Genomic DNA, 115,343 nt, shown 5'->3' on the forward strand with positions numbered 1-115,343 from the left:
TGCAGTATGCGGACAACCTGTCTTGCCGCCCTCGGGCTTCCGGCGTGCGCCGCAATCTGTCCGTAAGTCATCACCTTTCCCTCGGGGATCGCGGAAATAATAGCAATAACCTGTTTCGTGAATGGGGTCATGAATATCGGCTCCTGTCTTTGGATTAAAAGAACTAACTTTATAGAGTAGATCGTATATTATAAAAAAACGTGTCGTCTGGATGCAGCATCCGAACGACACGCTACAGGTGCAGACACGTACTGCTCCTGGATTGGATAACATTAATCGTATTACAGCCGATTGGCAGCAAAAGCTTCTTCGTAAATATGAGAGGGCCATTCCGCCCAGGGAAACTCTCGTGCAGGCAGGGACTGCAGCACGATATCCTCCTTGGTAACGGGATGGGGGAATGCAGCGATGACAGACCACAGTGCGATCTGCTGCCCCGGCTTGTTCAGGCTGGCGCCGTATTTCTGATCTCCGAATAGCGGACAGCCTGCTTCCTTCATCTGAACGCGGATCTGGTGAGAGCGGCCCGTGTGCAGCTCAATATGAACGAGGCTGTAACGATCATTCTGTCCAATGACCTCATAGTCCAGAACGGCATCTTTGCCGCCAGCTGTGCCTTTAGGAACAGCAGTAACGGTATTGGTTTTACTGTTTTTCAGCAGCGTGTGCTTCAGGGTACCTTGACGTGCAGGCAGTTTCCCGTGAACAACAGCTGCATAGATTTTGCGAAAGTGACGTCCACGGACCGTTTCGGACAACCGTGAAGCGGCTTTGGAGGTCTTGGCAAAGATCATGGCTCCTCCAACGGGACGATCCAGACGATGTACCAGACCCAGATACACATTACCAGGTTTGTTATAACGTTCCTTCAGGTCCTGTTTCAGGAGCGTCAACAGATCGGGATCACCAGATGCATCTTCCTGTGTCGGAACATTCACCGGCTTGGTAATACCTAACAGATGGTTATCTTCGAAAAGAATCTCGATGTCTCCGCCCTCATGAACGAAATCGGCCATAATCAGGACTCCCAGCGGCCCAAAATACCGCACGGCAGATCCAGACCGCTGCGGGTAATCGGCAATCCGATCTCTCCCGCTGTGATCTGTCCGCCATACTTGGCAGACATCGTCATGGTGAGCATATTGCGCAGCACGGTAGAGGAGATGCCGGTCGTATACGAATTCACAAGCATAAACAGCGGGTTGTCCGACAGGATTGTCATACACGACTTGATGAATGGATACAGATTCTCCTCCAGCTTCCATGTTTCACCGTTCGGACCGCGCCCATAGGATGGAGGGTCCATAATAATTGCATCGTATTTGTTGCCGCGGCGCTGTTCACGCTGCACGAATTTGAACACATCGTCCGTGATGAAACGAACAGGACGATCCGCCAGTCCAGACAGCTGCACATTTTCTTTGGCCCACTGTACCATGCCCTTGGCAGCATCGCAGTGTACTACGGAAGCGCCGGCGTATGCTGCTGCAACTGTTGCTCCACCGGTGTAGGCGAACAGGTTCAGCACAGAAATGGGGCGGCCTGCATTCGCTATTTTATCCATCATCCAGCTCCAGTTAGCCGCTTGTTCAGGGAACAATCCTGTATGTTTAAAGCTGGTCGGTTTAATGTGGAATTTCAAGTTTTCGTATCCGATCGTCCAGCGCTCAGGAATCGGTTTTTTCATATCCCAACTGCCGCCGCCGGAAGAGCTGCGGTGGTAATGGCCATGAGCTTGACGCCACTCATGAGTTTCTTGTTCAAGCGGCCAGATAATCTGTGGGTCGGGTCTGCGTAAGATGACATCTCCCCAACGCTCCAGCTTCTCGCCGCCTCCAGTATCAATCACTTCATAGTCTTTCCAGTTCTTTGCTACGTACATAGTGGTTTATCCATCCTTCAAATTTCATTTGGATACTATTGTACAACAAAAAAGGGGCTGTACGCCAGCTGACCTACCGTCAATCAAGCCTATGCTGACGAATTTCGACAGAAAATAGAAGAGGGGGGATTAAAAATTAATTTGACAATGATAATCATTATCACTTATGATTTTGATAATCCGATATTGAATCAATTCCGGAGCATATTCCGGGAACACATATGAACATAACGAAATTATGAAATGAGGGACGATAGATGGCAAAATGGTTAGTGGCTTATGCCAGCATGACAGGAAATACGGAAGAGATTGCTGAACTGATTGTAGAAGGCATTTCACAGGACGGTCATGAAGTTGACTTGAAGTCCGTAACTGACTGCAATGCTGCGGATGTATTAGATTATGATGGATTCATGATTGGTGTATATACCTGGGGAGACGGCGAGCTGCCGGATGAATTTCTGGATTTCTACGAAGAACTGGATGAGCTTGATCTGAACGGAAAAAGAGCGGCAGTCTTCGGAAGCGGAGATACATCCTATGAGCAGTTCTGTGCAGCTGTTGATCTCACAGCCGAGAAGCTGCGGGAACGTGGGGCGGAAGTATCACCTGAGACGCTGAAAATTGAATACAGTCCGCTGGAGCAGGAGAAAGAAACATGCCAGGATTTTGGCAGACGTTTTGCTGCTGCCGGTGTGCAGGTGTCCTGATCGAAATGCTGCAGCGTGATTTTCATGCATCCATGACTGCGGGGAGCAGTGAGCTTCACGGACGCTTGCTTGAAGACTACAAGCTCGAAGAGATGCTGCGAAGCCCGCACCGGTTCATCCGCCCTGAACCTTCGGCTGCGCAGCGCCCAGTGCTGGAGTGGCGACACCGTGTACAATATGCGGTGAGCCATGCCATTAATCATTTTTACAGTATGGACCTTGATGTGCGTAAAGAAATTCCAATTCAGTATGTGCTTGAGAAATGGTGGCCCAGAAAAACGGATGGATTTGATTCCGTTCTTCATTATTGGGATGTTAAACATAAAATGATCGATGAGCTGTCCCTTGCGATTGCGGCGAATGATGATCTGAAGCGGCCAGTGATTTTGTTTGAACAATGGAAAACCGAAGTACCTTCCTTACAAATGGCTTTATCGATTATCTTTCAAGCGGCCTGGCAGCCGGAAGGCTGGGACAAACTGCTTATTCAGAAATATATGGTGGTTCATGATGCCAATGTTGTGGAAGCCTTTCAGCATATGGTCAATGTGTTCTGCTGGGAAGCATTTGGCAGGCTGCCGGGAATGATTGAAATCTACTGCCTGATGGAAGGACGTAAGATCAGGTACATACCAGGCCGTCAATCGCTGCAGCGATCTATGGATTATATCCGTCTTATCCGGGACAGCATGCCTGAAGCCGAGAAGCAGGTATCTGAACACTTTACAGCGAAGGACAAAATCCGTGTACACGAAGAAGTGGATCGTTGGAGATCAGAAGGAGCAAAGCATCAGAAAACCTGGTTAATGTAACATTTGAGAAACGGAGACGCAGCGCTAATCCGGAGGAGGGAACACGGGTGACGTTATTAAGACAAGATGTTAGCGATGGTAAAAGAAGAGCAGGAACATGGGAGTTCAGCTCCATGCCTGTACCCCAAACAGTGATCAGACAGCTGCTGGATGAAGCAGACCCGTCTTTGTATGTTACGAGTCCGTCACCCTGGCGTTTTATGCTGTTCTCCGGTGAGGGCAGGCAGCTCTACATGGAGGCGGTCAGACAGAGCTATCCGCCGCATCTTGCGGACTGTCACGGAAGCTGGGCTGCATATCAATATACGGAAGCTATTCCGGCTCACCTCGTTGTGGTCGCCCCTGCGAATACGCAGGAGGATCACGTACTGCCCGCGAAGGCATGGAGCAAACGATTCTGTATTTTGGCTGCAGAACAGGGATTACATGCGGTATGGAAAACAAATGATTATCAGCAGCATCCGGTTTTTCTGAACCTGATGGGACTTACTGCCGATGAAAGAGTGCTGGGCGTATTTCATATCGGCTATGGAGACCATTCAGGTTTGCGTCACATCGAACCTGTCAGACCTGCATCTGAACTTATGACAGTATACGACCATCTGGTGTGAAGGGCAGCGAAAGATGTTAGACTTGCTGCCCTCACTACAAACTTACCGGATGGTGTAAATGCTACCGTACATGCTTCGCAAGAAAGTGGCGAACACGTTCCCGCTCGGATTGATCCTGCAGACTGGCTGTATATAAGCGATTTGAAACGGTGATGGTGTTGCCGAAGAAAAATCGTTCGAACTGAGTCTGTCTGCCTCCAAAAGATCCTGCACCAAGCTCCCAAATCAAGCGAAACAGTGCATTCCGTTCCTTAGATTCCATGTCTGAGCCTTTGAGATAGATGTTTAAAAAGTCAGCTGCACCCGATTGGAAATCCTCTTCTTGCGGAACCATGATCATGCCGCTGGAACTGAGCAGCTGCAGTATTTCAATCATCTCGGGATAAAGCTTCGGGTATAGAAGATTGGCGGCCATCAGCGGTTTGGGAGCCGGTAATAAAAATCCCCTGCCGTCGGATATGGCACCAGCTTCCGAAGCGAGAGCCAAAGCTTTTAATGATTCAAGACCCGCGAGAGCACGTGCTGTTTTCTCAACAACATGAGCTTCGCTTTTGAGATCAAGTGTATCCGTAAGCAGTTGAATGGCGCCGAGTACAAATTCAGTTTTGGCAATATAACGGCACAGCACCTGATGCCCGGCATGGATGTGGAAATTACTTTCGCTGAAGAGCGTTGAAGACATCTGTTCATCACCCGCAAAAAAAATACGGTCATGCGGTACAAGCACGTGGTCAAAGATGACGATATTGTCCATTTCTTCATACCTGGAGCTTAAGGGATAGTTGTAATTCGAGGCAGCGGCATAGGTGTCCCGACAGATTAAACTGATGCCGGGAAGATCATTCGGAACGGCAAAAGAGAAGGCAAACGGATTCTCATCATCAAAAGGTGCCGGAGAAGGGGAAGGATATACGAAAATTTCGTCCGAAGTAGCGGCCTGTGTCGCCATCATAAACGCACCGTTAATAATAAGCCCCTCATCTGTGCGATCCACGACTTTGGCGGCAATAGCTTCTTCCGTGGCATCCATCTGTCCTGAAATTTTGCTCGCATGCGGCTGGATGAAAGCGTGGGACAGTGTAATGTCATGGTCGCGGCAGTAAGCATAGTAATTTTTCAGATTGTCAGCATATTGGGGAGAGAGTTCGTTCAACAGATCAGCAGCTGTGTAAAAAGACATAATTGCCGTGTTCATGTAATCGGGCGAACGTCCCAGGAAACCGTGATGGGTCTGAGCCCATATGGTCATGGCTTCACGTCTTCGGCTAAGATCGCTGACTTGGGTTGGAGGCAGGAAAGACATCCCTACAGGTTTCCCATCTGCCGGCGATGCGTACGTCATCCGTTCTGTCAGCTGCGGATCGGACTGGAGGTCGTACATGTCCATCTGGGTTTTCATCAAGCCGGAAAAGGCGATGTGCTCCGAGCGTTTACCGGTAAGCAGTTCTCCTTTGTACCAGCAGGGAACGGTCTGTGCATTGATTCGTTCACAATACTGCATGCCAGTTTTAGCGGGCATTGTTCTTCACCTCTTAATTCATGGTTCATGAGCACATTTATTTCTATCCTTATACTACGTGAAGCTGCTCTCTAATGTGCTGATGACCAGATGGTGAAAATTTTGCATCCAGGGCTTGATAATAATTATCATTCTTGCTACAATAAACAAAGAAAAAGGAACCCTTTAGGGCTCCTCAGGTGAAGCAGTTAGCCATAGTTACTTTAATTACTTCTCTTACTTCACTTCAAATGTTTTGCAGTCTGTTTCAGCAGACTCACTTGCTTCTTTGGAAGCGTGGCTCACGATATAAATGGAAGATGCATTACATTTGTTTTCTTGAGCCCAATGACGACAGGAATTCACTTCACACAATACGTCTTTTGCCATGATTGTCAACCTCACTTTTAGTTGGATTTACATTCGTTGGTACAAAGAGATCCGGATGCGCAAGTTGCCGCTTGCTGATCTGGAAATTTTTTACGCTCTCATGAATTTAGAGGGCTTTTTTGCGTTATACACAACGATGCATCTTCAGAATAGCAAATTTCACCGTCCCATGCAACTAAACAGAGGCCGCGGAGACTGATTTATGCGAACAGGAAGGCAGCGCTTTGCAAAGAGGATGCTCTATGTTATTATTTAATAGTAAAATTTACGATTAAAACCAAAGGGATCACTGCCAATACATTATTTCATTGGAACGGATACATATTTTTATTGAAGGAGCTGCACATCCACATGAGCAAAATGAATAACTCAAGCCGCATCCCGCGCGCCAAGGGAATAGACATGGCCGCTTTTTACACACCAAAAGAATGCAGACGAAAAGCACAGCATATTGTCTTCTCGGCTGAGAATGAACGAATGATTGAAGAGTTCATTACAATTCTGGGCATGAAGGAGAAGTTCAGAGAACATGATATATCCACCCCTAATAAAATGGTCATGTTTGGCCCTCCGGGTACGGGGAAAACATTAACTGCTTCTTATCTGGCTCAGAGACTGGAGCTGCCGCTTGTGCTGGTCAGAATAGACGCACTCATTCACAGCCATCTGGGGGAAACAGGCAGCAATGTACGCAAATTGTTTGAATATGCGCGTCTTCATCCCTGTGTGCTGTTTCTTGACGAGTTTGATGCGATTGGCCGGACACGAGAAAGTAACGACGAAGTCAAAGAGATGGCCAGAGTTGTCAATACGCTGCTGCAGTGTTTGGATGAATTCGAAGGAGACAGCATCCTGGTCGCTGCCACGAATCTGGAGATACAGCTGGATCATGCCATCTGGCGCCGCTTTGATACCAAGATGACGTACGCGATGCCGGATGAAGACAGCCGCAGACTATATATCAGTAAACTGGTTGGAACATTTGAGCGGGAGAACAGCCTGGAGGATTACATCTCTACACGTCTGGCTGGCTGCAGCTATGCAGATGTGGAGCAGGTTGTGTTAAAAGCAAAGCGGAAAGCGATCATCGGCAGCTGCGCTCTGCACAAGCAGTTGATTACTGATGCGTACGAAGAGTATAGACCTCGAGTACTGGAAGGTTCTAATCAAGAAAGCCCGGCCTCCTTCTGAAAAGGAATACCGGGCTTTTTTTACTTCTATTCAGCTCCAGCAATACGGATCAAGCTTTGACAGGTGAGCGATAGGTTTTTTCCGGGATAACCACTTCCTGCCGGGAAGTCCAGCGTGGCAGACTTAATCTGAAAATACTTCCTTCAGGACCGCTGGATACTAGTGTTAACTCCCCGTCCTGTTCCTGAGCCAGAAGCCGGCTGTACGTTAAACCGAGACCCAAGCCGCGATTGCGGCGTTTTTTCAGCTCACCCCGATAAAATCGTTCAAAAATGTTAGCCTGATCCTCTAAGGAAATACCCGTTCCGTTGTCCTGCACATCAACATGCAGCATGTCATCTTCTGCAACCAGATGCATATGGAATACAGCTTGCTGCCCAGGAGCTGTGGCCTGCAGCCCGTTATTCAGCAGGTTAACTACAATCTGCTGGATACGGAGAGCATCTCCCATCACGTAAAGTGACCCCGGCGGGGCATGCAGCTGAACCTCCGGCATGTGTTCCTCATACGCAATCTTCCATTGGTATATGATTTCACCGACGAGAAGCTTCAGATCGGTCCGTTCCTTCCGGACAGCGACACTTCCTGCGGTCATGGCATTGTAATCGAGCAAATCTGCAATCATACGCTCCATGCGTTCGGATTCTTTCAGAGCGATATCCAGAAACTCTTTGCCTTCCTGCGGACTGACGACATCGTCTCGCACAGCCATCACGAGTCCTTTAATTGAGGTAACAGGCGTTTTGAGTTCATGACTTACTCCCGCAAGGGAAAGCGCGCGCCATTCTTCGAGCTGCCGCAGACGGGCCGCCATATCCCCAAAGGAGCTTACAAGCTCGTTCATCTCCCGCTCGCGTGTTCTAATATCCAGGCTTACATCGTAATTGCCGCCGCGTATTTGCTCTGCTGCATAAGCAACCTGACGAATCGGCCTCGATAACTTCTTGGACAGCAGGTATATCGTAAACCAGCCGCACAGAATAAGACCTCCGAAAATCAGTGCGACAAGCCATATCGTCTCCGGACCAAATGTTATGGATTGTTTGGACTGCATGACCCATACTTTGCCCAGCGTTTGATCACCGTCAACAATGTTCACCGTCACACCCGCATACTTGCTGTTGCGGGGTTCAAGGAAATCGTCAGAGAGTCGATAATAGACGTCTTCCTGTTCCATTTTAGGCTGAGAGAAGACCAGTTTATTGTTATTGTCCAGCACGATGACACAAAAATAGTGATCGGTATTAAACAGCTTCTCACGGCTGCTTACAATCGTATTCAGGTCAGGCGGCACCTGTAATTGATGATTTTTCACGGTCACTCGATCGGCGATCTCCCAACCGAGCAGCTCAGCTGTTTTCAAACCTTTTTCTAAAGAAGTTGTCCGAATCCAGTACAGCGCACCTGCGGCAATCACCGAGAATCCGATACATAAAATCAGAAAGTAGCGCAGGGTCCAGTGTGACAAAATAGAAGTGGTTCGCTTCGGTTCGGTTGATGTCAGTTGGCGATCCAAAATTGATACCCCATTCCTCGCAGCGTTCGAATTTCTCCTGTGTCTGTTGTCCAGTGAGAGAGTGCCTGACGCAGTCGTTTGATGGATAGATCGACAGCACGATCGCTGCCCTCATAGTCCATTCCCCATACTTGTTCAATCAGATGATCTCTGGTGAATGTACGGTTGGGATGCTCGGACAGAAAAATAAGCAGAGACAGATCTCGTGGAGTCAGTGCAACTTCTGCGCCATTCAGCAGGACCTGCTTGGCAGCAAGATCAATGACCAGATTGCCAAAGGAGCGCCGATCCTGTCCTCCGGAAGTCCAGTGCGGGTTCCGCCGCAGTACAGCATTCACGCGTGCAACCACTTCCTCGGGGACAAACGGTTTGCTCATATAATCATCAGCACCGGCATTTAATCCGTTAAGCCGATCTGTTATATCATCCAGTGCAGTTAGCATAATGACGGGACAAGCACTCTTTTCCCGAAATATTCGCAATAGATCCCATCCGTCCATGCCGGGCAGCATAACGTCTAGAAGTATGATAGACGGATTGACCGAATCAAAAAGGGTTACAGCAGCCGGGCCATCCGCTGCATGATGAACTTCAAACTCGGCTTTTCTCAGATAAGCAGCCAAAACACGTGCGATTGCCTGCTCATCCTCAACGATAAGTACAGATTTCAAACAGGGTGTTCTCCTTTCACAGACAAGCTTGTGTACTGATTTTACATGAGGCAGCGCATAAAGCCAATCCCGTTTTCACGTTTTGAAAAAAAATGAAAAGAAATCTTATCTTGACTTCTTCCTGACACATTGGGCTGTTAAGATCCATATCAAGAGCAGTGATTAACCATACGATACTGGAGGAATTATAGAGATGAATAAAAAGGCGAAAACGTGGATTATTACAGGGGTAACCGCAGCAGTTATCATTGGTGCGGGCGGTTATTACTTTACGAATAGTTACTTGGGAAATAACGTTGAGATTGAACAGGTTCTTCCGGCGAGCACAGCAGCATCCACTACAGCCGCAGACACCGGCACAGCAAAAGCTGTGGAGAATAAAAAGGCAGGAGCAGACCAGCTGAATGGAGACTGGAATATTAGTCAGGGATCGAAAGTATACTTTTCTGTAACCACATCACAGGAAACCGTAAATTTTGTAGACGATCAGGTTAGCGGGAAATGGACGCTGAATGTGGATGACCCCGCTAAATCCCAGGCTGAAGGTAAAATTGAGATGAACGGTATCGATTCCGGTAACGGTCAGCGGGACGAGCATGTGAAAAGCGCGGATTTCTTCGATATGGCTCAGTATCCGCAGGCGACATTCAAAGCCACTTCATTTGAAGGCCTGCCTTCCGAGTGGACAGAGGGGCAGACCGTAGATTTGAAAATGAAAGGAACGCTGACCGTTAAAGGTGTTGAAAAAGAAGTCACATTTGACGCAAAAGCGGCTTATCAAAACAATCAGGTGCTGCTGTCGGGCACAACGATGGTTACGTTCGAAGACTTTGGTATGAAGAATCCACACTCGGTAGTACTCTCCACTGAAAATGATATCCAGGTCCGCCTTGAATTGAAACTGGCGAAATAACCGTTTACTTTCAATATAAAACTGGCGAAATAACTGTTTACTTTCAATATAGAGATTTCCAACTTACAAAGATTCATAAGCACCCCATTCGATGAACTTTATATCATCTGCTCTGTTCTGCTTTCAAGAGGACGAGCAGATTTTTTGCTTTTCGGTCCGATGGGAAATAGAGCGAATCGATACATTTTAAGGTTGGAGGGAATCTACTTTGTTAAAATAACTGCTGTTTCCTTGCAAAAATACCGTGTTAGCGATGATCGTGAAGCGCTTACAATAAAGAGGGTTCATAACATTCATTGATCCAAGCATACACAAACACGAGAAGGGGAGATCAAGGGTGAATAAGAGGTACATAAGCGGTTGTCTGGTTTTACTGCTGTTATTCTGTGATCTGGGTCTGGCTGCAAGGCCTGCAGAAGCAGCAAGAAATAATGTGGCGCTGAACAAACCGGTAACGGTGAGTGCGGAAGATTCCGTGAATAACGGACAGAAGGAAAACGCAGTGGATGGTAACTCAGACACGCGTTGGAGTGCGCCCGGCCCAAGTAAAGCTGATGAGCCGCACTGGTTGATGGTAAACCTGGAAGGGCAGTACAAGCTGTCTGGTGCGGAAATCACATGGAAAGACGAAGATCAAAACAAGGACAAGTTCATTGAATATACTGTTGAAGTTTCACCAGACGGCAGCAGTTGGACTCCAGTCGCGGACAGCCCTAATAAAACGGGAGCGAAAACGACCAGTCTCGATTTTACAACGGATACGCCAGTTCAATACGTGAGAGTAACGATTCCATTCTATCTGGATGATGGATACTGGCCCGGCATATCTGAATTCAAAGTGTGGGGAGAAGTAGAAGGCACCGAGCCGGCGAACATCGAAAGTTACGATCCGGTAGAAGTCAGCACGCTTCGGGGTAATGCCCCAGTGCTGCCAACCGAGGTGAAAGCCCATTATGAGAATGAGAAATCGGGTATGGTCTCCGTAACCTGGGACAGTGTTGACGAGACACAGTATGAACAAGCGGGTGAATTCACTGTGACTGGAGCGGTCTACGGCACAGAGAAGAGACCTGCTGCTAAGGTTATCGTTCAAGGTTATCGTTCCGACTATGTGAGAGGTGTCGATATCTCCACACTGACAGCGATTGAAGAAAAAGGCGGCAAATATTTTGACAGCAATGGCACAGAGCGGGACCTGCTTGATATTCTGAAGGATCGCGGTGTGAATTATGTGCGTTTACGTTTGTGGAATGATCCGCAGAAATCAGGTGGATATAACGATAAAGCGGATGTCATCCGAATGGCTGTGCGTGCAAAACAAAAAGGGATGAAAGTACTGCTTGATTTCCATTACTCCGATGAATGGGCTCACCCTGGGCAGCAGCTTCGGCCGAAAGCATGGGAGGGTTACGACTTTAATCAATTGAAGCAGGCCGTATACGATTATACAGTTGAAGTCGTTGGAGAGATGAAGCAGGCAGGTGCCATGCCGGATATGGTGCAGATCGGTAACGAGATCAACAATGGCCTTCTGAACGGAGGAGCCAAAATCAATATGGAGGAAAACAAAGCCTTACTTCAGCAGGGGATTGCCGGGGTTCGCAAAGTTGAAGGGTCTAATGTCAATCGAGCCGATCGGGCGAAGATAATGATTCATCTGGCTGAAGGCGGGAATGCCGAGTTGTTTAAATGGTACTTTGGGGAACTGGAAAGCAAAGGAGAAGAGGAAGGACTGGATTATGACATTATCGGATTGTCTTATTATCCGTTCTGGCATGGAACCTTTGCTGATGTGCAGAAAACGATGGATGAAGTATCAGTCCTCTATAACAAGGATGTCATCATTGCAGAAACTTCCTATCCGTTCTCTTATAAGAACGGGGACGCACATGGAAATATTATCGGTTCGGACCAGGCGCTTCATACTGGAGGTGCAGTGTTCCCGGCAACAGAGCAGGGTCAGCATGATGCGATCGCAGGGATTATGGACTTGGTTGCTAAGGTGCCGAACAATCATGGTGCAGGTTTCTTCTACTGGGAGCCGGCGTGGATTCCGGCAGGTGTAGGCTGGATTGCCTCCGAGGGCGATGCTTGGGAAAATCAAGGCATGTTTGACTATGACGAATATCCGGCCAATGGTGGACATTCGTATGAAGGACGGGCGCTTTGGTCTCTCGATGTGTATAAAAGAGGGCTGGATCAGATGCCGACAGATCGGCAGCAGCTGGCTGCAGCACTGAACCGGGCAAATGCTCTTGTGAAAACGGACTTCACAGCTGAAACCTGGGGCAGTTTGGCTCCGGCGATCGTCACTGCACAAGAAGTATATAGTAAAGCATATACGCCGGGTGGTGTGAGTCAAGATGAAACAAATGCAGCGGCAGCCGAACTGGAGCGCGTCATGTCAGAGCTTGGAGTGATTCCGCCGAAACGTGAGGAGCTTAACGATGTAATTCAAAAAGCGGGAGGCTATCAAGAAACGGACTGGTCAGCAGCAACATGGAGCATATTCAGCAAAGCGCTGGAGCATGCGAAAACGGCTGCCGCCAACCCGAAAGCAACCCAAACGGATGTGAATCAAGCAGCCGAGCGTTTGAAATCAGCTATTTTAGGACTGTCCGATGTGGATAAAACAAAACTGCATGAGTACATTCAGCTGATGCAGCAGGAGAATGAATCCTCCTATACGCGCCGAAGCTGGTCTGTTCTGCAGCAAGCACTGCAGGATGCCATTCAGGTTAGAGACCAAGCTGGTACGGTGCAGTCCGAGGTCAATACAGCACTGAATACTTTAAAACAAGCCTTTACTAATCTGGTCGAACTGGAGGCATTGACGACAGGCAAAACAGCATCGGCTTCATCCAGCGCAGGAACGGGCGGTAATCAGAACAACTCACCCAAAGGTGCAATCGATGATAATCCAAGCACCTCATGGGGAACGAATGAGGGTCCGGGTGAAAATACCTGGTGGACCGTGGATTTGGGGCAGGCTGCCAATCTGCGCAAAATAGAGATGTCCATGTGGAGCGGCGGAATCAAATATAAAATAGATGTATCCAATGACAATGAGCATTTCAAGACAGTGGTAGATACGACAAGTGATGTCGTGGTATCTACATCTCCGAGTCATGTTCTGCCCGAAGGAACAGAGGCACGTTATATCCGTGTGACCATTACAGCGGGTTCCGATTGGGTTGGTTTTATGGAGTTTGAGGCATATGGCACATTTCCGGCTGATAAAACGGCATTAAAATCAACTGTGGCATCTGCAGCAGCATTAAAGCAGGCTGATTATACTTCTTCAAGCTGGAGTGTTTTCAGTAAAGCACTGCTTGAAGCACAGCAGCTTGTTCAGGACGTTGAAGCTTCTGCAAAAGAGTTGAGCATGGCAGCACAGCGGCTAAATGATGCGGCTGCACAGCTGGCGAAGCCAAATACAGCACCGGGTACGGGACAGCCATCTCAGCCGGGCAGTGCATCCCAGCCATCCGTGCCTTCTGCAGGTTCGAATATCCCAGCAGTCACACCGAAGCCAGCACCGGGCAGCGAGCCGGTCACCGGTTCAGTTAAGGTGAAAGGTACACCAACGGTAGATGGCATATATGAAGTTCGTCCAAGTACAGCCGAGTTTGCTAAAGCATTGAAGTCAATGGACTCCGCCAAGCGTATGCTCCAGCTGGCAGCTGATGTACCGGACAGCTTCAAAGCGGTAACGTTCCAAATCCCATCGAGTCAGCTGTCCTCTTGGATGAAGTCGGAGGAAGTACAGTCAATTGAGGTTGTGGCAGGTAAAACAATCGTCCGTATCCCGCTGCGTTCGCTGCCGCTGACGATTGCGGAAACAGCAGGCACGTTAGATGTCGTTGTTTCGGAAGGCTCAGACAATGTACTGTCAGCATCACAACGGGCAGCAATTGACAACTCATCGGCTGTTCGAGTCGATATGCTATTAAACAACAAGTCGTTCCCATGGGCCGACAGAGCAGTAGAAGTGGTTTTGTCCGATGTAGAGCCTGTAAAAACAAAAGATACAGTGATGGTTGTGAATGCAATCTCCACGGATGGTGAATTACAGCCTCTGACATACTTCAAGTATGATCAAGCTGCAGCAGCAATGGCATTCAAGCCGACACAGGCCGGCAGTTATGTGATTACGAACGCAGAGGTGCCTTTAAAGGACCTGCAGCATCATACCTGGGCTGTTCAGGAAATTCGGGCCCTCTATGGTAAAGGCATCATTGCAGGTGTAAGTGCATCACGTTTTGAACCGCAGGATGAACTGACCCGCGCACAATTTTTGCAGATGATCGTTAAAGTGATCGGGAAAGCAAATCAGACAAATTCCTCGATTACATTACCGACGGATGTAAAGGCTGATCATTGGTACGCGGACACGGTCTGTACGGGTATCGAAATGAACATCGTTCAGGGACGGGCAGATGGAACATTTGGGGCAAGCGATCGCATCTCCCGTGAAGATATGGCGGTGATGCTTTATCGGGCAGTGAAGGCGGCACAACGTGACAACAGCTCCGCTTCTGTAAATGGTCAGCTTGAGTTCAGAGATCAAGATGCCATAGCCGAGTATGCAAGAGAAGCGGCAGCAGCCATGCAGCAGCTCGGTGTACTGCATGGACTGCCTGACGGTACCTTTGCTCCAAAACAAACGGCAAATCGTGCACAGGGTGCAGTTGCGACGGCGAGATTGCTGGAACTGCTGTATTAGGGTGGAACTGCAGGTTTGCCAAACGATTTAAATAAACAAAAAGAGATCGAATACGGTATTCGGTCTTTTTTTGTTTATTTCGTTAATGTCGTATTGACAATATCAAATTCATTTGTTATCATTTCGATAATATCAAAACGACATTATTATGAAATGAGGTATAGGCCATGTTTGGATTCCGATTCGTCAAGTTTCAACCGAGTGAATACGTAATGAAGGTAAAGAACGGCAGGGTGCAGCGTGAAGGCGTGGGTTTGTCCTTTTATTATTATGAGCCAACGACCTCGGTGATTGTACTGCCTGTATCTTCAGTCGATGTTCCGTTTATGTTTGAGGAAATTACAGCAGATTATCAGACCGTTACCATACAGGGTCAGCTCAGCTATCGCATCATGGATTACAGCAAAATTACGAAGAGCCTGAATTACACGTACAATTTGCGCAAAAATCAATATATGTCCGACGATCCTGGCAAGCTGGATCAACGAGTCATTACGATTGCCAAAGTGCTCACGAAGAAATATCTGGAACAGCTGCCGCTGCGAGAAGCCATCCAATCTAGTGAACGGCTTGCCAGCAGCATGAAACGGGAAGTTGCGCAGCATGAAGAGCTGGATAAGCTGGGCGTAGAGCTGATGAACCTCTCCATTTTGGCGATTTTGCCAAATAAGGAAACGATGCGTGCGCTGGAAGCACAGGCGAGGGAGGAAATTCTGCGTCAAGCGGACGAAGCTTTATATGTGCGTCGCAATGCTTCCATTGAGCAGGAGCGCCGTGTGAAAGAGAACGAATTAAATACCGAGATTGCTGTAGAAACGAAGAAGCAGCAGATTCGGGAAACGCAGCTGCAGGCTGAACGCTCGGTAAAACAAAAGCAGAACGAGATGGAGCAGGAGCAGCTGCAGTTTAATACAGCGATGGAGGAACGTAAGCAGCAGTTGATCGAACTTACGGTTGCCAATCAGAATGCTGAAGCGGATGCGAAGGCGTATGAAATTGCAGCTGTCATGAATTCGCTCCAGCATGTGCAGCCAAACGTACTGCAGGCGATGGCCAATATGGGGATGAATTCGGATAAACTGATTGCACTCGCATTTCAGGAATTGGCCGAGAACGCCGGCAAAATCGGACAGCTTAACATTTCACCAGATCTGCTGCAGGGCTTGATGGCTCCAGCGGAAGGTAGAAGTAAGGGAGGGACGGCACGATGATTGTTGGATGGGGGAAACAAACCAATCTATCTGCTTCCAGGACGCAGTCTGTACGATCAGGAGGAGTCCATCATAGACGGACAGTAAATCAAGATGATCAGATGAGCGGGGCAAGTCAGACGAGTCAGAAAATCAAAAAAATCAACCATGGTCGTCCTCAAGTCAAAGGGAAAGTGGGAGGTGGAAGCACAGATGGCTAAGATGAATGAGCCGATGAGTGAGCACAAATTGATTCTGGTCAAACGGAGAACTCGGCTGGAGGAGTTGATTGTCCGCTATAATACTGTGCAGCAGGCCCAGTTTTATATTGAACGTCTTGGTGCAGACTTCAGCGATTACATCCAAGAAGATCAGCGTTACCGACAGGCAGTACAGCTTGCGCAGCAGCAGCTGAGCCAACTGGGGCGTGTTCAGACCATTGAGCGGGAGCATGTACCGAATTTTATATTTGGAGAGCAGGATATTGTCGTTGTGGTCGGGCAGGATGGTCTGGTTGCCAACACGTTGAAATATGTGACAGCACAGCCGCTAATCGGTGTTAATCCAGACCCGATGCGGTGGGATGGAGTGCTTTTGCCTTTTACAGTGGAGGATTTGAGCTTTATTGTACCGGATGTGATCCGCAGGCAGCGCGCATTGAAAGAGGTAACACTTGCGAAGGTCGAGCTGAACGACGGGCAGTATCTGTATGGTGTGAATGATCTGTTTATTGGAAGGAAGACGCATGTATCAGCCCGATATGAAGTGCGTTTGGGAAGCTCCATTGAAAATCAATCGTCCAGCGGGATTATCGTGTCTACAGGCATGGGAGCGACAGGATGGTTCAAAAGTGTGCTGGCTGGGGCTTCGGGGATCGTCAGTTCGGCCGCGTGGCAGCAGCTTAGCAGTGAGGAGCATACAGCTGCTGCAGCTGGACCCCGGTCTACGGATACAGCGAACAGAAGTGAGTTTGCGTGGGATGCTCCTTACTTATATTTTACCGTACGTGAGCCGTTCCCGAGCCGCACGACAGCGACTAGTCTTGTCTTTGGGCAGATTCATGCCAAACAGCAGCTCCATATCGTTTCACAGATGCCCGAGGATGGTGTCATTTTTAGTGATGGCGTGGAACAGGACTTTCTGGAGTTTAACTCCGGTGTGCAGGCGACAATTGGTTTGGCGGAAAAGAGAGGGCAGTTGGTCGTATAATTTAGTTCCTTCCATTATAATATCGATCTATATTAAATTGATCCTTTTATCTACTGAGAGATTTAACGGGTGTTGTTTTAAAAGGTAAATCCGAAATCCAAACCTGTGTTTTCTTGATTTGAATCAAGGAGATGCAGGTGTTTTTGCATTAAGATAAATACATCACCAGAACGAATACAGGAGGATGATGATCATGAGTATCACATCATTGCAAGACGTCAAAGCATACAGTACGGAACGGTTCACCAAACGGGTACTTTTTCAACAAGGGGGCGGGGTAACCTTTGTGCTTCATTTCCTGCCTGGACAGCAGCTCCCCGTTCACAAACATCCCGGTGCAGACCTCTCGCTGCTCGTCGTTGAAGGAAAAGGCACACTGATTCTGGACGGAAAAGAGCAGGAGATTAAGGCAGAAGATGCGGTGTCCTGCGGAGGCGAGACTGAATTCGCTTTCCATAACACAAGTGATGCGGAGGTTCGGTTGTTTGTCGTACTGAGTAAAGTGCCGGAACCTTCCTACGCCAAGGATATCTAGTATAGAAGAGGAACGTGTAAATTGTAAGAATTGGAGACTCTGTCAGGGTCTCTTTTTCTGTCAGCTCGAAAGGGAACAAACGCAAAAACGTACCTTGCCTGATCGGATCAGAGCTTGAGTACGTTTTTTGGATATCGGGGTTGATCCATTTGTGCGCTTTGGACATATATCCTTTTGCTGCCAGCTTTGAATTTAAGCATTTGTTTAAAAATAACCGAGCATTTCTTTGGCTTCTCTGGACATCAGCTGCGGAGACCATTGGGGTTCCCACACCACCTGTACGTCGATATCGGTTTTGTCAGTATTTTGTTGTAAAACCCATTTCACCGCACCAACGATCGTATCATGGAGCGGACAGCCTGGCGTTGTGAGCGTCATGCGCACCTGAATGCGTTCAGGCTCTTCCTTCACTTCATACACCAGGCCGAGGTCAACGATGTTGACACCAAGCTCCGGGTCATATACTTCTTTTAAATGTTCGAGTAAATGCGAGGTTTGTTCCATCTTTTCCACTCCCCAGTCCTTCTTGTTAACGTCTGAATACCAAAGCGATATTGGAAATATACACCATTGAAATGATAGACAATAACGTTCCGCCAACCATCATGACTTCAGCCAGATTGACCAGAATACCGCTGACTAACAGCAGGCTGGATGCTGCCATCGCAAGTATTCCAAGGTTGATCCTTTTTTCACTTAACATACCAGCCATAAGCGGAGTGCCAGGACGTCCGGCAAGCTTACCGTATTTATGGGTCCACCATAGGAAGGGCACAATTTTGGAGGCATATCCGAGGATCGTCAGGGATACCCAGCCTCCAAGATAGACCCAGCCGCTTAGAAGCACGACACGTGAATCCAGCAGCAGCTCCATCCCCTGCGCGCTGTAGATTAACAGAGCGATGGAATAGACGACCAAGGCCCGGCTTACATAGACCGTCCAGCGGATTCCGGGTCCAGGATTGCTTTTATGCCGTTTCCCCTGTATTTGCTCCAGATGGTATACATAACAGATCAAGGCACCTGTCAGAAGCAAAAGCGCAATCCAGAGCAGGCCGCCCTTTATACCTGTCAGGAATGCGATCACACCCGTTATAACAGCGGCATTCCACAGCAGAAGCACGACTTTTTGCAATCGGATGGAGAAATCATGAGACAAGTAAAACATCGGCAGCATTTTGTAGCTGAATCCGGTAATTAACATACCGAACCATCCGAGCGTTCCCATCCAGATATGTGCCCCGAACAATCGTTGATGCATACCATTCCAGTCGCCAAAAGCAAAATTAAGTCCCATCAGCATGCCTGATAATCCGGTAAGTACAAGATATATACAGGCACAGGCTGCACTGATCGTCACCGGGTTCCACTGTGAAGCACGGAAGAGGGTTACAGCCATGTTGAAGCCAAATAACAAGATGCCGGATAGTGCAAGCACTGCTGAACCTGCAATCCAGATTACATCTGCGCGAATAAAGCCAACTAACATGCCGGTAACGCCGATGGTGAACAAGAAATAGTGACAGTAACCGAGCACTGTACTGTAGATATTCGTTTGCAAAATGACATGTATCAATTGATAGACAGCACCCATCGCCAGCATGGTGGCCCAACCCAGCACAAACAGATGGGCATGAAACCAACCTTCGGGCCCTCTTAATTCATCACCAAGCCAGCCTGTCAGTGTGAGCAGGGAGAATGTGTGATACATTACAAATCCAACGATGCCCGTGATGATAAAAAGAAACGGCAGCCTGGACATGGCTTTCGCCTCCTTACCCTTTTTCGATTCTGACTTTGGCTGTACCATCCGCCTGATCATCAACGGTGTAGAGACAACCGAGCTGATTCAATTCCTCGATCAAAAAAACGGGCACGCGGTCATTATGAATGAGTACAACTTCTCCCGGTTTGCAGCGTTCGAGAGCAGCTAATGTGCGCATCATCGGTTGAGGTGGCTCCAGTCCGCGATTGTCCAGAATGATGGTCGGTTCCTGCAGTATTGCCTCCTGAGGTGAACCTTCGAAATCCAAAGTTAAAGCCATCTCTTCAGGGTGTCCCTCGCAATAAGAGCTGACATCATCTGAAGCGGAATCTTCAACTGATAACGAAGCAGATTCACGTCGAACAGAAGTATTCAACTCTACCGCCGCAGCGATTTTCCCCCTAGCGGCCTTATTTTTTTTATGCACAAACGCAGTCACCCAATGATTGGATTCAAGACGCTCCGACGTACTGGAGTACCCTTTCATCTTTAGAATGCCAAGCAGCGGGGTTGGTTTGAATGGCGCATGCAGGACGAATACATCCTCGTGCTTTAATCCTTTTACCGTGTCCATAATGAGCTGAAAGGGCTCGAGTTTTTTGCTCAGATGAGGACGTACGTCCAGTTCCACAAGGTTAACGGCAGTCTCAGACATGCGCATTCACATCCGTTTCGTTAACGGCGGACGCAGCCGTACTCGTCTGCTGAATCAGCTTAATCGATGATTCGTATAAAGCGGACATACCTCCGTACAGGGCATAGAAGAATGAGTCGGGTGCATCAAGGGAGAAGGAGAGATAGGTTTTCGGGTCTATCTCAAGCACACGCTCAAACAGCCCTGCACTGTCATAGGCATAAAAGCAGAAATGAGTATATTCGAACACGGGCATTTTTTCGTAAATCGTGATGATTTCTTGTGCATAAGCTGCCTGCTCACGCTGAGCGATCTGAATCATGGATACAGCATCTTCGAGTCCCAGCGTCAGACGCAGTGTGGTATCGTCAATGATTTCAACATGCGCCATTTCCGTTCAACTCCAATCTATCGTTTCGTAATTTTCACCTGAAATGTAATAGGACCCTGTTCAATGTACTCCCAGTCAAAACTGTCGGGATGTGTCGATTGGAACTGGAAGCGAAGCGGTTTTGGATCATGATCGTTAACCAGCAGCATGGCTTCTCCCGGCTGAAGAGCCTCAAACGTTTCAAAGATAATTTTATGTTTCAAATGTGGCGGATACTCCGTGGCATTAATCGATGCAGCATATGTGTTCATAGGTCATTCCTCCAAATTGGGATTAGTGTGGTGGTGCAATTTGATTATAGAAAAGCAAACAAAGCAGCTGTGTGAGCCTGCTCACACCTTTATTTTTGTCATAATCTCGCCTTATTTGAATCATAATCCTGTTCGGAAAAGGATTGTGAAGCTTTCACAAATGTGAAGCTGTGCGTTATGTTTCAGTTCTTGTGATATTTTGCACAGTTAGCGAAGCCAGACATCATTATGCTTAGCCTCATGATTGACAATACATGTGAGGAAGCAGATGCTCTCCTTCAGCCAATGTCATGACAGCATCCCGGAGAAAGGAGGTACGTGTATGGAATCTAAGTTAATGGACCCGTTTGGACGTGTGCATGATTACCTGCGTATATCGGTCACGGACCGCTGCAATCTGCGCTGTGTGTACTGTATGCCGGAAGAAGGAATGCAGTTTGAACCAACAGAACGCATCCTGTCCTATGAAGAAATTACATCGATTGTCCAGGCACTGGCTCCGCTGGGCGTTCGGAAACTGCGTTTGACTGGCGGAGAACCTCTGGTTCGTAAGGAGCTGGATCGACTGGTTGCCATGTTATCCGCTATTCCTGGAATAGACGACATATCCTTAACAACCAATGGCATATATTTGGCGGCTCATGCTGAGATGCTGAAGGCTGCAGGTTTGACACGTGTGAACATTAGTCTTGATTCGCTCAGACCGGAGCGATTCGCGCGGATTACACGGGGCGGTAAGGTGCATCGTGTGCTGGAAGGTATTAAAGCCAGTCAGAAGGCTGGACTAAATCCCATCAAGCTTAACGTGGTACTTATGAAAGGCGTAAATGACGACGAGGTAGAAGATTTTCTGCGGATGACGCTGGAGGACCCGATTGATATTCGTTTTATTGAATATATGCCGATCGGTGACAGCGGAGAGGGGTGGAAGTCGAGTTATTTGCCGCTTGAGCATGTGCTGAAAACCTGCGCAGCCAATTGGAACTACGAGAGCTGCGGCGAGGTGTACGGCAATGGTCCGGCAGACAGTTACCGGATTGCTGGTGCCGCCGGAACCTTTGGCCTGATTCATCCGGTCAGCAGTCATTTCTGCGGCAGCTGCAATAGACTCCGTTTAACGGCTGACGGCAATATAAAGCCCTGCCTGTACTGGTCGGATGAGTACAATGTGCGTCCGCTCGTCGGCAATGACAAGGCGGTGCAGGAGTTGTTTTTCAAGGCGCTCGGCTCCAAACCCGAAACTCATGATATGGTGAATGCCTTAAAAGGGCAGCAGATTAACGGAACACCTACGCTGCGGCATATGTCGCAGATTGGAGGATAGGAAGCGCAGCAGCTGCTTCAAGTAGGGATTCAAATGCAGTTTGAGCTCGAACTCAATCTCAATCTCAAGTGCGAAACTCACCAAAGGTCACAATTGTAGGAGGACAACAATGAGCAGCAAAAGCATGCCCTGGATGGGCAAACTGAAGTATTTTGCCAAACGTGAAAAGAATGCGGAAGGCTGGAGTGAGATGTCTCCGGTCAACCGGGACTGGGAAGATGTGTACCGCCGCCGCTGGCAGCATGATAAAGTGGTGCGCTCTACGCACGGCGTGAACTGTACAGGTTCGTGCAGCTGGCAGATCTATGTGAAAGACGGCATTGTGACATGGGAAACACAGGCAACGGATTACCCTTCAACCGGACCGGATATGCCCGATTTTGAACCGCGTGGATGTCCGCGTGGAGCAAGCTTCTCATGGTATTTATACAGTCCACTGCGTGTGAAACATCCTTACGTACGTGGTGCGCTTCTGGAAATGTGGCGCGAAGCGCTGAAGACGCATGGTGATCCCGTTCAGGCATGGTCAAGCATTTCCAATGACCCGGTCAAAGTGAAGAGGTACAAGTCGGTACGCGGTAAAGGCGGACTCGTTCGTGCGTCATGGGACGAAGTGACGCAGATTATTGCAGCTTCCATGATCCATACCATTAAAGATTACGGACCTGACCGCATTATTGGTTTCTCGCCGATTCCGGCGATGTCCATGGTCAGCTATGCTGCCGGATCACGCTTCTTGTCCCTGGTAGGTTCACCACTGCTCAGTTTCTATGACTGGTATGCGGATCTGCCGCCGGCATCCCCGCAAATCTGGGGAGATCAGACAGACGTGCCGGAGAGCAGTGACTGGTATAACTCAGGATACATTTTGGTCTGGGGTTCCAACCTGCCGATGACACGTACGCCGGATGCTCACTTCCTCGCAGAAGCACGTTACAAGGGGACAAAAGTCGTATCCATCAGTCCGGATTATGCGGAATATGTTAAGTTTGCTGACACTTGGATGTCGGTAAAACAGGGTACGGACGGCGCGCTTGCCATGGCTATGGGCCACATTATTCTGAAAGAATTTTATCTGGATCATCCTACTGACTACTTCATGTCCTATGCAAAACAATATACAGACTTCCCGAATTTGCTGATTGTTGAAGAGAAGGATGGCGTTAATACAGCAGGCCGCTTCCTCCTTGGGGAGGACCTTGGCATTCAGGGCAACAACATGGCATGGAAAACTCTTGTATTTGATGAAAACACGGGAACTTATGCCATTCCAAAAGGCAGTATGGGTTTCCGCTGGGGTGAAGAAGGTACGTGGAATCTCAAAATGGAGCAGGTAGAGACCGGCGAGCCGATCGATCCAAGACTATCCATGCTGGGTGTGCATCATGATCTCGTTACTGTACACCTGCCTTATTTTGATGATGATGGCAGTCATGTGATGGAGCGTCAGATTCCGGTTCGCCGCATCTGGGTTGAAGATCGCTGGATCACGGTTACGTCCGTATATGATCTGGTGCTGGCGAAGTATGGTGTTGATCGTGAAATGACACGTTCGGCAGACTCCACAGACATCGTATCAGGAGCTGTTCTGGAAGCTGAAGAGGATAAACCATTTACTCCGGCTTGGCAGGAGAAGATCACACGCGTTGACCGGGATACCGTCGTTCAGATCGCACGTGAATTTGCACAAAATGCCGTCGATACACAGGGACGCTCCATGATTATTATGGGTGCGGGGATCAACCACTGGTACAACTCCGATGTCATCTATCGTGCCATTATCAACCTGCTTTTGATGACTGGCTGTCAAGGTGTCAATGGCGGCGGCTGGGCCCACTATGTAGGTCAGGAGAAATTGCGTCCGGCAGAAGGCTGGCAGACGATTGCGTTTGCCCGTGACTGGAGTGGACCTGCCCGTCTGCAGAACGGAACATCATTCTTCTATTTTGCAACAGATCAATGGAGATATGAAGAGACTCAGGTCGGAGAGCTGACCTCTGCACTTGAGGGTGATCCGCGCTTCCAGCACGTTGCTGACTATAATGTCATGGCTGCACGCATGGGCTGGCTTCCATCTTATCCGCAATTTAATCGCAACTCGATTGATTTGCATCAGGATGCACTGAATGCAGGAGCAGCGACAAAAGAAGAGATCGCAGCCTATGTCGCATCCGAACTGCAAAATAAAAATCTGAAATTTTCGATTGAGCAGCCGGATGATCCGGCGAACTTCCCGCGTGTGCTGTTTGTCTGGAGGGCCAACCTGATCTCAAGCTCAGGCAAAGGACATGAGTACTTCCTCAAGCATTTGCTTGGTGCAACGAACGGATTGCTGAATGATGATGATCACGGACTTCGGCCGGAGCACGTGGAGTGGGTGGATGATGCACCGGAAGGCAAGCTGGATCTCATGGTTAATATGGATTTCCGTATGGCAGGTACAGCGATGTATTCCGATATCGTGCTGCCAGCAGCAACTTGGTATGAGAAAAGTGATCTAAGCAGTACGGATATGCACCCGTTTGTGCATCCGTTCAACCCGGCAGTAGCGACACAGTGGGAATCCCGCTCGGACTGGGATACCTTCAAGGAGATTGCGCGGGTATTCTCCGAAATGGCTGCACAGCAGTTCGACGGTCCGCAGAAGGAAATTTTGACTACACCGCTGCTGCATGATTCACCGGATGAACTCGCGCAGCCGTATGGTGAGATTAAAGACTGGAGCGCAGGAGAATGCGAAGCCATTCCGGGTAAAACGATGCCGCATATTCAAGTGGTTGAACGTGACTACGCTGCGGTCTATAACAAAATGATCAGTCTCGGACCGAATGTGAAGGATAAACCGATCGGTACGAAGGGTATTGCCTGGTCAGCGAGCGAAGAATACGAAAAACTGAAAGGCATTCTCGGCGTGAATCGCAAAGATGGCATTGGACAAGGATGTCCGGATCTGAGTACAGATCGTAACGTTGCAGAGGCGATTCTGACGCTGTCCACTACAACGAATGGCAAGATGGCTGTACGAGCGTGGGAATCCCTTGAGAAGAAAACGGCACTTCATCTGAAAGATTTGGCAGAAGAGCGCTCGGAGGAATGTTTCACCTTCGACGAAATTACATCGAAACCGAAAACGGTCATTACATCTCCTGCATTCAGTGGATCGGAAAAAGGCGGACGGCGGTATTCACCGTTTACGACCAACGTGGAACGTCTCATTCCATGGCGCACGCTGACAGGCAGACAGCAGTTCTATATCGATCATGCGATGCTGCGTGAGTTCGGTGAGACGCTGGCGACTTTCAAACCGATTTTGAAACATACACCGTTCCATCCAAACAGCAAACGTCCGATCGAGGGCGGTAAAGAAATCGTACTGAACTACATGACACCGCATAACAAATGGTCTATCCACAGTATGTACTATGATGCACAGCCGATGCTGACCTTGTTCCGGGGCGGCCCAACGATCTGGATGAATCATGAAGACGCGGAGGACGCGGGTCTGGTGGATAACGACTGGATTGAATGTTTCAACCGAAACGGGGTTGTTGTGGCGAGAGCCGTAGTCACGCACCGCATTCCTCGTGGAGTAGCCTTTATGTATCACGCTCAGGACCGTCATATTAACGTTCCGGGCACGAAAATTTCACAGACACGCGGGGGTACGCACAACAGTCCGACGCGTATTCATGTGAAGCCAACACATATGATCGGCGGATATGCCCAGTTAAGTTATGGTTTCAACTATTATGGCCCGACAGGCAACCAGCGTGACCTGAATGTCATCATTAGAAAACTGCAGGAGGTGGATTGGCTTGAAGATTAAAGCACAAGTCAGTATGGTCATGAACCTGGATAAATGTATCGGCTGCCATACATGCAGCGTCACATGCAAAAACACCTGGACGAATCGTCCAGGTGCAGAGTACATGTATTTTAACAATGTGGAGACCAAACCAGGTGTCGGTTACCCGAAACAATGGGAGGATCAGGACCGTTACCGCGGCGGTTGGGAGATGAAGAATGGCAAGCTGGAGCTGAAATCAGGTACACGTGCCAGACGTTTGCTTAACATTTTCCATAACCCCGATCAACCAACGATTGACGATTACTATGAGCCATGGACCTATGACTATGAAAAATTGACCAACAGCCCGGAGAAAAAACATCAGCCGGTTGCCAGACCGAAATCCCAGATTACGGGAGAGTACATGAATCTCGAATGGGGTCCAAACTGGGAAGATGACCTTGCAGGTGCCCATGTAACAGGGCTGGAAGACCCGAACATGAAGGGTGTCGAGGAATCGATCAAAATGGACTTTGAACAGGTATTTATGATGTACCTGCCAAGAATCTGTGAACACTGTCTGAACCCGTCTTGTGTGTCTTCTTGTCCATCGGGAGCCATGTACAAACGGGAAGAGGACGGCATTGTACTGGTTGACCAGAATGCCTGCCGAGCGTGGCGCTTCTGTGTATCCAGCTGCCCGTACAAAAAAGTGTATTTCAACTGGCAGACGAACAAAGCCGAGAAATGTACACTATGCTTCCCGCGGATTGAAGCGGGCCTGCCCACAATTTGTTCCGAAACCTGTGTTGGACGTATCCGTTATATCGGTCTGATGCTGTACGATGCTGATCGCATTGAAGCGGCAGCTTCCGTGGAAAATGAAAAGGACCTTTATGAGTCTCAAATGGATGTTTTCCTTGATCCGAATGATCCTGAAGTCATTCGTGAAGCACGGGCGGCAGGCATACCGGAGGACTGGATTATTGCAGCACAGCAATCCCCAATCTATAAAATGGTGATTGACTGGAAAATCGCACTGCCGCTTCATCCGGAATACCGCACCATGCCGATGGTATGGTATATTCCGCCGCTCAGCCCGATTACTAACCGGGTAGAAGGCCAAGGAAGTTCGCTCGAAGCAAACGATATTTTCCCGGCCATTGATAATATGCGCATTCCGGTTGAATATCTGGCGAACCTGCTTACGGCCGGAGATACAGAACGTATTCGTGAAGTGCTGCGCAAGATGGCTGTGATGCGGATTCACATGCGCAACCAACAGACTGGCAAAACCAGTGAGTCTGACCTGCTGAATCTGGCAGGCATGAGTGCACAGGAAGTGGAAGACATGTATCGTCTGCTTGCCATTGCGAAATATGATGATCGCTTTGTCATCCCGCCAGCTCACCGTGAGGAAGTGGCAGACCTCTTCAGTGAACAAGGCAGCTGCGGCCTTGACTTTGCAGGCGGCCCAGGTTCCTGCGGCGTATTCTCATAGGAGAGGAGATAACAACGATGACAATTGATATTGATCCAGAACCCATCGTGGAGCCGGTTTATGACACGGAAACAAGACGAATGGTCTGCAAACTGATCTCCTATCTGCTGCAGTATCCGGATACCGAGTGGAGAGAGGGATTGCAGGGTGTAGAGGAAGCCGTTCTTTCGATCTCTGAGGAAGAAGTGAAGCAGGTCGTGTTAACCTTTACCAGAGCTGCACGGGCTGTTGATGCGATTAAGTGGCAGGATGCATATGTACGAGCGTTTGACTTTGATAAGAAATCGAACCTCTATCTCACTTATGCGGCCCATGGTGATGAGCGGGATCGCGGCCCGGCACTGATTGATTTGAAGCGCAGATATGAAGCAGCTGGTTTCTATATGGAAGCCAGCGAGCTGCCGGATTATTTGCCGATGGTGCTTGAATTTATTGCCGAGGCACCTGAGAAAGATGCGATTGGTGTTCTTGGCAGCTGCTATAAGTCGCTGGTGACCATGACCGAGAGCATCGCAGGACAGAATAGTCCATATGGGCCGCTCCTTACGCTCATGCTGCAGGTACTGCCCGAGCTGTCTGTTTCGGACGTCCCTGAACCAAGCCAAGAACAACAGAAACAACCGTTAGGCGGTCTTAACGAGATCGTCGAGCTGATGAGGAGGGGCAATCGGTGAGTACACTGGAGTTGATGTTATGGGGTGCTCTCCCGTATATGGTCATTGTGTTTTGCGTCACGGCGACCATCTGGAGATATGTAACCAATCCGTTTAGTTGGACATCCAAATCAAGTGAGATGCTGGAGAAACGTATGCTGCGATGGGGAAGTTTACTCTTCCACATCGGCATTTTCGCCGTCATCTGCGGACATATTGCCGGTTTGCTAGTACCGATCGAATTTTACCACTGGATCGGTCTGAGTGACGAAGCCTATCATATGGGCGCTGTGTTCGGCGGATTACCGGCAGGAATTATTGCATTTGCCGGTTTGTTTATTCTGTTGGTACGCCGCTATACGGCTCGTAGAGTACGGGCAGCAAGCAGCGTCGGAGATTGGTTGGCACTTGCGATGCTGATCATTGTTATTGTGACCGGCATACTGGCAACATCGGCCAATGCGGTAAACCACAGCGGCTTTGACTATCGTACAACGATTAATCCATGGCTGCGGGGGCTTTTGGTCTTCCAACCAGATCCGGCATTAATGCAGACGGTACCGATGAACTTCAAAATTCATATCCTGCTCACATTTGTGCTGTACTGTGTGTTCCCATTCACACGTCTCGTTCACATGCTGAGCATGCCGCTTGGATATCTGAGACGCAGCTATGTGCTGTATCGCAGAAGAGATGGAGCAGTGTATCCGAATCAGGAACAAAAAAAGGAAAGGGCGATGTAAATGCAGCAAAAAGGTAAAGTTCAACTGCCCTTGCAAACGGCAAGTCTGATTCTCGGTTTCATGGTATGGGTGATTCTGTCTTCACTCATGCCCTTCATTAAAGAAGATATCGTACTTACATCATCGCAGCTGGCTTGGGCGACGGCCATTCCAGTCTTGATCGGTTCGATTGCCCGTATTCCGATTGGGTATTGGACGAACCGATATGGAGCGCGTAACATTTTCATGATCAGCTTTGTACTGTTACTGGCTCCAGTATGGTGGGTAAGCCGCGCAGCATCCTTCAGTGATCTGGTCATTGGCGGATTTTTCCTCGGGATCGGAGGGGCTGTATTTTCAGTCGGTGTAACCTCACTGCCGAAGTATTATCCGAAAGAGCGCCACGGTTTCGTGAACGGGATCTATGGTATCGGTAACTTGGGGACGGCACTTTCCGCATTCGGGGCACCTCTGGTTGCTGCCCATGTGGGCTGGTCGAAAACGGTGCTGCTTTACAGCATTCTTTTAATTGGTATGGCAGTGCTGAATTTTGTTTTGGGAGACAAAAAAGAAACTCGTGTCACCCTTCCTCTGATGCAGCAGCTAAAAGACGTATCACGCAATAATAAGCTGTGGCTCTTGTGTCTCTTCTATTTCCTGACGTTTGGTTCATTCGTGGCGTTCACCGTCTACCTGCCGAACTTCCTCGTGACCAATTTCCAGATGGATAAGGTCGATGCAGGACTTCGCACCGCAGGATTCATTCTGGTGGCTACGATCATGCGTCCGGTGGGCGGATGGCTGGGAGACCGATTTAATCCATTTAAAATATTGATGTTTGTGTTCGGCGGGCTGACTGTGGCAGCAATTGTATTATCCTTCGCGCCATCCTTTTATATTTACACGGTGGGCTGTCTGACTGTTGCGCTCTGTGCAGGGACGGGAAACGGTACGATTTTCAAATTAGTACCGATGTATTTCGTTAAACAAGCAGGTATCGCGAACGGCATGATCTCGGCAATGGGTGGTTTGGGCGGTTTCTTCCCTCCATTGATGCTGACGCTGCTGTACAGCATGACAGGTCATTATGCGATTGGATTCATGGCTTTATCCCAGATCGCACTGGTAAGTCTCGTGCTTGTGATCTGGATGTTCTATCAGGAGAAGCTCGAGCTGTCTGCCAGCATTTTGGAGAACACGATTGAAGCCATTCTCGTGACGGATACGAACAGTGTCATTCGTTCTGTCAATCCGGCCTTTACCGCAGTTACAGGTTACACGGCTGAAGAAGCGGTAGGGCAGAAGCCAAGTATGCTGAAATCAGGCAGGCAGGATAAAAAGTTCTATGATCAGTTATGGCGGGAGCTGCGTGAAAAAGGATACTGGCAGGGCGAGATCTGGAACCGGAAGAAAAACGGTGAGGTCTATCAGGAGTGGCTCAGTATTACTGCGATCCGTAATGAGGCTGGAGAAATCAAATATTACGCGGGAATGTTCAGTGATATGAGCAAGCCTGACCTGACGCTTGCCTGAGCAGGTAATGGTAACGGAACAGTTGTTGAAAAGGTGATCCAACATACAGAAAGAGACCTTAACTTGATGTACAGTAGTTAAGGTCTCTTTTTCACAAGCGAAAGGCAATTTTTCGTAATGCTCAAGCGTCTCGCTGTTCTTTTAGAGCTGGCAGGTTATGAATAATGATGCGGCTGCGATCAACCTCCAGCAGCTCATCCTTCGCGAGCTGGTTCAGCAGGCGATTGGCAGTTTCTCGTGTTGTTCCGATCGAATTGGCAAACTCCTGGTGTGTCATAGGCAGATTAATAACGACCTTATCCGCCTGCTGCTGACCATGCTGCTCTGCGAGCATAAGGAGAAAGGAGAGCACACGATTACGAACATCCTGTCCGGAAAGCACCTGCAGCTTATCCTGCAATTCACGGATTTTATCGCCAAGCACACGCATGATTTTAATAGCAATCGAAGGTGTGCTGAGCATTAGCCGTTCAAATTGTCTGACGGGGATTGCCAGCAGACTTGTTGGTGTAATCGCCACAGCCGTAGCGGGATATGGATGCGCGTTGAAAAAACCGGTATGTGGAAACATATCGCCTGTTTTGAGAAAAGAGACAATCTGTTCATGTCCGTTCTCATCCGTTTTGTAGGCTTTGACGATACCTGTACGGATGAAGAACACGGCTTCTTTCTCACTGCCCTCACTAAAAATCACTGTTTTTTTGTTGATGCTTCGGGATATGGCGATTTCTTCAACCTGTTTCAACTCTTCGGAGCTCAGGTCCTGGAAAATAGGAAACTGCTGCAGAAATTCCGCTGCGTTTTCTTTATTAACCCTGGTCATACGAATCCATCCTCTCAATAACGTTTACATTTAAACTCTTTATTTGATGTTCATATCTTTGGTTCTCCAAAGATCAAAAGCCTAATTTCGTAATGATAAATCGGTTAGGAGGTCGTGATTGAATTGAAAAGCAGTGCGAGTACAAACTTAAAACCAATCGTTATCCCTCATGAGCATGGCGGATGGGCGATGGTGAGTGTGCCTTTTTTCGTCGGTGTGGCGGCGAGCAGTCCCCAGTGGCTTCATGTGCCGCTTTTTATGGCCTGGCTTGGCCTGTATTTGACGGCTTATCCCCTGCTGCAATCACTCAAACGAAATGCGAATCGGCCGCGTTTATATACATGGGCAGCCATATATGGCACGATTGCCCTAGTCTGTCTCATCCCGGCTGTTATTGGTCAATCATCACTGTTGTGGTTTGGACCTATGCTGGCTGGACTGCTGCTGGTGAACATTTGGCATGTGAAACACAAGGCAGAAAGATCCCTGACTAATGATCTGTGTGCGATGCTGGTGTTTTCGCTTGGCGGAGCGGCAGCTTATCTGATCGGCAGCGGTGAATGGGATTACGGAATGGTCATCGTTGTATTATTTTCCTTTTTACATTTTACAGGAAGTACGTTCTTTGTGAAATCCGTCTTTAGGGAACGCAGCAATCCACGCTGGATCAGGTTGTCACGTCTTGTCCATGTTGTACTCTTATTCATTCCGGCTATCGTTGGGTACCCATGGATGGGGCTGGCCTATGTTTATTCCGCTGCGCGGGCGTTTCGTTATGCAGGCCATACACTGCGTCCCATGAAGGTGGGGATGATCGAGATTATTGGTGCCGTGCAGTTCCTGCTCTGGTTCATTCTGCTGTAGATGGCATCATTTTATCATAACGTGATTTAAGTCCACATCAGGTGACATAGGTCACACCGTCATCGAATTGACATGGAATGATAAAGAAGTCCGCACATTTCCGGTAATTGTTTTTGATCTGCCCGCAGAGGTTAATGGGAGATAAATAAACTGGAACAAGGGAGGGGCCTACCCGAATGTGGACTGCGTTTATGTGGGGCGGCATCTCCGCCTCGGCGGTGGTTATCGGTGCGCTTGCTGCACTTTTTATGAAGATTCCGAAAAGGATTATCGGCTGGATAATGGCTTTCGGGACAGGAACGCTGATTGGTGCAGCAACGTTTGAGCTGCTTGGAGATGCACTGAACGATGGAGGCATGCTGCCAACAGCTATTGGTTTTACTGCAGGGGCAGTGGTATATACGCTGTTTGATCTGCTCATCTCAGCTAAAGGCGGGTCTAATCGGAAACGTTCCAGCAGGAAGGATTCAAGCCAGCAAAGCGGTCTCGGGATATTCGCAGGCACAGTGATGGATGCAATTCCCGAGTCGATCATGCTGGGGGCCAGTTTGCTGGCCGGTAACGGAGTAAGTGTGGTGCTCGTGGTCTCCATCTTTGTCAGCAACATTCCTGAAGGGTTATCCAGTACGGCAGGACTGAAGAACAGCAAGTACAGCAAAGGTAAAATTTTATTGATGTGGCTCGGTGTACTGCTGATCTCTTCACTTGCCGCACTCGGGGGATATCTGTTTCTGGAACAGCTTCCGAAGGAGATGGGCGCAGCGATCGGAGCCTTTGCCGGCGGAGGCATCATAGCCATGCTCTGCTCAACGATGATGCCAGAGGCTTTTGAGGAAGGAGGCCCTGTTGTAGGGTTGATCGCTTCTATGGGATTGCTTGTGTCACTGCTGCTGGACATCTAATTGGGAACATACGTCGAGACCTTCAAAACAAAACACGAGTAACGTCAAACGTTGATAACTTCAACTTGTAACAGGTAAAGACAAAGAGTATCCCCTCAGAGCCATTCTGAAGGGATACTCTTTATTTATAGGCGGATATCGTTTATAGGTTACAGAGAAATTAGTGACCAGAGCAGTTTCCGCCGCATCCGCAGGCTTCTTTTCCCAGCTCTTTAGCTTCGGGCAGACGGTTTAATTCGACTGATTTTGTGAAATAGGTGCTGATCTGCTGATGCAGTTGACTGAACTCGCGCTGCGCATAGATAAATCTGCGAATCAGCGGATGATCATAAAGCGCGCGTTCTTCCTCTTCGTAAACTTTAATCTCGGATTCGAGCAGTTCAATATTTTGACGTTCTTTCTCTTCGAGTGCCTGATGTTTCTCCATAAAGCGTTCATACTGTTCAGTCGCCTGCTCATCTGCGGCAAACTGGTCGATCATTGCACGCATCTCCTTGTAGCCTTCATCCTGTAACAGCAAGGAGCAGAGCTCCTGCATTTTATGCATAATCAATTGTTTGTCCATTTTAACGACGGTAGTCATAGGTTAGCCTCCTGAAAATTCTTTTCTTGTATTCACTTTATACCGTAAACCTGAGGTTCACTGTGACGATACTCACAACACAGGTTAAATCGTTTACATATCCTAGATGGTGATTAAAGCATCAAAAGATCATATCTTTCAATTCCTGCAGCTGCAGAATCCGGATTTCGTTCCCGTTCACTTGAAGCAGATTCTGGTGCTGCATGACATTTAATTTTCGACTTAACGTCTCGGGTGTGATTCCCAGAAGCAGCGCCATATCTTTTTTGAATACCGGCAGTCGGAGATCGTGGTTTTCATGATTCCGGGTATGGAAATCGAGGAGCAGTTTGGCAATTTTTTGCTCCGTGGTCATTGCGCTGAGAGAACTATTCCACTTGTCGGTTTCACTTAACAGACTTGTTATGGCAAGCAGGAAATGATAAGCGAGCTTAGGATCCTGCTCAAGCAGCTGGTCAAAGTCCTGTTTGTGAATAGAGCATATCGATGAGGGTTCAAGAACTTCTGCATTGGCGTGATGCGGTGTCTGGTGCAGCAGTGAACTTTGCCCGAAAAAATCGCCCGAAAACAAAAACCGGATAATATGCTCCTTGCCATTTTCGTTATATTTGGACAGCTTTACGCTGCCTTGATGTATCACAAAAAGAGTATCTGAACGCTCGCCATCCTGAACGACATATTCTCCTTTATGGTAGGTTCGGGTATGGAGAAGGGAGGTCAGCAGTGAAGCGTCCTCAGGCTCCAGATGTTGAAAAAGCGAAACTTTGGAGAAACAGGCATCATTTCGGTCATGTTCACAAATCATCTCTTCGTCACCTCTTCGTATTCCAATGGCAGATAGCCGCACATCAGAATGATGTTTGAATATGATTCTTGCAGATGCTTTCCGGTTTAATGAGACATGGTTGTACCACCGTGGTCTTTGCCATCTTTCGTGACGCGAAGCACGGCAGAAGCACCCTTGTCTACGTGTTTGAATTGATGGGTTACGATGGGATAATCGCCTTCCTCGGTGACGGTAAACTCGACAACAGCTCCTCCGCTGGCAGGAAGCATGACTGTCTGAATACCATATTGGATGTTCCTTGGATTTCCATCCGTGTATACCCTGTCCATCATCGTACCAACAACGTGGAAGGAAGAAACTTCATTCGGACCCGCGTTGCTGATGTATATGCGCACGGTGTCTCCTGCTTTGGCAAACAGTGGATGTTCTTTGAGGGTATAGGTATTGCCATTAAAAACTACATATTCCGGTTCCTCATTCAAAAATGAATTATAATCATGCTCTTTGTACCATTCGCTCTGTACAAGGGTGTAGGAGCGATCAATGAGATGATCCGAAGGGTAACCCGCCTTGGGTTCCACAATGATCATGCCGTACATCCCGTTGGCGATATGGGCAAGGGTCGGCTTGCTTCCGCAGTGATACATAAATACCCCCGGAGAAGTGGCCGGATAGGTAAAGGTTCCTTCTTCTCCGGGCATGACATCAATGAATTTACGGCTTGGAGAAGCATGGACGGCATGCATATCCATCGAGTGGTTCATGCGGGTATCTTTATTTTTTAAAGTAAAGACGATGGTGTCGCCTTCTTTCACACGCAGGACGGGTCCGGGGGAAGTGCCGTTAAAGGTCCAGGCGTTGTAAATGACCCCTTTCGAAATTTCAATATCAGTCACTTGTGCGGTCATTTCAATATAAACGGTATGGCCCTCTCTGCGGATGATCGGATCAACGGGCGGCTGGCTTGGTGCAGAGCTGGAGAAAGCCTCTTCTTTATGCTGACTGTTCGGAGCGCTGCTTGGTGAACTGCAGTGAGAGAGCGCTGCGGTGAAGATCGTTAGGATAAGCGTGTATTTGTAGATGTTGGGGAATGAGAACATATAATCACAACCTTCCGGCATGCAAGTGATGATTTTCACAAAAAGTGAGTGAATAAATGAAGGAATAAATAATCTCTTAAGTTTAGATTACGATATCGAAGGATTGACGGGTGTGACGGAGCACACATTTGTGTAGGACTATGGATGTTATTTTGAGCCGGTGAGCCTGCATTTGTTGTGCTTGGGTAAAGAGTTTCATATAATTTTATTAACGGTTTATTTGGAACAATGTGGGATGGAATGGCTGACTCGGCAAAAGGTTCAATGAAAGGAGAGGTTGATTGTGAAACGTTTCGAAGACGAAGGGGCATACAAATACAGCTATTTCTTTGTGCTCAACCGCGGAGAGCGAATTGATGTCAAATGTCCCGAATGCGGCGGTTATGCTTATATCGAGCGCTCTAATGGAAAAGTGCAGTGGAGATGCAGCCAGTGTTACACTCATGCGGTCAAAGAAGAAGACTACGAGTATGCAGCCAAGGGGTACTGTGCTGTATGTGAGCGGTGGTTTAGTGTGCTGGTAACCGATGAGAAAATGACACCCCATCCGCTGGTACATATTACATGTCCACACTGCGGGGCAACCAATCAGGCTGCGCTGCATAAAAGCCAGGTCAATCGAGGTTATTATCGGGAGATTCAAAAGGGCAGAGACCCGCTTTTTGGTCTGGAACTGTATTTTCTGGATTATATTCGAGGCAAACAGATCTGGGCTGTCAATCGGAAACATCTGAATTATCTTCTGCAGTATGTATCTGCTGATTTGCGTGTGAAATATGGGGGCAGATCTCAGAAGACGGCATCACACAGTATCCCCGCATACATCAAGGAGGCCAAGAACAGGGAAGCTGTGACCCGCGTATTGACCAAAATGCAGCATAACGTCAGATAGAAAGATAACGATCAAGAACAGGGGAAGAAAAGATGAATAAGCGAATTACGTTTAGTGTCTTTCTGTTGATTTTTGCCATGCTGTGTATTCCTGCTTATTTTATTATGGAGACGTATGGCGTATTTCAAAAAGAAAAGGTGTTATCGGGTTATGCCGTTGCTGTGGATGTCGAAGGTAAATCTTATCAGACATGGCCGCTGATCAGCGGTTTTGCGGCGATGGACAAACGAGGGGAGGATCGTCAGCTCTATTATCGTATTGACATGAGCGGTCTGCAGTATTTGTTTCAACTGGCTTATAAGGAGTACGAGGTTGAAGCGGGGGGAAATAACCCGTTTTTAGCCGGCCAGATTGACTACTCGCAAAGCGATCATATGTATGTGCGAAGTGAAAACAAATACAGCAATGCTAATGACTTTGTTACGTTATTGACGCTTACTGACCGTGAGGGAAAGGTCATCTATACTTATGAACAAACAGGTAAGGGGGATGACGATCTGGTAAAATCGATCATTCATCAAGGCATGAGCCGGACGAGCAATCGAGGCACGGAAGCAGCTCGTGACCCATATCTGAATATTACAGTTCTGTTTCGTGAGAAGCTTAATATCGATGTAAAGCTGACAGTGGATGAAGAGCATAAAGTGGTTACTATTCACATGAACAAAAGGGAGGCGAAATAATGAATATGTATGGTGTACTGCATGGGCCGTTATACCTCGAAGGGCTGACCAAGCGTGATACAGAGGGCTTGGTTCATGAAGTGGAATGGCAGGGGAAATTGCAGACGCAGGATGGACATGATCAGTTTCATATTTTTTATTATGGTGACCTGGATGAAGATGATCTGATTTTGTGGCATGATATGACACCGCTGCTCGTTTATGCAGAACATACGGTTACAGGTGAACGATATTTGCTGATTGATGCGGCAAAACACGGTTATGATGCGATGTTGTGTGAGACGTATCCCGAAGAAGAAGTGAACAACAGGCCGCTGCGTCCTTATCTTGACGTTGAGGGGGAAGATACATTTGAAGTGCATTTGACGGCATTTTATAACGTGCCATGGGATGAAGAATTCGGTGAAGATGTTGAGGAAGACGGGATGTACGAACTGATTACAGGTGAGCGCGTGCATTTTAATGAAGTCAAACGTAATGGTTATGATGCTTTTGCCATTCGCATTCGCAATCGTAAAGGTGTAGAAACGGAGATCGTACAAGAAGAATTGGCCTGATGTACTGCTGTCGAATGATCCGATGAAACGCTTGGGCTTAACCCGCTGCCCGAGGCCCGGAAAGAACTATGATTAGGAGCTGATTCCGAATGTACATCGTGTCTCGTATGTTGAAGCCTGTCCCGCAGCAGGAACTGCAGCAGGTGGAGCAAGAGCAATCCGCTCGTCTGCCCTCGGCTTATCAACGCTGGTTACAGCAGTACGGAGAAGGAACTTATTCGGGCTGGATGAATATTCAGCGTCCTGACCCTGAAGTGTTAAAACCATTTGCGGACTACGATTTATGGGAGCATTCAGAGGAAACGGTCATCAGCCAGGACCAGCTGCAGGAATGTATCAGCATCGGCAGTTCAGTCGATGGGGATTTCCTGGCGTTACATGCAGATGTGGAGGGACTGATCTGGCTTCCGCGGCATGATGAACAGATTACCGTGTGGCCTTCTAATGATCGCTCGTTCGCTGACACTCTTGACCGAATCTACTGCGGATATTACCGCAGAGACATGCCCTTCAGACCAGCGTATTTCGAACCTTGGAACGAGGAGCGGCGACCTGTGTTTTATAATTTCTCGGGAAAAGAGAACGGGATTTCGATGAAAGAACTGGCTGATCTGTGCCAATCCCGCTATTCGTGGGATCTGGTCATCGAAGACGAATATATGTGCAGGCTGTTTCGAACAGCTGTGGGAGGATATGTTCGTTTTAATTACGCATACGAGCGTGAAATTGTCCTGTTTTATGAGAATGAACGTATGAGGGATGGGCAGGAAGTGCAGATGCAGGTACAGGAGATACAGCAGTTTTTAGAGGCGCATTACTGCACCCTGCATGAGTAAAGAACAGCAGAGGGAGAAGGGGTTATATGGATTGGTTAAACACGGAAATAGCAAAACAGTGGCGTAATGAAGGCAGGCGGTACGCCCGCGATGTCAATACATTCGTGCGCAAAATGCTGCAGGGCGAACACCCGGATGAATCCGAGCTGGCGGATGATGCCCGTCATTCGATCAGTTCTAAAGTGATGAAGATGGTGAAACAGGCTAATCTTCAAGGGGATCTGGAAAAGCTTCGAGAAGAACTGCCCGCGGCAACCTGGCCGCTGAGCAATCATTTTCAGGATTCTATGCAGGCTGTACAGACTGCAGGCTATCTGAATGAGGATACGGTTCTATGTAATACAGGAGTGCTGTCTAATCATGGACAGGTATACATAATGGATCAGCAGGGATGGTGGTGCAGTCCGGATTATACGTTCGCAGGCTGCTCAGCCGATGGTGTCTACGCTGCTCTGGCGGATAGCGAAGGTTTGCATGTCATTGATAAGCCTGATCGCAGGCTGGAAGGAGAGCGGATTGCATTCTACCGCTGGCAGAGCATTCGGGATCAAATCAAAGCTCTTATGCCAGAGATCGAATCTCTCGCCGACTGCGCACATCCTGAGTGGACGCTTGAAAAATTAATACCTATGGATCAGGGGCAGGCGCTGCTGCTTCAATCTCAGTACGGAGTCTATCTCATAGAGCAGGAGCGGGTGACACTGCTTCATCCCGATCACGCAGAGATTCAGGAATACGAATATGAAGATACGCAGCTATCCATGGGACATGCAGCTGTATCGTATGACGAGCGATGGATTGCCTGGGGAAGCCAGATGAGCAGCCATACGGTTCTGGATCGGGAGAAGAACAAAACGTATGAGGTGGAGCCGGAATCGAGTTATCCGCACTGCGCGGCATTCAGCCGTGACAGCCAAGTTGTCTGGTTTAATGCCTGCCACTTCTACAACGGGGTCACCATTCAGGTTCCGTTAGCCAGCATTTCGGATCGTGTACAGGAATCACAATGGCCGATCATGGATGAGAATGCGCGTGTATATACGATGGTTGAGATTCAAGCAGGTATGGTGATGGGGGATGCATATGGCTATCTGTACTGCATTAACCGAGAAGGGCAAGAGCTGTGGCGTCATTTTGTTGGCTCGACCATCTATTCTCTGACCGTGTCACCTGAACAATCTAAACTTGCTGTGGGTACATACGGCGGTATGCTGCACATTCTTGATCTGTGTTCGGAACGTATGGATGCATACGGAATTGGCACAGGTAGTTTACGTGAACTGGAGCGTTATGTGTTGTGGCGTGAACAAGAGCCGCTGCGCTGGTAACATTTTGATCCATGATTTTGCTAAAGGGTGATGAGATGGAACCTCAAGAAGCTGTCCTGCTGTTAAAATGTCATGCCTTTTCCCACGATGATGTGAATCATCCGAAAATGCAAAACGGCTTTCTCGGGAGTTTGCGTCCCTTTCGCGGTCACTTGATTGAAGCGAACTTCCACGAACTAATGCGTATACTGCGCATCCTTGCTCCGGAACTTTCGACTTCGGCATTGGACCGGGAAGTAATGGCCTGCCTGTGGAGTATCAATCATCTCGCAAGAGCTTGGGCGGTTGAACCGGAAGGAATGCTTCGCAGAAATCATCTGATCACGGATGAGCAGGCTGCGTTAATGGAGGAATGGCTTAATCTGTTCTCATATGCAGTCATGATTTTGATTGAAGACGGCGGAGCGCACGAAGCGTTTTGGGAATATGAGCAGTACATGCTGGATAGAAGCCCAGAGGAAGGTAAGGATGAGGGAGAAGGTGGAGGAATATGAGGTCTGAAGTGGATGCTGTTATCAACGAGCTGAGGGAACAATTGAACCCTTTGTTGGACCGTAAAATACAAGATGAAGAGATTCGGGCGCTGTATGAAACATATCTTCATCTGGCAGGGGCATCAGAAGCAGAGCTGAATCAGTTGGAGAAGCTGTACGGGGTTCGCCTGCCGGAAGATTTTCGTGCTTTTTATCGTAATACAGATGGCAGTGGGTATGGTCTGCATGTTTTGTATCCGGGGGATGCGGAGCAAGGGTCATGCCAGCCCTTCTATCTGATGTCACTCGAAGAGATTCGGGAGACCAAACAATATTTCTGTGAAGTGGATGAAAAGCTGGAGGAGTATTATGGAGAAGATGAAATGGGTCAGCTGGACCCGGAAATAAAACCGTATTTATTTCACACGTCTTGGATACCTTTTGCCACAATGGCTGGGGGCTCGCTCTATTTGATGTTAGATTTTGATCCAGCAGAGGCAGGTACATATGGTCAGATCATTATGTATGTGCATGATCCGGACTTTGTCTATTACGTAACCTCTTCGTTTACGGACCTGCTTCGGATGTCTATCCGCAATCTGGATCTGATGGATGAGATTGAATACTGAGTACTTAGTATTCGGTGTGGTTGGTAAGGGACGCAGCTTGAATCGAAAAAAACAGGAACTGTTTTAACAGCTCCTGTAGTGTTGAGACGTGAAACCTTGAGGTTTTATCCCTGGAAAAAACGATGACCGTGGAACCCGCCGGGACCACCTGGTCCACCCGGTCCTGCGTGACCCCCAGGGCCTCCCGGTCCACCGTGATGACCCCCAGGATATCCCGGATAATGCCCTGGATAACCGCTATGCCACCATGGTCCCGGACCCCCGATGGGATAAGGAAGAGGGAAAGGTAACACCGTTGGATATGGATAGGGGTACGGATAAGGGTACGGCGGTGGATAATAAGGGTAAGGATAGCCTATAGGCTGCTGGGCTGATGTTGGACCCGGAACGTATGACATATAACAAACCTCCAATGTCTGAATGGATGATATCAGCCTATGCGCATACGTCATCCGGCGACACAAAGGATTTAATTCCGTCTACATGGTCTCACCAATCTGGGCGCCGGGCATAAGCTGAGGTTATGGGTTATCACCTAAACCGAGAGCGAAGGGCAGGCGTTTTATTTTGGCAACCTCGTACATGGATTTTACCTTACCAACTACACAGTTTACGTATGATCTGAGCAAAAATCCGCTTTTTAAGAAAGATGAGTATAATTACATTCATGCACTTTCGGTAAAACAGCTTAACACGCTCGGAAACAGTTCTTTGCTGGATATTTTCCTCAGTGCAGGCAATGTGGTCGAACCCCACATTCATCAAAACGCGACAGAGCTTGTGTACTGCATCAGTGGTTCGGCGGTCGTTTCCCTCATTAACCCGTTCACTAGTGAACTGCTTCATTTCCCGATCACACCGGGACAAACGGCCAACGTACCTCAAGGCTGGTGGCACTATGAAGTGGCCACAGCAGATCATACACATCTGCTGGCAATCTTCGATGCGCCTGTGCCTGAGGCGATATTCGGCTCCGATATTTTGCGTTTAACACCTGCGAATGTGTTGGCTCACACGTATTGTCTGAATGAACATAAAGTGCAGAAAGCACTAGCTCCCATTCAAAAAGCGGTCATCATCGGCCCGCCGGCAGATTGTAAGACGCATGCAGACCCTGCATCAAACCATATGCCTAATATAGGGCCGAATGTACAGCCGAATATCGAACCTCTTAACATGCAGCCTAACATTCAACCGATTATCGAATCTAATATCCAACCAAACACCCAGCCAAATGTTCAACCAAACATCCAATCCAACATGCTGCCTAATGTTCAACCGAACATGCAGCAGCCTAATATGGCCCCTTACGTGAATCGTCATCCATATTGGGGAACTTGGGTGGATCCGCGAATTATTCACGAACCAGGTTGTCCATATTATACGGAACCTCCGGTACAGCTGAATTCGGATGATAATACTTCTGGAAGATGAAATACCAAAAAAAGCATCGACTCCTGTTTGAAGGAGTTCGATGCTTTTTTGGTTGGAAACTAGTAGCCAGAACCGTGATTATAAGTTGTATTAGTTGCTGTAGTGCTTGTCCCTGTATAGGAGATGAGTACAAAACTAAACATGACAGCTAATATAAGCATAGTTTTTTTCATTGCTAAGAGCCCCTCTCAGTATATTTTTATATTGAGTAATTTGCTTCTCTGAAGCTTCTGATCTCAAAGATTCAAATAGTACGCAGCACTTACGAAATCCGGATTCCAAGTTTATTCTACAAGAAACTGCAATACCGTTAATTAATGCATCTATTGCATCGTTTTTACACAGACTTATTTTATACAAAGCAAGACAATACATATAATGAACGTAAAGACCAACATTCTCAGCTTCCTCCAGCATCGCAAATGGTTCATTGAGAGGCAGGATCTTCTTAAGATCTTCTTCTATTTTCCAGCCGTGCACTATTGCGGCTTCCAGTATTGTAATGCACTCTGGGATAATTTCTTCTGGATGGTCTAATAGAAACGCAATATATTCTTCCAGCACATCTTTATGCCCCATTAGAATCAGGACCGCATACCGATTCGCCTTAGCGAAATTTCGGAAATTCTCGACAATATTTACTCCTTCTGTATCCAGTCCAATAAACCATCCGAGCTCTTGGTATCTATCAATACATTTTAGAGATTCTTGATACCGTTCCAGTTTTTGCAGAGCCAGCCCTTCATTAGATGTGATTTCCCAAAATAATAAACAAGAGGTCTGTTAATCGAAATTCGCTTTTTTTTGTTTTTAGCAGTAAGGGATTGGGTCTGGGTATATACGTCGTTTGTGCACGAATATAGGTGATCTGCAATATGTATGACTCGCTCCATTTGTTCGGTTCGATATGCCATTTCAAGCATTTGTACAAGATAATCTAAGCTGGTGATTTCTTGTATTTGTAATTCACTCACCAATTATACCTCCTTATTCCATTTTTTAGATTCATTATATTCCTTATTATTCCAGTGGTCAATAACATTGATATTTAATTCGTGATAAAATGAAAGTTTAATCAGAAGCGTAGTGCCTTAACTTCACTGGGTCGGTCTGGAATCAAATTTAACCGAAATCTTTTATTCGTCGCTTTTTAGCAGAGTTATTATTTATTTTCAAGAGAGTTGTCACAAAACGTAGGTGCTGTTTGTCTTCAGTATGTAGACCAAATGATGGAGGCGAATGAATAATGGATTTAAGAATGAATTACAGAGCGGCAAACCCCGGTGCATTCAAAGCCATGATGGCGATGGAACAGTATGTATCCGAACAGTTCGAGGATAAGGTGTTATACGAGCTGTTAAAAATCCGCGTGTCACAGATCAACGGCTGTGCTTTTTGTTTGGACATGCATGCCAAGGATTTGATGAAGCTGGGCGATTACGGGGATCATATACTACTGCTGAGTGTATGGAATGAAGTTCCTTTATTTACGGACAAACAGCGTGTTATGCTTGAACTGGCAGAGACTGTCACGCGGATATCGGAACAAGGAGTTCCGCTTGAGCTGTACAATAAAGTTCGTGAGTACTTTAGTGAAACGGAAGTCGTTAACCTGATTATGGCCGTCAACTCCATCAACAGCTGGAACCGGATTGCTATAACGACAGGTATGTACCCTGGCTGCTTTAACTAAAATGACAAACGATAAATGAACCAACCTAGGGGAGGCGATCCCATGCAGTCCAATCTCGATCCTGGTTTAAATCAACATAAGTATACGCCGGAGACGTCTTCTCTTGATGTTGGTGCATTGTATAACCGATATAAAAATTATGCTTTCTCCATCGCTTACCGCATGCTGGGCACTGTGACAGAGGCGGAAGATATCGTTCAGGACTGCTTCACAGGGCTGCATAGTATGCCCAAGCCGGATATTCATAACCCCAAGTCTTACATCGCAAAACTCATTGTAAACCGCTGTTTGAATCTGCTGAACTCTGCGCGTAACCAGAGAGAGCATTACGTGGGGGAATGGCTTCCCGAACCGCTGGGTATGCATGACATGACTAATACACCAGAGGAAATGATGCAGCAGAAAGAAATGATTTCGTATGCTTACCTGGTGATGCTTGAACGTCTGTCTCCCATGGAACGGGCTGTTTTTGTACTGCGTGAAGCTTTTGAGCATGATTATTCGGAGATCGCAGGTTGGCTTGGGAAAACGGAGAGTAACTGTCGACAGATTTATAGTCGTGCCAGACGTAATCTGCCCGAAGTACTTCCTGTAATAGAACAGGTTTATGCGGATTGGAAGGCTAAAGAAGAGGTTCTCAGCCGTTTCACTATGGCGTTTCTTCAGCATGATGTGCAGCCATGCTGGAGCTGCTTGCTGACACGCCTGTATTCACGGCGGATGGGGGCGGCGTAGTTCAAACGATTATGAGAACCATGCGAGTACACCGAGGAGTGCTTGCTATTCTGACCTCTCCACGAGTGCTTGTTTCGTTGAGAGAGAGGGAGTGGAAGCCGGTTTGCGTTAACGGTGAACTGCAGCTCGCCTTGATGAACGAAGGACAGCTGTCTGAAGTAATATGTCTGGAGATGGACGCTGCAGGGGAGCGAATTAATGGGGTGTATCTGGTTGTGAATCCTCAGAAACTGGTTTCCGTGTACCCCGCAGATGGTGTGACGTGAAGTCAAAGTTGCAAGTTGAAATAAGCGGCATGATCCTGGGAACAGGACAGTCGCTTTTTTGTTTTGAATAGATGGTGTATTTACGTTTGTTTGTTTCTACTAATCTATCCATAATTTGATTCTACTTTCGGACATGGTATGATGCTAGTAGGATGTAAAGCATTGAATTTATGTCATATTTTACTTAAACGATTAGAGACAAGTGAGGTTGTACGCTTTGAAAAAATTGAATTATATGCACATGTTTATTTTTCTTAGTGCAGTTACAGTCGTCACCCTGGGATTGTACTATGCAGCGGCCGAATGGCTCGATCAGCGGTACTTTCGTTTCCTGATCTGGAATCTGTTTTTGGGCTGGATTCCCTTTCTGTTCTCGTCGATAACCTATGGATTGCATCGATCGAAGTGGAAGGGAGCCTTATGGTTTGCACTGCCAAGTGCGATGGTGTGGCTGCTGTTTTTCCCGAACTCTTCATATATCGTGACGGATTTACTTCATCTGACGTCAAGGAGTTCCAGATATTTATCAGGAAACGGTGTGAATTTTAACTATTGGTATGATCTGGTTGTCGTACTGATGTTTGTATGGGCAGGGTTATTAGTGGGGTTCTTATCCATGTATCAGATTCAGGAAGTCATCTATGAACGATGGGGACGTGCAGCATCATGGGTCTTCGTACTCGGAGGAACAGCACTTGCGGGGTATGGCGTGCTGCTTGGGCGTGTGTACCGGTTAAACAGCTGGGATGCATTAACGAATCGTGAGATGTTAATCAGACTGATGCACGAAAGTGTAAGCCGGCCATCGTTGGCTTTTTGTATGTTCTTCGGGCTGTTTCTTCTCACCATCTATCTCACATTATATTATCTGATTCATGCGAGAGCGTCTGATGCGCCAAATGCATAATTTGATGATTGGAAAGCGGAGGTGAATTCTTCGAGATGCTGGATAAAGCAATCTTAACTGAAAAAGTCAGAGAGCTGATGGAAGAAAAGGATTTTTCGGGCGTGGTGCTCTGCAAACATAACGGTCAAACGCTTATACAGTTTGCGCGAGGTTATGCGAATCGCAGTGACGAACGTTTGAATGAAGTGAACACACGTTTTGGCATCGCTTCGGGATGCAAGCTGTTCACAGCTGTCAGTATACTTCAATTGGTTGAACAGGAGAAATTCTCGCTGAAGTCCAGATTAAAAGATGTATTAAACATACCTTTCTCTGCATGGGACCCGGAAATCACGATTCATCAATTACTGACGCACACTTCGGGTGTTCCGGACTATTTCGATGAGGAAGTGATGGACGATTTCTCAGAATTATGGAAAGACAGACCCGTATACAGAATGCGGCAGCTGCATGACTTTCTGCCGATGTTTCAGCATTTGCCGATGAAGTCCGCTCCCGGGGAGCGATTCCATTATAATAATGCGGCATTCATTGTGCTGGGACTCGTTGTGGAACAGCATACAGGTATTACATTTACGAAATATGTGGAGGAACATATTTTCAAACGGTGCGGCATGGTAGATTCGGGTTATTTCCTGACGGATCAGCTTCCGTGCAATACAGCTATTGGGTATATTGATGCCGAGGACGGGACATGGACAAGCAATATCTTCTCTATTCCCGTACAAGGGGGGTCAGATGGAGGGGCCTATGTTACTGCACCGGATATGATTCGTTTCTGGGATGCCTTGCTGGGACACAAGCTGCTGGGTGAGGAGATGACCCGTGACTTGTTAACACCACACGCGCATGATGAGGATGCGGAATATTATGGTCTGGGGATATGGCTGGAACTGCAGGAAGAGGAAATATTTAAATGCCATGTGATGGGTTTTGATCCAGGCGTTTCGTTTATGTCCGGAGTATATCCAAAGCATGGTGTGCAGTTGGTGGTCATATCCAATCAGGAGTCTGGGCCTTATCCCGTTACGCTGGCTGTAGAGGAAGCATTGAGATAGGCGTGAAAGATCTGAGCTGTCCTCGAGACTGGATATAACGGCTCCTACTTTGCAAAGAAAAGTAAAAAGCCCTTAGGCTTTCCCGCTTTTTGCTTAACAGCAGTGAAGAGGGAAGATAAGGGCTTATAAGTGGTCAGTATGTAGATTTATAGTTGGTTTATTCGAACAAGCGAGTAAGCTGCCACAGCTCGGGAGCGATCAATCGCGGGAATACATCGATTGGTGGCTTTTCCTTCTTGCGCTTGTCATTTGTCAGTACAGTCACCAGCTCCAGCTCCGGAACGACGTATACATATTGGCCTCCAAAGCCTCTGGCATAAAAATAGTGAAGTGGTTGACGACCTTCTGGAGCGGTTTGTCGGCATGCCGGGTTGTGGGTAAGGTCCAGATTCACGCTTCGGGTCTCGTCTTGAGGCACATATTGATCCACCCACCAGTGCCAGCCATAACTGCCATGATTCGGAGGAGAGACAGTGACGAAGGGATGTGTCGAACGTTTGACGAGTTGGCTGGAAATGAGCTGTTTACCTTCCCATTTTCCTTCCTGAAGGTAAAGCTGTCCGAATTTGAGCAGATCAGCAGGCAGCAGTCTCAGGCCGAATCCGCCAGTGTGCACACCTTGAGGATCATGTTCCCACTCATAATTGTCAATAGCCAGTGGACCAAAGAGATAACGCTCGGCATATGCTGCTGTGCTTATGCCTGTATGCTGCATCAAGATGGCAGACAGCATCTGAGACACACCAGAATTATATTCCATGTGGGTGCCTGGTTCATGGCGCAGCGGTTGTTCCAAAGCAAAGTTAACCCAATGATCTGTTCGTGTCATCCGTGGAAAAGAGTTCTGCCCGCCGAACTCATCCCAGTTAAAACCTGCTGTCATCGTAAGCAGCTGCTCCAGCGTAATGGCTGGTTTACGAGGGTCAGGGTCAGATGTGAGCTGCGGGAAAAAGGTGGAGATCGGTGTGTTTGCCGCTGGCAGCAGCTCCTGATCCATGGCAGTACAGATGAGCGCGGAGATAAAGCTCTTGGTACATGAATTGATTTTAGCGATATGTGTCTCGGCTTCTGAATTGCGATAATGTTTGTAAACGATCTCTCCACGCACACTGACCAGACAGCTTCGCAGATCGAGTGGCGGAATGAGGTGCTCCAGTGTATGGTGAAGGGTTGAAAGATTCATATTGTCCTTTCTGTGAAAGCTTGTGTATTTTGTATGGAACCATGAACAGCTGCCCACTATGTTAGCATACTCATGGAAGCGTCTCAAGAAACAAGCCGTTTATTAAACGTAAAGTAAACTATGAGAATATAATCAGTATTAGCTCGAACTTATTTTTATCCTTGCGACAGGAGGGACAAGTTTTGTATAAAATCGGTAATCAAGGAACGTTTAAAACACTGCCAGATGAAGCTCTAGCGATCTACCAAGGGAATACTGAAGGAGTTGAGGCATGTTTAGAGCATGGAATGGACTTGGAAGAAAAAATAGTGTTGAGCAGGCATACCGAACTTAGTCCGCTTCATCTGGCATTGATCTGTAATCAGCCCAAGGTTGTCAGACTGCTCGTGGAGCGAGGGGCTGCACTCAATGCTAAGGAGAATCCCGCCATCCTTTACGCTGTGCGTTATTGCGGAGCAGATGTAATTCGTTATCTGCATGAACAGGGAGCCCGGTTAGAGGGAGTAAATCACGTAAAATCAAATGCATATGACGAAGCATACAATGGAAATAAAAAGAATATCAAAGTGCTGCACGAACTCGGGCGGGATATTCGTAAATATGGCGGCGGAACGCTGCGCAAAGCAGTGTCGGATTATGATATGAAGACTGCTCAATACCTGCTGCAGGAGGGTGTGGATATCAACTACAACGAACCGGATATGGTTTATCCGTATAAGGCGACACCCCTTACCACAGCTGCACGTCAGAACAACATGCGAATGGTGCAATATTTGGTGGAACAAGGTGCAGATGTAACGATACAGGAGAAAGATGGAGAGCGGGCATATACAATTGCGGTTAGTCAGAAAAACACGGAGATGGCAGCATATTTGAAGGCACATGAGCCTGAACAATTCCATAATCGGAGTAATAAACTGCACGCATTAAAATCATACAAGCTTCCAGCATCGGTAATTCAATTTTTAACCGAAGGCCCGCATAGAATTGAACTGCCAGAGCACCCAGCAGGAGTAAGGCATATTGAATTCTTTTCGCTGACAGACACGGTCGAGATGAAGATGGGAAGGCAAAAGCTGCTCCGCTTATCCTCTGATCTGGATCAGTATTCTCACATACTGATTGTCTGGAACCCGAGCAGGAAAATGATAGGTTATGCCGACATAGAACATCAGGAACACGGTACATTGTGCACGTTTGAGCAATTTCTGGCTGCACCTGCAGTCTATGTGAAACAAATTCTGGAGTGATTCGAATCATTGGTTGATTACTCTCTCATCCAAAACCCTCTTTCATCACACATCGTTGTGGTAAAAGAGGGTTTTCGTATTTTCCGATCGTGCTGCTTAATTAGGAAAAATATCTCACGAAATATGAACTATACTAGTGCGAAAGAAGGTTAGAAATGGTAAAATAGCAATGCTTAAACATGAAAAAAAGAGATAAATAGCGAAAAATAGCACAGCATGGCATTTTACAGTGTTAAGAATGAATAGATTTGGAACGATAGAACGATTGATTTTAATCTGAAGTGGGGAATAGAACGATGGCTGTTATTGATGTAATCAAGTATGAAGGCTCTCCTGATGTGTTTGCCTGGAAACACCCCGAGAGTGAATTAGGAACATGGACGCAGTTAATTGTAAATCAATCTCAACAGGCCATCCTTTTTAAAGATGGAAGAGCCCTTGATTTGTTTGGGCCCGGAAGACATACGTTAAGCACCGCTAATATACCGATTCTAAATCGACTCGTTAACCTTCCATTCGGTGGAAAGTCTCCTTTTGCAGCAGAAGTATGGTATGTCAATCAGGTCAGCGCCTTGGACGTCAAATGGGGAACGGCGAATCCAATTCAAATTCAAGACCCCAAATATAATATTATCGTGCCAGTAAGAACCTTTGGGCAGATGGGGATAAAAATTGTAGACTCCAGAAAATTTTTGGTCAAACTGGTAGGCACACTGCCGGAGTTTAACCAACAAAATATGATCAACTACTTCCGTGGATTAATTATTATGAATATTAATTCGATGCTGTCTTCGTATCTGATCCATCAAAAAGTAAGTGTGTTAGAAATTAATGCGTATATTTCTGAAATATCACGGCATTTTGCAGACAGCGTCGCTTCCACGTTTGAAGAGTTTGGAATTGAACTGATCAATCTCTATATACATAATGTCAATTTGCCAGAAGAAGATCCTTCCGTCATCCGGTTACGAGAAGCGCTTGCCCGTAAAGCAGAAATGGATATCATTGGATATACCTATCAACAGGAACGTTCATTCGATACCCTTGAAGGTGCAGCCAAAAATGAAGGAAGCATGCAGTCCGATATCATGGGCGCGGGGCTTGGCATGGGGATGGGCGTTGGTCTCGGAGGTTCGTTCAGCAGCGAGATGTCACAGATGTCCAAAGTGATGGCTACAGCGGAGACGCCTTCCGTACGTTTATGCGGCCATTGTCATCATCCGAATCAGGAGCAGAGTTCCTTTTGCAGTAATTGCGGCAAGTCTTTGGCTGATAAATCCATGACAACGGACTGTAATAACTGCGGACAACCGATGCAGAAGGGGACCCGGTTCTGCCCGAATTGTGGTGACAAGTATCATGCATGCCCCGCATGTGGGGCCGATAATGCAGAGGATGCGAAGGAATGTACACAATGCCGTGAACCGATGCCAATCTCGTGTCCCCAATGTCATCATCTGAACAGACCTCAGACCAAATTCTGTGGTAACTGTGGTACAGGTCTATCTTTAAGGTGCAGTCAATGTCAGCATGAAGTAAAGCCCGGTCAGAAATTCTGTCTGGATTGTGGAAACAATCTGCAGAAAGGAGGGCAGGCCTAGTGATGGTAAAACGGAGCAATCTTCTCATTTTGGATGCGATTTATCTCGTATGTCTGGTCCTGATCTCTGTGATTTCTTTTACGATATTTATGGATGCGTTCCAAACCATATCTTTCAGGATCAATCTGGTGGCGACTTATGCTGCAGTCACGGCATTATGGATTTATGTGCGTTATGTGATGAAAAATATGGAGCGCTTTAAACGATTTGTTCCAGGTTATGCAGCTGTATTTATTGTATTGGTAATTTATTTGTGTTGTGTTATTTGTTATACACTTTTTGTAGGTTTCGCGGATCAAGGGCTGCGCTGGTTTGTTCTCCTGCATGTAGTAACTGCTGCTCTTGCTTTCATTGGTTGCGCCGTATTGTTGATCTTCATTCGGTCAACAAGTCAGCATGAGGCGATTCAACAATCAAGTGCTGCAGACTTGAATTCCATTGACAAAGCTTTGAAGCAGCTGCTGTTTACGATGGAGAATCATTCTGAATCTCATCTGGACAAGGACAGAGATTCAGTGAAATCCATCATCGAGCTGGTAAAATACAGCGATCCGGTAACTCCGGCTTCCATGCAGTATACGGATCGTCAGATCCTTCTCGATATTGAGCTGTTGAACGACGAACTCGCATCTATGTACTCGGCAGGAGAATCAGTAAATAAGGAACGTTTAACCAAGCAAATAATCCGTTTGAAGTCCCATTTAGAAGAAAGAAATCAACAGATTCTTAACAGCAAATCATAATGAAGCATGTAGGAGGAAAAATAGTGAAACGATTTTTTGGGATCATATTGATTATCATCTCTTGTATAACCATTCTATTCTCTTTGCTGCTGTTGTCGGAAGGGACAGATGTAGCGATTATAAGCACAATTGCATTTTTTATCCCTGGTGTTGTTGTGCTCGTTACTGGAATTAAAATGTGTGCAAAGCCGAAAAATCATCGAGAAGAAGATCGCTACTACGAGCATTACGATCGTGACGAAGAGTATTACGAAGACGAGTATGAAGAGGACGAATATGATCAACCCGTATCCGTGAGCTGTTCAGGCTGTGGAGCCAAAGTGAAGGTCTATCCGAATTTGGCTGCGGATTGTGATTATTGCGGAACAACGATGAGAATCTCGTAGTTTCACTGACTTCCTAGAAGCTTAAGAGTGAAGGCATGTGTTAGATTATTTGAGTGCGTACAACGTGTTCTAAATTATAAGTGAACCTTTTATCTTCATTGAACTCTCCGTATTTGAATTTATTTTTATATTTTCAGCGATTAAATTACTCCAAAGAAAAAAGGCTGCTCAAAAACAATTTTATGGCGGGGACTATGAGAGTGATTCAGACCCGGCAGCAGAAAATGCTTATCGACCCCAAGAAATTGGAAATGGTTACTCAAGTTACAATAGTAATACGGTGCATTATACAAATAACCAGTCATATAGCTACACAGAGATAAATATAAACAGTGACAAGTATGACAAAGACGATGAAGAAAAGGTTGAAGAGAGGGCAGAAGAAGCGCCAAAGAAGGTTTCACTTACTTGTCCAGGGTGTGGGGCGAAGGTAAAGGTGTATCGGAAACAGTTTACGGATTGCGAGTACTGTGGAACAACGGTTGAGGCTTCGTAAATTAATAGAATAAATATAAGAAAAACCACAGCTTCCTCCCGTTGAATAAGGATAGGCTGTGGTCTTCTTTTTTCATAAGAATAACAAAAAGAAAGGCTATGAAGTTTTTTGCAAAATCCAACTTTTGCTCTAAAAATCTCTAATCCGATCAAAGACTTCGTATAACTGTTCGCAATTAATCTTGAAGGAACCTGACTGGTTTGTTTCCAACTGTTCCTCTAGTTGATCAATTAAGCCCGCAAGTGCAGCAGCAATTTTTTCACGCTCAATCGTCCCAATCCATTCCGATTTGGCATCCATTTGATTAAACGCCTGTGTATACTCTTGGGTGAAAGAAATGAGCTGCTCAGAGAGTATTTCTGCTTGAACGGTTCGCTGGCTCAATTCACGAATACGCTTCAGAGATTGTTTATACAACTGCGCGGCTTTTTTGGTATGTACTGCCTTGATCTGTTCCCTTCCGTCCCAATCCCGAAATGGATTGTTTAGATTCTCAGCGAGCCATTCCGGTTTACGAGGCTGACTTATATCCAGATCGATTCGAGTTTCAGCAGCTTTTTTATATCTGGTTTTGATCGACTTGGCTGCTTCTGCCGGGAGACTGCTCATCCAAAGCGTATGTAATTCAGGAAGCTGCTCGGGACTTGGAAATTGATCTCCATTAAAACCAAATAGGTCATTCGTGCTGAACATTTGCAATGATGTTAGATGCTGAATGGAATGAATACCGGATACCGTGCCGGGTTTACCCGACAAGCGTAATTCGGATAGTTCAGGATATGCATGAACGACAGATTCAATATCAAGCTCCTCGATCTTACGCAATTGAAGGGCACGAAGACGCGACAGACCGCTAATTTGAGGCAGAGTTTCAGCTATGCTTAAGGTCAGCCGCTGTCCATCTGCAGCAGTATCAATAAGAAAACCTGGACTGATTTCTCCGGTAAGACTTAGAAAATCCATCTTGTCATTTAGTATAATTTTCTCCATTCCGCTAGCATCCACAACAAGCCGGGTCAACTGCGTTTGACTGAAATTCAGTATACGCTGCCCGTGGTTCTGTACATGAAGTTCATAAATGAAGGGATTCTCTTCTAGAAAAGGAATGATCGCTTCGTGGTACCCATTCATCTCGATATGAGTCAGACACGGAAGTGCCTCAAGTTCAGCTACATCGTCAGCCGAAGTTGGAATGAAGTTACGAATCGTGCTGGTGTTACGCCGCATGTTAATCCCGCGGGCGGTGATGTCACTGTGGTCATTAGCTGCCTGCTTAAAAAGAGTTCTGCGGCTTTCATCGATGAGCTCCCATTGCCGCTGACGATACAGGCTTTCTCCAGTAGGCCAACCCGAACTGTAACTTCGTGATTCTTCGGTAATCAGGGGAGGTCGGCTGCCGACTAAAGTATAGGATACGGGAATCTCCGCTTTTACATAGTTATGTTCTAGGGTACCATTCCAAAAATAGAAATTGCAGATCAACGGTTTCATCACGTCAAGCTCGGATTCCGTTGGGAGTTGATCTCCAGACCAGTTCAATTGCAGAATCGCGGCTAGTTGACGTGGTTTTTTATCTTCTGTTTCTTTTAAAGCAGTGATCTGACAGGCCGTATATTGCTGCATTTGCTCATTAAAGCTGCAGTATATATCCCCGATAGATGGAAACATAATAAACTCCTCTCAACTTATAAAGAGTATCTGGAAAAAAATGAAGCCCAATTCGTTATCAGAATTATATCATCTAAGCCTCACAAACTTCCAATTCGACGCCAGCACAGACCACATTCTTCTCATCCTCAGCACGCACAGTTTGGCTCAGCTATATGCCAGAGCTTGAATGCAGTATTATCTCATGATTTCCCAGCATACAGTACAACAACGAGATGTTTGCCCAAGGAGGAGAATAGAACTGATGATTAATCCGATTCTGAAATCCCCGAACGTTCCGCTGGCCGCAGATTCTAACGCTGTGGTCAATTACCGGAGAGACCCAAACAACTATGTGACTCAGTTATTTGGAGAGCAATTGCCCACAATTGAAAATGGTTTCTTCAATGTATACTTGAGCAAAGGCATTATTGTGCAGCCGCATTGGCACCCTAATGTCACGGAGATGGTTGTCGTCATCAGCGGAGAGATTACCGCTTCAGTGTTCAATCCATTCACACGTGAACGAATTACGTATCGTCTGAAGCCTGGTCAGGTTGTTGTTTTTCCCAAAGGCTGGTTTCACTGGTTTGTGGCGGAGACGGATGGTGTATACGTGCTGACGATTTTTGATCAACCGACACCTGACATTGTATTCGGGGCAGATTTTCTTGCCGCGACACCACCGGAAGTGGCCCACCGCGCATACTGTCTGGATGAAGAAGCTTATGCTAAAGCGGCAGCTTCCATTCAAAATGATGCGATTCTGGGTCCGAATATCGGGTGTGGAGCAGGCGTTTCTGACATCTCCGGTGAAGCTTCCAAGTCATCACCGACATCAACTTCCACATCAACTCCTAAACCGAAATCCTAAGTCGTAGTCCTGAGTCGAATCATTTCATCTTGATGAAACGAAGTTTTACGACCTGCAGCTGGAATCTACCAGTCTGCAGGTTTTTGAGCGGCAGTCGTTGACTTCATTCACCCTCCCTCTGTTACTATAGGAGTATCAACAGTGAATATGGAGGATATCACCTATGACTGCAGCTGAAAATGAATGGCTGGAAACAGCGATGAGTTATGCACCGGTTATCATGTTTGATAAGAACGAACCTTTTTATCCTGATTTAGTTGGCGTGTCTGTGCTTGAGCATTCTGGACCGTCTCCTTCGTTTCGAAGAGAGATTCAATTTCCTCCCGAAGCGGTTCGATATGTTATTGAGTATGCCATTTGGTGGGACTACGAGATTGGCCATCTCTATGAGATGGAGCATGTATGGGTGTATGTAGGGCATGATGGAGAGGTTGTCGACTGTGAAGCGAGTTTTCACGGGAAGGTATTAAGAGGGCTGCTGAGGGATAGAGTTAATCTGGTAGATCGCCATGTGTGCCTGTATTCACAGCCAGGTAAACATGCTTTTTCACCGCTGCCCGTTGTGTTTGAACTGCTGCCAAATCTGTATAGTGCAGCCGGGGCTCAGGCGGGTTGTGACGGTCTGCTTGTGAATGAGATGTTCCAGCCCTATTTTCAAACGAGTGAACAGATTGATGCCCGTGTTATGAAATACCTGCAAACGAAAGCGTTTGTACCCTCGATGCAGTTTGAAGAGTACTTGCTCAGACCAGAGATGTTCATGACATGGGACAAGCTTTTTACACTTATTCCACAGCGAATAAAAGACTGCCTGAGAGAGCTGGAGCAGCTCGAAGAAACTTAATAATGATTAGATAGGTTAAACTGATGAGAACATGAAAAAATGAAGTTTTTTGGATTATTTCGCACAACAATCATAGCAATCAAGCTCACTAATCATGGGTTTGATTGCTTTTTTTGTAGGACAATTGAATCAAATATTAGAAGTTTTTATTAGACTTAGGTCATGATATGGGAGGGTGAGTGGGATAGATGTAAAAATATTAGCCTAATTGTAATGGACGTTAGTCGGAAGAACTACGGACAACAATATAGGTCTACTTCAAAAAAAGCATATGTTACGCCCGGATAATCATGTAAGAAAGGATCGTAATAAAAAGGAAATGTATTTCGCGAAAATGAAATTTGTATTATGAATTTTTGATTTATTAGTGTATTTAACATTTTAAACAAGAGTCTATATAATGATAATTAAAATACATAAAAATGAAATTTTACAAAAATAAAAATTCTCTATTCAGTTTTATAATATTTATGTCGAAATACATCGTATGTTGTCTAGAGAGCGATCCATAGAATGGATTAGCACACTTTTTTTACATAACTGGACAAAGAACTTAGGGGGAGATCAAATGAAGTGGTTTGGCAACTTGAAAACAGCAACAAAGATTATCTCGGCTTTCATGGTTGTATCTATGATTCTTGCGATTCTTGGAGTGTACTCTATCACTACTCTTAGAAGTACCAATGAACGGAGTAAGGAAATGTACAACAACAATTTGATGTCAGTAAGAGAACTAGGCGCAGCGCAGTCGAATTACCAGAGAATGCGGGTTAATATACGTGATCTCAACTATGAAAAAGATGCTGCAGAACAGACTCGAATTGTTCAAAATATTAATTCCCTTAGAGAAATGATTGACAATCAAATCCAAGGCTATCGTCCTCTAGCCACCACCCCCGAAGAATCAGAAATTCTTAGCAAATTTGATAAGCAGTATTCAAATTATATGCAGGTGTTTGACGAAGGTATGAAACTTGCGCAAGGCAATAATGATCAAACATTTTTGACTTTTTTGAAAGCAACACTCAAACCTCCTGGTGATGAAGCGCTGGCAACGTTAGGGAGTCTGGTGGATTTGAACGTGAAACTGGCGGAACAGAACAACACGAAGTCTAAAGAAGCATACTCCAACGCATTCACTGTCACCATGATTATAGTCATCGGGTCCGTTGTTTTCAGTATTATTATCGGATTCGTAATTTCTCGCTCCATTTCCAGACCTCTTATGGCTATGCTCGGTCTGGCTTCCGAAGTTTCTAACGGAAATCTCACGCTGAAATCTGATATTTCTTCCAAAGACGAAGTGGGTCAACTGGCCTTTGCAATGAACCGCATGGTGGATAATTTGCGAGAATTAATCAATACCATTGTGTTGAATTCACAGAGCGTCGCAGCATCGTCGGAACAGATCTCAGCAAGTACTCAGGAAATTGCAAGCACAAGTACAAGTCAATCGAGTGAGGCTTCCAACATCTCGGAGTTGTTCAAGGAATTGTCTCTGGCCATTAACTCTGTAGCTGCAAGTGCTGAGGAAGCCGCCGAGCTGTCGAATGATACCGTGAAGACTGCCCGAGAAGGAGGTCATGTTGTCCAGACCTCTCTTGAAGGCATGCAGGCTGTGAATACGAAAATGGCAAAGCTTGAAGAGGATTCCCGCAAAATTGGCGACATCATTGAAGTTATTGACGACATTGCTGAACAGACCAATCTGCTTGCACTGAATGCAGCGATTGAGGCAGCGCGTGCCGGAGAGCAGGGAAGAGGTTTTGCGGTTGTAGCTGACGAAGTTCGCAAACTCGCTGAGCGCAGCGGTGAAGCGACGAAAGAAATCACAACGATCATCAAAGTGATGCAGGAAAATACGCGACAAAGCGTACAAGCGGTTTCGGATAGTGTGGCCCAATCGTCCAAAACGGGGCAGGCCTTTGATCAGATCGTTGAGATGGTCAACAATTCTTCGCAGAAAGTGAATGAGATTGCAGCTGCGTGTGAGGAAGAGGCAGCTCAAGCGGCCGAGGTCATGAGTTCGGTTGAATCCATCTCGGCATCCAGTGAGGAGTCGGCAGCGGCATCAGAAGAAACGGCGGCAACCTGCCAATCGCTGGCTCATCTTGCCGAAGAGTTGTCTCGATCTGCCGCGGCTTTCAAAACCCAGTAATTATAACGAATTGAGGGTGAAACGATGTCTTCACTTCAGGTAGAACAATATATCGAACTGTCGGTCGGGGCAGAGACCTGTGCCATTCGTATCGAAGAAATTCATGAAATTATAAAAATGCAGAGCATTACGGATATTCCTTTCAGCAGGCCTGAAATTAAAGGGGTTATGAATCTGCGCGGTAAGGTCGTTTGTGTGATGAGCCTGCGCAGCCTGCTGGGTATGCCGGATGAACGGGACACTCGGGCGACCCGAATCATTGTAGTGCGCTATCAGGAAGAGTATATTGGTTTGATTGTAGATCGAGTCAGTAAAGTTACAACTTATTCTGATATACATCCGCCTGCTGGTGGTCACGGACGTCACATTGAATCGTTTTTTCACGGCATTGGTCAACAGGGAGACAATCTGGTTGGGATTTTGAAGCTGGATGAAATATTGGGCGGTTAGGAGGGAATACACCAATGATGGATTTGTCTGCCTATCGCGACATATTTATTGAAGAACTGAACGATCAATTGGAACGGATGGATCAGTCACTGCTTGCACTTGAACTTTCACCTTCGGTAGAACTGGTGCAGACCTTATTTCGGGCAGCTCATACCATTAAGGGCTCAGCCTCCACGATGGATTTTCGTGAATTAAGTGATCTTACACACGAGGTTGAATATGCCCTGGAGTGGGTACGGTCCAAGAAACCGGAAATAAATGCCCGATTGATTGATACGCTGTTCCGCTCGTTGGATGCGATGAAAGCTCTTAGAGACCAGTATGTGAAGGGAGAAGCATATTCCGATGTTCGTGCGGTAGTAAGAGAGATACAAGATTTGATTCATCAGCCTGTTTCCATTGGGCAGCTTAAACCGCCCGCACTGCAGCCTGCAGCATTCGAACAGATTAACAAAGAACTGGAATCGGACCAACAGATTTTCGCTATTCGAATTGTATTAAGCTCAGACTGTTTGATGAAAGCGGCGAGATATCATATACTGCGCAAACGGGTGGAAGATACCTGTGGAAGGGTAATAGCCTCCTCGATTCAGGAACAGGGGGAAGAAGAACGAGAAGAGGCGTATTACAGCCAGTTTGTGATGATTACAGCCTCTTCTCTGAATCAGCATCAGATGGAGATGGCGTTATCCGGGGATTCGGACATTCGAAGCATGGACATCAGCCCGTATATACCGGCAGCGGAGGAGATCGCTGTAACTGCTCAACGGGCAGAATCCGAATTGGGAGCTGCCGTAGAAAAACCCGAATCTCCCGCCCTGCCCCATGATGAAAAAATGAAGTCATCCCAGCCGACCGTACGTGTAAGTGTTGAACGTCTGGACCATCTGATGAATCTCGTTGGTGAACTGCTTATCGATCAAACTTCACTTGCGGATTTGAGCAGTACCGGCGTCCGCAAGGAAGCATCTCCTGTGCTGCAGCGTATTGGCAGCGTGTCCGATCATATGGGCAGCGTGATCAAGGAGCTGCAGGACGGAGTGATGAAAACACGGATGCTGCCTATTGAGCAGCTGCTGAACAGATTTCCGAGGCTGGTGCGGGATTTGTCGCAGAAGCTTGGCAAAGATATTGAACTCGTGATCAAAGGCGGCGAAACGGAGCTGGACCGCATGATTATCGAAGAACTCAGCGATCCCTTGATCCATCTGATTCGAAACAGCGCGGATCATGGCATTGAGAGTGCAGAAGTTCGAGCAGCTCATCATAAACCCGCCAAAGGACGGATCAAGCTGACTTCGTACCATGAAGAGAACCATGTTGTTATTCGTTTCTCGGATGATGGTAAGGGCATTGATGGAGAAAAGATTAAAGCTTCTGCATTGAAAAAAGGCATAATAACGGAAGAGCAGGCCGCGCGTTTGAATGCCCAGGAAGCGGTTCATCTGATCTTTGAGCCCGGGTTTTCGACAGCTTCGACAGTTAGTGATGTATCGGGCCGAGGTGTCGGTATGGACATTGTGCGCAGCCAGATCGGAAGGCTGAATGGCATTATCGATATTGATACGGAGGTAGGTGTCGGCACAACGTTTACGATTCGTTTACCGCTTACTCTGGCCATAATCAAGGGTCTTCTGGTGAACGTATCTGGAAGGGTGCTGATTCTGCCAATGTATAACGTGGCCGAGATTGTACGTATTAAACCGTCGGATATTCAGATGATGCAGGGACAGCAGTCCATTCTTAATCATGGGCGGATTGTACCTTTTTACCGGTTGTGCGACAAGCTGCAGTATCCACGTTCGGATCGTCATTCCAAAACGATTCCACTCGTCATTATTCGTTCCGTCGACAAAATTGCGGCCTACGCCGTGGATGAGATCATCGGGAACCAGGAAGTAGTGATCAAATCGCTGGGCGCGTATCTCGGCGCAATGAATCATCTCTCTGGTGCGACCATTCTGGGTAACGGTAAAGTCGCATTGATTCTGGATGCTTCGTATCTGGTCAGTCATTAAAGCCGGCATACCGTCCATCGTATTACGATAGATTTGGGTTGTCTTTCTTCAAAAGAATAAAGAACAAAGAATAACAGCCTCAAAGGTCCTGATTGGACCTTGGGGCTGTTTATGATGCATTTTTATAATTCCATCGATTAGATTATCCACTTACCCTTTGAAAATCAAGTCCATAAAACGATTGGCCGCAGAAGAGATCGGCATGTTTCGTTTCGTCATAATGCCTACATGAGAAGGAGGGAGCGGAACATCCAGCTGGATCTCGAAGAGAGAACCTTCCTCCAGCTCTTTGGAGATGAATTCACGTGTAACATACGAGATGCCCAGGCCGCGGCGGGCGAATTCGATCAGAAGGTCAACACTGCCGACCTCAATCTCTGGTTTTAATGTGTAATTATAGCTGTTAAACAGTTCGGTTATAGCCATCCGCACCCGGCTGTTCCGGGAGAACAGAATAAGTTCATGTTCGAGCAGCATTTCAAGGGTGAGCACTTTGCCTTTCAATTGAGCATATCGTTCGCCAGCAACAAAACAATCTTTTAGCTGAATGCTCTCTCTCACTTCCAATTGTGGATCCACAATGGGCATGCGGACAACCCCGAGATCGATCTTGCCTTCCTTCAGAAACGTAATGACTTCTGGCGTGGTTCCATGGCTCAGATGCAGCTTGATATTAGGATACTGAATATGAAACTCCTCTATATACGATAACATGTAGTGTTTGAACAGGGAGTCACTGCCGCCGATCCGGAGTTCTCCATTGTCCAAATTTTTCAGCGCGGCCATTTTTTCTTCCGCAAGGGAAATCAAAATTTGGGACTGTTCAATATAGGAATACAGGCTGGCACCCTCCTGAGTCAACGATACACCCTTGGAGTTGCGATAAAACAAGGTGAGTCCAAAGCTGTCTTCCAACTGTTTAATCGCATGACTGACACTTGGCTGCGTGATGTAGAGGGCTTTGGCGGCTTGGGTCAGACTGCCTGTTTTGGCGGCCCAGTAAAAGACTTTATATAGTTCGTAATTTGTTGTCATAGATATCGTCTATAGCTCCTGTGAAATATATTAATTACTTGTATAGCTATAAAACGTATTATAGTGTAACTACAGTAAAGAAACCAGAGTTACTTGGAAGGAGCACGGTAAGATGGAACCAACTACAATCGTTTTATTTGGAGCTACTGGCGATTTAGCCAAAAGAAAAATATATCCTGCCCTATATAATTTATATCTTGAGCAAAAGCTTCCTGAAACCTTCTCCCTAATCGGCATGGGCCGCAGAGAGTGGTCGGATGAATTTTTCCAGGCTCAAGTGGAAAAATCCTTGCATGAGTTTTCCAGACGCCAGGGAGATCATGATTCGGTCAAATCATTTGTGAAAGCTTTTCGATACAGTGTATTGAATATCAGTCATAAGGAAGATTATATAAAGTTACTGCATTTGGTTGAACAAAGAGAGGCTGAGCTTGGTATTCCGTCCAATCGCTTGTTCTATCTGTCGGTGGGTCCTGAATTTTTCGAACCGATCGCAGAAAATATTCAAGCAAGCGGGCTGGGTTCCACGCAAGGTTGGAAACGTCTCGTTATTGAGAAGCCGTTTGGTCATGACCTGCAGTCCGCTCGTGATCTCAACCGCAAGCTCAGTGAATCGTTCACCGAGGAAGAGATTTATCGGATCGACCACTATTTGGGCAAACCGATGGTGCAGAAACTGGAGACACTTCATCAAAGCAACCCAATTATGAAGGCCCTGTGGAACAATCGTTACATCTCCAATGTGCAGATTACAGCCAATGAGACTGTGGGCGTAGAAGAACGTGCATCCTATTATGATCATGTTGGCGCTGTGCGTGACATGTTCCAGAATCATATGCTGCAGATGCTGATGATGATGGCTATTCAGCTCCCGTATAACAGTACTTCCGAAAATGTGGGACAGAAGAAAAAACATATTATGGAGTCCATTCAGCCATTGGAGAAGCAAACCGTTGGCGCAAGCATCATTCGTGGACAGTATGCTGCAGGCAGCATCCAAGGTAAACCGGTACATGCTTATACAGAGGAACCTGGGGTAGCCGAGAACACCATGAATGACACATTTATCGCTGCCAAGCTGCAAATTGATGATTTCTTCTGGCGCGGTGTTCCGTTTTACATCCGTACGGGTAAAAGAATGAAGGAGAAATCAACACGAATTGTGATTGAGTTCAAAGAACCTTCGGGTCAAGGCCATCTGATCAAGAACAATGGTTCGAAGCCGAATCTGCTCGTGATCGAGATGAGTCCGGATCAAAGCATGACGCTGCAGCTGAATGCGAGTGATCCTGAGAACAAAGGTGAATTCAAGCCAGTTCATATTGATCTTGCTCCAAATCAGGGAGATCTGGCAGAAGCGTACGAGAACTTGATTCGCGATGCGCTCCACGGTGATCCCACATTCTTTGCACATTGGGGTGAAGTTGAGTTATCCTGGGCTTGGGTGCAGCCAATTCTGGATGCATTTAACGAAAATCTGCTTCCGCTTCACTTGTATGCTGCCGGAAGTTATGGTCCGGCGGAATCGGATGCCATGTTGGAGGCGGATGGCCACCACTGGTGGTTTGATGAGCCATCTGAGCTGATTTCTCAGGAAGACAGCGATGTTCCGATGGCAGTTAACGGCAGCATCTAATTCAAAAAAAGACAAAACCAAAATAATCGGAGGTAATTCAGTTATGAAATTTTTTATTGATACAGCTAACGTAGAAGACATTCAAAAAGCATATAAAATCGGTGTATTGTCCGGTGTAACGACTAACCCTTCATTGGTAGCCAAAGAAGGCGTGAAATTTGAAGACCGCATCGAAGAAATTCTGAAACTTGTTCCTGACGTGGAGTCCGTTTCCGCTGAAGTAACGCCAGATGCGCTGACGGCTGAAGAAATGATTGCACAAGCAAACGAATTGATCAAAATCAACAACAACGACAAAAACATCACGATTAAACTGCCAATGACGCTTGCAGGTCTGGAAGCTTGCCGTTATTTGACCAAAAAAGGTGTGAAAACAAACGTTACACTGATTTTCACTGTGAATCAGGCACTGCTTGCTGCTCGCGCAGGCGCAACATATGTATCTCCGTTCCTGGGACGTCTGGACGACATCTCCGAAGATGGCGTGCAGCTGGTATCCAAAGTGGCTGAATTGTTCCGTACACATCATCTGGATGCTCAGATCATTGCTGCATCCGTGAGACATCCGGATCACGTTACACGTGTAGCGATGGCTGGAGCACATATTGCTACGGTACCATTCTCTGTTATTGAACAAATTTCCAAACACCCGCTGACTGATCAAGGGATGGAGAAATTTGCAGCGGACTGGAAAAAAACAGTACAATAACAGCCATACGATTGAAAAAGCTTTAACGAAATAGATATATAAATTCATGGAGTATCGGGAGGACATAATGAGTAAACAACAGATCGGTGTTATTGGACTTGCAGTAATGGGGAAAAACCTGGCTTTTAATATTGAAAGCAAAGGTTTCTCGGTATCGGTATTCAACCGTTCACCGGAGAAAACGCATGATCTTCTGAAAGAAGCAGATGGTAAAAACCTGATTGGTACATTCTCTATTGAAGAATTTGTAGCTTCCTTGGAATCTCCGCGCAAAATTTTGATTATGGTGCAGGCGGGTAAAGCTACGGATGCAACCATTGAGCAGCTGCTCCCTCACCTGGATCAAGGAGATATCATTATCGATGGCGGTAATGCGTATTTCCCTGATACACAGCGCCGCAGCAAAGACCTGGAAGCCAAAGGTTTCCGCTTCATCGGTGCGGGTGTATCCGGCGGTGAAGAAGGTGCTCTGAAAGGTCCTGCGATTATGCCTGGCGGTCAGCAAAGTGCGTATGAGCTGGTAGAGCCGATTCTAACAGCAATCTCCGCTAAAGTAGGCGATGATGCGTGCAGCACGTATATCGGACCTGACGGTGCGGGACACTACGTGAAAATGGTGCATAACGGTATTGAGTATGGTGACATGCAGCTGATTGGCGAAGCATATCACCTGCTGAAATCGGTACTGAACGTATCGGTAGAGGAACTGCATGAAATCTTCACAGAGTGGAACCAGGGGGAACTTGACAGCTATCTGATCGAGATCACAGCGGACATCTTCTCCAAATACGATCCGGAAACAGGCAAACCGATGGTGGATGTCATTCTGGATGCAGCTGGACAAAAAGGAACAGGCAAATGGACAAGCCAAAGCGCGCTGGATCTCGGCGTACCTTTGTCCATGATTACCGAATCTGTATTCTCCCGTTTCTTGTCTGCCATGAAAGACGAGCGGATCGCAGCAAGTAAAATCCTGAACGGACCTAAGGCAGAATCATTCTCCGGTGACAAAAAAGAGTTCATCGAGAACGTGCGCAAAGCGCTGTTCGCAAGTAAGATCGTATCCTACGCGCAGGGTTTCGCACAGATGCGTGCCGCATCTGACGAATACGGCTGGGATCTCAAATACGGCAGCATCGCGATGATCTTCCGCGGTGGCTGTATCATCCGTTCGCAGTTCCTGCAGAACATCAAGGAAGCTTACGACAAAGACGCAGCTCTTAAAAACCTGCTGCTCGATCCATACTTCCAAAATATTGTGGAATCCTATCAGGATGCATGGCGTGAAGTGGTGGCCGCTGCGGTAAAACAAGGCATTCCGGTGCCTGGCTTCTCCAGCGCATTGTCCTACTACGACAGCTACCGCACAGAGCGTTTGCCAGCAAACCTGCTGCAGGCGCAGCGTGACTACTTCGGTGCACATACATTCCAACGTGTGGACAAAGAAGGTTCATTCCACTTCCAGTGGATGGACACCAACGAGTAATTTATAAATAAAACACCTCTGCTTCCATCCTATAGAGTTTACTCTGGGGAAGGCGGCAGAGGTGTTTTTTTGCCAATTAATTTCTAAGAATAGCAGCAGCAATTCAGCATTATCAATTGCTTAAAATTAAATATCACCAAATTGTAATAAAATGTACCTATATTAGCATTGTAATAAGATGCTGGAGTCCCTTGGTTTGCGTTATACTAGTTCAGACGGACATGTGTCCGGTTAATGATGCAGTAAATCACATTAGAACGTGGGGGTCAGGCCAGGCATGTTTGTACTCGTAGGTATTATATTTTTGCTCGTATATGGATTATTAGTTTTCTACATAGGCTGGAGCGGCTGGAGTTGGATGAAACCGGTCGTGTCGGCCAGATTTCGCTGGTTGTATGTTACAGCACTGGTGTTTCTGGCGGTTTCTTTTATTTTGGCGCGGCTGTTCGGCAGCATATCATTTCTCGGTATAATTGGTTCCTACTGGCTGGCGATTTTTTCGCTCTTACTTCTCATTCTGCCGATTGTGCACCTGACGTTGTGGCTGCTGCGGTTAACACGTATCCCGAGGCATCACGCGCATAAATGGGCGGGAGTTGTTACACTTGTCCTGCTTATCTCTACAATGGGCTATGGCATTTTTAATGCGTACTCTCCAGTTGTCAGGCAGTATGCGATTCAGATCGATAAAAAGGTAGAGGGCATCGACAAGCTTAACATTGTTATGGCTGCCGATATGCATTTTGGTCTGCTGTCAGGGCCTGCTCATGCCAAGCGGATGGTACAGGAGATTAACGCTCTCAAACCGGACCTTGTATTGTATCCCGGTGATCTGATTGATGACAATCTGGCGATGTACGAAAAGAGTGGTATTGCCGATATCATCCGTGATATCAAGGCTCCTTATGGCGTATACGCTTCTCTAGGCAACCATGACAAGTTTGATGGACCCATTGAGGATCTGATTGCAGCGCTGGAGAAAAGCGATATGCAGGTGCTGTATGATGACAAAATTACGCTGGATAACAAAATCACGCTGATTGGACGTAAGGATCGGACCGAGCAGGATCGGGCAGACGTCGCCGCGCTCATGCAGAATACCGATTTGAGTCAGCCTGTGATCATGATGGATCATCAGCCCTACGATTTGGATATTGCAGAGCAGAACAAGGTGGATTTGGTTGTATCCGGTCATACCCACCGAGGCCAGATTGCTCCTGCGCAATTTATTACGCAGGCGATCTATGAGAATGATTGGGGTTATTTGCAAAAAGGCTCCATGCATTCCATCGTTACCTCGGGTTTTGGTTTCTGGGGACCGCCCATCCGTACAAGCAGCCGTTCCGAGATTGTACAGATTAACGTTACCTTCGGGCAGTAAAAACAGCCCCTCCATGAAAGAAGGGGCCTCATTTAAAGCAAATTATAGATATAGTAATGGATGATGAGAATGCTTTCCTCCAACCGGATGGTGCTTGAACCAGCCTTCCTGATTGGAAGGAGGGCATTTTTTATCAGCTTACAAGGGTAAGCGAAAGAAATGAAGAGATTATGAGAAGGTCAGGTCTATTCATGACCTGTTAGTTCCGTACCCCGTTTACGGGAACAGCTTCAAACGAATAGAAGGTCCCCTTTTTATTAATTTTACCGATGATAGTCGCTGCACCTTTTTTCTTAAAGGTATATTCATTATCTTTAATATGCACGCTGTATCCTTTCAGCTGAAGGCCGAAGATGGATTTTACTTTTGGTGCCGCAGCCGACAATGCTTTACTTTTACTCAGCTTGGGTTTGGCAAATGATTTTTTGAAATCAGCATCATTGTTCCAGTCTTGACCAAGCTCATTTGCAGCCTTCCATACCTTCCCGGTTTCGCTACCGATATCCACATAGTTCAAGTTGCTGTCATCCCGATATTTCCATAGGGTGTCTTTGTTTTCTTTCGTAAGCTGCGCATAGTCAAACGGTTTTACAGGCGAAATGCCAAGGGTTTTGACGGAATTCCGGGCTTTGTTGGTCAATGAAGCATGTGCATCTTTAATATTATATTGAATGCTTGCAGATAATTGGTTGTTGTGATCTACATCCACGTACAGACTTTGTTTAGGACCCCAGATGACCCAATAGTTTTTGAGTCCGCCGTCGTTCACGGCTTGTTTCACACGCCAGAAGGCTTCGGTTTGGAATTTGTTATCTTTATCAAAAGACTTCAGAAATGCTTTTATTTGGGTTCGCAGCGCTTCATCCATAACGCTTTCAAGATCATCAGCCTTGTAAGTGATCAACGTGGAGGTGACTTTTCCCTTTTTGGAATCATACTCTTGTATGATATCTGCTTCAGCTTTTCCTGTCAGCTTGCTGTTAACAATCCAATTCTCAAAAGCGGTTTCTACGGATGTGAATTGAATCGGCTGTTTTCCTGCGATTGCCGTAATTGCATCCGTTAATTGTTTGGTTACCTTTTGATCCAGTTTCAGTGTACTCTGTGTCTCCTGCACTGTAGATACCGGAGCGGGTGCTGCCAATACAGAAGGTGCCGAAGATAACAATAGTGTCATAGAAGCGATCGCTGCGGTGATAGAAACATATTTTTTCATGAGTATTCCTCCTGGTCGATAAGTGTAAGTTTATTAGATATTGCTGCCCGGATATATTTATAAACGTGGATCAAAAGGAAAATGTTGCATGCTGCCTGTTTCTTTTAAAATGAACTTTATGTATCTTTTTATACAGCTCATATGTAAAAAGAATGACTGCATCCCGCCTGAGATGATATACTGTGTTCGTATTGGGGGAGGAATGACGATGACAAAACCGATTATAGCCGTAGATATGGATGACACGATCTGTCATCTGGTCAAGCGGGCGATTTACCATAACAACATAAGCTTCCCGACCCATCCGCTTCAATATGAAGATATGGTTCACTGGGACACAACTCACTTACGTCATCCTGAGAGCACACATGACGTATTTTACGGGCGACCCGGACTGTTCGAAGAGCTGGAGTTATATGATGAGTATGTAGTAGAAGAGATGCGAAAGTTAAACGATGCTTATGATCTGATTATTGTTACAGCGGCTGAACCGAGAACGGTAGGGGAGAAGTGGAACTGGCTGCAGCGGCACATGCCTTTTATTACACTGGAACAGTTTATGACATGCAAACGTAAAAACCTGTTGGCTTTTGATCTCTTGATTGATGACGGGCCGCATAATCTGGTTCCGGCTTTCGAAAGTGGACGAAAAGTCATCTGCATCCCCCATCCGTGGAATAAACAGCAGCGTGAACAGTATGCTTTTCCCCAGATGTCTTCCTGGAAAAATGCAAAATTATTCATAGATAGACTGATACATAAATAATTTGTCGAAAATGATAGAAATTAAGATTGTAATCTCCTCGCCAGCTGATTAAAATAAGATTTGGAATCTGGATTGCAGCCGGAAACTATCTTTCATATCAGAGACAAGCGAGGTTATATGTATGAGTCAACCCGTTAATCGACCCCGGCGTATAGAGTATCTGGATCTATACCGTGCAATCGCCATTATGGCAGTTGTAGCTATTCATGCAACATCAACAGCCGTTGCGCATTATCCGAAAAACACGTTTGATCATGATTTGTTTTACTTTTGGAACACATTTTTGCAATTTGCAGTGCCGGCCTTCTTATTTTTGTCTTCCCTGGTTTTGTTCTATAACTATAGTGTCAAGATGGACGAGAAGGGCTGGGTAATGTCCTTCTATAAGAAGCGCATGTTTTACATATTTGTACCATACGTGGCATGGTCTCTAATCTATTTTGTGATTAAAAAATGGATTGCAGGCAGGGAGCCACTGGCAGAGAGCATGCAGTTGGCGAAGCAATTGGTGCTGGGGACTGCCCATACTCATTTGTACTTTTTTTTAATTATTCTTCAATTTTACATCGTATTTCCTTGGCTGCTTTCTTTGACAAAACAACCTTGGTTTAAGCGGTATATGCCTTTGTATTTTATAGCGGGTCAAGCACTTTTTTACGCATTACATTTGAAATTTCAGTTCGAACGAACAGGCAGTATGCTTCCGAGTTATTTCATCGTAATCGGATTCGGAGCCTGGATTGGACTGAACTTTGAATGGATGATGAAAAAGGTGGTTCATTTCCGTTATGTACTGCTGGCCGCACTTATATCCGGAGCGGCGATTTCCATGTATGCCGCGGACGACATTAAGACAGCATTGATGGAATGGCCGACGGTGGCCTATATTGTGCTGTTCCTTATACGAAATATATTCACCCTTTCTGCATGCTTAACGCTTCTGATTCTGAGCGAACGAGTGGGTACAAGAGAGCGAAGAAAGGAATATAGAGTGTCTCGATTTGCGGACTCATTGGGCACGGTGGCATTTGGTATCTTTTTAATCCATCCTTTAATTTTACTGTTTTGGAGACAGGGACTCACCGATGATTTTGCCCGCCATTTCGGCCTTGGTATTGTATTATCTTACATTGCAGCACTGCTTCTCTCCTGGTTGTGTGCCGTGGGTCTCCGTCGATTGAAATGGGGATGGGTCCTCATCGGACGGTAGTTAAGTCTAATTGGGCTAGAAAAATAGGTGAATAAGTATAAAGAGATTTCAAGCTCCTCTTGTGGGGAACTTGAAATCTCTTTTTTATTTGAGGCATAACAGGTATGATGAATTAATGTCCAATAAATATAATTTATGGATGAAAACGCAGTACTGCTGAGCATATAAAGACATCTGGCGAGGGGGAAACATGTTGAAACTGGTTATTATTTTTGGGCCGCAGGCCGTGGGGAAAATGACTGTTGGACAGGAATTGGAGAAAATCTCGGATCTCAAGTTGTTTCATAATCATATGACCATTGATTTGGTATCGCCTTTTTTTAGTTACGACACTCCGGAAGGGAAGCGTCTGGTCGGATTATTCAGGGAGGAAATGTTTCAGGCTGCTGCCAAAAGCGAGCTGCCCGGCCTTATTTTCACTTATGTATGGGCCTTTGATCTTGAACAAGACGGTGCTTACATTCGGCATCTTACCGACATGTTTACGGCTCAGGGTGCTGAGGTGTGTTACGTAGAGCTCGAGGCAGAAGTATTTGAACGGTTGGAACGCAACAAAAGTGAGAATCGGCTGCAGTATAAACCTACTAAAAGAGATCTGGCATGGTCTGAACAGGATTTGTTGGATTCCATGAACGATTACCGATTAAATTCCGAACCGGGTGAGATTACACATGAACGTTATCTTCGGATAAATAATACAAATATAAGTCCAGATCAAACCGCACGATTAATCCAGAAGTATTTCAGTTTGTAGTATATGACAACTCACCAGATCACCCAAAAGGAGGAGACGAATGTACTTTTTAATGCTTTTATTGGTTGGTGCAGTTTTGTGTATATTGTTTCCATATGGGCCGATTATTGTAGGTGCGATCATCTTTGCAGTAGTCATTGACCAGTACAGACAGACCCAGTATATGCGTGAGGACATTCAGGCCATTAAAAATCATTTGAAATTAATGAAAAAGGAAGAGTCAGAAGAGTATGAGATGGAACAAGCTCTCAAGGAGGTAGATGGGATGTCGTCTGAGAGAATGGAAGTCATTAACCGCAAGATTGAGGCAGAGTTGGAGCGAGACCGCCGCAATAAAAAACGGTGATAACTCTTTGAAGAACAGCTCGAAACGGTTTATGTTGCATAAACCAGGGAAATGTAATACCATGAACGCACATATAAGTTTACATTGATGAGATAAGGGCATGTCCAGTAACCTCAAGACGCAGGTATGGTTTGCCTTTTTCTGTATATTGGAGTGATGAAGTGAAGATCGAGAAGGTGTTAAACAATAATGCGGTAGTTGCCATCAAGGATGAACAAGAGGTTATTGTTATTGGTCGGGGTATCGCTTTTCAGAAAAAGGCGGGTGATCTGATCTCGGACCAGCATGTTGACAAGATATTTACTTTACAAAATGAAGATATCCAGGAGAACTTTAAGGCATTAATCGCAAGTATCCCGCTTGAGTATATGAAAGTGTCTGAGGAAATTATTGCCTATGCAAAGCTGAAGCTTGGCAAGAAGTTAAACGATAGCATTTATTTGCATCTGACGGATCATATTCATTTTGCGATCGAGCGGTATCGCAACAATCTGCCGATTCGGAACGGTTTGTTATGGGAAACGAGGCAGCTGTACAAGGACGAGTATGAGGTCGGGCTTGAGGCGTTAAATATGATCTGTGATCAGTTTGGCGTACTTCTGCCGGAAGATGAGGCCGGATTTATGGCGCTGCATTTTGTGAATGCGGCACTGAACGAAGAGATGCCTAACATTCGCAGCATGACGCAGGTTATGCAGGAAATCCTGACTATAATCAAATATCACTTCAAAATGGACTTTGATGAGAATTCGCTGAACTATACTCGTTTTGTTACACACCTGAAGTTTTTTGCACAGCGGCTGGTTAAGGGAAAACACTACAGGAGTAACAATGACGAGGAATTGTTCCAAATGATTCAGAAGAAGTACCCGGATGCATATAAGTGCTCTGTTAAAATCAAGAAATTTATTGAAAATAACTACACCTATCAACTGACTGACGAAGAATTGATGTATTTGACAATTCATATTGAGCGTGTAGTTCATTCCACATCTGAGTAATCATACGGTCTGAATGCATATTTTTAAAAAAAGCTTGCAAATGTAGTTCAGATGTACTATGATGATCCCAAGAAGTAAGCGCATACATCATTAATCGGATTGTAACTGTTCAATCAGGCAACTCCGGCCGTGAGGTCCCAGGATTGAAGATGATGCTGCTAATCAATCCAATTATATACCAATGTGTACAGCCTTACAGGGTTGCAACCGTTAAGGGCAAAACCTGAATTGCTGAATAACATAACTGATTTCCGGATTTCCGGTACGTTATGCTTGTTCAGTGGTTCAGGTTTTCTTTGTTTCACAGGCATGGGGAGTCTACTCAGAGAGGAAGAATGACAATGAGCAGCTACGATCAATTAGCAAAAGATATTCTGTCACGTGTAGGTGGTCGCGAGAATGTAAACAGCGTATTCCATTGTGTGACAAGACTGCGCTTCAAACTGAAAGATGAGAGCGCTGCTAAAACGGAAGAACTGAAAAATCTGCCAGGTGTAATCACCGTTATGCAGAGCGGAGGACAATATCAGGTTGTAATCGGCAACGAAGTGCCGGATGTGTATAAAGCTGTGGTGAAAGCGGGCAATTTCCCGACGGAAGGACAGGTCGAGGAAGCTGCGGATGATTCAGGTAAGAAAGTAGGATTGTTCAGTCGATTTATCGACATGATCTCGGGTGTGTTCACACCGCTCCTCGGATTGCTGGCAGCAACGGGGATGATCAAAGGTTTCAACGAGATGTTTGTGGCCTTCGGCTGGATCACACAGGATTCCGGTACGTATCAGCTGCTGAAAGCAACCGGTGACTGTCTGTTCTACTTCTTCCCGATCTTCCTGGGTTATACGGCAATCAAAAAATTCGGTGGTTCGCCATTCCTGGGTATGGCCATCGGTGCTTCTCTCGTATATCCAACGCTGGCGGGGCTTAAAACAGGCGATCCGCTGTATACACTATTTACAGGCACATTGTTTGAATCGCCAATTCATATTACGTTCCTGGGTATGCCGGTTATTTTGATGGAGTACTCTTCATCCGTTATTCCGATCATTATCGCTACATTTGTAGCTGTAAGACTTGAAAGATTCTTTAAAAACGTAATTCCGAAAGTAGTAAGCACATTCCTTGTACCGTTCTTTACTTTACTGGTTATTGTTCCGGCAACTTTCCTGGTCATTGGTCCGATCTCTACATGGGCAGGACAGTTAATTGGTGCTGGAGCAACCAACATTTATGAATTAAGCCCGATCGTTACGGGATTGATTATCGGCGGGTTATGGCAGGTATTCGTATTGTTCGGACTTCACTGGGGACTGGTTCCGGTTGCGCTTCTCAATCTCAGCACGTCAGGCGCTGATCCAGTTGTCGCGATGTCCTTTGCCGCCTCATTTGCTCAAATTGGTGCAGTACTTGCGGTATTACTGAGAACTAAAAATACGAAAATCAAAACACTTAGTATTCCAGCTTTTATCTCGGGTATCTTTGGTGTAACTGAACCCGCTATCTACGGAGTTACACTGCCGTTGAAAAAACCATTTATTATGAGCTGTATTGCAGGTGGTATTGGAGGCGGAATTCTAGGATATGCCGGTTCAAAAATATATATGATTGGCGGACTTGGCGTATTCGGTTATCCAACTTTTATTAACAAAGAAAGCGGATTGGATTCTACATTCTACATGGCAATTGTTGCTACGCTGGTTGCGTTTGTACTTGGTTTTATTCTGACGTATATCGTTGGTTTCAAAGATCCGGTAGAAAAAACGACTGCTCCAGCACCAGCGCCTGTGCTTGATCCTAATCCTAACAACCGTTATGAAATTGTAAGCCCGATGGCGGGTGAAGTGGTTGAACTGAAAGAAATTAATGATGTTACGTTTGCTGGAGAGCACATGGGTAAAGGTATTGCCATTCGTCCTGTTAGCGGTAGAGTTGTATCGCCAATCACGGGTGTTGTGCAGACGGTATATCGGACCAAACATGCGATTGGCCTTGTCACAGATGATGGCGTAGAGATGCTCATTCACATTGGTCAAGATACAGTGCAGTTAAAAGGGCAGCATTTTACGGCCCACGTGAAAGACGGTGACCGTGTCAACGCAGGTGATCTGATTATGGAGTTTGACCTGCAGGCCATTAAAGATGCGGGATATGAGACCGTTACTCCGATTATTATCACCAATACGTCCGATTATCTGGACGTGGTCCCTACTAAAAGTGCAAGTGTGAACGAGAAGGATAAGCTGCTTACTGTGCTGAGCTAATTTCAGCTTGATCGAATCGAATTCTGAACGCTTGTTATGCATAGGAGGAATACTTCAATGTTTGAAAAAATGAAGGCCTTCCCGGAAAATTTCCTCTGGGGAGGCGCAACAGCTGCGAATCAGCTGGAGGGTGCTTATCTTGAAGGGGGAAAAGGGTTAACCACGGTTGACCTGATTCCCATTGGACCTAATCGTTATCCGATTGCACTCGGTAACCTGGATTCGTTTGAACCCAAAGAAGGAGAGTTCTATCCTTCACATGAAGCAATTGATTTTTATCATCGGTATAAGGAAGATATTGCGTTATTTGCAGAAATGGGATTCAAGTGTCTCAGGCTTTCGATAGCCTGGGCACGAATTTTCCCGAATGGCGATGATGCAGCGCCCAATGAAGCGGGACTTCAATTTTATGATGATGTCTTTGACGAGCTGCTGAAGCACAACATTGAACCCGTTGTAACGATCTGTCACTTTGATGTACCTGTGAATTTGGTGAAAAACTATGGTGGCTGGAAAAATCGCAAGATGGTCGGTTTTTTCGAAACCTACGCCAAAACTTTATTCAATCGATATAAGCACAAGGTGAAGTACTGGATGACCTTTAACGAGATTAACATGCTGCTTCATCTACCATATATCGGCGCAGGTATTGTGCTTCAGGAAGGTGAAGACAAGGAGCAGGTATTATATCAGGCGGCTCACCACGAATTGGTTGCAAGTGCGCTGGCCGTTAAAGCTTGTCACGAAATGGTTCCGGATGCTCAGATTGGATGTATGCTGGCTGCGGGTATGGTCTACCCTTACAGCTCACATCCGGAAGATGTATGGAAGGCCATGGATAAAGACCGCGAATCGTTTTTCTTCATTGATGTACAATCCAAGGGAGAATACCCCGGTTATACGAAACGTTTTTTCAGGGAGAATAACATTCGCATTGAGATGCAGCCGGAAGATGCCGACATCTTGAAGCAGCATACCGTCGATTATATCGGGTTCAGCTACTATGCCAGCCGGTGTACAAGTGCTGACCCGGAAATCTTGAAGAATTCCACAGAAGGCAATGTGTTTGGTTCAGTGAAGAACCCGTATCTGCAAGCATCGGAATGGGGCTGGACGATTGATCCCAAAGGGCTTCGTATTACGTGCAACCAGCTGCATGACCGCTATGGCAAACCGCTGTTTATTGTCGAAAATGGACTGGGTGCATCTGATGTACTGCTGGACAATGATACCGTTGAAGATGACTATCGCATTGAGTATCTGAACAGCCATTTTGCCGAAATGGCCGAAGCGATCCAGGATGGTGTAGAGCTTATTGGATACACCAGCTGGGGGCCGATTGACCTGGTCAGTGCAGGTACGGGCGAGATGAAGAAGCGGTATGGCTATATTTATGTAGACAGAAATAACGATGGAAGCGGAACATTTCGCAGAGTAAGAAAGAAAAGCTTTCATTGGTACAAAGAAGTTATCTCGAGTAATGGAGCACAGTATTTCTAAATCAAGTTCTTCCTGTGTTCTTATGATCGTATGAGTTTGACCCATAAAATAGAATTTAATATAATTTAGTAATATAGAACATCTTGTCATTGGATATATTACGGCACTAGGTCTACCCGAGATTAAAATTGAGATTGAAATCTGGGCAGCAAAAGTATAACACGAAACGGCATTAACTGTATAAACCATGGAGCGCTCCGATACAGGAGGTCCATGGTTTTTTAACACATTTGATTTGGGAAGCAAAAAGCAGTTGTTCTCTGCATGGAGTGACTGGATGGAGCGTTTAAGGTACTTGAAGGCTTTGATAGGCATTCAGCCGCCCGTACGTCCAATAGATCCCGGAACCGGAAACAGGGTCTGAAGCAAAACATAGTGCATCCCGGATCTGGGCATTGGTTCTGCCTTGAGCTGCGAGCAAAGCAGCAGCGCCTGCAACTTGTGGAGCTGCCATGGAAGTTCCACTTAGATAGGCGTAGGAACCCCCGAGGTAAGTGGAGAGAATGGAATCACCTGGTGCAGCCATATCGACCCAGGATCCATAGTTGGAGAAGTTGGATTTCAGATCGGACGAGTTGGTGGACGCTACGGCAATGACGTTGGGGTAAGAGGCGGGCACAACGGGAAATGACGTATTATCATTACCTGCTGCCGCAATAATGACGGCTCCGCGGTCCCAAGCATACTGCACAGCAGCCTGGAGGAAAGCATCTCCTGCTGGACCGCCCAAGCTGAGATTAACGACCTGTATGCCATTATTGGCTGCAAAAACAAGTCCGTTACCCACATTGCCAATGGTACCTTGACCGTTGTTATCCAGCACACGAATGGGCACGATGGAAGCAAGAGGGGCTGTACCCGCAATGCCTACACCGTTATTCGTAATGGAAGCGGCAATGCCTGCGGTATGGGTTCCGTGACCGTTTCCGTCTTCAGGGATGCTGTCATAATCAACGTAATCGTAGCCCGGCAGGAGCTTGGCCGCAAGTTCGGGGTGGTTTAACTGAACACCTGTATCGATGATAGCAATTTTAATTGAGCTGTTACTTTGATTGAGGTCCCATGCAGCAGGGGCATTGATTTTAGTCAGATTATACTGGTAGGGGAAGAACGGATCATTCGGGATAAATGAAGCTTCTACAAGGTAGTTTGGATGAACATGTTCAACAACGTCATGACCCTTGTACTTTTTGAGCATGCGGTGCATTTTTTGACGTGATTCTATTCGATACCAACCGAGATCCTCATATGTTTCAGCGACTTTACATTTGTTTTTGCGATGAAGGGTGTGCATCTGATCTGGTGTTGTACCTTCCTTAAACCTAATCAGCAGCTGATGGGGCGCGTGAGGATCGAATTTGCTGGCTGCTCTTTGATCAGTATAACGAAGGGTGAACCAGATGAAGATCAACATCAAAACGGCTGCAGTACCAAGCCATACCCACATTGGTTTCCCCCCTTTCCCAGTTTAGATTGTGATACGCCTTATCGTATGCGGAGTCTATCAGAATGCGCGGGCCTTCTCTCAAAATGGTCGGGAGTATAGACGGATTGATAGTTTTATTTGATTCGTATGGATAGGAGGGGCTGAAGTTGTTAAGAAGAAAGCGGCATCTCCAAATGGAGAATGAAGGGAAGTGACTTTTTGACAGAAGTTAACACCAAAGTTGTAGTAAAGCCTGTCCAGTCCCACGAGATTGAGGAGGCGATTGAGTTTGCCATGCGTGTACGCGGTGAAGTGTTTCCCATGATAGATCCGAGCGTATTACCTAAAGATTTTCAACAGTTTACCGAACATTATCTGCACCGGGAGGATGCCGTTTTTCTGATTGCCCGATTAGGCGAAGCAGGCATTGTTGGCTCCATCGGTATTGTTCCTTATGATGGACGGATTGAGGTTATTAAAGGCAGGTACTCGGATAACGCTGCAGCGGAGATTGTCAAATGTTATGTCGATCCTGCTTATCGCAGGTACGGCATCGGTTCACTGCTGGTTCAGGAGCTGGGGCGGATCGTAACCAAAATGCGCTATACCACGTTATACCTGCATACCCATCGTTTTTTGCCTGGAGCCGTTGATTTCTGGGAGCGACAGGGATTTACGTTCATTGCGGAAGAGCAGAATGAATGGCAGATTGTGCATATGGACAAATTCACAAACATTTAGATCGGAGAGATGTAGGGATGTACACGAGTCTGATTGAAAAATTGAAACATACCAAGGCTGTAAAGTGGTTTCCAAATCATCAGGTGCAGGAGAGCTGGATTGTTGAAGTCGAGCAGGAGCTGGGTTTTTCATTACCGCCTTCCTACCGATGGTGGCTTCTAAATTATGGGCAAGCGATGTTAAGCGGGACAGGGATTCTAACCATTACTTCATCAGAGCACAGAGAGTACACGGATACGGACATTCTATATATCTACAGACTTGCAGATGAACAGGCAAAGCAGGAAGGAAAGCTGGAACTGTTTATCCCGGACGAGGATGAATATTATTATTTTGATACACGAACAACGGATGAACTTGGAGAATTTAAGGTGATGCGTCTGGATTACTTTAATGGGGAACCTGAAGTGTATGCGGATTCATTTGCTGCATTTTTAGAAAAATTAATTGATCAGCGAACACCTCGAAATCCATAGTACTGTGTACTGCGGTCTTTGTGAAAGATACGAGAATACACTCGTGATATGGTGAAGCGGGCAGTTGTTAACAGAGAGTAGATCAAAAAGAATATTCAACAATATCATAAGATCATCGTAGAGATGCATACGGGGGTATAACGAGATGGACAGTATCAAACCCAAAATTGTATTTATTGATATAGACGGCACATTGGTAGATGATGACGGCAGCATTCCATTGTCAGCGCAGCAGGCATGTAAACAAGCGCGCAAGAACGGACATCTGCTTTATCTGTGCACGGGCCGCTCCAAGGCTGAAATCTATGATTCGATCTGGGAGATTGGCTTCGACGGTTTGATTGGTGCGGGCGGGGGATACGTAGAGTATGGCTCTGACGTGTTATATCATAAAAAAGTAACTGCCGAAGATGTTCGACATATGGTCGATTTCTTTAATGAACACGGCATTGACTTTTATCTTGAATCCAATTCGGCACTGTATGCAAGCACCCATCTTCAAGCTCATCTGGAACGCCGCATTTATGGTGATGTGGATAACGAACCGGCTGCCCGGGAGAAAAAAGAGACCAAACCTCACCCGTTTATTGCCGGGCTCACGTATGGTGAAGCGGATCTGTATAAGGAAGACGTCAACAAGGTATGTTTCCTGGAAAGCCCGATTGTTCCGTTTGAACGAATCAAACAGGAATTCGAAGGCAAGTTCGAAGTGATTCAGTGCACCGTACCTGTTTTTGGAGAAGGCAGCGGGGAGCTGATGATCCCGGGAATTCACAAAGCGATTGCCATTGCTGACCTGCTCGAACATCTGGGGATGTCACGTGAAGATACAATTGCGATCGGCGACGGGATGAATGATGCCGAGATGCTGGAATTCTGTGCTGTAGGTATTGCTATGGGCAATGCCAAGCCAGGGCTGAAAGAGATCGCTGATGACATCACGTACTCCGTAGAAGAAGACGGATTGTATCATAGTTTTGTGAAGCACGGGTTAATTGAAGCAATGGAATAAAGAGAACATACAATTGGATCAGAGCAGGCAAAATAGGCATCTCCTTCACTGGAGGTGTCTATTTTTTTCGATCTATAAGGGAGCAAAAATGGATATGTTTTGTCATGAGCATGTAAAAATCCACTCGTTAAAAAACTATTTTTTACCATATAGTAACAATAAATTTCTTGAAATAACATATATTTCTATGGTAAAATTTTGCAAGAAATATGTGTAACTAATTAGATAAGTCTCATAGAGATGATTCCATTTGGAGGAGAGATATGTATACCAGTCAATTTCAAACACTAGTAGACGTCATTCGCGACAGAAGCAAAATGACAGATCGGGGGATTCGTTTTATTGATTCTGATAAGATGGAAACTCTGGTTTCCTATCGTCAACTGTTGGACGAAGCTAAAGGTTATTTGGGTTATTTGCAAAGCGTCGGCATAAAACCCGGGCAGGAAATTATTTTTCAGATTCAAGAAAATAAATGTTTTTTAGTCGCATTTTGGGCTTGTTTATTGGGTGGAATGATCCCTGTACCTGTAAGTATTGGTGAAGATGAAGATCAAAATATGAAGGTATACCGTATCTGGGAATTGTTGAACGCCCCCTTTATGATTGCATCTGAAAAGGTACTGGAGAAAATGAAAAAATTCGCACTGGAACATGAACTGACGGATTTTTATCGTCACCTGCAGAAGAGAGCGGAAATCATACATGACAGGGTATACGAGTATGAGACTGTTAAATATAGTGAGCCCAAGTCAGAAGACCTGGCATTTATTCAATTTTCGTCCGGATCAACCGGTGATCCCAAAGGAGTTATGCTCACACACCGCAATTTGATATACAACGCATGTGGTGCAATCAACTGCGCAAAGATTAGTGCAAACGATAGTTTCCTCTCCTGGATGCCCCTCACCCATGATATGGGCTTGATCGGATTCCACCTCGTTCCACTTGTGGCAGGTATCAATCAGTATCTGATGCCAACGGAATTATTCATTCGAAAACCAATTCTATGGATGAAGAAAGTCAATCAGCATCAAGCCACTATCCTCTCCTCTCCTAATTTTGGTTATAAATATTTTTTGAATTTCTTTCGCGAAGACAAGGCCCAGGGATGGAATCTATCCTGTGTCAGAATCATCTATAACGGGGCCGAACCCATATTACCGGAAGTATGCGACGAGTTCCTGAATGTTTTATCAGCCTATCAGTTGAAGAAAACAGCTATGTTTACCGTATACGGATTGGCAGAAGCGTCAGTAGCCGTCTCCTTTCCTGAAACAGATAAAGAGTTCGAAGCGGTCTATGTTCACCGCGGCCATCTGAATTTTGGTGAGCATGTCATCGAAGTGGAGAAGGATGCAGCGCATGTGGCTTCGTTTGCTGTCGTTGGTCAGGCTGTTGACTACTGCCGTATTCGAATATGTGATGAGGAAATGAACCCTGTTCCGGATCGTATGATCGGTAAGATACAAATCCAGGGGGATAATGTCACTCAAGGGTACTACAATAATCCATCAGCAACCGAGAAGTTATTCACTCGCGATGGATGGGTGAATACAGGGGATCTGGGGTTTATGATGAACGGTAATCTTGTGGTGACAGGACGAGAGAAAGACATCATTTTTATTAACGGTAAAAATATATATCCCCATGACATCGAACGTGCAGCCACTCAACTGCATGAGATTGAACTCGGTAGAGTTGCCGCTTGTGGTGTATTTGATTCGAATAGTCAGAGTGAAGAAATTATTGTATTTGTCGTTTATAAAAAAAAGGTCGAACACTTTCTGCCGTTAGTCAGAGATATAAAAAAACATCTCTATATTTACGGAGGATGGAGTGTCAAGGAAGTACTGCCCATTAAAAAGTTACCTAAAACAACAAGTGGGAAAATCCAGCGTTATCAGTTAGCGAAGCAGTATGAAGCAGGAAAGTTTGCATCCGAGTCTGCGAATATCGAAGCAGCACTTGTCAATGACAAGAATAGACAAAAGGCATCCGTTTCCGTTCAAGTGCTGGAACGTGAATTACTGTCTCTCTTTGCTGAAGTGATGGTCGGAAAAAAAATTGAACTTGAGGACAGCTATTTCGATATGGGTGCCACTTCACTGCAGCTGGCGCAGATTGCTGAACGAATCGAAGAAAAATACGGAGAAGAACTGGCCGTAACAGACCTCTTTACCTATCCCTCGATAACGGATTTGGCAGGATATTTGGCTGGTGACCGACGCAGTGAACATAAAAGAGCCAATCTCGCCAAGGAATCTCAGCCATCCTCTAATGACATAGCCATTATTGGCATGTCGATGAATCTTCCCGGAGCCTCAAATGCAGATGAGTTTTGGCGTGTATTGGCAGAGGGCAGACACTTCATAAAGGATTATCCTGAACCTCGGATCAAAGACGCAGTCGATTATATCCATTCTATTCACAGCGAAATGAACGAAATGGAGTGGATCAAAGGTGGTTATTTAGATCAGATCGATCAATTTGATTATTCATTCTTTGGTTTAACCCCGAGATCCGCCCAATTTATGGACCCGAATCAACGAATGTTCCTGCAAACTGCGTGGCATACGCTTGAAGACGCGGGGTATGCAGGCGAGGAGACAAGCGGCAGCCAAGTAGGAGTGTATGTGGGATATTCCAAAGTTGGCTATGATTATGAACGCCTTATCACTGCAAATTATCCATCAGAGATCAAACATTATATTATTGGAAATCTACCATCTGTGCTGGCGAGCAGAATTGCATACTTCTTAAATTTGAAAGGCCCGGCCATAACGATAGATACAGCTTGTTCCTCTTCACTTGCTGCCGTTCACATGGCATGTAGAGGTTTGCTTGCAGGAGATTGTGAAATGGCTATTGCAGGAGGTATTCGAACCGCATTATTACCAATCAGTATCGGACTCGATATGGAGTCTCCAGATGCATTGACAAGAACGTTTAGCGAGGATGCGAACGGCACCGGATTTGCGGAAGGTGTTGGGGCAGTTATGCTGAAGCCCCTGCAGCAGGCTGTGAAGGACAAGGACCATATCTATGGCGTGATTAAAGGAAGTGCGATTAACCAGGATGGCAAAACGGTGGGAATCACAGCACCTAATCCCGAGTCACAAACGAGTGTCATTGAACACGCATGGCAGCAAGCCGGCATTACTCCGGACACACTCCACTTTATAGAAGCACATGGGACAGGAACCAAATTAGGTGATCCCGTTGAATTTAATGCTTTACGTAAGGCGTTTGAAAAATATACGGATCGGAAACAGTTCTGTGCGATCGGGTCAGCCAAGGCCAACATGGGGCATAGTTTTGAAGCGGCGGGGATCACCGGTTTAATTAAATCTGTTCTCATGTTACAGCATAGAACGATTCCGCCCTTGGTTCACTTTGACAGCCCCAATCCTGCATTGAAATTTGAATCCTCTCCTTTTTATGTGAATCAGGAATTGATGGACTTGGGTGAAGAGGAACGGCCTTTGCGAGGCGGGGTCAGTTCTTTTGGCTTCAGCGGCACTAACGCACATGTGGTTCTAGAAGAATACGTTTCATCCAAAACCGTACCCGAAGCTTCGGAGCAAGAGCCCCATCTGTTTGTGTTATCTGCTGCGAATGATCGGGCATTGAATGACCTGGTCAGAATGTATCTTCGGTACACCAGGGAGAACCGTGATGTTCGCATTCAACAGATCTGTTATACGGCAAGTAGGGGAAGAGCCAGTCTTGATTACCGGCTCGCGATCGTAATAACGAGTACGCAGGAATTGTATGAGAAATTGGAACACATTACACGCGGTGAAAATAAGCTTACAGATGTTTACTTTGGCTGTACCCCAAAAGACAGAACACTCGTTTTTGAGCATCTCTATGCACTGCCAAAGGCAGAATCCTTACGTTCATTCGGGGAACTGTTTACACGAGGCGCAGTGATTGATTGGGAGAGGTTTTATGATGGTGAAGGTATCTCCAAAATTCCTTTACCTTTATATCCATTTGAACAGAAAAGGTGTTGGATTGAAGTCAAGCAGCCGATACCTGTGACACATAGGGAAGAAAGGGACGTGCTTCCTATGGAGAAAAATATAGATGATGTGCAGTTGAAAATTAAGACAAGCATCAGTCGTGCATCCGGTCTGAAGCTGGCAGAGTTAGATGATCATGCACACTTTTTGCAGATGGGGCTGGACTCTATCATTCTTGTGCAGATCCAGAAAGAAATATCAGACGGATTTGGCCTGGACATTCCAATGGAAATGTTTTTTGAAACCCTCACGAATATCAATTCTTTAGTGCAATATGTGGCAGAAAATACGAAAGTAATGGATAGTTCCGCACACTTAGATGATGTACCAGAGCAGGAACATTCTGAGCAGCGATTTACTGCATCGGTCCCTCACACTAATCAGGTCCAATCTGCAGCGAATTCAGAGCAAGTTGTTTTGTCAGCGATTCAACTGATGGAATCCCAATTAAAAAGCCTGAATTTGCTGCTCGGCGAGCAGACGGCTGCTCGAGTAACTTCTTTGCCAATACAGCATCATGCACAGAACGAACCCCACGAAGTTAAACAACGCATAGAAGTACCGCTAAAAAGGGAAGACAATGCAATGGAAAAAGTCACATCGAATTCCGATTCCAAAGAAATCAAGCCATTTATACCGTATCAATCAATAAAAATTCAGGAAGAAAGTACATTCTCGGAGCTGCAGAACCAGTATATTGAACAATTTATAGCGAAATATACTGCTAAAACGATCGGCTCCAAGTTACAAACAGATCGCACTCGTTATGTGCACGCCAACAATCGCAATGCTGCTGGATTCCGTTCATATTGGAAGGAAATGGTGTATCCTATTATCGCAGCACGTGCTGATGGATCTAAACTATGGGATATCGATGGGAATGAATATTTGGATCTGACGATGGGATTTGGTGTAAATCTATTTGGCCATAATCCAACGTTTATCCGAAATATAATGGCCGAAAGCATTCAGGGACAGATGCCCCCGTTAGGCCCAATGTCAGACTTGGCAGGAGATGCTGCAGCCAAAATTTCGGAGTTGACGGGTGTAGAACGTGTCGCATTTTATAATTCAGGAACAGAAGCCGTCATGGTTGCGCTGCGTTTGGCGAGAGCAGTAACGGGGCGTTCCAAAGTTGTATTATTTTCCGGATCCTATCATGGTACACACGACGGCGTATTAGGTGTGGCGAATCCCGCCCAGACCCTGTCTTCTGCACTGCCCATGGCTCCTGGTATTGTCAAAAGCGCTATCGATGATTTGATCATTTTGAATTATAACCATCCGCAGTCCCTTGAACTGATTCGTCAGATGGGTGATGAATTGGCTGCGGTTCTCGTTGAGCCCGTACAGAGTCGGAGACCTGATCTGCAGCCAACCCAGTTCCTGCATGAGCTTCGAGAGATTACAGCACAATCGGGCACTGCACTTATTTTTGATGAAGTCATCACCGGATTTAGAATCGGGTTAGGCGGAGCACAGGAATGGTTTGGCGTTCAGGCTGATTTGGTCACCTATGGAAAAGTGGTTGGCGGAGGGCTGCCTATTGGCATCGTGGCGGGCAAAGCTGAATTCATGAGTGCCGTAGATGGAGGAACCTGGAACTTTGGTGATCAATCATACCCTTCAGATGCGGATAAAAAAACGTTTGTTGGTGGGACGTTCTGCACCCATCCGCTTACGATGCGAGTAACTTTAGCGGTACTGCAGCACCTTCAAGCCGAAGCAGGAACTTTATATAAAGAATTAAATGAGAGAACAGAGGATCTTGTAAATGAATTAAATGAATTTTTTAATACCTCCAATGTACCTATTCAGATGGTGAACTTCGGATCACTATTCAGGTTTATTTCCTTTGGTGACATGGAGCTGTTTTTCTACCATTTGATCCATAAAGGTTTATATATTTGGGAAGGTCGCAATTGTTTTATTTCTACGGTTCATTCCAAGGACGACATGAATACAATCATTAAGATTGTGAAAGAGACGGTCTATGATCTGCAGCAGTTGGGCTTTATTCCCGGTGCTTCGCCTGTTATGGAAGTTCCCCTGTCTTTGGACCAGAAACAATTATTACTAACTACACTGCACGGTGAAGATGCAAATGCTGCATTAAATCAGCATGTTATTTTAAAAATGAAAGGCCATATGAACCCGTCCGCTCTGGAACAGGCTGTGAATCAGATCGTGCAGCGTCATGAAGCGCTGCGAACGATCGTTCATGCAGACCGTGAAACACAGGAAATCCGAGCACTCATGGAATTTCAGTGCACGTGGCTTGATTTCACCATGTATGCCGGAGAGAAGCAGGAGCAGGAGATATCACGTTGGTTATCGAGCAATGCGAGTGAAGCGTTCAACCTGCAATCCGATGAACCTCTGTTTAGAATAACTTTGCTTAAACAGGCAGCGGATCAATATGTTATGGTGCTGACTTTTCATCACATTATTGCAGATGGCTGGTCGATCGCTCTGTTCATTCAGGAATTGGAGCAGATATATGCTGCTCTTGTTCGGGAGGTCCCGATTCGATTGGCTGAAGCCGCTCCATTCCGGGAATATTTGACCTGGCAGCGGCTTGAACATGCAAAGGGAGCGTTTGCCGAAGGAATTCAGTTCTGGAAAGATCGGTTCTCCTTGTCTTATCCACGCATCATGCTGCCAACGGAATATTCCGATGGCATGCAAAAGGGATACTCAGGTGAACGATACTCGATTAAGCTGGACCATCAATTAACCACATCCTTGCGAACTCTGAGTATAACGAAGAAAAACAGTTTGTTCGTCACGATGTTTGCAGCATTCCATTTATATTTGCATCAACTTACCGGTGAATCCCAGCTTGTTATTGGGGTACCAGCAGCGGGGCAGTCCCATATGGGGAAAAACGAACTGATGGGTAACTGTGTCAATATACTCCCTGTTCATTCTGCCGTGCTGGCGGAGCGGTCTGTTTCAGAGCATATGGTTCAGCTTAAGGAGACGCTGGCTCTTGTCATGAAGCACCAGCGCGTTCCATTACCGATGGTAACCGAGCAGCTTGCACCTATGAAGGCACCGGAGACCCGCATTTTATTTAATATGGACAGAACGATTCATCATCTCCAATTCGAGAATATGGAGACGCAGTTTATTTCGTATCCGATCAAACATATTTCTTATGATTTATTTCTCAATATTACGGATGTGGATCGTGAATTGTATCTTGATTTTGATTACAATACCGATCTGGTTGGACATGAAATGATGAAGTTGTGGTGCGAAGGATTCAAAAGCTTGCTTCAAGGCATGGTGAGCCATCCGGAAGCTGAAATCTCATCTTTATCATTATTTTCAGATCAGCAGCAGGTGCAGCTGCATGATATGTACAGTCAGTTTAAAACTGAGCATGCTGCTGGCGTTAGGCGTACTGCCGAGTTTGTGTATCCGGCTAACGGTATTGAACAAAAGCTGGCGCAGATTTGGGAGGACGTATTGTCCGTGAATCAAGTGGGCAGGAATGATCACTTTTTTGATCTCGGAGGAAATTCGCTTCAGGCCACCTTGATGCTCTCCAAAGTCCATCAGCAGTTTCAGCAGCAGATTTCGATCGTTCAATTATTCAAGAATAAACGACTGAATGAGCTTGCCAGTCTGATTACAGGGGAGAGTGATAGTACACTCGTTCCGATTAAACCGGTTGACATCAAAGCGTTTTACGAGACTTCTCCCGCACAACAACGAATCTATTTTCTGGATCAATTTGAACCGAACAGTGTGTTTCAGAATATGTGCGGTCATCTCACGGTCAGAGGACATATCGATGAAGCTGGATTGATTGGTGCATTAGAACAAATTGTGCAGCGTCACGAAGCTTTTCGTACAAGTTTTCATTTGATTGATGGAGAGCTTTATCAAACCATCGCACCTTCCATTGAGTTTCAAGTGAAACGATCAGAACTGAGTCAAGATTCATTGGACCAGCAGGTTAAGTCGTTTACGAGACCATTTGACTGCTCACAAGCTCCATTAATACGTGCCGAATTCATTCGTGCAGATGCGGATCATGCTGAGATTCTAATTGAGATGCATCATATTATATCGGATGGGTATTCGGTGGGTATTCTTGCTAATGAACTTATTGATATATATGAAGGAAAAAGCATGCCGGAGATCAAGGTTGAATACAAGGACTTTACCGCCTGGCAGAAAGACTACATGGCAGGTGACGCCTACAAAGAGCAGGAGAAATACTGGCTGGATCAATTCAGCGGGGAAATCCCTTATTTGAATCTGCCTACCGATTTTGTTCGAACACCTCACTTGACTTCGGCGGGGTCAAGGCTGTCATTTGTTCTGGAACCGCATTTGAAAGAATCTTTGGAGCGACTCGCCAAACAGACGGGCACCACGCTGTTTATGGTGTTGTTGGCAGCGTATAATGTGCTGCTTCATCGATATACGGCCCAAGAGGATATTATTTTAGGAACGCCAACATCCGGAAGAAATCATCCGGATGTCGAGCATATGATCGGCGTCTTTATTCAGACGGTGGCAGTTCGATCACAGCCTGCCGCGAATAAGTCATTTCGATGCTATCTTGAAGAGATCAAAAATCAATCTCTGGATGCACTCGCTAACCAAGACTATCTTTTTGACCATCTAGTCGAGAAGTTAAACACGCATCGTGAGACGACGGGAACGGCACTATTTAATACCATGTATCTTTTTCAAAATACAGCATTGAACCAAAGAAAGAAAAAGGACTGTCATTTCAAGGTGAGAGAGATTAACGTCGGCGTATCCTTGTATGATCTGATGTTCGTTGTCGAAGATGATAATGAGGGCCTGGAGATGCATTTGAATTACAAGACAGATCTGTTTGAACGAAGCACCATTGAACGCATGAAGACACATCTGCTTCATATCCTCAGAGACATCGTAATCAAACCGGATATGTTATTGTCCGATATTCAAATGCTGTCTGAACAAGAGCAGTACGTCCTTTTACATGAATTTAACGACAATGCCATGGACTATTCTCGAGAATATACCATTCAGGAAAGATTCGAGGCACAGGTCGCAAGGACACCTGACCAATTGGCCGTTAGTTATGGTGATCAGCGATTAACGTATCGTGAATTGAATGAACGGGCGAATCAACTGGCCCATACGCTGAGAGCTGAAGGTGTGGGTGCGGACCAACTCGTAGGCATCATGACAGATCGCTCCATGGACATGATCGTTGGCATCTTTGGCATTTTAAAAGCAGGCGGGGCGTATGTTCCGCTTGATCCGGAATCTCCCGAAGATCGTATGCAGCATATGCTGCGTGACTCAGGAGCAAAGTTGTTAGTTGTGCAGAAGCACCTCAAACAAAGGGTGTCTTTTGATGGCAAAATAATCGATTTAAACGATGAAAAAACATATGCATCTGAGCTCTCCAACTTGAAGGCGACAGGCGATTTCAGAAGCTTAGCTTATGTAATCTATACTTCAGGTACAACGGGTATGCCGAAAGGTGTGATGATCGAACACGCTCAAGTTGTTCATCTGGTTACTTCGCTGTACAGCCAGGTCATTGATGAGCCGAATAGGGGTCTGCACATTGCTGTGCTGGCACCTTATTATTTCGATGCATCGGTGAAGCAGATTTTTGGCGCGCTGCTGTCCGGACATGCTTTGTTTGTCGCGGACAGGGAAGTGGTAGGAGATGGACAAGAACTAATAAATTTTTACAAGCGGTATCGAATTGATCTGACCGATGGTACACCTGCGCACTTGAAATTGCTCAGCAGGGCAAAAGACGTGCAGGGAATCTCGTTAAAATATATGCTCATTGGCGGAGAGGCTCTTTCTCAGCAAAGTGCAGCTGAATTAAATACGTTGTTCACGCTTAGCTATGCAGCACCACCAACGATTATAAACGTGTATGGTCCGACCGAATGTTGTGTCGATGCTGCGGCTTACCGTATCGGTCCGGAGGAGCTTCAGACAGAAAATAGACGAGATCATCTGCCGATTGGCCGAGCATTAGGAAACAACCGCTTGTATGTATTGAACAAACATGAACAAGTTCAGCCAATAGGTGTTGTAGGAGAACTATGTATTTCCGGCGACGGTGTAGGCAGAGGGTATTTGAACCTGCCCGAGCTGACGGCAGAGAGATTCGTACGTGATCCTTTTGTACAAGGTGCGACCATGTATAAAACTGGAGATATGGTCAGATGGCTGCCGGACGGCATTATGGAGTATCTGGGACGAATCGATCATCAAATTAAGATCCGCGGTTACCGGATTGAAGTGGGCGAAGTGGAAGCAGCTTTGTTACATGTACCCGGTGTGAAAGAAGCGATCGTTACGGCGCATGAGGATACAGACGGGGACAAATCTCTATGTGCTTACTTCACTGCGGATTTCGAACAAACCGCTGCAGCGTTGAAACAGACTCTCTCCACCATGCTGCCCAATTATATGGTTCCAGCTTACTTTATACAGCTGCAAAAGATGCCTCTGACATCTAACGGGAAGGTTAATCGCCGTTTACTTCCGCCTCCGCTGGAAAATATGCTGACGGGAAGTGACTATATTGAAGCCCGAACAAGCACAGAAAAAGCGCTACTGCCCATTTGGAAGGATGTACTTGGTGTAGATAAAATCAGTATAAAAGACAGTTTCTTTGATATAGGTGGCAATTCCTTACGCGCAACAAAGCTGGCTTACAAAATTCATCAAAACCTGAGTATTCGTATCTCGGTCAGAAACGTCTTTGAATGGCAGACGATGCAGCAAATGGCCCAGTCTATAGATCAGATGGAGCAGCAGGCTAACCGGTCCATTCCTCAAGCAGCAGAAAAAGAATATTATCCTATTTCTTCTGCACAGATGAGGATGTACATTATGAGCATTAAATCCGGTGAGGAACTCATATACAACATGTCAGGCATGTTCAGAATGGAAGGAAAGCTCGATCGGACAAGATTAGAAGAAGCTTTCCAGCAGTTAGTAGATCGTCATGAATCTCTTCGGACAGCTTTCAAAGTTATCCATGGAGAGCCCAAACAAATCATATATCCTGAGGTGAAATTTGTTATTGAGTCTATCCAGGCAGCGGAACACGACCTGGAAGATCAAGTGCAGCAGTTTATTCGCATATTTGATCTCGGACAAGCACCGCTTATGAGAGCTGGACTGATTGAACTTCAACAGGACTGCCATGTACTGCTGGTTGATCTGCATCATATTATTGCTGATGGATTATCTGTGCAGATTCTAATGACCGAACTCAGCAAGTTATATTGCGGAGAAGAGTTATCTCCTCTTCGAATCCAATATAAGGATTATGCGGAGTGGCAGCAGAGCGAGCTTCAAAGCGATTGGATGAAAAAGCAGGAGCAGTATTGGCTCGAGGTTTTCAATGAGGAGATTCCGCTGCTGGAACTGCCAACAGATTATGAAAGACCTGACACGCTTCGTTATGAGGGAGATCGTTTGGACATTGTGGTGAAAGATGACATCGCTGCAGGGTTGAGAGAATTAGAGGTTCAGACAGGAACAACATTATACATGATTCTGCTCGCGGCTTATACCATTCTGTTATCTAAATATAGTGGACAAGAAGATATCATCGTGGGTATGCCGATTGCGGGAAGAACACATGCGGAGCTGGAGCCGGTGATGGGCATGTTCGTAAATACACTGGCTGTTCGCAATCAGCCTGCGGGCGATAAAACTTTTGCAGCATATCTGCTGGAAGTCAAAGAAAATATGCTGAACGCTTATGAAAATCAGGATTATCCATTCGAGGAATTGATCAAAAAAATTGATCTGACCAAGGATGCACGGCGAAATCCGTTGTTCGACACGATGTTTGTACTGCAGAATACAGGCTCGTCAGAACTGCAAATGGATGGTATCACCTGTCAGCCTTACGCTCCCAATAATTATGTGTCCAAGTTCGATTTAACGCTGTATGTCACCCAGTCAGATCATCGATTGGAAGCCGTTTTTGAATACAGCACAGTTCTGTTTGAGAAAACAGCGATTGAAGCCATGTCACAAAATTTGCTGCTGATTCTGACAACGATATGCCTTGAACCTCATAAGGAAATCAAACACATTAAATTAAATGAAGAAGACATGGATGATCATTCGCTGACCGAGCTGATGGAGATGGATTTTTTCTGAATGAGCCTAAATTATAAATAGTGATCGGGGTGCCGTATGTCTATATTTAAGAAACAAGAATTGTATTGGGCAGGCCGATTTGAAGAAGAAGATGTTCTTGTTCATCTGCCGTATTGCCGGATAGATTCCAAACATACAGATGATCCACAACATGCAAATTTTATTGATAAGAAGATGTCCGTTGACGTTTCTAATCAAATCATGTCGATTTCCAGAAATATCCCCAAGGCTGTGTACACCCTATTGTTAGCTGGAGTTCAATGTCTGTTATACAAATACACGAATGAAAGCACCATCATTATGGGCATGAGAGCGATGGAAGAGCACGAGGGGGATTTATCCCCCTCGAATAAGGTTCTTCTCTTAAAAAATAATATCGATTCGGCGATGTCTTTCAAATCGGTATTGAATCAAATGAAGATCAGTTTTAGTGAAGCTGTTCAGCACCAACGCATTCCTTTCCGAAAAATGGTTGAACGTTTAAATATCCAATATGACTCCAACCATGTGCCTATGATCCATACGTTAGTTTCATACGGGGAAGCTCGGACGATTCCCGATGAGAATAACGTAAGAGCAGCGACCATGTTTCACTTCGAACTGGAGAACGATGTTGTTCGTTTGAAATTAGTTTATGATGCAGAGCGTTATGACCGAGATTACATGCTGCAGGCTGCAGAGCATCTGGATCAGTTATTCGCTATTATGTTGAACCAGCCCGATCTGGAGCTGCGTCAAGTCGATATGTTATCCGCATCTCAACGGAACAAGCTGTTATTTGATTTTAACGATACAAGTATGAGATATTCGCGCAGCAAGACGATGCATCAACTATTTGAAGAACAGGTGGAGCAAACACCGGATTATCCTGCAGTGGTATTTGAAAACAAATCCCTAACGTACAGGGAATTAAATCAGCAATCCAACCGATTGGCCCGGACCCTTCAAGCGAAAGGGCTGCAGACAGGGCAGTTCGTTGGCATTATGGCAGAGCGCTCGCTGGAGATGATTGTAGGATTATTCGGTATTCTGAAAGCCGGAGGAGCTTACGTTCCCATCGATCCGGAATCTCCGGCAGATCGTATTCAGTTCATTCTTAAGGATTCAGAAGCGGCTTGGCTGCTGTATCAAAATCATCTGCAGAAACCTGAACAATATGCAGGGTTATGTGTCACGCTGGATGCTGAAGCTCATGGTAATAACGATGATATGAATTTGGAGCAGACGGCCCGTGCAGATGATCTGGCATATGTAATCTATACGTCAGGGACGACAGGCAATCCCAAGGGGGTCATGATTGAACACGCCAGCATTGTAAATTCATTGCAGTGGAAATCGGATTTTTATCATTTTAGCGGGAATGATCGGGTATTAATGCTGAATCCCTTCGTATTTGATTCGTTCATCACTCATTTTTTTGGTCCGATCATCTCGGGGTCAACCGTGTACTTATTAAACGGGCAGGAATGCAAAGACGCAGTGGCCATTAATTCGATCATCAAAAAACAGGCAATTACGCACATTCAAAGCCCGCCGAGTTTCTTGATGACCCTCCTGGAACAAGCGAAAGCAGAGGAATGGGCTTCGATGAAAAATGTAGTGGCTGCGGGAGAGAGGATTGTGCCTTCGTTGATCCAACGATTGAACCGCATCAATCCTCGGATCGAGGTGTGCAACGAGTATGGACCGACTGAAAATAGTGTCGTATCCACCATTCTTTTGATTAATTCCCCGGAGCAGTATATTTCTATTGGGAAGCCGATTGCAAACAATAGAGTCTACATTTTAGGTGAACACCATGACCTGCAGCCTGTAGGAGTTCAGGGAGAATTATGTGTGGCGGGAGCAGGACTTGCCAGAGGATACCTGAACCGTCCTGACCTGACGGCGGAGAAGTTCGTTAATGATCCTTTTGTGCCAGGAGCCAAGATGTACAGGACGGGGGACTATGCAAGATGGCTGCCCGACGGAAATATCGAATATATCGGAAGAATGGACCATCAAGAGAAAATCCGTGGTTACCGGATTGAACTTGGTGAAGTAGAGGCAGCTCTTCTAAATATAAGCAGGATTCAAGAGGCGATCGTGCTGGCTATAGAGGATGAAGCGGGCGCGAAGCAGTTATGTGCGTATTTCGTGGGAGCGGGCGCGATGACCATTACAGAGCTGCGGGACGACCTGTCCCTGCAGCTGCCAAACTATATGATTCCGTCCTATTTTGTACAACTGGATCAGATGCCGCTTACGTCCAATGGAAAGGTGGATCGTAATGCACTGCCTTCTCCCAAAGATTATATGTTAAAGGGAATGCAGTATGAAGCGCCGCGGACCGTTCTGGAAAAACAGCTGGCATCCATCTGGGAAACTGTGCTGGGCGTGCAGCATATCGGGCTTCTGGATAATTTTTTCGAACTGGGCGGAGATTCAATCAAATCCATACAGGTCTCTTCGAGGCTGTACCAAGCTGGTTATCAGGTGCAGATGGATCATCTGTTTAAGAACCCGACCATTGCAAGCTTGATCCCATATGTTCAACCTGTAAGCTCGATGTCAGAGCAGGGAACAACCACAGGCCAAGTGCTGTTGACTCCTATCCAGCATTGGTTTTTCGAACAGTACAAGGTGGATCGTTATCATTATAATCAGTCCATTATGCTGTATCGGCAGGAAGGTTTTGAGGAGGCGCTGCTTGGCCGTGTATTCGATAAATTGATTGAGCATCATGATGCACTTCGCATGGTGTATCGTCAAACGGAACAAGGGTATGAGGCGTGGAATCAAGGACTGGAACAGCAAAAAACGTTATATACACTTGACGTGATGGATTACAGGTCGGCAGCAGATCCATCTCTGCAAATCACAGCGAAAGCAAATGAACTTCAGCGTATGCTCGGATTGGAACAAGGCCCTTTAATAAAGCTGTGTGTGTTTCAGTGTGCTGACGGTGATCATCTATTCATTGTAATCCATCATCTGCTTATCGATGGGGTTTCATGGAGAGTTCTGATTGAAGATATATCGAAGAGCTATGAACAAGTAAGTCGTGAAAAACCGATGCAGCTGCCGCCCAAAACAACTTCGGTTCAGTTATGGTCGGAACAGCTGCAGTTGTACGCGGACAGCGAAGGCATGAAACAAGAACTGGACTACTGGAGTGAAGTCGAACAAACATCCTTTAAGCCACTGCCGACCGATTTCAGAACGAAAGATGCTTTGGAAAAGGACAGCGAGCAGCTTACCATAGAATGGACGACAGCGGAAACGGAGCAGCTGTTGAAACATGCCAATCGTGCATATAACACCGAGATGAACGATCTCCTGCTCAGCGCACTAGGCATGTCGATATATCAATGGACGGGTATGGATCAGGTTCTTGTGAATCTGGAGGGACATGGCAGAGAGTCTATCATTCCGGACCTGGATATTACACGAACAGTGGGATGGTTTACGAGCCAATACCCGGTTGTGCTTGATATGAGAGGCCTATCTAATGTATCTCAGCTTATCAAGACAACCAAAGAAAACCTCCGCAGCATCCCTAATAAAGGGATTGGGTATGGGATATTAAGATATTTGAGCACTTATGCCAAAGAATCTCCACTGACCCTGAATCCTGAAATTAGTTTTAACTATTTGGGACAATTTGACCAGGATCTGCAGCATAGCGGAATGCACATGTCTCCTTATTCGTCTGGGACTGATGCAAGTGAGAATCACAGAAGAAATGTTCTTATTGACATCAATGCTTTAATTGTGGAAGGAAAACTGTCGTTATCCTTAAAGTACAGCCATACACAATATCGAAAAGAAACGATGGAGCTGGTGGCAGCGTACTTTAAAAATCATTTGCAGGAAATAATGATGCACTGCGTCACAAAAGAGAAACCGGAACTAACTCCAAGTGATCTGTCGTTAAAAGGAATGACCATGGAAGAGTTGGAAGGTCTGGTTCGCGAATCTGAATCTATCGGTGAAATCGAAGACATATATGCGCTGTCTCCGATGCAGAACGGGATGTTTTTCCATAATATTCTTCATTCCAGTTCTGAAGCTTACGTGCTTCAAACGACGCTGAATCTTCATGGTTTATTAGACGTGACAGCATTTGAGAGAAGTTTGGATGAATTGATAGAGCGTCATTCGATTCTGAGAACGAACTTTCACAGCCGATGGAAAAACGGTCCCCTGCAGGTCGTTTACCGTCATAAATCAAACGGGATTTTATACGAAGATTTGCGTGAGATGAAGGAAAAAGATCGCGAAGCATACGCGGCAGCTTATACGAGGGAAGATAAAAGAAAAGGTTTTGATCTGGCTCAAGATGTGTTGATGCGGATTTCGATCCTGCAGATGCATGATCAAACCTATCGTTTCATCTGGAATTACCATCATATTCTAATGGATGGCTGGTGTCTGTCTCTTGTGATCCAGGAGCTGTTCGATGGTTATTTTGCGATTCTGGAACAACGAAGACGGGAGGAGCAGGCAGCTGCACCTTACAGACATTATATTGAATGGCTGGATAAACAGGATCATGAAGCATCTCTGAAATACTGGAGTGACTACCTGCAGGGTTATGAGGAACAAACGGCTTTGCCGAAAAAGCATAAGGTTTCAAAGAGCAGTGCATATCATTCAGAAAATCTCATTTGCACACTGAGTCAGGAATTAACACGGCGTATTACACATGTCGCAAGTCAGAATCAGGTAACGCTGAATACGTTAATGCAGACGGCTTGGGGACTGCTGCTGCAGAAATACAACAGCAGTCAAGATGTCGTATTCGGAAGTGTAGTATCAGGCAGACCTGCGGAGATCCCTGGAGTTGAACGCATAATTGGCCTGTTTATTAATACCATCCCTGTGCGGATTCAGGCGCAGGGAAACGAAACATTTGCAGCGATGTTGAAACGAAATCAGGAGCAGGCTGTCGCTTCACACCCACATGAAACGTTTCCGTTGTATGAGATTCAAGCGGAAACCACACAAAAACAAAATTTAATCGATCACATTCTCATATTTGAGAATTATCCTGTACAAGGCATTACCGAACGGTTTGGGGATCAGGAGCAGACAGCTCTTCAAATTACGAACGTAGAAGCAGATGAACAAACCAATTACGATTTCAACCTGATTATCAAACCAGGCCAATTGCTGAAATGTATGTTTTATTACAATGGCAGTGTCTATGATCGGGCAGGTATAGAACGGATTCAAGGTCACTTGATTCAACTGCTGGAGCAGGTGGTGAACAACCCGAATATTCCGATCGACGATATAGACCTGATGACAGCACAGGAAAAAGCCCAGATCTTAGAGTCTTTCAATGATACCAAGGCCGCATATCCAATGGATAAAACAATCCATGCACTGTTTGAGGACCAGGTGGAACGAACTCCTGAACACGTCGCGGTTGTATTCGAAGGTGAGCAGCTGACCTATCAGACACTGAACAGAAAAGCCAATCAATTGGCAAGAACACTGCATGCCAAAGGAATTCAACAGGATCAGTTAATTGGTATTATCGCTGAACGTTCCTTGGATATGGTGGTGGGAATTCTTGCGATTTTGAAAGCGGGGGGTGCATATGTACCGATTGATCCTGAATACCCAGCGGATCGTGTGAATTACATGCTTGCGGATTCAGGTATACGTGTACTGCTGCTGCAGAGCCATCTGCAGGAACGGATTTCTTTTGCAGGAGAAGTCATCTGTCTCGATGATCTGACCGCATATCATGAAGAGGATGCCAACCTGGGATGGAGTGTCAGCCCGACAGGACTCGCCTACGTGATCTATACTTCAGGAACGACGGGTAAGCCCAAAGGCACATGCATTGAACATAAAAACGTAGTTCGATTGCTGTTCAACAGCCAAAACAGGTTTGATTTTAAATCCTCGGATACTTGGACGCTGTTCCATTCCTTTTGCTTTGATTTCTCGGTATGGGAAATGTACGGTGCCCTGCTCTATGGTGGAAAGCTCGTTATAGTACCCCAAATGACCGCCAGAAGTCCACAGCATTTTTTACAATTGTTAAGAGACGAGCAGGTCACTATTTTGAATCAAACACCAACGTATTTCTACCATCTTCTGCAGGAGGAATTGGGAGGCCGCGGAGGAAGTCTGAATTTAAGAAAAGTGATTTTCGGCGGGGAAGCTCTTAATCCGGCTTTGTTAAAAAACTGGAGAGAGAAATATCCACTCATTCAGTTAATTAATATGTATGGTATAACGGAAACTACCGTTCATGTAACGTACAAGGAAATCACTGAAATGGAGATAGAAGCGGGAAAGAGCAACATTGGTCAACCGATCCCGACGCTGCAAACCTTTATTTTGAACACACGTCAGCAGCTGCAGCCGATTGGAGTTCAAGGAGAGTTATATGTCGCAGGAGAAGGGCTGGCCAGAGGCTATTTGAACCGACCCGAGTTGACTTCAGCGAAATTCGTAGAGCATCCATGGATTACTCAAGGCAGGATGTACCGAACCGGAGATGCCGCCAGATGGCTGCCGGATGGAAATATTGAATACTTGGGACGGATCGATCATCAGGTGAAAATTAGAGGTTATCGAATTGAACTGGGTGAAGTGGAAACGGCTGTGCTGAACATAGAAACGATCCAGGAAGCGGTCGTCATCGCCCATGACAATGAGGACGGATCGAAGCAATTATGCGCTTATTGGAAAGGCAGCAGCGAATTGACGGCCAAGGAAATCAGAGCAGCATTAGCTCATGAAATCCCGGACTACATGATCCCGTCATATTTTGTTCAATTAGAGCACATTCCGTTAACTTCTAACGGCAAGGTTGACCGGAAGGCACTGCCTTTGCCTTCACCACAGGAACGCATAGATCAGACTGCCGAATATGCGGCACCGCAAAACCCGGTGGAACAAGCGATCATTACTGCTTGGGAAGCTGTGCTCGGAACTCAGAGAATCAGCAGATCAGATCATTTCTTTGAACTGGGCGGAGATTCAATCAAGTGTATTCAAGTGGCATCAAGACTGCTTCAATCAGGATATAAAGTGGAAATGAAGCACTTTTTCGCCTATCCGACTGTGGCGGAATTAAGTGAACATGTTACATCTGTGAACTCTTCTTATGATCAAGGGGAAGTTACAGGGGAAGTTATGCTTACCCCTATTCAGCACTGGTTCTTTGACCAAAACATGACAGATGCACATCACTACAACCAGGAAATGATGTTTTTCCGCAAAGATGGGTTCGATACTGGCTTCGTCCACAGCATCATGAACAAAATCATGAGGCAGCATGATGCACTTCGTATCTTCTATCGGCAGATTCCCGAAGGTGGGTATGAGGGTTGGAACCGAGGGATAGAGGAAGACGGATTATATAGTCTGGATATCTTTGACCTGAAGAATGAAGCGGATCCGGCACCTTTGGTTGAAAATAAAGCAAAAGAAATCCAGAGCAGCTTGGATCTCTCTTACGGTCCATTGATCAGACTTGGCCTATTTCAATGTGCTGAAGGTGATCATCTGCTCATAGCCATTCATCATCTGGTGATTGACGGAGTATCCTGGCGTATTTTATATGAAGATATTCAAACGGGGTATGAACAGTTCGTTAGGGGAGAGGAAATTCAGCTTCCACAAAAAACGACATCGTATAAACAATGGGCGGAAGAGCTGTCTGCCTTTTCCGACCAGCCGATGATGAAGCAGGAGTATTCCTACTGGCGTGCTCTGGATCAGGTTGAAGTCAATCCGCTGCCTAAAGATATGAATTGTAATGACACGATTGGGAAAGACAGCGAAACGATTACGATCTATTGGACAGCGGAGGAAACGGAGCAGTTGTTAAAACAGACTCATCATGCGTACCATACGGAAATTAATGATATACTGCTGACGGCTCTGGGGATGGCTGTTCATGATTGGACAGGGATGGATAAAATTCTTGTAAACCTGGAGGGGCACGGCAGAGAAGATATCCTACCAGAGCTGGATATTACGCGTACAGTGGGATGGTTTACGAGCATGTACCCGGTGATCCTTCGGGTGGAATCCGAGGCAGATATATCAAGACGAATCAAGGTCGTCAAGGAAGGACTGCGTCAGATCCCCAATAAAGGGATGGGATACGGAATTTTGAGGTACTTGTCACAGGGAGATGCAGCAGAGAAATTTAAAGTCAATCCCGAAATCAGTTTTAATTATATGGGGCAGGTAAATCAGAATTCGAAGCAGGACGGTATTGGATTTTCAGCATATTCCAGCGGCCCGTCCGTCAGTGCGAACAACAAGAGACCGTTTGTGCTTAATCTCAATGCTATCGTTATAGAGGGGAGAATGTCGCTGTCCATCAGTTACAGTCAGAAACAGTATCAACCGGAAACGATGGAGCAGCTGGCCGGTTATTATAAGGATAATCTTCGTAAAGTAATGGAGCACTGCATAAGTAAAGAACAACCTGAACTTACCCCGAGTGATCTTTCACTGAAAAGATTAACAATAGACCAATGGGATCAAATGGTGGAATATACCCGGAGCATCGGTCTTATCGAGAATGTATATCCGCTGACTCCTCTGCAGAAGGAGATGCTGTTCGAAAGTGAACGGAATCCCCTTTCCGGTGCGTACTTTGTACAAATTTTGTTTGAGATGCGCGGCGATCTGCACACGGCCTCTTTTGCACAGAGCCTGGATCGCTTAATGCAGCGGCATGCGATATTAAGAACGAATTTTTATTCCGGTTTGCTGGATGTGCCTCTTCAAATTGTGTATCAGGAGAAGACATTCGAATTTAAATTTGAGGATGTAACAGGCAAGAGTGAACTGCAGTGCAAAACGATTATTGATCAATATATCGAGCAGGATCAGGCCAGAGGTTTTGACTTGCAAAATGATTCACTTATACGGATGGCTGTTATACAAACAGCTCCTGAGAAATATCAGGTCATCTGGGGTTTTCATCATATTTTGATGGATGGCTGGTGCATGTCACTTATAAGTAAAGAGATTTTTGAAAATTATTTTGCAATTCGGGAACATCGAAAACCTGAAATGACCCTGTTAACACCATATAGTAATTTCATTGAATGGTTGGAGCGGCAGGATCATGAGGGAGCGATAGCTTACTGGAGTCGTTATCTGGAAGGATATGAGGGTCAAACGGGATTACCGGGGGGGAAAACAAAGTCTCGACATGAAAGGCAGGATTCCAGAACGTTAAACTGCCATCTGGATGAGGAACTGGTTCAGCATATGAAACAACTTGCGGAGCAGCAGCAGGTGACCCTGCATACGTTTGTGCAGACCGCGTGGGGTATACTGCTGCAGCAGTATAATGAAAGTAAAGATGTTGTATTTGGCAGTGTTGTATCGGGCAGACCAGCTGCCATTCCTGGAATTGAGAGTATGATCGGACTATTTATTAACGCAATTCCCGTCCGTATCCGCGCAAAGGATGAAGACTCCTTTATAACGCTGCTGCAAAGGACACAGGCACAAGCTGTGGAATCACATGCATATGATACGTACTCGTTACATGATATTCAAAATCTTACCGAGCAGCCTGCTTTAATTAACCATGTTGTTGTATATCAAAATTTTCCGGTACAGGATCGGATGGAGGAGCTGGGCCAAAAAGGTGAAGTGCCGCTTGAAATTACGAATGTTGGAGGAACCGAGCATAATAGTTTCGATTTTACGTTAATTGTTAAACCTCATGAGCAAATGAAAATGATATTAATGTACAACGCCAAGGTATACGATCTCACGACAGTAGAACAGATTCAGAAACACTTTATTTCTATGGTTCAGCAGGTGGTAACGAACCCGGAAGTTCTCATTAGCGACCTTGACTTGATTACTTCGAAAAGTTATTAAAGCATCGATCAGCCCAAACAGCTCTGGTTCTAATGAATTACGCATCTGTTCGGGCTGACTGGGCTTTAACAATTGCTTCCTTCGGACCGATATATAATAAGTAAGCCTATAAGCGAAAATTAGGAAAGGAGGGGTTCCCATGGATATTGCAGCATTGTCAATGGCGATGAGTCAGGCTTCGGTGGCACAGGCGGCGAGTATACAGGTGATGTCGATGACCAAAGATATGGCGCAGCAGCAGGGCCAACAGATGGCGGAGATGTTAAAATCCGTGCCGGCTCCTCACCCTAACTTGGGTGGAAGTCTGGATATTTCGATCTAGCACAGCAGGTTACACCTCGTATGATGAGTTTTTGTAAAAAAATGCAGCAAGCAGTTTAGGGCTGTCCCATAGTTATAATAAGGCTTGTAACAGTCCCGTTCTCTATGTTTGTACAACAAAAAGAAACCGTTCCTTGGTAAAATGGAAGTGCGACCCCACCATTTAAAAGGAGACGGTTTCTTTGTACATTCAATTTACCATGAATCGACTTTTCTCGCCGATGAATTTGGAGACAGATTGAATCGGGACGATTGAAAGGGCGTTGGATCGAATAATTCTTCAGATGAACAAGAGTATGCCGTCCGCTTACGCGTTCGATTTGAATTGTTTTTCACATCTCACTATATTGATTCTATGACGGTGACATAAATGTGGATTTTTTGGAATTTTGAAGATATAATGGTAAATGTGAATTCGCAAATGCTGTTCACTGATTGAAACTTTTCGTGATTTGGAGAAGGTTCAATTCGGTGAAGTGGTACAAGCGATCGGTTATCACAACACAGGAAGGATATTTACGATAGGCTCTCTGCGTGAATGTCTAACGACCGTGAAGTATCCGTTCTTCTTGAATTTTATTATGAACTATTCAGGGTTTAGAAGGGAATAAAGCTGTTATGGTGCACATGTATTGGCTGCATATGGACTATGAAATGCATGAAGAAGAAATATTGGATCTGCTAGAATTTGTGTCTTTGGAGAAGCGAGCGAAGGTGAAGAAATATCGCTTTATAAAAGATGCACAGCGAACGCTGCTGGGAGACGTGCTTGCGCGCTATCTCATATGTCACAAGACGGGTGTGGTAAATACAGGGTTATGCTTTGAAAATAATGCTTATGGAAAACCTCAGCTGATTACTCCGCCGTTTGTTCACTTTAACATTTCCCATTCTGGTGAATGGGTGGTTGCTGCTGTGTCAAGTTACCCCGTTGGCATCGATGTGGAGGAAATTAAAGAAGCTCCGTTGGTCATTTCCAATCGTTTCTTTTCAAAAGATGAGCGCTTGACTTTATTTAAAGAGTCAAAGCATTGCCAAAACGAGGCATTCTATTATTTATGGACGTTAAAGGAAAGCTATATTAAGGCAGAGGGTAAAGGGTTGTTCATGAAACTAGATACGTTTACTGTGGGATTGGGAGTCACCCATATTAACGGAATGGAACTGCTGAATGAACGACTGGATGAACGGCATGTGTTAGGCTTGTGTTCGGCTCAAGGGCAGGTCAAACATATTGAGAAATCCGGACTTCGTATGTTTATCGAAAAAGCGAAAAAAAATTTGGGTTAGCATTTTTATGAAAACTCAATAAGGGATAATACTCGATTAGAAATAAGATGAAAACAATTAACCTTATTTCTGAAATCTCTTTTTATCCGCATATGGGAAAGGTAGTTCAATCGCTCACGAATTTGGACTGCAAGAGCTCTATGGCTTCGTACATATTATATTCTAAGCATCCTACAGTAAGGAAAGGGAGCGAACTGAGCTATGTCTAGATGCTGCTTTACTAATCCCGTATTACGCAGTTAGTGGTCCGTTAAATATTTTTTACAACTAAAATTCAAAAGGTATAATGAGTAATTATTTTTTTAGATATTTATTTAATTAAAATGAAAGTTTTCTGCTAATTTGAAGGTGTTAGTGTGTTTGTTAATGAACAGCAATTAAAATGAGTAATTCTAGGGGGAAAAAATATGTATAATGAGCTGCTTAAGCTCGGGCCAATAACGATTTATGGATACGGTTTAATGATCGCGCTTGGTGTTATATTGGCTTACCAACTCGTTGTTTACCGAGCAGAAAAACGTCAGTTCGATTTATCGCATGTTTTCGCTCTAACCATTTGGAGCTTGGTAGGTGGGTTTATTGGAGCAAAACTAGTGTATTGGATGACCCAAATCGAAAATATTATTAGTAATCCGAGAATTCTTCTGAATTTTTCCGATGGTTTTGTCGTTTATGGTGGAATCATCAGCGGAATTATTGTTGGTTTAATATATTGCAGAGTTAAGAAAATCAAGTTCCTTAAACACTTGGACCTATTTGTTCCTTCTGTTGCGTTAGCTCAGGGATGTGGAAGAATTGGCTGTTTGCTCGCAGGATGCTGTTATGGCGAAGAAACACATGGTTGGTTTGGGATAACCTTCCACCATTCTGATATCGCGCCGAATGATGTCGAACTGGTACCTACTCAAATTATGGAGAGCGTGTTTAACTTCGGTCTCTGCCTCTTTTTAATTCTTTTAGCTAAAAGAACAAATAAAGTAGGACTCGTTTCCGCCGCTTATTTGATTTTGTACAGTCTGGGCAGATTTGTCATTGAGTTTTATAGAGGGGATATTATTCGAGGACAGGTTGGAGTTTTTTCAACCTCACAATTCATTGCACTCATGGTTGTTCTAGTGACCAGTCTCATTGTATTCCTTTCCCGATACCAGAGCCGATTGACCGGCAAAAATGTATAACTAAAAGAACAAGCCTCCTGTCCCTAGCGGATCGGAGGCTTTCTTACAACTACTTGGGGCAGCTTATCACGATATATTTAATCATTGTCATCGAAATGCTGTCGTACTTGCCTAAAGCGTAATTTCAAAATATCCAAGAAGTATTTGTTTTTGAGTGGTGATTTCCGCGCAGCAGCTTCGTCAAAGCAGCTCCATTTTCAACAAGTATTTACTCCTCTCGATTTAACAGATCATATATTTCTATATATGACATTCACCAAGAAACCCATGCTGACAAAAACGTAAGTTGTTATTCGCAACGCCGATCTCACGGAAGAGCACTGTGGGACAGAGGCAGTTATTGGATTGAAATCATTTTAAATTCATATATTTACAAATTTTTTATAAAGATATAGAATGAACTCAATATAGAGAATATTTGAATTAAAGTTACTTATTTTGGGACTGGGATTATTTATTTCAATATAAGTACACCTTTTCATCCTGGAAACGACAATCATCTACTTCTGATTAAGGAACTAGTCCTAGAAACTAACAAACGGCATTATATGGCTGGAATTCTAGTTAAGTTATGAGTTTAGGAATCTATTTATCTACGATTTGTCATGACAAAAAAATACATTGAACTTTGAAAGGAAATGGGTATGGAATTGAATTCGATGAGAAACAAAGGCATTAATATGGATGAGTATTTTAGATCTAACCAAAATATTGTTTCCGATTTTCTGGAGGAACAATTTAGAACGTTTGAACTACAACAGGCGGGTTCTGCGATAGAAGACTCAGGAAATCTTTTGATGTCTCTGATGGAATTGAACAAAGAAGTTGTTCTTAAGGCACTGGAAGCTCAGAAATATGGGGTGACCTTGATGTCTAAAGCTGAACCTTCTATAACCGTTCCAGTTACAGGTAGTTTCACAAAAGATCCAGCACTGGAACCCTTGCATCCTGTTCAACAATTGGAACAGGAAGCGGAGGTGAGATATTACAACCAGAACATTGATTTAGAACAATGGATGAAGGATGAATTGGCTCAGATTACGGGCTTTTCGAGCCAACAAATAGTTGGAACTATGAAGTTTGAGGAGGATCTTGGACTTGTCTCCATTAATATGATAGAGCTATTCGCTCGTTTTGTAGATCAATTTCCGCATTTAAACCGGGATATTTCAGACATTATAGAAGCCAAGACGATCGAAGATTTTATACATATTATGACAAATGGTGAAAAAAAGCAGGAAGAAATTTCACATGAAGTATTATTAAAGTGGATGAAGAGAGAAATTTCAGGAATTACTGGATTTCCTGTTGAAAACATTACCGGATCAATGAAATTCGAGGAAGACCTGGGGCTTGTATCGATTAATATGATCGAAATATTCTCTCATCTGGTAGAAGAGTTTCCTGAACTGAACGGGGACATTGAGGAAGTGATCGGTGCGGCCAGCATTAGTGAACTGATCGAGATGATTTTAATCCATCAACAAAAAAAAAAGAGCCTAATGAGGCTGGAGTTGTAGAAAGCCTTGTTACGGAAATCCAAGAGAGTCTGACACTTGATCCAGCAGCCCCTGTGGACGAATCACCACTCTTTGACCCGGAAGAAGCTATTGTTCCAGAGATTCATTCCGATTATAAGGTTGCTGAAGAAGCATACCCGGCGGATGAACAGGTTTGCGGCAGAGTTAAGGAAGAAAGTGAGGTGGAACCTAATATTGTGGCTGTAGTAAGGCTTTTCTCTGACCCTACAACATTGGAGGAAAACCGAATTCTCGGCATTTCCATCGATCGGGGAAGACACTCATTTTTGTCGATTCAAAACGTCTCGAGCCACCCTTTTCTAGTAGGTAAGCTGATTTTGGCGGCTGGTAAAACGATCTCGTTAGGAACACTTTCACATGGCAAAACGAAGGAATATGGTGGGTTATGGTATGGGTTGGAGGCCCGGAATATTGCGGTACGTCATATTTATGGACCAAGAGCCTCAATTCGTTGCGATATCACACAGCAAAATCTGGATGTTATTAATAGCCTGCTGCCCCAATTTTATAGTGGTTGGTCATATCTAAGGAATTGTGCTTTTTTTGCATCGACGATTTGGAATAGCATTTCGACAGTGAAAATCACTGGCAGGTCACCTCTAACAGCGAAAATCGTTTACGATGGAATTATTGACTCGAGGATGCAATCCTACGCCGTTCCTGTGCCTCATCATTATGCCGTTTATCACGCAAGTGGGAACGGATTACCCATCAAAAGCGTTTGCTGGAATTAAGGGTAGGGGAAAATGGATAGTTCAGTACATAGCAAAATCCGAGGGATGAGAGTAATGGGGACAACAACAGTATGTATAAGTGGGAGTAATGTAGGAGTTTTGCGTGAAAAGCTTCTGACATTAATCAATTATGGATTACCGAGTACCGAACTATATAATTCGGATGACTCCTGCATCGTCGCTATCGTGGCAAATCAGGGTGTTGATTTAAGGAAGAAGCTTGGGAGAGCCTTAGAGCTGTTGAAAACAGGTATAGATCCCATTGAAGAAAACGGGATTTACTATCAGCCATCACCATTTGGTTCCGAATCGGTTGCATTTGTATTTCCTGGCCAAGGTTCTCAATCGATTGGTATGCTGCATTCTTTGAGAGAGAGACTGCCTTTTTTTGAGGCGCATCTACAGGCCATAAATGCCAGGTATCAAGAAGGATATCGTTCTTCGATACTTGATGTCATTTATAGAGAGAAGACGGCAGCGAATGAAGAGAACTTAAGGGATACAAGACAAGCTCAGCTTGCTTTAGGCCTTGTTTCAATTAGCCTCGCTCAGGCGCTTCGCGATTTAGATGTCAAACCTTCCTATGCTGCCGGACATAGTTATGGAGAATTGCCAGCTCTTCATACAGCTGGAATCGTAAATACAGATTTTCTCCTCCAGATGAGTATGGTTCGCGGACAACTGATGGGGGCTGCGGGAGACAAATTTCGAGGAGCAATGCTTTCGGTTTTTGCCGAACAAGACATTGTCGAACGTTTGATCAGTGATCATGGAATTGAAGCGGTTATATCCATTGTTAATGCCGACGAGCAGATGATTGTTTCAGGTAGTTTGGCCGCCATTAATACTCTGGAACAAGTATGCGCAGGTAAAATAAAGACGATTCGTTTGAAAACATCCGCAGCCTTTCATTCACCACTCATGGCTGAAGCGGAGAAGAAGTGGCGGGACTTTATAACTGCTCAGAAAGATGAATTTCATGACAAATACGAAGTGAAGGTGTACAGCAATGTAACCGCTCAAGCCTATCAACTACATCAAGACATGATGCTGGAACTTTTGGCGAGCCAGTTAACTCATCGCGTGAGATGGCAGGAAACCTGCACCCAGCTTTACGCGGATGGCGCTCGCATCTTTGTTGAAGTGGGTCCGGCCAATGTATTAACCAACTTAATGACTGGAATATTGACGGGAAAACCCCACTTAACCCTCCATACGGATCCGCGACATAAAGATGGACTCGAACATATGTGCCATTTTATAGGGAAACTTGCCAGCCATCATGTGGAAGTGAATGTCTGGGAATTTTTTGACGAACGAATTTATCGTGATTTTATAAGTATGGGCACAGAAAGGAAAAGCGGGATGAACCATGGCAATGAAAGCAATCGGCAGCTCGTATTCAAACAATATCTAAAATCGAACCAGTGGATGGTTCGAACCTTTCTGGAAGAGCAGAATAAAATAATTGCTGAGCAGTTGCGATCTATGATTGAGCCAGACAAGCCAAAGCTGATGGAACTTATAAGGAAGCAGAGAAAATCAGTTTTGCTTGGGGCTTTGGAGGCTCAAAGGGTGGGATTATCTTCTTTCTTTTCGGAGGTCGGCCATGTGCAGCCTATTCTGGAATCACATGAAACAGCTGCTTTAGATACAGAACTTGCAGCAAAGCAGGTTGCCGCTGCTATGGAGACGGAGTATAAGGATGCCGAGCGCGAGACACCCCCTTTTACACCAGAAATGAAGGCTCAGGATTATATATTACGATTAACCGAGGAAATTGCGGTAATTGCTGCTAAGCCATTAAACGAAATTACTTTAATAACCGGTTTTGACAAGTTGAACATAGATATTTTTGCTTTGGCAAACATCTATGACTCGATGTTTTCCTCTCACGATCGTTACAAGCTCTTTAAAAGGGAATTATTACATGCTCCCAATTTGGGACAAGTAGAGAAACTTCTATGTTATATGGTTACCGCAGGTTCGGATTCCACGAAGCGGGAGCTGATTAACAGTCATGTGGATTACTCCTCAGATACAGCTGATATAGAGCGCTATGGATTTACCTATGAGCCTGTAGTTTCCTCAGAGAAAAACAAGAGTGCACCTACTCGCCTGCTGCTTGTCGGAATGAAGAACGAGATGTTTGACTTCTTTAAAGAAAGTTTAGATGCACAAGGCATACATATAGTGGAGATTCATATCACCGAGACAGGTTGGGACGGTTCCAATCCAAACTGGGGCATGATTGCTTACGATGATGTAAAAGGCTTACAAAATTACATGGAAAGATTTTTGGATGATAAAGGAAGCTTACCGTCCCTCCTGTTTCTCGTTCCCGATAGTGAAAGCGTCTTGGAACAGGCTCATTTTGAAGCATGGAATGCAAGGATAGAACAGACTGCTGTGGCTCTGTATATAATGTCGGATATTTATGGGAAAACGAAAGGGAATTCGGAGTCACCCTCCTGGTTTAGTGTAGTGGGGGAAAATGGGCTCTGCCCTGTTGGCGCCGCAGTCAGGGGGATTGTTCGAACTATGGCGCACGATTTCAAGGGGAAATATCAGATACGTTCGATATGGCTTGATATCAGTTACCGTCAAACAAATTTCCGACATCTGTTGAAAGTAATGAACGAAGGCATCAGTACTCATGACATGTTCATTGCCGATGACATTTACGTCCGAAAGCTGAAAGCGCTGGAGGTTGGAGCTCAGAACATTGAGGCAGCACTGAATCCATCCTCCCTTGTTATCTTTTTCGGTGGCGGTGTAGGAATTACGGCGGAGATTGCGTGTGCGGTGGCGGAACGATTCGGCTGCAGGATTGTCATTGTGGGTCGTACAAGCTTCCCAACGAACATAGCTTATGAGCATATTCAGGAAGAATCCGTTCTGAAGAAGGAGATTTTCCGTGACTTATCGCTGAAATTAAAAGATGGTCAGAAAATCACTGGCAATATGCTGGAACATGAGGCGAAAAAAATATATCGTCAGCGCGCTTTGATACGGAGTAAACAAAGAATCGAGCGTACCGGCAGTGAGTTTCACTATTATTCCTGTGACATCTCTGATCACGAGGCTTTGAATGCTTTGTTATTGGATATCGAGAAACAGCATGGTAAAGTGACGGGAATTGTACATGGGGCGGGGGAAATGAATAGTCAACGGAATAAAACAGCAAAGGCGTTCGGAGACAATCTATCTATTAAAACAAGTTCCATGTTTGCACTATACCAGTTTTTTAGAAAATATCCGTTGAAATTTGCCATTTTGTTTAGTTCCATTTCAGCTTATACAGGTTTGCCAAGACAATCAGACTATTCTTCCTCAAACGAGTTTGTAAACAGCATTGCTTCTCATTGGAACAAGCAGGTTGATTATCCTGTGAGATCGATTATGTGGTCTCTTTGGACCGAGACTGGAATTATGAAGAATTCAACAAAAGATGTCGAGAAACTTGGGCTGAGAGGAATTACAAATAAACAAGGCATTCAGTTGTTCATGAGGGAGCTTGATCATCTAGAATCATCAGATGAATGCGTAATGTTAACGCATGATACGATGCTGAAATTCTCGATGCCTTAATTCAGAGTATGTGGAGGCTGGACTATGTTATATGCGATTACAGGTATGGAGGGCATTTTCCCCAACTCTAGAAACCTCGATGAATACTGGAACAATATTGTTCAAGCGAGAGTGTCTCCTGTCAGTTCATTAGAAAAAATATGGGGGATTAGCCGTGAGCAGTACATGGCTCCCAACAATGATGACAAAAGCTGGATTTACAATGATCGTGGATACTGCTTGCCGGAAGATGAATCATTGCCGAAAGATTCTGGGCGGCAGGTCATGGTAGCTAAAAAAATATTAAAAAAATTGGCTGAAAAGGTTAATTCCGAGACGCCGGACTTTAAATTTAGCAAAACTGGCCTTGTATTGGGAACATCATGGACGGATGTAGATTATTTTAATCAAGATGTTGAGCTGCTGCTGGGCAAGCAAGAGAATGAGACGAGGGGAAGTATCCTCACTTCCGATAAACAGGTAAATGATATTGCTGCTTCCATCGGCATCGGGGGTCCTTATTTTTCCGTTGATACGGCTTGCGCTTCTTCAATATATGCACTGGATAACGGAATCGGTCTGATAAACAAGGGTTTGGCGGAATCTGTAATCGTGATGGGACTTAATATTTCAATTCCTTACTATCTTTATGTCGGTTTTTCGAAGTTGAAGGCACTAGCATCCGATGATCAAATTCTCCCCTTTTCCAAGGATGCTTCGGGGATTATTTTAGGAGAAGGGGGAGGCGCGGTACTGATTGAACCGCTGGATAAGGCGGAAAAATCCGGGCGCCCAATCTTTGCAGTCATCAAGTCGCTGGGATTATCAGCGGATGGAGAAGAGCGTTCTCCTTTTGCACCGGGTTATCGAGGCCAAATATCCGCCTTAACGAGAGCTTATCAGCATTTGGAGGGGGAGACCATACATTATGTAGAGGCCCATGGAACGGCAACAAAGATTGGCGATGAGACGGAATTGAAAGCGCTGCATGACTTTATGGATGGCTTTCAACAGGGAACTCGGCTTCCTATCGGATCGGTCAAATCTCTTATTGGTCATGGGTTGGCGGCTGCCGGGATTGCAGCCATCATCAAGGCGGTTTTAATGATCAATAAAAGAATCATTCCACCTCACGTCGAGGTTCAGCCTCATGAGCTTTTGTCCTCATCATGTCTATATCTTCCTAGTGAAACGGAGGAATTGCCTCAGGATGTTGAGATCAATATTGGTGTTAGCTCGTTCGGTTTCGGTGGCGCCAACTCCCATGTGGTTATAAGTTCTTACCATCCAACGGAGAGTTCAGCAGCCGTACACGTTTCTAATAATACCTCATCACATGGAAATCTGCTGCAGGAGCCAATTGCTATCCTAGATTTCGGAAGCGACCGAGCGCAGCATTATTTATCTTCAAGCAGGAACGTCAAGCCGAATTCTTTTCCACTCGAAAGGTTCTATTTTACGGATGGTATAAACAATTGGAGTGATCAAAAAATTGAGGGCGATTTTTTTCCGGATCTTTATACTATTGATGCCCACGGACTTAAGACGGGGCCTAATTCATTAAAGAAAATCGATCCTTTTATGGCAGTGACGCTGCACACGCTCAACATTTTGCTCAGTCAGCAAAATCATATCAAAAATTCAGAGGATACAGCCGTCGTCCTTGGCAGCAACATGAGCGGCACCATGTCACTGAGGCAATACCGCAAATGTTACTTTTTGTTCCATCCTAATGAAAGAATGGGTATGAGTGATGAGGTAAACCGGTTTGCGGAACAGGACATCAGCTTCGAAGAAATTACATCAACGATACCCGCGATGCTGTCTGGCTATCCTGCCAGAAGTTTTAATATTCAAGGTCTGCACCAGACGATGTCGGGAGGTACAGCTACATTTCTGCATATGCTGTTTATGGCTCCTTATTGGTTGGATCAGCGTTGTAAAAACCTTGTGCTCGGAGCCGGGCACCTTATCAAAAGCCCTGCCGACTTGATAGCTTATAAGCAGAGGTACGGCAATTTACCTTCACTGCGCGAAGGATTCTCGGCGTTTATTCTGCAGAAGTTGTCTGATGTTAGACGAAGTAACGGAAAAATATTGGGTTATATCTCGGCCATTGTTCCGGGCGCTTCTGCATCCACTTTTGAAGAGGCTTGCCAAGCCGCGGATGTAAATCCAGCGTCAGTAGGACATATGGAAATTTGCGAACTGAATCCTACTTCACTATATATGGGAGAGGCAGCGGGAACGGATGAGCTGCTTCGGCTTATATGTGCAGATAGCAAGCTGTCCTGCCTTCAGTTTGTCGAAAACGATAAACTTTTGGCATCGGTTTTTTATGTGAAAGAGAATAACTGCGTCGATAAAACTTATCAAGTCCAAATTCCAACCGAGATTAGTTTTAACAACCGAACAAAGCTAAAAGTAAATCGCTTCACGGCAGCTGCAGCGGAAACAGAAGAAGAAATTCAAGAGAATATCATCCCTTATAGTCAGGAATGGAATTTGAATTCTGCCGCTTCTGTCCACGATCAAATTGCATCAATGGCGCTGAATTATTTCGAGCATCAACGGAAGTTGGTCGGAATTTTCGCACAATCTCGTCACGGTTCCTTGCTGGAAGAAAGTCGTGTCAGTCTGACAAAGCAGATTGAACAAGCTTTTAAATCAAAGTACATTAATCCTCGGAACATTGTTATTAATAATGTCCATTATTCTGACGGCGAACAGTTGTGTGAAGGAGAACTAATCGTAGACCAGTCACATTCTTACTTCTTCGACCATCCGTTAGATCACGTACCGGGATTTCTAATTCTGGAGGGAATGCTGCAGTTAGGCAAAATTCATGCCATGCATACCTTCTCAACTTTGAATATCGACGATTATTACGTGAACATGCTAAAAGTTGATTTTAAACAATATTGCGAATTGGATAAACCTACCACTATCCGGACAAAACTTGGAATCGGTGACTTGAACCAGACATTAAAGCTTACATGCGAGGTAATTCAGAATGGTTCCATCATTTGTACTGCAGCGATGGGGATGGAAAGGTTTAAGTCTTTGCTTGTCCTAGAACCAAGCTCTAGAAGTAATCAGATATTTGCTGAACAAAAGGATGTTCACAAAACCCATAAAAGCAATATTGTCGTAGAGCGTTTGGAACATGATTCTGCAGCAGGAAGAGCAGTGTGCGCTTCGATCTTACCGACCGATGACCATGTTCTTATCGATGGGGGAGGACGGGCAGCATCTGTGCTGTACCTGCTGGAAGTAACGAGGCAGTTTCTATCACAAATTTCCCATACATTTGGGGTTCCGTTTGATCTGCATCGTATTCTGCTCTCAATAGATATCCGCGTCCAGCAAGCATTAGATAAACGAAGCCCGGTGTCTATTTCATACGAGAAGCAAAACACGATTCGATTAAACAATATTTATTTGTCCAATTTGAAGACAACCATCTCATGTAATTCCCAGATTATTTCCAATACAATGTACAAGACACAGGCGGTGAATGAAGAAATTTACAAAAAACTACGCTGGAAAAATAATTAATAGCATTTCATTAAGGTATATATTTTGTAGAAATTATTATTTATAGGGAGTGCGGTTATGAAGGAGGAAAGACTGTATTATGTTGATTGGCTAAGGGTCCTGGTTATTTTATCGCTCATTCCCTATCATGCAGCTTTGACCTATACCGAGATCGGCAGTACTTATGTTAAAACAACAATCTACGACAGCCGGGTATTGCCGTTTTTGGCTATTAAATCGCCGCTCGCCAGTTTTTTTATGGTTCTTTTGTTTTTTCTGTCAGGGGTAGCAGCGTATTATTCTTTTCGGCGCAGAGGTAGAACCGATTATTTAAAGGAACGTATAACCAAAATTGGAATCCCCTTTTTGCTGGGAACCGCCTTTTTGTGCCCTGTACAGGCTTATTTTAAAGCACGATATGAGGGATATTCAGGAACTATTATACAGTTTATTCCCGAGTTCTTCTCTTCGCAATTCGTTCATTATTTAGCATATGCCCATCTATGGTTTTTGCTGTATCTATTCATCTATACCCTGATCAGCGTGCGCCTGTTTGCAAAGTGGATTGGTGACGAAACGAAATTGCAAAAGATATCGTCTTATTTAAGCAGCAATAACAAAATATTCATTCCCATTTTGGGTTTGGTTGTGGCTGAAATTTTGCTGCGTCCCTTTTTCCTTGGTCAGCAAAATTTTGTCTTGGATTGGGCCAACAATATTGTGTATTTCAGTGTTTTTATATTTGGTTTTATTTTTGCTTCCGATGCCAGTCTGCAGCAGAGAATTTTCCGTCTGTCAGGGACATCCCAACTTATTTTTTTTATACTAATGTTTTTGAATATCGCGATCGAGTACCTGCATATGACAGCAGCATCCAAGTATCTGCTGCCAATATGGATTCTAACGAAAGGAATTTATGAGTGCTCTGCAGTTATTTTTTTTATTACGCTAGGTAAGAAGTTCTTGAATCGAGCCAGTCCTATACTCAGTTATCTGAATCAAACTTCGTTTACGTGTTATATAGTTCACTTTATTCCGATAAGTTTTTTGAGTTATTATTTGGCTTCTAAAGACATTCATATCTATGTCAAATATTTGATTGTGGTAGTGCTTTCGTATGCGTTTATCTGGCTGATATCTGAAGGAAATAGAAGATTAAAGCCTGTGCTTGCGAGCAGTTTCGGGAAGCAGAAGTCCATGAAATTATAAGGGGATTTACGATGAAAGTAATCTTATTCGAAATTGGCGGCTACAGCATTCATTCTTACGGAGTTATCGTTGCTTTGTCTGTCTTGCTAGCGTATGGCGCTGCCGTTTCTTTCACCAAGAATACGATCTATGAGGAACATATGGCAAATTCACTGTTTTATGCGCTTATCTCGGCTTTAATTGGGGCGCGCATTTGGCATGTGTTTTTCTTTCAATGGGATTATTACTCCAAGCATTGGCAAGAAATTCCGTTGATCTGGAACGGGGGTATCTCGATTATTGGAGCGATCATCGGCGGAGCAGTTGGGATCGCTCTCTATTCGAGTCGAAAGAA

General features: G+C 45.5%; 88 protein-coding genes and 2 pseudogenes (2 of these 90 only partly in view). 66 read left to right on the forward strand and 24 right to left on the reverse strand.

Features of this window, described 5'->3' with window-relative positions:
• The 3 genes from ABXS70_RS08500 to ABXS70_RS08510 form a co-directional block, all read right to left on the reverse strand.
• Positions 1-131 carry the 5' portion of an MGMT family protein gene (locus tag ABXS70_RS08500; RefSeq protein WP_342551623.1) on the reverse strand. Its footprint begins 220 nt before the window's first position, so 131 of the gene's 351 nt are visible here — the first part of the coding sequence; its start codon is at positions 129-131; the stop codon falls past the left edge of the window.
• Between the two features lie 150 nt (positions 132-281).
• On the reverse strand, positions 282-1,016 hold the full coding sequence (locus ABXS70_RS08505) for an RluA family pseudouridine synthase (protein ID WP_342551622.1): 735 nt from the start codon (positions 1,014-1,016) through the stop codon (positions 282-284).
• A 2-nt stretch (positions 1,017-1,018) separates the two neighbouring features.
• Positions 1,019-1,882, reverse strand: a complete 864-nt coding sequence (locus ABXS70_RS08510; RefSeq protein WP_342551621.1) for a class I SAM-dependent methyltransferase — start codon at positions 1,880-1,882, stop codon at positions 1,019-1,021.
• Between the two features lie 257 nt (positions 1,883-2,139).
• Here ABXS70_RS08510 and ABXS70_RS08515 point away from each other — a divergent pair, with 257 nt between their 5' ends.
• Genes ABXS70_RS08515 through ABXS70_RS08525 form a run of 3 tightly spaced genes read left to right on the forward strand, consistent with a single transcriptional unit; the run spans position 2,140 to position 4,015 of the window.
• A complete protein-coding gene (locus ABXS70_RS08515) occupies positions 2,140-2,592 on the forward strand; it encodes a flavodoxin (RefSeq protein ID WP_366295251.1) in 453 nt (150 codons plus the stop codon).
• Positions 2,541-3,404, forward strand: a complete 864-nt coding sequence (locus tag ABXS70_RS08520; protein WP_366295253.1) for a hypothetical protein — start codon at positions 2,541-2,543, stop codon at positions 3,402-3,404. The genes ABXS70_RS08515 and ABXS70_RS08520 overlap by 52 nt, the downstream gene beginning before the upstream one ends.
• A 47-nt stretch (positions 3,405-3,451) precedes the next feature.
• Positions 3,452-4,015 (forward strand): nitroreductase family protein, encoded by a 564-nt coding sequence (locus ABXS70_RS08525; RefSeq protein WP_366295255.1) that lies wholly within the window; start codon positions 3,452-3,454, stop codon positions 4,013-4,015.
• A 61-nt stretch (positions 4,016-4,076) separates the two neighbouring features.
• On the opposite strand, the gene ABXS70_RS08530 is transcribed toward ABXS70_RS08525, so the two are convergent.
• Both ABXS70_RS08530 and ABXS70_RS08535 read right to left on the reverse strand, forming a co-directional pair.
• On the reverse strand, positions 4,077-5,534 hold the full coding sequence (locus tag ABXS70_RS08530) for a 4-hydroxyphenylacetate 3-hydroxylase N-terminal domain-containing protein (protein WP_366295257.1): 1,458 nt from the start codon (positions 5,532-5,534) through the stop codon (positions 4,077-4,079).
• Positions 5,535-5,750: 216 nt separating this feature from the next.
• A complete protein-coding gene (locus ABXS70_RS08535; protein ID WP_090917035.1) occupies positions 5,751-5,903 on the reverse strand; it encodes a DUF1540 domain-containing protein in 153 nt (50 codons plus the stop codon).
• 351 nt (positions 5,904-6,254) lie between these two features.
• Between ABXS70_RS08535 and ABXS70_RS08540 the strand changes: the two genes are divergently transcribed.
• Entirely contained in the window at positions 6,255-7,094 is an 840-nt protein-coding gene (locus ABXS70_RS08540; RefSeq protein WP_342551616.1) for an ATP-binding protein, read from the forward strand.
• A gap of 49 nt (positions 7,095-7,143) precedes the next feature.
• Here the strand turns inward: ABXS70_RS08540 and ABXS70_RS08545 are convergent, their stop codons facing one another.
• Both ABXS70_RS08545 and ABXS70_RS08550 read right to left on the reverse strand, forming a co-directional pair.
• On the reverse strand, positions 7,144-8,610 hold the full coding sequence (locus tag ABXS70_RS08545) for a HAMP domain-containing sensor histidine kinase (protein WP_342551615.1): 1,467 nt from the start codon (positions 8,608-8,610) through the stop codon (positions 7,144-7,146).
• Complete coding sequence (locus ABXS70_RS08550) at positions 8,595-9,281, reverse strand: response regulator transcription factor (RefSeq protein ID WP_342551614.1); 687 nt, start codon at positions 9,279-9,281, stop codon at positions 8,595-8,597. Before ABXS70_RS08550 ends, ABXS70_RS08545 begins: the two co-directional genes overlap by 16 nt.
• Positions 9,282-9,474: 193 nt before the next feature.
• Here ABXS70_RS08550 and ABXS70_RS08555 point away from each other — a divergent pair, with 193 nt between their 5' ends.
• The 6 genes from ABXS70_RS08555 to ABXS70_RS08580 all read left to right on the forward strand — a co-directional run bounded on the left by ABXS70_RS08555 (position 9,475) and on the right by ABXS70_RS08580 (position 17,854).
• Positions 9,475-10,194: a YceI family protein gene (locus tag ABXS70_RS08555; RefSeq protein WP_342551613.1), complete on the forward strand. Its 720-nt coding sequence runs from the start codon at positions 9,475-9,477 to the stop codon at positions 10,192-10,194.
• A 337-nt stretch (positions 10,195-10,531) separates the two neighbouring features.
• Positions 10,532-14,920 (forward strand): glycosyl hydrolase 53 family protein, encoded by a 4,389-nt coding sequence (locus tag ABXS70_RS08560; protein WP_366295260.1) that lies wholly within the window; start codon positions 10,532-10,534, stop codon positions 14,918-14,920.
• 167 nt (positions 14,921-15,087) lie between these two features.
• Positions 15,088-16,131 (forward strand): SPFH domain-containing protein, encoded by a 1,044-nt coding sequence (locus tag ABXS70_RS08565; RefSeq protein WP_366295262.1) that lies wholly within the window; start codon positions 15,088-15,090, stop codon positions 16,129-16,131.
• Entirely contained in the window at positions 16,128-16,331 is a 204-nt protein-coding gene (locus ABXS70_RS08570) for a hypothetical protein (RefSeq protein WP_366295264.1), read from the forward strand. Before ABXS70_RS08565 ends, ABXS70_RS08570 begins: the two co-directional genes overlap by 4 nt.
• A 1-nt stretch (position 16,332) precedes the next feature.
• A complete protein-coding gene (locus ABXS70_RS08575; RefSeq protein WP_342556373.1) occupies positions 16,333-17,319 on the forward strand; it encodes a sugar kinase in 987 nt (328 codons plus the stop codon).
• Positions 17,320-17,512: 193 nt separating this feature from the next.
• The gene (locus ABXS70_RS08580; protein WP_366295266.1) at positions 17,513-17,854 is read left to right on the forward strand and encodes a cupin domain-containing protein; all 342 of its coding nucleotides are present in this window, start codon (positions 17,513-17,515) and stop codon (positions 17,852-17,854) included.
• 204 nt (positions 17,855-18,058) lie between these two features.
• Here ABXS70_RS08580 and ABXS70_RS08585 read toward each other — a convergent pair whose 3' ends face one another.
• Genes ABXS70_RS08585 through ABXS70_RS08605 form a run of 5 tightly spaced genes read right to left on the reverse strand, consistent with a single transcriptional unit; the run spans position 18,059 to position 20,895 of the window.
• Positions 18,059-18,358 carry a metal-sulfur cluster assembly factor gene (locus ABXS70_RS08585; protein ID WP_342551608.1) on the reverse strand — a complete coding sequence of 100 codons (300 nt, stop codon included), beginning with the start codon at positions 18,356-18,358 and terminating at the stop codon, positions 18,059-18,061.
• A gap of 25 nt (positions 18,359-18,383) precedes the next feature.
• On the reverse strand, positions 18,384-19,616 hold the full coding sequence (locus tag ABXS70_RS08590) for a hypothetical protein (RefSeq protein WP_366295268.1): 1,233 nt from the start codon (positions 19,614-19,616) through the stop codon (positions 18,384-18,386).
• A 13-nt stretch (positions 19,617-19,629) separates the two neighbouring features.
• Positions 19,630-20,274: a DUF2249 domain-containing protein gene (locus ABXS70_RS08595; protein ID WP_366295270.1), complete on the reverse strand. Its 645-nt coding sequence runs from the start codon at positions 20,272-20,274 to the stop codon at positions 19,630-19,632.
• Positions 20,267-20,644 (reverse strand): hypothetical protein, encoded by a 378-nt coding sequence (locus ABXS70_RS08600; RefSeq protein ID WP_342551605.1) that lies wholly within the window; start codon positions 20,642-20,644, stop codon positions 20,267-20,269. Before ABXS70_RS08600 ends, ABXS70_RS08595 begins: the two co-directional genes overlap by 8 nt.
• A gap of 17 nt (positions 20,645-20,661) precedes the next feature.
• Positions 20,662-20,895, reverse strand: a complete 234-nt coding sequence (locus ABXS70_RS08605; protein ID WP_342551604.1) for a DUF2249 domain-containing protein — start codon at positions 20,893-20,895, stop codon at positions 20,662-20,664.
• A 322-nt stretch (positions 20,896-21,217) separates the two neighbouring features.
• Here ABXS70_RS08605 and moaA point away from each other — a divergent pair, with 322 nt between their 5' ends.
• The 6 genes from moaA (at position 21,218) to ABXS70_RS08635 (ending at position 30,415) form a co-directional block, all read left to right on the forward strand.
• The gene (moaA, locus tag ABXS70_RS08610; RefSeq protein WP_342551603.1) at positions 21,218-22,219 is read left to right on the forward strand and encodes a GTP 3',8-cyclase MoaA; all 1,002 of its coding nucleotides are present in this window, start codon (positions 21,218-21,220) and stop codon (positions 22,217-22,219) included.
• 109 nt (positions 22,220-22,328) lie between these two features.
• Positions 22,329-26,045: a nitrate reductase subunit alpha gene (locus ABXS70_RS08615; RefSeq protein ID WP_342551602.1), complete on the forward strand. Its 3,717-nt coding sequence runs from the start codon at positions 22,329-22,331 to the stop codon at positions 26,043-26,045.
• Positions 26,035-27,507, forward strand: coding sequence for a nitrate reductase subunit beta (gene narH, locus ABXS70_RS08620; RefSeq protein ID WP_342551601.1), 1,473 nt, complete (start codon positions 26,035-26,037; stop codon positions 27,505-27,507). Before ABXS70_RS08615 ends, narH begins: the two co-directional genes overlap by 11 nt.
• A gap of 17 nt (positions 27,508-27,524) precedes the next feature.
• Positions 27,525-28,181 (forward strand): nitrate reductase molybdenum cofactor assembly chaperone, encoded by a 657-nt coding sequence (gene narJ / locus ABXS70_RS08625; protein WP_366295273.1) that lies wholly within the window; start codon positions 27,525-27,527, stop codon positions 28,179-28,181.
• Positions 28,182-28,195: 14 nt separating this feature from the next.
• A complete protein-coding gene (gene narI, locus ABXS70_RS08630; RefSeq protein ID WP_366296574.1) occupies positions 28,196-28,903 on the forward strand; it encodes a respiratory nitrate reductase subunit gamma in 708 nt (235 codons plus the stop codon).
• Positions 28,904-30,415: an MFS transporter gene (locus ABXS70_RS08635; protein ID WP_366295275.1), complete on the forward strand. Its 1,512-nt coding sequence runs from the start codon at positions 28,904-28,906 to the stop codon at positions 30,413-30,415.
• Positions 30,416-30,536: 121 nt separating this feature from the next.
• On the opposite strand, the gene ABXS70_RS08640 is transcribed toward ABXS70_RS08635, so the two are convergent.
• The gene (locus ABXS70_RS08640; RefSeq protein ID WP_342551598.1) at positions 30,537-31,238 is read right to left on the reverse strand and encodes a Crp/Fnr family transcriptional regulator; all 702 of its coding nucleotides are present in this window, start codon (positions 31,236-31,238) and stop codon (positions 30,537-30,539) included.
• 114 nt (positions 31,239-31,352) lie between these two features.
• On the opposite strand from ABXS70_RS08640, the gene ABXS70_RS08645 reads away from it, so the two are divergent.
• The gene (locus ABXS70_RS08645; RefSeq protein ID WP_342551597.1) at positions 31,353-32,102 is read left to right on the forward strand and encodes a YwiC-like family protein; all 750 of its coding nucleotides are present in this window, start codon (positions 31,353-31,355) and stop codon (positions 32,100-32,102) included.
• A 176-nt stretch (positions 32,103-32,278) separates the two neighbouring features.
• Positions 32,279-33,004, forward strand: a complete 726-nt coding sequence (locus ABXS70_RS08650) for a ZIP family metal transporter (protein ID WP_342551596.1) — start codon at positions 32,279-32,281, stop codon at positions 33,002-33,004.
• A gap of 160 nt (positions 33,005-33,164) precedes the next feature.
• Here ABXS70_RS08650 and ABXS70_RS08655 read toward each other — a convergent pair whose 3' ends face one another.
• From ABXS70_RS08655 to ABXS70_RS08665, 3 genes are all read right to left on the reverse strand, one after another.
• Positions 33,165-33,587, reverse strand: coding sequence for a YlbF family regulator (locus tag ABXS70_RS08655; protein ID WP_342551595.1), 423 nt, complete (start codon positions 33,585-33,587; stop codon positions 33,165-33,167).
• Between the two features lie 121 nt (positions 33,588-33,708).
• Positions 33,709-34,392, reverse strand: coding sequence for a Crp/Fnr family transcriptional regulator (locus tag ABXS70_RS08660; protein ID WP_366295278.1), 684 nt, complete (start codon positions 34,390-34,392; stop codon positions 33,709-33,711).
• An 86-nt stretch (positions 34,393-34,478) separates the two neighbouring features.
• Positions 34,479-35,474 (reverse strand): multicopper oxidase domain-containing protein, encoded by a 996-nt coding sequence (locus tag ABXS70_RS08665; protein ID WP_366295280.1) that lies wholly within the window; start codon positions 35,472-35,474, stop codon positions 34,479-34,481.
• Between the two features lie 283 nt (positions 35,475-35,757).
• Here ABXS70_RS08665 and ABXS70_RS08670 point away from each other — a divergent pair, with 283 nt between their 5' ends.
• The 7 genes from ABXS70_RS08670 (at position 35,758) to ABXS70_RS08700 (ending at position 40,872) form a co-directional block, all read left to right on the forward strand.
• Positions 35,758-36,366, forward strand: coding sequence for a hypothetical protein (locus ABXS70_RS08670; RefSeq protein ID WP_342551592.1), 609 nt, complete (start codon positions 35,758-35,760; stop codon positions 36,364-36,366).
• A gap of 32 nt (positions 36,367-36,398) precedes the next feature.
• Positions 36,399-37,049 (forward strand): hypothetical protein, encoded by a 651-nt coding sequence (locus ABXS70_RS08675; RefSeq protein WP_366295283.1) that lies wholly within the window; start codon positions 36,399-36,401, stop codon positions 37,047-37,049.
• The gene (locus ABXS70_RS08680) at positions 37,049-37,606 is read left to right on the forward strand and encodes a hypothetical protein (RefSeq protein WP_366295285.1); all 558 of its coding nucleotides are present in this window, start codon (positions 37,049-37,051) and stop codon (positions 37,604-37,606) included. Before ABXS70_RS08675 ends, ABXS70_RS08680 begins: the two co-directional genes overlap by 1 nt.
• A gap of 89 nt (positions 37,607-37,695) precedes the next feature.
• A complete protein-coding gene (locus ABXS70_RS08685; RefSeq protein ID WP_366295287.1) occupies positions 37,696-38,442 on the forward strand; it encodes an SMI1/KNR4 family protein in 747 nt (248 codons plus the stop codon).
• 26 nt (positions 38,443-38,468) lie between these two features.
• Positions 38,469-39,770 carry a hypothetical protein gene (locus ABXS70_RS08690; protein ID WP_366295289.1) on the forward strand — a complete coding sequence of 434 codons (1,302 nt, stop codon included), beginning with the start codon at positions 38,469-38,471 and terminating at the stop codon, positions 39,768-39,770.
• A gap of 35 nt (positions 39,771-39,805) precedes the next feature.
• Positions 39,806-40,264 (forward strand): hypothetical protein, encoded by a 459-nt coding sequence (locus tag ABXS70_RS08695; RefSeq protein WP_342551587.1) that lies wholly within the window; start codon positions 39,806-39,808, stop codon positions 40,262-40,264.
• Positions 40,261-40,872 (forward strand): SMI1/KNR4 family protein, encoded by a 612-nt coding sequence (locus ABXS70_RS08700; RefSeq protein ID WP_342551586.1) that lies wholly within the window; start codon positions 40,261-40,263, stop codon positions 40,870-40,872. Before ABXS70_RS08695 ends, ABXS70_RS08700 begins: the two co-directional genes overlap by 4 nt.
• Positions 40,873-40,976: 104 nt before the next feature.
• Here the strand turns inward: ABXS70_RS08700 and ABXS70_RS08705 are convergent, their stop codons facing one another.
• On the reverse strand, positions 40,977-41,270 hold the full coding sequence (locus tag ABXS70_RS08705) for a hypothetical protein (protein WP_342551585.1): 294 nt from the start codon (positions 41,268-41,270) through the stop codon (positions 40,977-40,979).
• A 184-nt stretch (positions 41,271-41,454) separates the two neighbouring features.
• Between ABXS70_RS08705 and ABXS70_RS08710 the strand changes: the two are divergent.
• Positions 41,455-41,970 (forward strand): annotated as a pseudogene (locus ABXS70_RS08710) (cupin domain-containing protein); the annotation flags it as partial.
• 471 nt (positions 41,971-42,441) lie between these two features.
• On the opposite strand, the gene ABXS70_RS08715 reads toward ABXS70_RS08710, so the two are convergent.
• Together ABXS70_RS08715 and ABXS70_RS08720 are read right to left on the reverse strand one after the other, a co-directional pair.
• Complete coding sequence (locus ABXS70_RS08715; RefSeq protein WP_366295291.1) at positions 42,442-42,870, reverse strand: hypothetical protein; 429 nt, start codon at positions 42,868-42,870, stop codon at positions 42,442-42,444.
• Positions 42,871-43,004: 134 nt separating this feature from the next.
• Entirely contained in the window at positions 43,005-43,280 is a 276-nt protein-coding gene (locus tag ABXS70_RS08720) for a hypothetical protein (protein ID WP_366295293.1), read from the reverse strand.
• A 272-nt stretch (positions 43,281-43,552) separates the two neighbouring features.
• On the opposite strand from ABXS70_RS08720, the gene ABXS70_RS08725 reads away from it, so the two are divergent.
• The 5 genes from ABXS70_RS08725 (at position 43,553) to ABXS70_RS08745 (ending at position 46,965) form a co-directional block, all read left to right on the forward strand.
• The gene (locus ABXS70_RS08725) at positions 43,553-43,999 is read left to right on the forward strand and encodes a carboxymuconolactone decarboxylase family protein (RefSeq protein ID WP_366295295.1); all 447 of its coding nucleotides are present in this window, start codon (positions 43,553-43,555) and stop codon (positions 43,997-43,999) included.
• Positions 44,000-44,041: 42 nt separating this feature from the next.
• Positions 44,042-44,734 carry a sigma-70 family RNA polymerase sigma factor gene (locus ABXS70_RS08730; RefSeq protein ID WP_366295297.1) on the forward strand — a complete coding sequence of 231 codons (693 nt, stop codon included), beginning with the start codon at positions 44,042-44,044 and terminating at the stop codon, positions 44,732-44,734.
• A complete protein-coding gene (locus ABXS70_RS08735) occupies positions 44,680-45,000 on the forward strand; it encodes a hypothetical protein (RefSeq protein WP_366295299.1) in 321 nt (106 codons plus the stop codon). The genes ABXS70_RS08730 and ABXS70_RS08735 overlap by 55 nt, the downstream gene beginning before the upstream one ends.
• A gap of 217 nt (positions 45,001-45,217) precedes the next feature.
• A complete protein-coding gene (locus ABXS70_RS08740) occupies positions 45,218-45,907 on the forward strand; it encodes a DUF1361 domain-containing protein (RefSeq protein WP_342551581.1) in 690 nt (229 codons plus the stop codon).
• Positions 45,908-45,942: 35 nt separating this feature from the next.
• Positions 45,943-46,965 (forward strand): serine hydrolase domain-containing protein, encoded by a 1,023-nt coding sequence (locus ABXS70_RS08745; RefSeq protein WP_366295301.1) that lies wholly within the window; start codon positions 45,943-45,945, stop codon positions 46,963-46,965.
• Between the two features lie 157 nt (positions 46,966-47,122).
• On the opposite strand, the gene ABXS70_RS08750 is transcribed toward ABXS70_RS08745, so the two are convergent.
• Positions 47,123-48,148, reverse strand: a complete 1,026-nt coding sequence (locus tag ABXS70_RS08750; protein WP_366295303.1) for a serine hydrolase — start codon at positions 48,146-48,148, stop codon at positions 47,123-47,125.
• A gap of 182 nt (positions 48,149-48,330) precedes the next feature.
• Here ABXS70_RS08750 and ABXS70_RS08755 point away from each other — a divergent pair, with 182 nt between their 5' ends.
• The 4 genes from ABXS70_RS08755 to ABXS70_RS08770 all read left to right on the forward strand — a co-directional run bounded on the left by ABXS70_RS08755 (position 48,331) and on the right by ABXS70_RS08770 (position 52,128).
• Complete coding sequence (locus ABXS70_RS08755; protein ID WP_366295305.1) at positions 48,331-49,398, forward strand: ankyrin repeat domain-containing protein; 1,068 nt, start codon at positions 48,331-48,333, stop codon at positions 49,396-49,398.
• A gap of 296 nt (positions 49,399-49,694) precedes the next feature.
• Positions 49,695-50,999, forward strand: a complete 1,305-nt coding sequence (locus tag ABXS70_RS08760) for an SPFH domain-containing protein (protein ID WP_366295307.1) — start codon at positions 49,695-49,697, stop codon at positions 50,997-50,999.
• Complete coding sequence (locus ABXS70_RS08765; RefSeq protein WP_366295309.1) at positions 50,999-51,742, forward strand: hypothetical protein; 744 nt, start codon at positions 50,999-51,001, stop codon at positions 51,740-51,742. Before ABXS70_RS08760 ends, ABXS70_RS08765 begins: the two co-directional genes overlap by 1 nt.
• Positions 51,743-51,765: 23 nt before the next feature.
• Complete coding sequence (locus ABXS70_RS08770) at positions 51,766-52,128, forward strand: hypothetical protein (protein WP_342551575.1); 363 nt, start codon at positions 51,766-51,768, stop codon at positions 52,126-52,128.
• A gap of 625 nt (positions 52,129-52,753) precedes the next feature.
• Here the strand turns inward: ABXS70_RS08770 and ABXS70_RS08775 are convergent.
• Complete coding sequence (locus ABXS70_RS08775) at positions 52,754-54,292, reverse strand: hypothetical protein (protein WP_366295311.1); 1,539 nt, start codon at positions 54,290-54,292, stop codon at positions 52,754-52,756.
• A gap of 244 nt (positions 54,293-54,536) precedes the next feature.
• On the opposite strand from ABXS70_RS08775, the gene ABXS70_RS08780 reads away from it, so the two are divergent.
• From ABXS70_RS08780 to ABXS70_RS08800, 5 genes are all read left to right on the forward strand, one after another.
• Positions 54,537-55,145 carry a cupin domain-containing protein gene (locus tag ABXS70_RS08780; protein WP_366295313.1) on the forward strand — a complete coding sequence of 203 codons (609 nt, stop codon included), beginning with the start codon at positions 54,537-54,539 and terminating at the stop codon, positions 55,143-55,145.
• A 163-nt stretch (positions 55,146-55,308) separates the two neighbouring features.
• The gene (locus ABXS70_RS08785; protein WP_366295315.1) at positions 55,309-55,989 is read left to right on the forward strand and encodes a hypothetical protein; all 681 of its coding nucleotides are present in this window, start codon (positions 55,309-55,311) and stop codon (positions 55,987-55,989) included.
• 568 nt (positions 55,990-56,557) lie between these two features.
• Positions 56,558-58,147, forward strand: coding sequence for a methyl-accepting chemotaxis protein (locus ABXS70_RS08790; protein WP_366295317.1), 1,590 nt, complete (start codon positions 56,558-56,560; stop codon positions 58,145-58,147).
• A 24-nt stretch (positions 58,148-58,171) separates the two neighbouring features.
• Positions 58,172-58,597, forward strand: coding sequence for a chemotaxis protein CheW (locus tag ABXS70_RS08795; protein ID WP_366295319.1), 426 nt, complete (start codon positions 58,172-58,174; stop codon positions 58,595-58,597).
• Positions 58,598-58,611: 14 nt separating this feature from the next.
• On the forward strand, positions 58,612-60,615 hold the full coding sequence (locus ABXS70_RS08800; RefSeq protein WP_366295321.1) for a chemotaxis protein CheA: 2,004 nt from the start codon (positions 58,612-58,614) through the stop codon (positions 60,613-60,615).
• A 150-nt stretch (positions 60,616-60,765) separates the two neighbouring features.
• Here ABXS70_RS08800 and ABXS70_RS08805 read toward each other — a convergent pair whose 3' ends face one another.
• A complete protein-coding gene (locus tag ABXS70_RS08805) occupies positions 60,766-61,650 on the reverse strand; it encodes a LysR family transcriptional regulator (RefSeq protein WP_342551544.1) in 885 nt (294 codons plus the stop codon).
• A gap of 112 nt (positions 61,651-61,762) precedes the next feature.
• Between ABXS70_RS08805 and zwf the strand changes: the two genes are divergently transcribed.
• From zwf to ABXS70_RS08825, 4 genes are all read left to right on the forward strand, one after another.
• A complete protein-coding gene (zwf, locus tag ABXS70_RS08810) occupies positions 61,763-63,286 on the forward strand; it encodes a glucose-6-phosphate dehydrogenase (protein WP_342551543.1) in 1,524 nt (507 codons plus the stop codon).
• Positions 63,287-63,329: 43 nt separating this feature from the next.
• Positions 63,330-63,995 carry a fructose-6-phosphate aldolase gene (gene fsa / locus ABXS70_RS08815; RefSeq protein WP_342551542.1) on the forward strand — a complete coding sequence of 222 codons (666 nt, stop codon included), beginning with the start codon at positions 63,330-63,332 and terminating at the stop codon, positions 63,993-63,995.
• A gap of 67 nt (positions 63,996-64,062) precedes the next feature.
• Entirely contained in the window at positions 64,063-65,481 is a 1,419-nt protein-coding gene (gene gndA, locus ABXS70_RS08820) for an NADP-dependent phosphogluconate dehydrogenase (RefSeq protein WP_342551541.1), read from the forward strand.
• 277 nt (positions 65,482-65,758) lie between these two features.
• Positions 65,759-66,862, forward strand: a complete 1,104-nt coding sequence (locus tag ABXS70_RS08825) for a metallophosphoesterase (protein ID WP_342551540.1) — start codon at positions 65,759-65,761, stop codon at positions 66,860-66,862.
• A 199-nt stretch (positions 66,863-67,061) separates the two neighbouring features.
• Here the strand turns inward: ABXS70_RS08825 and ABXS70_RS08830 are convergent, their stop codons facing one another.
• A complete protein-coding gene (locus ABXS70_RS08830) occupies positions 67,062-68,078 on the reverse strand; it encodes a hypothetical protein (RefSeq protein WP_366295324.1) in 1,017 nt (338 codons plus the stop codon).
• Positions 68,079-68,286: 208 nt separating this feature from the next.
• Between ABXS70_RS08830 and ABXS70_RS08835 the strand changes: the two genes are divergently transcribed.
• The 8 genes and pseudogenes from ABXS70_RS08835 to ABXS70_RS08870 form a co-directional block, all read left to right on the forward strand.
• Complete coding sequence (locus tag ABXS70_RS08835) at positions 68,287-68,844, forward strand: hypothetical protein (RefSeq protein WP_342551538.1); 558 nt, start codon at positions 68,287-68,289, stop codon at positions 68,842-68,844.
• Positions 68,845-68,965: 121 nt separating this feature from the next.
• Positions 68,966-70,054 carry an acyltransferase gene (locus tag ABXS70_RS08840; RefSeq protein ID WP_342551537.1) on the forward strand — a complete coding sequence of 363 codons (1,089 nt, stop codon included), beginning with the start codon at positions 68,966-68,968 and terminating at the stop codon, positions 70,052-70,054.
• A 193-nt stretch (positions 70,055-70,247) separates the two neighbouring features.
• Positions 70,248-70,808, forward strand: coding sequence for an AAA family ATPase (locus ABXS70_RS08845; protein ID WP_366296576.1), 561 nt, complete (start codon positions 70,248-70,250; stop codon positions 70,806-70,808).
• Between the two features lie 40 nt (positions 70,809-70,848).
• Positions 70,849-71,154 (forward strand): hypothetical protein, encoded by a 306-nt coding sequence (locus tag ABXS70_RS08850; RefSeq protein WP_342551536.1) that lies wholly within the window; start codon positions 70,849-70,851, stop codon positions 71,152-71,154.
• Between the two features lie 161 nt (positions 71,155-71,315).
• The gene (gene licT / locus ABXS70_RS08855; RefSeq protein WP_342551535.1) at positions 71,316-72,155 is read left to right on the forward strand and encodes a BglG family transcription antiterminator LicT; all 840 of its coding nucleotides are present in this window, start codon (positions 71,316-71,318) and stop codon (positions 72,153-72,155) included.
• 341 nt (positions 72,156-72,496) lie between these two features.
• Positions 72,497-74,416, forward strand: coding sequence for a beta-glucoside-specific PTS transporter subunit IIABC (locus ABXS70_RS08860; protein ID WP_342551534.1), 1,920 nt, complete (start codon positions 72,497-72,499; stop codon positions 74,414-74,416).
• Positions 74,417-74,473: 57 nt separating this feature from the next.
• Positions 74,474-75,916: a 6-phospho-beta-glucosidase gene (locus ABXS70_RS08865; protein ID WP_342551533.1), complete on the forward strand. Its 1,443-nt coding sequence runs from the start codon at positions 74,474-74,476 to the stop codon at positions 75,914-75,916.
• Between the two features lie 82 nt (positions 75,917-75,998).
• Positions 75,999-76,076 (forward strand): annotated as a pseudogene (locus ABXS70_RS08870) (RidA family protein); the annotation flags it as partial.
• Between the two features lie 126 nt (positions 76,077-76,202).
• On the opposite strand, the gene ABXS70_RS08875 reads toward ABXS70_RS08870, so the two are convergent.
• On the reverse strand, positions 76,203-77,363 hold the full coding sequence (locus tag ABXS70_RS08875; protein ID WP_342551532.1) for a S8 family peptidase: 1,161 nt from the start codon (positions 77,361-77,363) through the stop codon (positions 76,203-76,205).
• 198 nt (positions 77,364-77,561) lie between these two features.
• On the opposite strand from ABXS70_RS08875, the gene ABXS70_RS08880 reads away from it, so the two are divergent.
• The 14 genes from ABXS70_RS08880 to lgt form a co-directional block, all read left to right on the forward strand.
• Positions 77,562-78,083, forward strand: coding sequence for a GNAT family N-acetyltransferase (locus tag ABXS70_RS08880; protein ID WP_366295328.1), 522 nt, complete (start codon positions 77,562-77,564; stop codon positions 78,081-78,083).
• A gap of 17 nt (positions 78,084-78,100) precedes the next feature.
• On the forward strand, positions 78,101-78,559 hold the full coding sequence (locus tag ABXS70_RS08885; protein ID WP_342551530.1) for an SMI1/KNR4 family protein: 459 nt from the start codon (positions 78,101-78,103) through the stop codon (positions 78,557-78,559).
• A 145-nt stretch (positions 78,560-78,704) separates the two neighbouring features.
• Entirely contained in the window at positions 78,705-79,571 is an 867-nt protein-coding gene (locus tag ABXS70_RS08890) for a Cof-type HAD-IIB family hydrolase (RefSeq protein ID WP_366295331.1), read from the forward strand.
• A 263-nt stretch (positions 79,572-79,834) separates the two neighbouring features.
• Positions 79,835-91,765, forward strand: a complete 11,931-nt coding sequence (locus ABXS70_RS08895) for an amino acid adenylation domain-containing protein (RefSeq protein ID WP_366295333.1) — start codon at positions 79,835-79,837, stop codon at positions 91,763-91,765.
• A 36-nt stretch (positions 91,766-91,801) separates the two neighbouring features.
• Positions 91,802-101,629 (forward strand): amino acid adenylation domain-containing protein, encoded by a 9,828-nt coding sequence (locus tag ABXS70_RS08900; protein WP_366295335.1) that lies wholly within the window; start codon positions 91,802-91,804, stop codon positions 101,627-101,629.
• A 139-nt stretch (positions 101,630-101,768) separates the two neighbouring features.
• The gene (locus tag ABXS70_RS08905; RefSeq protein ID WP_342551526.1) at positions 101,769-101,951 is read left to right on the forward strand and encodes a YjfB family protein; all 183 of its coding nucleotides are present in this window, start codon (positions 101,769-101,771) and stop codon (positions 101,949-101,951) included.
• A gap of 641 nt (positions 101,952-102,592) precedes the next feature.
• Positions 102,593-103,240, forward strand: a complete 648-nt coding sequence (locus ABXS70_RS08910; protein ID WP_366295337.1) for a 4'-phosphopantetheinyl transferase superfamily protein — start codon at positions 102,593-102,595, stop codon at positions 103,238-103,240.
• A gap of 407 nt (positions 103,241-103,647) precedes the next feature.
• Complete coding sequence (locus tag ABXS70_RS08915) at positions 103,648-104,418, forward strand: prolipoprotein diacylglyceryl transferase (protein ID WP_366295339.1); 771 nt, start codon at positions 103,648-103,650, stop codon at positions 104,416-104,418.
• Positions 104,419-105,062: 644 nt separating this feature from the next.
• Positions 105,063-105,938: a hypothetical protein gene (locus tag ABXS70_RS08920; RefSeq protein WP_366295341.1), complete on the forward strand. Its 876-nt coding sequence runs from the start codon at positions 105,063-105,065 to the stop codon at positions 105,936-105,938.
• 53 nt (positions 105,939-105,991) lie between these two features.
• Positions 105,992-106,693 (forward strand): hypothetical protein, encoded by a 702-nt coding sequence (locus ABXS70_RS08925; RefSeq protein ID WP_366295343.1) that lies wholly within the window; start codon positions 105,992-105,994, stop codon positions 106,691-106,693.
• A 54-nt stretch (positions 106,694-106,747) separates the two neighbouring features.
• The gene (locus ABXS70_RS08930; protein ID WP_366295345.1) at positions 106,748-110,284 is read left to right on the forward strand and encodes an SDR family NAD(P)-dependent oxidoreductase; all 3,537 of its coding nucleotides are present in this window, start codon (positions 106,748-106,750) and stop codon (positions 110,282-110,284) included.
• Between the two features lie 24 nt (positions 110,285-110,308).
• On the forward strand, positions 110,309-113,821 hold the full coding sequence (locus tag ABXS70_RS08935; RefSeq protein ID WP_366295347.1) for a beta-ketoacyl synthase N-terminal-like domain-containing protein: 3,513 nt from the start codon (positions 110,309-110,311) through the stop codon (positions 113,819-113,821).
• Positions 113,822-113,878: 57 nt separating this feature from the next.
• Positions 113,879-115,009, forward strand: a complete 1,131-nt coding sequence (locus tag ABXS70_RS08940; RefSeq protein WP_366295349.1) for an acyltransferase family protein — start codon at positions 113,879-113,881, stop codon at positions 115,007-115,009.
• A gap of 11 nt (positions 115,010-115,020) precedes the next feature.
• Positions 115,021-115,343, forward strand: the 5' portion of a protein-coding gene (gene lgt, locus ABXS70_RS08945) for a prolipoprotein diacylglyceryl transferase (RefSeq protein ID WP_366295351.1). Its footprint extends 469 nt past the window's final position; the window shows 323 of its 792 coding nt (coding positions 1-323); it begins with the start codon at positions 115,021-115,023; its stop codon lies beyond the right edge, outside the window.

Source organism: Paenibacillus sp. AN1007 (assembly GCF_040702995.1).
In the GTDB taxonomy this organism is placed as follows: domain Bacteria; phylum Bacillota; class Bacilli; order Paenibacillales; family Paenibacillaceae; genus Paenibacillus.

Bases quoted from the DNA above. Each gene is read 5' to 3' on its own strand.
- ABXS70_RS08505 (WP_342551622.1), bottom strand. From the start codon at position 1,016: ATGGCCGATTTCGTTCATGAGGGCGGAGACATCGAGATTCTTTTCGAA.
- ABXS70_RS08510 (WP_342551621.1), bottom strand. From the start codon at position 1,882: ATGTACGTAGCAAAGAACTGGAAAGACTATGAAGTGATTGATACTGGA.
- ABXS70_RS08515 (WP_366295251.1), top strand. From the start codon at position 2,140: ATGGCAAAATGGTTAGTGGCTTATGCCAGCATGACAGGAAATACGGAA.
- ABXS70_RS08520 (WP_366295253.1), top strand. From the start codon at position 2,541: ATGCCAGGATTTTGGCAGACGTTTTGCTGCTGCCGGTGTGCAGGTGTC.
- ABXS70_RS08530 (WP_366295257.1), bottom strand. From the start codon at position 5,534: ATGCCCGCTAAAACTGGCATGCAGTATTGTGAACGAATCAATGCACAG.
- ABXS70_RS08535 (WP_090917035.1), bottom strand. From the start codon at position 5,903: ATGGCAAAAGACGTATTGTGTGAAGTGAATTCCTGTCGTCATTGGGCT.
- ABXS70_RS08540 (WP_342551616.1), top strand. From the start codon at position 6,255: ATGAGCAAAATGAATAACTCAAGCCGCATCCCGCGCGCCAAGGGAATA.
- ABXS70_RS08555 (WP_342551613.1), top strand. From the start codon at position 9,475: ATGAATAAAAAGGCGAAAACGTGGATTATTACAGGGGTAACCGCAGCA.
- ABXS70_RS08565 (WP_366295262.1), top strand. From the start codon at position 15,088: ATGTTTGGATTCCGATTCGTCAAGTTTCAACCGAGTGAATACGTAATG.
- ABXS70_RS08570 (WP_366295264.1), top strand. From the start codon at position 16,128: ATGATTGTTGGATGGGGGAAACAAACCAATCTATCTGCTTCCAGGACG.
- ABXS70_RS08575 (WP_342556373.1), top strand. From the start codon at position 16,333: ATGAATGAGCCGATGAGTGAGCACAAATTGATTCTGGTCAAACGGAGA.
- ABXS70_RS08580 (WP_366295266.1), top strand. From the start codon at position 17,513: ATGAGTATCACATCATTGCAAGACGTCAAAGCATACAGTACGGAACGG.
- ABXS70_RS08585 (WP_342551608.1), bottom strand. From the start codon at position 18,358: ATGGAACAAACCTCGCATTTACTCGAACATTTAAAAGAAGTATATGAC.
- ABXS70_RS08590 (WP_366295268.1), bottom strand. From the start codon at position 19,616: ATGTCCAGGCTGCCGTTTCTTTTTATCATCACGGGCATCGTTGGATTT.
- ABXS70_RS08595 (WP_366295270.1), bottom strand. From the start codon at position 20,274: ATGTCTGAGACTGCCGTTAACCTTGTGGAACTGGACGTACGTCCTCAT.
- ABXS70_RS08600 (WP_342551605.1), bottom strand. From the start codon at position 20,644: ATGGCGCATGTTGAAATCATTGACGATACCACACTGCGTCTGACGCTG.
- ABXS70_RS08605 (WP_342551604.1), bottom strand. From the start codon at position 20,895: ATGAACACATATGCTGCATCGATTAATGCCACGGAGTATCCGCCACAT.
- moaA (WP_342551603.1), top strand. From the start codon at position 21,218: ATGGAATCTAAGTTAATGGACCCGTTTGGACGTGTGCATGATTACCTG.
- ABXS70_RS08615 (WP_342551602.1), top strand. From the start codon at position 22,329: ATGAGCAGCAAAAGCATGCCCTGGATGGGCAAACTGAAGTATTTTGCC.
- narJ (WP_366295273.1), top strand. From the start codon at position 27,525: ATGACAATTGATATTGATCCAGAACCCATCGTGGAGCCGGTTTATGAC.
- narI (WP_366296574.1), top strand. From the start codon at position 28,196: ATGTTATGGGGTGCTCTCCCGTATATGGTCATTGTGTTTTGCGTCACG.
- ABXS70_RS08635 (WP_366295275.1), top strand. From the start codon at position 28,904: ATGCAGCAAAAAGGTAAAGTTCAACTGCCCTTGCAAACGGCAAGTCTG.
- ABXS70_RS08640 (WP_342551598.1), bottom strand. From the start codon at position 31,238: ATGACCAGGGTTAATAAAGAAAACGCAGCGGAATTTCTGCAGCAGTTT.
- ABXS70_RS08650 (WP_342551596.1), top strand. From the start codon at position 32,279: ATGTGGACTGCGTTTATGTGGGGCGGCATCTCCGCCTCGGCGGTGGTT.
- ABXS70_RS08655 (WP_342551595.1), bottom strand. From the start codon at position 33,587: ATGACTACCGTCGTTAAAATGGACAAACAATTGATTATGCATAAAATG.
- ABXS70_RS08660 (WP_366295278.1), bottom strand. From the start codon at position 34,392: ATGATTTGTGAACATGACCGAAATGATGCCTGTTTCTCCAAAGTTTCG.
- ABXS70_RS08665 (WP_366295280.1), bottom strand. From the start codon at position 35,474: ATGTTCTCATTCCCCAACATCTACAAATACACGCTTATCCTAACGATC.
- ABXS70_RS08675 (WP_366295283.1), top strand. From the start codon at position 36,399: ATGAATAAGCGAATTACGTTTAGTGTCTTTCTGTTGATTTTTGCCATG.
- ABXS70_RS08680 (WP_366295285.1), top strand. From the start codon at position 37,049: ATGAATATGTATGGTGTACTGCATGGGCCGTTATACCTCGAAGGGCTG.
- ABXS70_RS08685 (WP_366295287.1), top strand. From the start codon at position 37,696: ATGTACATCGTGTCTCGTATGTTGAAGCCTGTCCCGCAGCAGGAACTG.
- ABXS70_RS08690 (WP_366295289.1), top strand. From the start codon at position 38,469: ATGGATTGGTTAAACACGGAAATAGCAAAACAGTGGCGTAATGAAGGC.
- ABXS70_RS08695 (WP_342551587.1), top strand. From the start codon at position 39,806: ATGGAACCTCAAGAAGCTGTCCTGCTGTTAAAATGTCATGCCTTTTCC.
- ABXS70_RS08700 (WP_342551586.1), top strand. From the start codon at position 40,261: ATGAGGTCTGAAGTGGATGCTGTTATCAACGAGCTGAGGGAACAATTG.
- ABXS70_RS08705 (WP_342551585.1), bottom strand. From the start codon at position 41,270: ATGTCATACGTTCCGGGTCCAACATCAGCCCAGCAGCCTATAGGCTAT.
- ABXS70_RS08725 (WP_366295295.1), top strand. From the start codon at position 43,553: ATGGATTTAAGAATGAATTACAGAGCGGCAAACCCCGGTGCATTCAAA.
- ABXS70_RS08730 (WP_366295297.1), top strand. From the start codon at position 44,042: ATGCAGTCCAATCTCGATCCTGGTTTAAATCAACATAAGTATACGCCG.
- ABXS70_RS08735 (WP_366295299.1), top strand. From the start codon at position 44,680: ATGCTGGAGCTGCTTGCTGACACGCCTGTATTCACGGCGGATGGGGGC.
- ABXS70_RS08745 (WP_366295301.1), top strand. From the start codon at position 45,943: ATGCTGGATAAAGCAATCTTAACTGAAAAAGTCAGAGAGCTGATGGAA.
- ABXS70_RS08750 (WP_366295303.1), bottom strand. From the start codon at position 48,148: ATGAATCTTTCAACCCTTCACCATACACTGGAGCACCTCATTCCGCCA.
- ABXS70_RS08760 (WP_366295307.1), top strand. From the start codon at position 49,695: ATGGCTGTTATTGATGTAATCAAGTATGAAGGCTCTCCTGATGTGTTT.
- ABXS70_RS08775 (WP_366295311.1), bottom strand. From the start codon at position 54,292: ATGTTTCCATCTATCGGGGATATATACTGCAGCTTTAATGAGCAAATG.
- ABXS70_RS08780 (WP_366295313.1), top strand. From the start codon at position 54,537: ATGATTAATCCGATTCTGAAATCCCCGAACGTTCCGCTGGCCGCAGAT.
- ABXS70_RS08785 (WP_366295315.1), top strand. From the start codon at position 55,309: ATGACTGCAGCTGAAAATGAATGGCTGGAAACAGCGATGAGTTATGCA.
- ABXS70_RS08790 (WP_366295317.1), top strand. From the start codon at position 56,558: ATGAAGTGGTTTGGCAACTTGAAAACAGCAACAAAGATTATCTCGGCT.
- ABXS70_RS08795 (WP_366295319.1), top strand. From the start codon at position 58,172: ATGTCTTCACTTCAGGTAGAACAATATATCGAACTGTCGGTCGGGGCA.
- ABXS70_RS08800 (WP_366295321.1), top strand. From the start codon at position 58,612: ATGATGGATTTGTCTGCCTATCGCGACATATTTATTGAAGAACTGAAC.
- ABXS70_RS08805 (WP_342551544.1), bottom strand. From the start codon at position 61,650: ATGACAACAAATTACGAACTATATAAAGTCTTTTACTGGGCCGCCAAA.
- zwf (WP_342551543.1), top strand. From the start codon at position 61,763: ATGGAACCAACTACAATCGTTTTATTTGGAGCTACTGGCGATTTAGCC.
- fsa (WP_342551542.1), top strand. From the start codon at position 63,330: ATGAAATTTTTTATTGATACAGCTAACGTAGAAGACATTCAAAAAGCA.
- gndA (WP_342551541.1), top strand. From the start codon at position 64,063: ATGAGTAAACAACAGATCGGTGTTATTGGACTTGCAGTAATGGGGAAA.
- ABXS70_RS08825 (WP_342551540.1), top strand. From the start codon at position 65,759: ATGTTTGTACTCGTAGGTATTATATTTTTGCTCGTATATGGATTATTA.
- ABXS70_RS08830 (WP_366295324.1), bottom strand. From the start codon at position 68,078: ATGAAAAAATATGTTTCTATCACCGCAGCGATCGCTTCTATGACACTA.
- ABXS70_RS08835 (WP_342551538.1), top strand. From the start codon at position 68,287: ATGACAAAACCGATTATAGCCGTAGATATGGATGACACGATCTGTCAT.
- ABXS70_RS08840 (WP_342551537.1), top strand. From the start codon at position 68,966: ATGAGTCAACCCGTTAATCGACCCCGGCGTATAGAGTATCTGGATCTA.
- ABXS70_RS08850 (WP_342551536.1), top strand. From the start codon at position 70,849: ATGTACTTTTTAATGCTTTTATTGGTTGGTGCAGTTTTGTGTATATTG.
- ABXS70_RS08860 (WP_342551534.1), top strand. From the start codon at position 72,497: ATGAGCAGCTACGATCAATTAGCAAAAGATATTCTGTCACGTGTAGGT.
- ABXS70_RS08865 (WP_342551533.1), top strand. From the start codon at position 74,474: ATGTTTGAAAAAATGAAGGCCTTCCCGGAAAATTTCCTCTGGGGAGGC.
- ABXS70_RS08875 (WP_342551532.1), bottom strand. From the start codon at position 77,363: ATGTGGGTATGGCTTGGTACTGCAGCCGTTTTGATGTTGATCTTCATC.
- ABXS70_RS08885 (WP_342551530.1), top strand. From the start codon at position 78,101: ATGTACACGAGTCTGATTGAAAAATTGAAACATACCAAGGCTGTAAAG.
- ABXS70_RS08890 (WP_366295331.1), top strand. From the start codon at position 78,705: ATGGACAGTATCAAACCCAAAATTGTATTTATTGATATAGACGGCACA.
- ABXS70_RS08895 (WP_366295333.1), top strand. From the start codon at position 79,835: ATGTATACCAGTCAATTTCAAACACTAGTAGACGTCATTCGCGACAGA.
- ABXS70_RS08900 (WP_366295335.1), top strand. From the start codon at position 91,802: ATGTCTATATTTAAGAAACAAGAATTGTATTGGGCAGGCCGATTTGAA.
- ABXS70_RS08905 (WP_342551526.1), top strand. From the start codon at position 101,769: ATGGATATTGCAGCATTGTCAATGGCGATGAGTCAGGCTTCGGTGGCA.
- ABXS70_RS08910 (WP_366295337.1), top strand. From the start codon at position 102,593: ATGGACTATGAAATGCATGAAGAAGAAATATTGGATCTGCTAGAATTT.
- ABXS70_RS08915 (WP_366295339.1), top strand. From the start codon at position 103,648: ATGTATAATGAGCTGCTTAAGCTCGGGCCAATAACGATTTATGGATAC.
- ABXS70_RS08920 (WP_366295341.1), top strand. From the start codon at position 105,063: ATGGAATTGAATTCGATGAGAAACAAAGGCATTAATATGGATGAGTAT.
- ABXS70_RS08930 (WP_366295345.1), top strand. From the start codon at position 106,748: ATGGGGACAACAACAGTATGTATAAGTGGGAGTAATGTAGGAGTTTTG.
- ABXS70_RS08935 (WP_366295347.1), top strand. From the start codon at position 110,309: ATGTTATATGCGATTACAGGTATGGAGGGCATTTTCCCCAACTCTAGA.
- ABXS70_RS08940 (WP_366295349.1), top strand. From the start codon at position 113,879: ATGAAGGAGGAAAGACTGTATTATGTTGATTGGCTAAGGGTCCTGGTT.